The following is a 98,494-nucleotide window of genomic DNA, read 5'->3' on the forward strand; positions in this document are numbered from 1 at the left end:
TTAGATAATCAGCTCCATATCTTCAAGAACTTTTTCATGTTCAAATCCGCTGATACTTGTATAGATTCTTGTGGTTTCCACACTGCTGTGTCCCAGAATGTCTGCCAGATAGACAATATCGTGATTATTTTTATAGTAAATTCTTGCAAACAGATGGCGGAGGTTGTGGGGAAATATTTTCTTTTCGTTAATCCCTGCTGTTTTGCAGAGGATTTTCATCTCTGACCAGATATTGCTCCTGTCAACAGGCTTTCCTCCTCTTGTGACAAAAACAGGTCCTGAATAAATCTGATTTTCCCTGCAGTATATTTCCATTTTCTCCCTCAGCCTTTTTGGAAGAATAACTACTCTCGTCTTTCCCTTTAAGTTTACAGCTGCCCGCCCTGAACTGACTGCTTCTCTGGTAATGCAGACCAGCTCGCTGATGCGGATTCCGGTGGCTCCCAGCGTCTGGAGGATTAGGCTCAGCCTGCTTTTTCCCATCCGCTCTGCCTCTTCCACCAGCCGAATATACTCCTCCCGCTGGATCTCTCTCTCCGGATCACTGACCATGGCCCGCTGAAATTTGAATACCTTTACTCTCAGCTCTTCCAGCCCCATAAAGCTTAAAAAGCCGTTGACTGCAATAATCATGGAATTGGCGCTGCTTATCTGGTACTTTGGAATCAGCTGCCGCTTGTAAAGGAGCACTGCTTCCCGGTCAATGATTTTTTCTTCTGGCAAAAACTGATAAAAATTACGGATATCTCTCAGATATTTTTCAATGGTTGACGGACTTTTTTCTGATTCCATCAGATAAATGCGGTAGGCTTCCATTTTAGCTTCTGTCATTTTCATTTTTTTCATTGCAATTTTCTCCGTTTCTTGAAATTTTTTCCAAATTACTATACCATATCAATTATTGGATATATTTCAATAATTAGCTTTCTTTTATACCTTTTTCAAAAATACACAGAAAAAATCAAAAAATTAGCATAAAAAATCAGCCGCCCGGTCTTTTCATAACCGAAGCGGCTGACTGCCTTCCTTCTGTCTTGTTTTATTCTTTTTTATCTTTCTGTCTTCCTTTTATTTTCCTTTCATACCCGCGATCTGCTTCAGAAGGTCCACATCCTCTGGAAGTATCTTCATATTTGCTGTCATTTCTTTTCCCTCAGAGGTTTTGATGGTAAGCTCCAGAACGGTTCCTGCGCAGAAGGCTCCCGTTTCCGAGGCCTTCTTAAAAAACATCGGTATCTTTGGATGTCTATCCCGAAAGCCGGCCCACATTCCGGCAAATTTCATCATATCCATTGGATTCATCTGTTATCTCCCCTTTTCTATGAGTCTTTTATAGTTTTCTGAAGAAGCACGGATCAGCGTTTCCCGTTCGATTCCTCTCAGGCGGCAGATATGGTCGATCACATGTGTGATATATTTCGGCTCATTCTCTCTGTCCTGAACAGGAGCCGGCGTCAGAGAAGGAGCATCTGTTTCTATCAGAATCCTGTCCATGGGAACCTCTCTCACCGCTCTCTGTGTTTCCTCATCCTCCAGCTCAAAGGTAATATTTCCCGAAAAAGAAATGTACATTCCCATATCCAGGAAATCTCCCATAGCCCGGTATCCTCCGCTGTAGCAGTGCATGATTCCCGGAACACGCAGATATTCTTTCATATAGCTTCGGGTGTCCTCCGTAGCCAGCCGCATATGAATGGAAACCGGCTTTCCCAGCTCATTGGCCAGGCGCATCTGGCGAATGAAGGCCTGCTTCTGCATCTCCTTCGGGACGGGATTCTCATAGGGGTAATAATCCATTCCTATCTCCCCCACCACTTTGATCTGAGGGCTTCGTATAAGCTGTTCCATCTCTTCCCAGTCTCTGTCTGTCACCTTCAGGATATCATTTGGATAAAAGGCTGCTGCCACATCAAACATGGGATCTCCTTCTGCCATTCTGATGGCCTTTCTGGCCTCCTCCACCTCGGTGCAGACAATGAGGATCTTCTCAATTCCGGCTTTTCTGGCCTCCCTCACCACTTCCTCCCATCTGGGAAAAAGCTGTCTCGAACACAGGTGCGCGTGACTGTCTGTAATCCCCGGCTGCTTTGCGGTATTTCCGGTTTTTCCGGTTTTTCCTTCCTCCATCCATCTCTCAGACTGCTTCATCTGTCTGTACCTCCCTTGTCCGCAGTTGAAGACCTTCTGTAAAGTTTTCCGGTCTCTTAACTGCTCTTCCTGATTTGTATTTTTTCCCTGTCTATCAGTATACCAGAACTCCTCTGTTTCGCAAAGTATCTGATGTTTCTTGATTCTTCTGTAAAAACCAATTATACTGGAACCAGAACCTGTTCTTTCCTCCCAGGACAGCTTTTTCCTGGAGGAATGAATCAGAAGATCCTAAGACAAGCAAGGAGGTTTTCTTTTATGATCTATGAAATCACCAACAATGGTATCTCTGCCCGGGTGGACAGTCTGGGGGCACAGCTCATCTCTTTTATGGACGAGCAGGGCACAGAATATATCTGGCAGCGAAATCCTAAGGTCTGGTCCAGCTGCTCCCCTCTCCTCTTCCCCATTATCGGAAACCTCAGAGACGGAAAAACGATTATCGGGGGAAAGGTATGGGAGATGCCCAAGCATGGCTTTACGAGAAATACTCAGTTTCATCTTTTAAACCGCACAGAATCCTCCGTCACGCTGGGCATGTCTGATTCAGACTTCCCGGTGGACTCGTTTCCCTTTGCCTTCGAGTTTTCCATCACCTACTCCCTGGACGGAAAGACTCTCACCTTTTTCACTGAAATCAGAAATCCGGCAGACCGGGAACTTCCCTTCTGCTACGGACTTCACCCTGCCATCCGATGTCCGCTCTTTGCAGGCGAGTCCTTTGATGACTATGTCATCCGCTTTGGAAGGCCCCAGCTTCGTGGATACAGAGCTTATGACCTTGAAAAGCTCCAGTTTGACAAAAACTCCGAGCACCCCTTCCCCGGAAGTGGGACAGATATTTCCCTGAGTCATTCCCTGTTTTCTGAGGATGCACTCTGGTTTGACCGGCCTGACAGCCACGAGGTGTCCATCATAAATCCGCGATCAGGCCGCGGCATCCATGCTCACTTTGAGGATTTTGCCACCGTAGCATTCTGGACCAAGCCGGTGCCGGAAGCTGAATATATCTGCATCGAGCCCTGGAACGGCTCCTCTGCCTGCTCAGACGAGGATGACGAGTTCCTTCACAAGAATCACCTTCGCATCCTCAAAAAAGGAGAACAGGCTTCCTACAGGCTGAGCCTTGAGATACTGCAGGAGTACGGCCGTACATATCCTGTCGGCTAAACAGTCCTGATTTTTCAGAATGCTCAGACGAATACATACACAGATATTATAATAAACAGCACCTGCAGCACTATCATGCCCCCAAACAGAGGGGTCATAAATTTATACCACTTACTGATCGGAATTCCCATCAGTCCGCATTCCAGGGCACAGGCCGTTGGCCAGAACATGTCGGAAAATCCGTCTCCGAACATGTATGCCAGAACAGCCGTCTGACGGCTGACTCCCACCAGATCGGCCACCGGAGCCATAATAGGCATCGTGATTGCAGCCTGGCTGGAGGAACCGGTAATAAAAAAATTGATAACATTCTGAATCATCAGCATCCCTACCGAGGAAACCACCCGGCTCTGTCCGCTCAGAAGCTGTGACAGATAGAAGACTACCGTATCTGCAATCCTGGCATCCTGCATGACCAGCAGGATGCCTCTGGTAAATCCCACCACCAGCACGGAGGAAATCATTCCCTTGGTGGATTCGATAAAGGTTCTGCAGATCCTCGTAGCCCCATATCCCCCGACGATTCCCGTAAAAATCATCATCATCAGGAACATGGCTGCAATCTCATTGATCCCCCAGTCAAGCTGTGTAGTTCCATAGAGCAGCATTCCAAGCGCGCCCAGAAACATGAGAATACAAATCCACTGCCGCACCGTCATGGGCTCTTCCCTCCGCTCATAGGCAGGAAGGATATCTGTCTTCTCCCCCCAGAGCACCGATTTTTCGGGATTTTTCTTAATTCTGTCTGCATACCACATAACGTATAAGATAGCTGCAGTCTGAAACACCACAAAGACTGCTGCGTGGAACAAAAGCCCGGAGAACATCGGAACCCCGGCAATGCTCTGGGCAATTCCCACAGAAAAAGGATTCAGAGTGGCTGCCGCAAAGCCTGTGGCCACCCCCACAAACACGATGGCGCCTCCCACAATCACGTCGTATCCCAGAGCCACCGCAATCCCGGCAAACACGGGAACCAGTCCGTAAACCTCCTCAAATATCCCCATGGTGGAGCCGAGCACCCCAAATGCCGTCATTCCCACAGGAATAATTAAAAAGGTTCTCCTCCCCAGCATCCGAATCAGACCATTGATCAGGGCATTTAATGTCCCATTGTCAATCAGCATGTATACATAGCCGTAGGCAAAGATAATCAGAAACAGTATATCCGCTGCATCCACATACCCTCTCTGCAGGGCCAGGAAAATCCCAAACAGTCCCGGCCGCTTTCCCTCCACATAGTGAAAGGATCCGGCCTCCACAATCTCTCTTGCGCTTGCCGGATCGAGTATCCTCGTATACTCACCCGCCGGAATGATATAGGTAAGTCCCACCACCACAAGAAGGATCATTGTCAAAATAACATAAGTGTGAGGCATCCTGATATTCTGAAGCCTTGTTTTCATCGAACCCATATGCGTCCGTTCCCCCATTTCCTTCTTTTGTCTTTGAGCTGCCCTCTCTCCTTTTTACAACGGCCGCAAAGCGTGTCCCCGGACAGTCTCACCCTGTCCAGGGGCACGCTCCCTGTATGCCTTTTATCTTTCTTCGCTCCCTGCAGCTCTTTTTCCCATAATAAAGACAGATTCGGCCTTTGTATCAAATGCAAAGGGCCTTCCGGACCAGATAACCAGATCTGCATCCTTTCCAGGCTTTATTTCGCCCTTTCTCTCCCCGATTCCCAGAACCTCCGCCGGATTTTTCGTGATGGCCTTAAGTCCCTCTGTCTCGTCCATACCGGCTCGCACGGCCTGGGCTGCATAGACTGGAAGATAATAGACAGGAGTCACATCGTGATCTGCTGTTATGCAGACCTTAAACCCGGCCCGGCTCATAATCCCGGCTGTCTCAAACCCCTTCGCCATACACTCCAGCTTGGACCTGGGATTGATGGTTGGCCCCAGAATAACCGGATAGTCAAACTGCTTCAGATAGTCTAACACAGAAACTCCGTCTGTGCAGTGTACAATCACCAGCTTCAGATCGTATTCCCTGGCAATCCTGACTGCCGTACAGATGTCATCTGCCCGGTGTGCATGGGCATGGAGAGGAATCTTTCTCTCAAGCAGAGGCAGCATATGTTCCATTCCTATATCTGTTCTGAAATGGGAACCGGCTTTTATTGACTCCTCCTTTCTGCGGCGGTATTCCAAGGCGTCTTCAATACATTTCCTGAGAAGCCAGGCATTTCCCATCCGTGACTTAAAACCGTATCCCGCATTTTTCGGATTCTCCCCAAAGCTGCATTTGACTGCGGCCTTCCCCATCAGCAGCATCTGGTCAGCCACCGTGCCGGAGAGGCTTATAACGCTGCACATTCCTCCGATGACGCTGTCACTTCCCGGACAGACACAGACTGAGGTCACACCTGCCTTCACCGCTGATTTTACCGCCAGGTCAAAGGGATTGATGGCATCCAGCGTGTCAAGGTAGGGCATCACGGCGTCGCTGTAGTCATTGCAGTCGTCGCCCACAGCTCCCATTCCCTCCTCACTGATGCAGATATGGCTGTGAGCGTCTATCAGGCCGGGAGTTACATATTTTCCTGATGCCTCCACCATTTCCTCCCCCTCATCCGGGATAATCTGCTCTGCAACCTCTGTTATTTTCCCGTCTCTGATGCGGATGTCCCTGTTTAAAAATCCGCCCTCCTCAAACAGCAGAACCTGTCCGTTTTTAATAACCATTCTTTTTGCCTCCTCTTAACAGTATCCAATGGCAACTGCGATTGTCATAAACACAAACTCCAGCACCAGCACCAGCCCAAACAGCGGCGTGACAAATTTATACCACTTGTTAATGGGTACGCCCATCAGACCGCAGCCCAGAGCGCAGGAGGTCGGCCAGAACATTTCTGCAAAGCCGTTTCCAAACTGGTAAGCCAGGACTGCTATCTGCTTGCTGAGCCCGATCAGCTCAGCCGTCGGCGCCATGATCGGCATGGTGATCGTGGCCTGGCTGGAGGAGCCTGTGATGAAAAATTTAATAATATTCTGCAGGATCAGCATTCCGTAGGCAGAAACATATTTGCTGGCACCGGAAAGCAGATTGACCAGGTAGTAGACGATGGTGTCTGAAATCATGCCATCCTTCATAATCAGAAGGATCCCTCTGGTAAATCCCACAATCAGCATGGAGGATACCATAGACTTCGTAGACTCAATAAAAGTCTTGCAGATTTCCGTAGCTGAATACCCGCTGACAATTCCCACGAAGATCATCATCATCAGAAACATGGCTGCAATCTCGTTGATGCCCCAGCCAGCCTGGGTGATTCCATAGAGAAGTCCGCACAGCGTCCCCAGAAAGAGGAGCAGGCACAGCTTCTGCCTTGTATTCATCCTTGCACCCGTCAGCTCCTCCAGACTCTTTCTCTGAGCAAAGTCTGTTTCCACCCCGTACATAACAGATTTCGTCGGATCGGCCTTTACTTTGCGGGCGTAATGCATGATATAAAGAATCGCCAGCAGCTCAAAGGCAATCAGGACGGCGATCCTTAGGCCAAGTCCCGAATAGAGGGGCACTCCTGCCACATCCTGGGCAATTCCGACCGTATAGGGATTAAAGGTTCCCGACGCATACCCGATAGCCACGCCCAGGTAGACAATCGCGCCTCCCACCACCATATCATACCCCAGAGCTACCGCAATCCCCACAAAGACGGGAAACAGACCGTAAACCTCCTCGAAAATTCCCATGGTAGAGCTTAAAAGTCCCAGCACAATCATGGTAATCGGAATCATCAGCTGTATCTTTTTCCCCACCAGCCTGACCAGGGTTCCCAGGGCGGCGTCCATGGTTCCGTTCTTCACCAGCATATACACAAATCCGTAGGCAAAGATAATCAGAAACATAATATCCGCCGCATCCACATACCCTCTCTGCAGGGCCAGGAAAATGTCAAAAAAGCCCGGCGCCTCAATGTCCACAAACTCAAAGCTGTCCGGCACCACAACCGTTGTCCCGCTGACCGGATCCTCCACCCTCTGATACTGTCCGGCCGGGATAATATGGGTGAGAATCGTCATAATCACAAGAATCGTGATCAGGATGACATACGTATGCGGCATCTTGACATTCTCAAACCATTTTTTCTTCTTGGCAGCTCCGCTCATACCTTCATTCCTCCTCTGTTCATATTCAGATGTTTCATTTATTTGAATTATAAAGCTTCAAGTAACTTGAGAGTCAATAGCCATCTGCAGCCGCAGCACAGGAATTCACAAAACCCCTGTGTAATCCGTTGGCGGATATGGTATAATGACCGCAGAGCGGTTATTATACCTGCGCATACCGGTTTCAGCATTTACTGCTGAAAGCCGGGCGCTAAATTCCGCCGGAGGCTGCCATATCCGGAGGATATGGTATAATAGCGAGGAAGCTGTCATTATACCTGCGCATCTGCGCTGTCTGAAAGGAACCGAGACAATACTATGGAAAAATACTTATCTATCGGAGAGGTGTCCCGTCTGTTAGACATACCGGAGCATACACTCAGGTACTGGCAGGATGCCGGCATCTTTTCCGTTTACCAGGAATTGAACAACTACAGAAAATATACCATTGCGGATCTGCTGAACATTGCAGAGATCGCCTTTTACCGAAAAATCGGCATTCCTGTGCGTGAGATGGAGCATTTCAGCCATTTCAGCCTGGAGGATTACAGCAAGGTACTGACAGGCGTGGGGGAACAGCTGGAAAAGCAGATGCAGAGCCTTGAATCCATGCAGCGGGCGGTGGAGCTGAAACAGAAGCACATAGGGGAAATCGAGTTTCTGAAAAAAGTGGATTTTTCCATGGAACGTATTCCATTTTCCTCTGTGACACGTTTTCAGTACAGCGATCGGGACAAGCTGGTTCGCTATACCCAGAATCCCTCTCTCTATGTGCGCCTGATCGACACGGAGTATCCAGACAGGGAAGTTCGCGGTATGATTGCCGATGGACTGCCCTGCCAGGGAGAACTGATCTGGAAAAAGACAGAGGACCGCGAGTACGCCGCCTTTTTGATTGAGGAGCTTCCAGATGAGGGCTATGCCAGCAATCTGCTGGAAAAACTCATCCCTATCCGAAGTCTTGGAAAAACCGGCATTATTCTGGCTAATTTTCTCATGAGTGAAATACAGGACGGAAGAAAGGTCGACTATCTGAAAGGATATGCGGAGATTATCCGCCAATGATTCACTGGCTTGATACCTCTGAACAGAAAACAGCCGCCTGAAACAGAAGGCAATCCTCTTTGATATGCTCCTCCTCTGTTTTAGTCGGCTGTTTTTCACAGTTTTTTTATTATTATAGTTTCTGTTATTCTTTCCCTGTTTAACTTTATTTCCTGCTTTTTTCTCTGCTGCTTTTTCTTCCAGCCTTTCCCTGTTTCCGAAAATTTACAGGGCTGTAAAATCAGCTTCCGGCCCGCTTAGCTTACCCTGTTTCCCTGACTCAGACAGCCTTTCAGCGCATTGATAAAACCAGAAATATTGATGCTCACTGAGCTGACTGCATCCGTTGCATAGCCCTCGCTGTCGGACAGCCCCTCTACGGACTGATTCTCCAGCACGTATTTGGCCAGGGTGTCCGCCTGCTCGTACCAGAGGGGGCCATCCTCCGTCATTTGGTACTGACCGTCCATGGAAAGCTGGCGTTTTCCGGTTCCATCCTCCCCCACTGAATCCCAGACCAGGGCCGCGATGGCATGGTCCTTCACGGTCAGGTCAATGCGGTCACTCATCCCGCTGTCATCCTTTTTCGGGCTTGTATAGCTGTATGTTCCATCCTCTGCCCCTGCAAGCAGCTCTTCCAGAGAGGCAAAGGACAGATCTCCGGAGGCGGCCATCAGACATTTTTTCACAGCGTCCACAAAACCGCCCGGGTAGATGCTCACAGATGCCAGGGCGTCTGTGACCCCTGCGCCTTCCACAACCCCTTCCGTGGACTGGTTTTCAACAACATACTGAGCCAGGGTGTCTGCCTGCTCGTGCCAGAGGGGGCCGTTTTCTGTCATCACATACTGGCCCCTCAGGGACTGTTCCCGTTTTCCGCTTCCGTCCATTGCCACTGCGTCCCAGGAGAGAGCCGTGAGCGTGCCCTTTTCAACTGTCACCCGGATCTCATTAAAGTGGCCGGAGCCGTCATCTGCGGTATCCCGGTAGATGTAATCTCCATCCGGCACAGACGGAAGAATTTCTGACAGCTCCGGAAGGCCCCTGGCCTCCTTCTCGCTCCTGAATTCTGCCTCAAACAGCTTCGCTGCCTCTGTCCCCTCTCTGGCTGCCTGCTCCAGACACTGTCCGACTGCTTTCTTGACTGCGTTGCTGGTCATCGTGGCTCCGGATACACTGTCCACGCTGAAAGAGTTAGCTCTCCACATCTCGTTTGAGAGCTGAACCGCAACGGCCTTTCCGATTTCTGGCGTCTCTTCCGGCGCTGAGATACGGACATCCTCAATGGCGTAGTCTGAAACGGTCAGTCTGACTGTCACAGGGCCTCCATAGCCCCGGCTTGTCCCCTCATACGTACCTGCATAGTAAACCGGGGTTTCGGACACTTCCCTGTTCCTTCCGGCAACTGCCTTGTAGAGCGGCCCGGAACCGGCTGCCAGCAGACCAGACAGAATTATCATCACGCCTGCCCCTGCAGCTTTGGAGAGGACAGCGCTTCTTTCATTTTGCTTCATTTCTGAATCACCTTTCTCGTTATCTTTCTGTATTTCATTTGAGCCAAAAAACAGTATACAAAAATATCTTCTGCACTGCAACAGAAATTTATACAATCTATAAGCATGCAATTATATCACAACTGCATAAGGGATAATCTATCTCCTGCCGCCTGAAGAGCCCAGCCGGCTTCTTTCTGCCCTGCTCTGACCTCTGCACAGAAATCAGTGTCCTGAGGCAATCCCGATGCCCTTCTGTACAGCAGTTAAAGCCTCAGGTGCTTTCAATTGACAGAATCCCAACCGTCCGATAAAATACCCATTGAGCAGTAAAAGATCTGAAACAGGCAGACGTACTATATTTTAAAGGAAGATAACAGGAGGCTAAAATGATGATGAAAAAGTTTTTATCTGCCGCTTTGATACTGTGTATGCCGCTTTCCATGACCGTTTCCGCACAGACTGCAGGAAACCAGGAGGACGGCGATGCTGTGCAGGAGGTGATTATCTATCACACAAATGATACCCACGGCTATCTCAGCGGTGACGGGGAAGAGATTGTTGGCATTGCTCTGGCGGCAGGGCTGAAGGAAAGTACCCCGAATTCTATTCTGGTAGACGCCGGCGATGCAACTCAGGGACTCCCTCTGGCCTCCCTGACAAAAGGAGCAGATGTAATAGAACTCATGAACCTGGCCGGCTACGATCTGATGGCACCGGGAAACCATGAATTTGACTTTGGAACAGAAACCTTTCTGTCCAATGCGCAGAAGGCGGATTTTCCTGTCCTGGCAGCCAATATATACCGAAATGGCAGTCCCCTTCTTAAGGATGTGCAGGAGGACAGTAGCGGCTGCCATGCAGTTCTTGAACAGAATGGGGTTCGGATTGGCTTTTTCGGTCTGACTACGGCAGATACCGCCAGCTCCACCAACCCGGCTGGAATCAAGGATCTGGAATTCAGGGATGAGATAGAGACTGCGAAAACAGAGATCAATCATCTGGAAGAGGAGGGGGCAGACGTGATCGTCGCCATGTGTCATATGGGAAATATGGACGCCTCCTGTACCAGCGCAGATTTGGCAGACGCGATGACCGGGGAGTACCAGGATAAAATTGACATAATCATTGACGGACACAGCCATACAGTAGAAAATGAAGAGACAAACGGCATCCTGATCGTCCAGACCGGCTCCGGAATGGCAGGTATCGGAAAGCTGACCCTGGAAGTCCGCGGCGATGAAGTATCTGCTTCAGAAGAACTGTTGGGACCCGCTGATTTGGCAGACATCGTCCCTGATGCTGCGGTCGCTGAGCGGCTTAAGCAAATCGAGTCCTCCCAGTCCGATCTTCTCGGAGAAACGGTAGGCACCACAGAAACCACACTCTGGGCCGGACAGGTTGGTATGGTTGCGCTGACCCGTCTGGTTGAAACAAATTACGGTGACTTTACGGCAGATGCTTTCCGCAGCGCTGCAGAAACCTATCTGCAGACCCTGGGAACAGATACTGATCTGCCGGTGATTGCAGTGGAAAACGGCGGCGGCATCCGCGCCATGTCCCCCAACGGAGACATTACCATGGGCGATCTGATTTCAGCCTTCCCGTTTTCCAATACCATTTACCTTAAAAAGGTCACACCTGCGATCCTCTACGAGGTGATGGAGGTTTCCGGTACGGCTCTGGACGGACAGGATAAGGAAAACGGAATGCTTCTTCAGCAGACGAATTCCGGCGGCTTTCTCCAGATCTCCGGCTTCACGACAGTCTTTAATCCGGATGGGGAAGAGGGACAGAAGGTAGTTTCCATCACGCTGGACGGGCAGACAGAGCCGCTGGATCGGGAAGATACCACTACAGAGATCATGATGGCCAGCAACAATTACATTATGAGCGGCGGAAACGACTATACCATGCTGGCAGACCTTCCCAAATACGGAGAGGCCGGGGGAGAGCTTGAAACCGTACAGACCTATCTGGAAAGCTGTATGAAGGACGGAGTGCTGCAGGGATATGCAGGAACCGGAAACAGAATTCAGATGAGAGGCGACGGGTATGAGCCAAAGGACTATACCGCTTCTATCCTGATTGCAGACCAGTCCGGAGAACCGCTGGCCGGCCAGGAGCTGTCATACCGGGTAGATGGAGGTCAGCGGCAGAACGGCATCACAGATGAAAACGGAATCCTGCAGATTACTCTTTCAGACGGGGCTCACGGAGTCCGGCTGGCAGATACACAGCAGGAAATCTATGTAGACAATTATTCCGGATTCGGAATTACCGTAGATGAATTCCGGGAGCAGCCGGTTTTAACCTTCCTGTCAGACGGAAGCTGCGATCCGGTTGATGAGGAAAGAGGCGAAACCACAGAATCCCAAAGCAGCGAAGAGACAGAAAGCGCAGAGGCCGCGGACAGCACCGCTCCGGCTGCACAGCCTGAAAACAGCTTCCCTGTAGTTCCTGTGGCAGTAGTTGTAATCGCCGCTGCAGCCGCAGCTGCAGTATGGAAAAAGCGGCAGAATAAGAAATAATCCATCCTTACCTTGGGCTGTAAACAGCCGGATGGTAAGGGGAGTGCCGCAAAATCATTAATACCAGATAATTGAGCGGCACTTCTGCTCGTTACAGCCAAAAATCCGGCGTCTTCTCTGTTTTCAGAGCAGGATGCCGGATTTTTGCCGTACTTTAATAGGACCTCTCGGTTTTGTACTTTTTCTATGTATTTTTCTATGTACTTTTTACCTCAAAGAATCTAAATATGCAAGAAGGAGTATCACAAATTATCAATTAGCCGATACTCCCTCATAAGTATTCATTTATAAATTATCACTATATAATAATTCACGAAAATCAGTTAAACTTTTATAATACTATTTTTCAATTTAAAATTTCATTTTTGGACTATTTTTCATACAATTTATCATATGGGATTTTACCTTTGCTTATGATATAGTAAATTATCGTAATTGGCAATATTATAAAAAAAATCAGTCTAAACAAGCCATGTGTAATACAATAAAGCATTCTTTTTTCCGGCTTATAGTTCTCCTCTTTTAAACCTGCATTTTTTCCCTATACTAATTCCATTGTAAAAATAATCTGCTGTAAAATTATACGCTAAATACAAGAGCACCCAGGAAAATTGGAAAAAATAGAGACCAAATCCATTTGATGGAATGGTGAAAGGGATTGTGTAAAAGTAGAAAAAAACTACTAATATGGTTACATCAATAAACATTGCAAAAAAACGTTTCACTCTTATCCACCCCTACTATTATATACCTACTTCTCTTCTAGGTATTATGTTGACATTTCAATAGCCAAAGCTCTTTTTTATATCTGAATCATTATTTCATCGCCCTCTGCCTATAACAGCGCAGATTCAGTCAGAGTCGTTTTTTGTATTTGCGCCATCAGTATATTACCTGATTCCAGACATTTCTCATAGGACCGTGGGTACCAAAGCAGTTCATACTTCCTCTCTCTTTTAAGGTTGTCTGTAATAAAGCCATCCCTTACGTTTCCCATTCAAGGGTCGAATCATAAGTCCTTTAATCTCTTTCATCATATATTTTTCGTCCAAAATTGCAAACGGATGCATTTTTGGTGCTTTTCCCTGTTTCATTTCTGCAGGACCTGCCGACGCATCATCGCCTTCCAGGCCTGTCTGAATCGAACGAATATAAGAAAATTCCCATATTCGTTTTGCCAACTCCATCAGAATTTTCTCGTGTTCCTTTTCAAGGACTCCGCCGCCTTCATGCGTCAGTACCTCATCTTCTGGTATGATAAGCTCATATGTAAAACAGCCCTTTTCCGGATATTGGTTCATCCAAAATCCCCTCACCTCTGAATATCCGTGAAAAGAATACAGTACCTGCTTATAATCATGAAAATAATGTTCCGTAAAGCCCAGTTGAAAATCCTTTTCTAATTTCATTTGATTCCATTGAATGATCTCAATTCGGGAATTTCCATCCGCCTCCCAATAGCCGGACAAATACTGCATCCCCGCCTGTTCCAAAGCCTCGAAAAAATCTTTCACAAAATCAGAATACAGACTCTTTCTTTCAAATTGCAGTGATAAATTAAAATATGCAGGCATCTTATCCTCCTACCAGTCTTTCCGTATCTATTCTACCTTTTTCGAACTCATTGCTTATTTCCATAGAACATATATTCAAGATGTAATATGGACTATCATAATCTTCGCTCACAGACCAAACATTTTCTTTTTTTAACGCAAATTTTTCGTTTGCCCTTTTTACTAACGCTCATATTATGCCCCTCCAACTTTCGATTTGTCGCTCCGCTAACTTTCCCGATTACTCCCGTCTCATATACAGAAGCGGATAGGGACCGCCCTGTTCATCTGTATCTGTCCGTTTATAAACCTGAAATCCCATGTGTTCATAAAATCTCTTCGCCTGAGGGTTCTGTTCATTGACTGTCAATTCGCTGATAGAGTATTTCTCCACCGCATACATGATCAGGGCTTTTCCTACACCTTTTCCACGCTCTGAATCGGAAACAAAAAGCATTTCCAGCCTCTGTTCATCAATATATCTATGAATACTTTCTGTCACCAGCCCTTCTGATTCAACTTTTGTTCCATCTGTAACAATCTGCAGCAGGCGGAATACATCGTATTTATGCTTCTTTAAATCCTTCTCGTTTACATGTTCTCCGGCTCTCTTTCTGTCTAAAAGATTAACCCATGCATACATTTTGAAGGGGATCAAATGTTCTGCTCCCAGAACCCCAATACCATCGACGACTCTTCGGCCAGCCATCATAAACTTATAAAGTCATCATTCAAAAGGATTGCTGATAAGCTGGAAGTATCATCATCGACATGAATCGGCACGATCCCCTCTTCTATTTCAAGATGATAGCCCGGATTTCTTGAAAATAGTTCGTTCATAGTTGGATAACCAAATTTCCCTTCTGCAAAACGATAAAAGTGCATATTTTCTTCATTCTTCCATCCGCACTTATAGCTGCCTTCCTTTATGTATTCCCAGAATATACTTGCAAATTCCGGGAAGTTATCTTCCATAATCAAAATCATGTCAATGTCTTTTGTCGCCCGAAACGGAAGGTCTGCCTCTGAAAGCAAAATATCACAGGCGGTTCCACCAATAATAGTGTAATAATCCGTATAATCTTTGAATTTTTCTCTAAAAGAACCTATCCCCGGTACCATTTATAATTCCTCCAACAGTTCTTCAATACTCATTTCTATTCTTTCGTCTTCGTTACCTTTGAATGTACATGCAAGTGAAACAGGATCAACACGCCCTTCTCTTGCAAAATAAGAAGGGTTGTATTTCCATAATTGTACCTTCAGACATTTGTCTGGGTCTTCCGATCTGGCATCCACAATTTCCAACTGATCCACAACTTCCTCACCCTTGTAGATTGCACGTACTTCCATTCTAGGCGGATTCAATTCTGACTCCTGACTAAGAGCAGTTTCTCCTGCGCTAAATGATTCAAAGGTTGCTTCATATCGCAAAACTGTTATTTCTTTTTGAACCGGGTTAATCAGATATGCTTTTGCATTCTCATAATACTCTTTGCGTGAGTAATTCCTCATAACAGTAATCTCTGTCCCAGATTTAATCTGTTGGATGAGCCCCATTTTCTCTAATTGAGCTGTTGCCCTTGTGATAGAGGTTTTCGTAAGATTTAGCTTATTTGCAACCTCACTTTTTAACAAAGATTCCTCATCATCCATATACAAAAGTTCCAGGAATACCATCTGCGTTGCAGGCATCATCTTATCTGCCTTAACAAACTGCTTACGATACACATCCAGCAATACAAGCCCCATAAATGGTAAGAATACATTTCCTGGCAAATCCACAAACGGAACTCCGTTTTTCACCAGAGCATTTCTCATGGACACGCTGTTTAGCACCACTTCATATGCCACAGGACACTGCAATGCTTTCTCATACTTTGCCTTCTGCTTTTTCATTGCGGCAACACTTAGCTCCGTTTCTTTCATAACATCTATAACGGCAAAGTTAACACCATATATTTCAACCATCGTAATATCACGCATAGTCATAAAAATCGGCAATGGCAATTTATTCTTGTATTCTGCTATTTTCACTTCGCAGCCAAAATACTGCTCTAATTGCTTTTTCATATGGCATCTCCTTGTAACATATTTTTGTATAAAATAACATATTTTATGTTATTTTTCAATACATTATGTTACTTTCTTGTAATCGGCTTGCTTTTTATACCTGTTTAACTCGATACAAAACTTTTGATTATATAGTGCACAAGATCAAGTTATAATATTATTTTATTTTCTGAAGTTCCATTTTTCTCAAAATACTTGTACGCTCTTTATATTCTGGCTCTTGCTTATAAATCGTTTTTGCTCTAAAATCTTCTGATTCTCTGTCCATTTTATCGCAAAAATCTGCATACACAATCTTCCGACCTATAACCAAAATCGCCGCAGATGATTACGTAGTCTTTCTTTCCCATCATATATTGCTCCAGGAATATCTCCGTGCTGAATCGGCGGTAGTCCCCGTGGCAATCTCCCGTAATGTAAATAGACATGGTGTCTCCCCACCTCTGTTTTTATATCTCGTATTTCATTATATACCACATAAGACCATTTCGTATTGTACTTGCAGTTAAATTATGATCCGTTCGTTCTGTGAAACTCTTGATATACAAAAATAAAAACGCCATAGACAATCAGAGTTTTCCTGACTACCCATGACGTTTTTCTTTTTACATAACGTTTTCAATCTGCCTTGTGCAGGATATAAAAGGAAAGAAACAACTGCCTGAGTTCTTCTGCCCTCTACTTGATAACCTTAACCGGGCACTTCTCTGCGCACTTGCCGCAGTTTGTACATTTCTCATAGTCGATGACAGCCACATTGTTGTCCATGTGGATGGCGTCGAATTCACACTGCTTGGTGCACAGGGTACATCCGATACATCCGGCGTCACATTTTGCCTTGACAGCCGGCCCCTTGTCGTGGGAATTGCACTGTACCAGATGCTCTGCCTTGTAGGGAACAAGCTCAATTAACTTCTGCGGGCAGGCAGCTACACATTTGCCGCAGGCCACGCATTTTTCCTTGTCCACAACTGCAATGCCGTCGACAACATGGATGGCGTCAAACTGGCAGGCAGCCACACAGGAGCCAAAGCCCATGCATCCGTAAGAGCAGGCCTTATCTCCGGCGCCAGGCACGACAGATGCCTTCTTGCAGTCCCGGATGCCGTAGTAATTGTACTGAACCCTTGTCTTGTCGCAGGTTCCCTTACATTTTACAAAGGCAACCTTCTTCTCGCTGGTACCTGCCTCCACGCCCATGATAGCTGCAATCTTAGCTCCTACCGGGGCGCCTCCTACCGGACAGGCGTCAACGGCTGCTTTTCCCTCGGCGATGGCCTTCGCCAGACCGTCACATCCGGGATAACCGCAGCCGCCGCAGTTGTTTCCCGGCAGCTCTTCTCTGACGAGAATCTCCCTCTCGTCCACTTCTACTTTAAACTTTTCACTGGCAATCCCGAGGAGCACACCGATGATGATACCGGTAGCGCCGACGATTACGGCAGCGATAATAATACCTGTTACACTCATCCTTCGTTTCCTCCCTTAAATTAATCCGGAAAATCCGAAAAATGCAATTGACATCAGACCTGCAGTGATAAGGACAATCGGTGAACCCTGGAAATTGTAGGGCACATCGTTGTGCTCGATCTTCTCGCGCACGCCTGCAAGCAAAATAATAGCAATTGTAAATCCGACGGAAATACCGATACCGCTGACAACGCTCTGGATGAAGTTATATCCGTCTGTTACGTTATTCAGGGCAACACCGAGTACCGCACAGTTTGTTGTAATCAGAGGCAGGTAAACACCCAGGGACTGATACAGGGAAACCATGTTCTTCTTCAGGAACATCTCCACGAACTGTACTAAAGCTGCAATAACAAGGATAAATACAATCGTCTGCAGATAATTCAGATCGACATGCTGTCCGCCGATGACGATAATATTCGTCTCCGGGTTCAGGAATACTGTATAAATTATGTTTGTCACCGCAGATGCAATGGTAATAACGAAGATAACGGCTGCGCCCATTCCGGCAGATGTCTCTACCTTTTTGGATACGCCAAGGAACGGACAAAGTCCGAGGAACTGGCTTAATACGACGTTATTTACCAGGGCCTGGCCGATGGCAATTAAAAGTAATTCTTTCATCTATCCATTCCTCCTACTCTGTCTTGGAAGCGTCAGCTTCCTTTTTTGCCTCTGCTGCAGGAGTCTCCGCTTTCTGCTCCTGCGCTGCTTTTTCAGCTGCTGCCTTCTTTGCTGCTGCCGCCTTTTCAGCTGCCGCCTTCTTCTCTGCTGCCTTTCTCGCAGCCTCCTCAGCTACCTTCTCGGCAATCAGGGCGTGGTTCGCAGAGCATGCAGAGCCCTGGCAGTGAAGACAGTCGCCTCCGCAGACAAGCTCAGAGCGCTTTACGGAACCATTTGTGGCAGACGGAGCCTTAAACTTGTTCTGCAGTGCCTGCAAAATAGAAAGTACGAAGAAAGCACCTGGAGCCAGAACAAAGATGGAAATGCGGAAATCTTCCGGGATAAAGGTAAATCCAAATACACCTCCGGAACCTAAGATCTCACGCACGGCACCGATACATGTCAGAGCAATGGTAAATCCAAGTCCCATTCCAAGTCCGTCGAAAGCGGAGGAAAGGGCATCATTCTTGGAAGCATATGCTTCTGCACGGCCCAGAATGATACAGTTTACTACGATCAACGGGATGTATACGCCCAGAGCCGTGTAAAGGGAGGGCAGATAACCCTGAATTAAAAGCTGTACAATAGTTACAAGGCTGGCTACAATAACGATAAATGCCGGGATACGAACACGATCCGGAATAATGTTTCGCAGCAGCGCAATAATCAGGTTTGAAAATATAAGAACGGCTGTGGTGGAAAGTCCCATGCCCAGACCGTTGACGGCCGATGTGGTTACAGCCAGGGTCGGACACATACCTAACATCAGGACGAAGGTTGGGTTTTCCTTGACAATACCGTTATATAAACGCTCCATACATTTTCCCATGAATCCCACCTCCTGTTAGTTTAAATAATTGTGCAGGAAATACAGAGCTGCATTTACTGCATTTGTTGTTGCACTGGAAGTGATAGTAGCGCCGCTGATGGAGTTAATCTCTGTCTCTCCGGCGTTTCCTGACTTCGTTACTGTAAGTGCATCAGCATTCTTTCCCACATACTGATCCTTGAATGCCGGCTCCTTGGCCTTTAAGCCCAGACCTGGAGTATCATCAATGGCCAGGAAGCCAATAGCGGAAATGCTTCCCTCTGCATTAAAGCCTACAGAGATTTCAACCGGACCGCCGTAGCTGTCGTTAGAATGTGTATTAATCACATATCCTGCCTCTGCTCCGGAGCTGTCTTTTGCAATAAGAACGCTGTCAACGCCTACATTTCCAAAGTCCATCCCGGCAAGCTCTGTATTGCAGGTTTCAATGGAAGATGCCAGGCTTGTATCTTCCTCGAAGCTGCTGGCCTCAGGAAGAACAGACTGGTACGTTGCATTATTTGCCGCAATAGTTGCCTGTTCAATAGGTTCCTTTGTTACCTCATATACGCCTCCCAGTGCAAGACCGGAAATGAGGGTGATTGCAAACAGGATGAAGGCGTCTTTCATAAATCCAGATTTTCCTGCCATTATTTCTTACCTCCCTTTTTTCCAAATGCTGTCGGAAGGGTATATTTCTCAATCAGCGGAGTGAGAATGTTGCAGAAGATGATCGCGTAGGAAACGCCCTCTGCAGAACCGCCGAAGATACGGAACAGAGCCGTGAGAAGTCCCAGGCAGATTCCGAATACATACTGTCCCTTTGGAGTAATCGGGCTTGTAACATAATCTGTTGCCATGAAGAAGGCACCGAAGATCAGTCCGCCGCCGCAGATGTGGGCTGCCACATAGTACATATCAAAGCCGCTGTAAATCGCCGCAAATACTGCCACAGTGGCAATGTATGTAAGCGGGATTCTGAGGGAGATGACTCTTCTCCAAACCAGGTATGCAGCTCCGATTAACAGAGCGATCACAGAAACCTCACCGATGGTTCCCGGAATCCGTCCGACGAACATGGCCATCACGTCAACAGTTTCCCCTGCCTTTAACTGTGCAAGAGGTGTGGCACTGGCAACAGCGTCAGAAAACGGTTCCGTAAAGGTTGTCATCTTTCCTGCAAAGGAAATCAGGAGGAAGCACCTGGCTGCCAGAGCCGGGTTCATCCAGTTCTGTCCAAGTCCTCCGTAAAGCTGTTTTACAACGATGATCGCGAACACGCCTCCCAGACACGGCATCCACAGCGGAATCTGCGGCGGCATGTTGAGGGCCAGGATCATACCTGTTACAACAGCACTTCCGTCGGAAATGGTGATCGGCTTCTTCATCAGTTTCTCATATACATACTCGGAGAGCACGCAGGCAACTACTGTCGCAATCAGCACCAGCAGGGCGTGCATTCCGAACTGCCATACACCGTATACACTCGCAGGAATCATAGCAATCGCCACGTCAAACATGATGCTCTGCGTGGTGATCTTGTTTCTCACGTGAGGTGATGACGATACGTTAAATAATTTTCCCATTTCTTCACACCTCCTACTTTCTGCGGCTTGCCGCAACAGCCTTTCTCATTTCCTTGAAGGCCTGAGTTAACGGCCTCTTGGCCGGACAGGTAAACGCGCAGCATCCGCACTCCACGCACTCCATGCCGTTTAATTTCTGGAAGCCCTCCAGATCGCCTCTCTCGGCAACGGACATCATAAGCTGTGGAACCAGGTGCTCAGGACATACATCCACGCAGCGCCCGCAGCGGATACATGGAGTCGGCTCCTGTGCCGCAACCTCATCCTTTGTGAAAGTAGTCAGCGCAGAGGAGGTCTTGGCTACCGGGAAGTCTGTGGAGAACAGCGCCTGTCCCATCATGGGGCCTCCGGAAATCATTTTTTCCGGCTGCTCCTTAAAGCCTCCGGCTGCTTCAACCAGACGGTTGTAGCTTGTTCCCAGCTTTACCTCAAAGTTCTGCGGATTTGCAATGGCATCGCCGGTTACTGTGATAATCTTTCTGATAAGCGGAGTGGATTCGCACACTGCATTATAAATAGAGACAACCGTGTCAATGTTGTCCACCACGCAGCCTGCATCCGCCGGCAGCATGGAGGAGTTGATCTCTCTCTTTGTCACCGCGTAAATCAAAGTACGCTCGCCGCCCTGGGGGTACTTTGTAAGAAGAGGACATACCTCGATTCTCGGCTCATCCTTCACCATCTCGGTAATCTTCTTAATCGCCTCCGGCTTATTGTTTTCAATACCGATCACGCCCTTTGCATTGTCAAAGAGCTGTAAGATGACCTTCAGTCCGCCGATAATCTTCTCCGGCTGCTCCATCATAAGCCTGTAATCGCTTGTCAGATACGGCTCACACTCAGCGCCGTTTACGATTACTGTGTCAATGGCAGCGTCGTCCTTTGGAGTCAGCTTTACATGTGTCGGGAAGCCTGCTCCTCCCAATCCGACAATTCCTGCATCCTTAATGATGCCGCGGATCTCTTCCCTGGAGAGCTTGGTGTAATCCCTCTTCTCACCGAATCCTTCTGCCGCGTTGTCCTGTCCGTCGTTCTCCACAACAATGGAGTCAACCATGGCGCCGTTCGCCACCAGCCTAGGCTCAATCCCCTTCACCGTGCCGGAGACGGAACAGATGACATTGGCAGAAATAAAGCCGCCGGCCTCAGCAATTATCTGGCCTTTTAATACCTGATCGCCCTTCTTAACAAGAGGACGGGCAGGAGCGCCGATGTGCTGGGACAGCGGGAATACCATCTCTTCACCCTGAACCGGGGGAAGAATCTGAATCGGTTTATCCTCAGACAGTTCTTTGCCCTCGAATGGATGAATACCGCCTATAAATGTAGCCAAACCCATCTAATAAACCCTCTTTCTCTAGTTTATTTTCTTCCCTGTAAAAAATGTGAATTATATGTCACAATTTCACAGTAAGAACCATCGAAAATAGTATACCATAGTGAAAAAAAATTAACAATTGGAAAATTTAACGTAATCATAATAATCGGTGTATAAATTTCAGTACACCTGAGCCGTGCGAAGGGAAAGAAAGGAAAAGCAGGCGGGGAGCTTGCTCACCGATTGCTTTTCCTTTCTTTCCCTTCATGGGGCGAAGCCCCTAAGCGAGGAAAACCATAGGTTTTCCTCGCTTTCTGCACGGCGGGCTAACGCTTTCCCGCCGCTTTTGCTCCTGCGAAGGAAACCTCTTCTCCCGCCTACTCTTCCGTCTCCAGACGGATGAAGCTACCTTCCTCCCCCTTTTTCACTACGATTTTCCTTCCCATCTGCTCTCTCAGCTCTGCCACGTGGGAGATAATGCCGATCATGCGCTTTCCGCCTGACAGCTCTTTGAGAACGGAGATCGCCCTGGCTCTGGCCTCATCATCCAGCGAGCCGAAGCCCTCGTCGATAAACAGCGCATCCATCTCCACGCTCCCCGCCGTATTCTGGATCACATCTGCCATGCCGAGAGCCATGGAAAGGGCCGCCAGAAAGGCCTCGCCGCCGGAGAGGGTTTTCACATCCCGGACGCTGTCTGTGTCCACACTGTATACATCCAGATCCAGGCCTGCCTCCCCGCGCAGGCTGAGATCTCCAAACTCCCGGCACCGAAGGAGAAACTGTCCCTGCGTCATCCGCCTGAGCCTGTGATTTGCCGCATGGATCATCTGGGAAAAATACTGTCTCTGCACATAGGTCTGGAAATCCATCCGCGCCGTGCCGCTCACCTTCCCGTCCGCAGCCAGGCAGAGACGGTTGACCGGCCCGTATTCTTCAAGAAGCCTCCTTCTCTTTCCAAGGAGCCTTTCAAGCTCCCTGCAGGCTCCCTCATTTTCTGCCAGTCTGGAGGCTGACTCGGAAAGTTTGAAAGAGGCAAGCCGCCGCTCCTGCTTCATGGCCTCTTCCTTCTCGAGGAGAGGCGAAAGCGCCTCCTCTTCTAATCCCTCCAGGCTTTTTTGGCACTGCAAAAGGGCGGAAGAGGCGGCAGTAAGGCTCTGCTCGTACTGTGAAATATCAGCTTCCAGGCGCTCCTGTTCCCCCTCCTTAAGAATCGCGCTCCTGTATTCCTCCTCTCCTGAAAATCCCATTTTCTGAAGAAGCTCCTGCCACTCACCGTAAATCTGCTCTTTCTGACTAAGAAGCTTCCTCTCTTTTTCCTCCTCGGAGGCCAGCCGCCCCTTCAGAAGGCCGGTCTGCCTTCCAAGCTCTTCCTTCCTTTTTTCCGCCTTCTCCTTTTCGGCCAGGAGCTTTCCGGCAGCCTCCTGTATCCTGGAAAGTCTCTCCTCTGCCTGCTCACCTGTCTCAAAGAGGAGCTGCTTTTTCTGCTCCTCGTATCTCGCCTTCAGGCTGCTCAGCCTGGACTCCGTCCCTGCCAGCTCTCCGGAGAGTTCCTTTCTCTTCCTTTCCAGATCCTCTCTTTTTTTCTCCTCCTTCTCCATCAAAGCGTCAATCTCTGACAGGCGGATCCTGGCCTTCTCCCACTCTTTTTCTTCCCGCTCTCTCTGCTTCTGCTCTTCCTGAAGTTCAAAAAACAGCTCTCTCATTTCCTGAAAGGCATTCTGCCTGTCAAAGACCGCGTGTTCTTTAACTTCATCCGCCCCTGGCTTTCTGATGGCCTCATACATAGCTTCACACTGGCTTTTTACTACCCCTGTCTCGGCTTTCAGGGCCCGCACACAGGCTAATCGCTCTCTCGCAGCCCTGTCAGCCGTTTCTCTCACTTTCTTTGCACGATCCAGCTGTTCTGCCGTCACGCGCTCATCCAGAAGCCGGGCAGGGCAGGGATGGCTTAAGGAACCGCAGACCGGGCAGGGCTTTCCCTCCCTGAGCTCCTCTGCCAGAAGCCCCGCCTGGGACAGTATAAATATCCGATACAGCCTGTCGTAGTCAGCGGCGGCCTGCTCATAGTTCCTGCTCTCCCTGCCCAGAATATCCTGCTCCTCTTTTAAGCGTTTCTCCCTCTCTTCCAGCTCCTTTAACTTTCGTCCAAGCTGGGTAACTTCGTCCTTTCTCTTTTTCAGCCGCTCTATCTCAGCCCTGCACCGTTCCAGGTTCAGGCCGCTGTCTCTTTTTTCCTCTCTCTCCGCCTTCAGGGCAGCCAGGCGTTTCAGACAGTCCTCCTGCCCTTCAGCAGAAGCCTCCTCCTCCCTCTTTGTCCTCTCCCTGCGAACCTCCTCTGCACGGATGGAGGCCATGCACTGTTCCAGCTCACGGTAGAGAGGAAGGGAGCGTTTCAGTTCCTGCTCCTGCTCTAAAAGCCCCGGCTGTTCTGCGCGGTATCTGCTTTCTGCCTCCCCGCTGTCCTTCTCTGCCTGCAAAAAATCTTCCGAGAGCACTGAGAGTTTTTCCTTTATCTCCCCGAGCCTCTCCCCCGCTTCGGTCCACTCTCCCTCCTTTTTCCTGGCCTCGTCCTCCTTCTGCCAGACCGGCTCCGCCTGTCTGCCCAGTTTTAGCCTTCTCTTTTTCTCTTCAAATACCTCCTGAGAACTCTGGAGCAGGCGCAGGTGTTCCTCCGCCGCTTTCTCCTGCTCTTTAAGCTCAGACACGCGCCGGGCTCTCTCAATCCTGCTGCCCAGCCTGTGCAGCTCATCGACCAGTCTCTCATCCTCCCTGCGCTCCTTCTCAGCCTCCATCCTGCTGAAGCTGCACGCCTCCTTTGAAACAGCCAGAATCTCCTCCGGGCAGCTCTCCAGGCTGGAAACTGCCTGCTCCCACCTGGGGGCAAGTCCGCTCTCCTCGGGCACACGGATGCGCTCAGCTTCCCGCAGGCAGAACTTCCCATTGTCCTCCAGCTTCTTTGCAAGCTCGCTGTTTCGCTCTCTGAGCTTTCGCTGAATCCGCTCATACACTCCTGTATCAAAAATTCTCGAAAAGATCTCCTTTCTCTCTCTGGAGCCTGCTGTTAGAAGCCTCATGTACTCCCCCTGGGCAATCATAGCCGTCTGTGAGAACTGCCCTCTGTCAACTCCCACAATCTCCCGTATTTTTTCATTGACATCTGAAATCTTTCCGGGAAATTCCGAGCCGTCCGGAAGAAACAGGGATACTCTGGCCGGCTGGGTCGTCATGGCCTGCTCCCCGTCCTTCTTCTTTCTCAGACTCGGACGTTCATAGGAGGGGCTTCTCACAATCCGGTAAACCTCTCCTCTGTCTGAAAATACCAGTTCCACCCTGGTCTCCTGCTTTGGTAAGGCAGACTGGCTGCGCATCATAGAGCCGTCCCTTCTCTGGCCGCTGGTCTCCCCGTAAAGGGCAAAGGCTATGGCATCAAAGATGGTGGTTTTTCCGGCTCCCGTATCGCCTGTGATCAGAAAAATCCCGTCCCCCAGAGCTTCAAAATCAATTTCCGTCTGCTTCAGGTAAGAGCCAAAAGCAGACATGACAAGTCTCAGCGGCTTCAATCCTCTTCCTCCTTCGCTTCCTCAATCACCTGGGCCATGAGCCTCTCCTCCTCCTCTGTCAGATCGCTGTTCAAAATCATGGAAAAGAACTGGCGGAACGCCTCCATGGGCTTTAACACGGGAATCGGCTCTTTTTCGTCTTCAAGTCTCCTTCTCGTCCTCTCATTGTCAATCCTTATCTCCAGAATGTGATCGTATTTCTCCCTCAGCTGTTCTCTGAAGTTGGCCGGTTCCCTCTCATCGGTCAGGACAATGCTTACAAAATCATGGCAGGACGGTTCAAAAGCCCGGCTCAGGACCTGTTTTAGGGTTCCTCTCTCCTTTCGCACGTCCTGAACCCCGGCTAAGGGCAGAAACGAGAGAATGGGCTCCTCCCCCTTTCTTCCAAGCTCCACCATAACCACAGACTTCCTGTGACGCTCCTCACTGACGGAATACTTATAGGGCGTTCCGCAGTAGCGGGCGGACTCTCTTCCCACCCTCTGGGAGCCATGGAGGTGCCCCAGAGCGGCATAATCAAAGCAGTCAAGGGCTGAAATATCAATCTGGTCCAGACCTCCCGCCATGAGCACAGCCGTTTCTGACTCACAGGTGTCCGGCTTTTCAGAGGCGCTCACAAAAAACTGGTGGCAGAGGATCACATTTCTCCTGCTGCTGTCAATCTCCTCCCTCTCAAGCATCAGCCGGAACGCCTGATCATAGGTGAGGCTCTGAACCGATATATCCTCCTGCTCACCGCTCTCTGCTGCCAGAAGCCGGCGCACGTACCCAGGTCTCATAAAAGGAAAGAGGTAGAAATCCACCTCCCCCCACCTGTCGGACAGCGTCACCCGCCTCAGGCGTTCCCCCTTCTCTGACGGAGGAAATGAACTGATAAAAATACGCTCCTTCTCGAGAATCTGCCCCGCAAAGCTCAGGCGCTCCGGGCTGTCATGATTTCCGGCAATCACAAGCACCGGAATCCCGATCCCTGCCAGGCGTTCCAGAAATCCTCCAAATATGGAATATGCCTCCCCGGAGGGGACAGACTTGTCATAGATATCCCCGCAGATCAAAACCGCATCCGGCCGGTATTCCTCTGCATACCTCACTATCTGTCCCAGCACAGCCTCCTGGTTCTCCCTGAGGCTCCACCCGTTCAGCTGTTTTCCGATATGTAGATCGGAAAGATGAAAGAACTTCACGGTTCCACCTCCCTTTCCTCTCTGCTGCCCTCATAAACGAAATTGCCCGGCAGCGGCTTTTCCCTGACCTCCCCGGCCATCTCCTGTCCTGCTGTGTCGGACAGCACGCCCGCCGTCTCCTCGCCGCCTGTGCTGCCGTCCTCAACGATTATGCGGAGAACGGCATTTGTCTTCTTTCCGTCATAATAAACCGGAACCGTATATTCCCCCGGCTGTTCCAGACTGCATCCGCTCAGATCATATTCGAACAGATCCAGGGAAAGCCCCTCAACATCCGGAAAAAAGTCCGCCGGATCGATGGCCGGCTCCTGGCCGGTCTCTGTATGTATATAAATATCCGTCCTGGAATTCTCATCAAACATGAGCTGTTTATCCGGCCTCTTCCCCTGAAGAGCCAGAAAAAGAAGGATGAGAACCAGAACCCCGCTGTATATGGTAAATCTGAATCTGTGTCGTTTCACTCCCTGCTCCTTTCGCTGTCCCTGCTGTTTTTCTGCGGCACTGTCTTTTCTGCCGGTGAGCCTTTCGTCTCTTCCGGCTTTTGCATGCCCGATCACAAAGGCCTGACATCCGGAACTATGCCGCATTCCTGCGGATTTTCATTCCACGATGCCAGGCTGGCTTTCCTGCTCTGCGCAAAATTTTATCTTAATCCGGAATAATCAGAGCCATAAACACCAGCTCCTCCCCCGTGTTATTTGCGATCCCGTGCCCGCAGCCGTCAGGGGTAAAGGTACGGTCTCCCGGATTTACAATCCTTGTGGTTCCATTGTCATTATACTCGCCCTGCCCTTTTACGATATAGTAGGTTTCGCTCTCCCTGCTGTGAACATGGTAGCCCAGGGAACACCCTGCCGGGATCGTCACCTCGGCAAACATCTTGCACTTTCCATTTAACTCCTCTTCATTCAGGATGCGCTTAACAAAAATCGTTCCTTTTCCTCCGTTGGCATTCTCTCTTCTCTCAATCTCCATGATCTTGTCCTCCTTATTGGATGGGTGAACCGCTCATCCCTTCTGATTTTTCTGTGCCCTTCTCTCTCTGAGGGCTTTCAGCTGCTCCCGGAAATACTCCCTCTCCTGTTCAAACTCCTTTGCGCCGGGGCTGACGCTCAGAGCATATTCAAGCCTTCCTAAAAGCCTCATCAGAAAGTGCTCCTCACTCTCACTTTCTGCCAGGCCCAGGCGCTCCATATGGCTCTCCGTCCCGAATCTGCGGCAGTAATAGCATTCCATGCGAAGCTGTCTTCTCAATTCTTTTGGAAGCTGCACCTTCTCATTGACCGTAAGGCCCGTCACCTCCTGGCGGCAGTTTTTCCCGTAAACTCCCGTCTTTTTCCAGTTCAGCCTCATGCCCCTCTCAGACAGAAAGCCGGAAACCTTCCGGATGACTTCGCCCGCATCAAAGCTGCCGGAAAAGGTCATGTCGTCGCAGTAGCGGCTGTATCTGATATTTCTCTCGCGGCACCAGAGTCCCATATGCTCATCAAAGGGCCGCATCACCAGATTGGAAATGGCCGGAGAAGCAGGAGAGCCCTGGGGAAGCCTTCCCCTCAGACAGCACAGGGAAGTCAGAAGACCTCTCACCTGGGGAGGGAACACAGTTCCTGGAAACGCCAGTCCATAGACGCTGGAGCTGGTTATGCTTCCGAAAAAGTCATGAATATCCAGCTTGAGAATCTTTTCCTGCCCCGTATGGACAGCCGCATTTTCCCTGATTCCCACTCCCTTTCTGTAGGCGTATGCCTGTTCAGAAGGTTCAAGTCCGGAGAGAACATTCCTAAGAATCCGCCGCTGTACTGCCTTCAGTGTGCTGTCGGGAACCATCAGATGCCGCACGCCTCCCGTCCGTTTCGGAATCACAGCCTCCCTGTAATGGCGGGACGCATGATTGCTCAGTTCGTAGAGGACAGAAAGCTCCTGCTCCTCTGTGAGGGAGGCATAGCCCAGAAGTTTCATTGAGAGAATCATCTCCACGCACTGCCTGCTGCTGCAGTGATTCCACAGCCCTGTCTCTCCCATCTTAAATCCCTTCCTCTCCTGTACAGTCACAGCCTGCAGCCTCAGTCAGTCTCACAGCATTCAGGCGGGCGGCACTGTCACAGCAATGCCGAATCTTCGGAGCCGTACTGAATATCCCCGCAGGGGATACCGGCGTTCATGCACCGCATGGGCGCTCCCTGTACGGTGCAGATGATTTGGAAGGCAGACAGCGCTGCCTGCCCTTCCTTCTGACAAAAAGAGCGACTCGCTCCTTTGGGAACCCTTATGTTCCATTCGCTGCCGCCCGCCTGTTTTTTCCAGGTCTTACGCTTTCCCGGCGCTTTGACCTCCCGGAATGCTTCAGCGGCAGCCCGGCCTGATATTCTCAGGACGCAGGCCAGCCGCATCTGGTATCATCTTATCACACCCCTTCCAAAAAAGAAAGTAGCTAAATTCTGCCCGTTCACTGCCTCCTTTCTCCCGGGCTGTATTGTTCATAATTTCTTCACAGCTTTTACATATTTTTTTCACACTCTCCTGTTATGCTTAGGACAGTTAAAAAAGTCACTGCTTTTTTAGCTGAGGGGCAGGAATTCTCCTTCCTTAGGGAAGACAGAACCCTGCCGGCACTATCGTTTGATTGAACGCGGCGAACAGACGACTGGTTCCCGCCTTCATGAAACAATCCGTCTGCAGACTTGCCTGTTGATAATCTCAGATGGGTTGGAGCCGTTACAAATTCTTTTTCATACATGCCGGCAGTCAGAGATGGCTGCCGGCTCCTCCCTTTTTTAGAGATTTTTTTCTGCATTTTCCTATTTTTTAACGAAAAATTTCTATTTTTTTCTTGAAGCTGTCCTGACTTTCGCTTATAATAGACAACAGGCGCACAGAGTATCTCTGCGCGGCCCATCTGCCCCGGTTCCGAAAGGAGTGCAGCCTTCCCGGGCTGTATCGCAGGTGTCCAGTCTCACTCTTTCTTATCCTGGGAACACACTGCGTCCGGGGCACTTTTATATTTCCCGCCTTTTTATTTTATTCCTCTTTCTTTCCTTCCTCTTTCTTACCGTTCCTTCCTCCTGAACTGGAATCTCAGGTTAAAATCTCAGGTTAAACGGCAGCCCACCGGCCCGAAGCAGCAGGCGGCATCACAAAAATGACCAGACGCCGCCATATTCCGGCTCTCTTTTGCATCTGCGAAGAAAGCCCACAAGGCAGCTCTGGTCATTTCCTTTTAAAACAGCTTTTTTACGTTTCAGATCACTTATTTTTCATCACTTATTTTTCGCTTCTGCAGTCCGGCCTATACACGCTTCAGTCACTCCTGCTCCATCTGTGCGACCCGCTCTATATGGATTCCCAGAAAACCCACTTCCTGCTGAAGCATGGGCTTTTTTAATTCCTCTTCCATATAGCGGCAGATCCTCTCGGCCAGGGCGTAGGCTCTGGGGAAGCTGGTGCGGGCGTACTCCTCCATATCCAGGTTTACCCTTTCTCCCCGGAGTGTCCGAATCAGCATATACCGGATATGGCTCACCAGACGGTTGTAGCCCAGGGACTGAACAGGGATCCGGATTCCCATCCCCTCCTCGATCATGGCAACGCTCTCTGTCACCAGACGGGCAGTGGTCATAGACTGCTCCACATCCTCATCGGAGAGGGCAGAATGAATGTGGAGGGTAATAAACCCTGCCTCATCCTCGGAAATCTTCTGCCCTGCAAACTGTTCGATGAGCTTCCTCCCCTTCTGGGCAACCTCGTATTCCTCCGGGAACAGGGCTCTGATGTCCTGGTTAAAGGGGTTTAAAAATTCTCTGCCCTCCCTGGCCCGCTGAACTGCCAGGGCAATGTGATCTGCCAGAGGCAGCAGGATATCCCTGCTGACATTTTTAAACCTTTTTTCCGCCTCGTCGATAATGCGGCCTGTGATTTCCAGAAACAGCGGATCCATCCCGTTGACCACCTGGAGGGCAGTATCCTCGCTGTGTCTTGTCTCCGCGGTATAGACATTGGCCTTTCCCGCGTCCTCGAAACGCTCCCCCGTCTTTTTTCCAAAGCCGATGCCGTTTCCGAGGAAAATCACTTCCTTTTTTCCGTCCATATCGTAGGCCAGGACTCCATTATTATTCAGAACCTTAATCACCCGGTACATTTCCGTTCCCCCTGCTTTACAGATTATCGGAGCTCTGCCGCAGCGTCCAGGGCCTCTGCATGGGAAACTGCTGTACAGATTTCCTCTCCTTCCTTCAGTCCCGTAAAGACAGTCAGGCATACGTCAGACGGCGCGTGCTCTCTGATATATTGTAAATCAAACTCCATGAGTTTGTCACCTCTTTTTACGCTGTCTCCGTCTTTTACAAACACCTCAAAGCCCTTTCCATCCAGCTTAACCGTATCGATTCCGATGTGGAGAAGAAATTCCACTCCGTCCTTTGTCTTTAAGCCGATGGCGTGCTTGCTGGGGAACACGAACACAATCTCTGCATCCTCCGGCGCCAGAACAATTCCGTTCTCAGGCTCTACCAGGAAACCGTCTCCCATCATTTTACCTGCAAAGGCCGGATCCGGAGCCTCCGTGATAGGCTTAACCGTTCCCGTAAACGGGGAGTAGAGTGTTCGGCCCTTTTTCACTGGTGATTCGGCCTCCTGTGATTCGGATTTCTGTGATTCGGCCTCCTGCACCCCGGCCTTCTCCCCGCTCTTTGCTTCGGTCTCCTCCACGCCTGAAGAAACTTTCTCCTCCACGGCAGCCGCTTTTTCGCTGTACTCTGTGTCAGGGGCTGTCGCCAGGTAGCTTTCCAGGTTGGACTTGATGACAGACACCTGAGGACCGTAGATCACCTGGACTCCCTGGCCCTTTTTGATCACTCCCACTGCCCCTGTAGCCTTCAGCAGCTTTTCATCCACCAGCTCTGACTTTTCCACAGAGCAGCGAAGCCTTGTGGCGCAGCAGTCTACAGACGTAATGTTTTTCTTTCCTCCCAGGGCATTTGCAATAGCCTCGCTGCGGCTGTCTCTGCTGTCCCCGGCTGGGCTGTTTCCTCTTTCGTCCTTCTGAGCTTTTCTGGCATTGACATCTGCCTTTGTGTAGAGCTTTGTCTCCTCCGTGTCATCCTCACGTCCCGGTGTCTTTAAATCAAACTTCTTAATCAGGAAGCTGAAGATAAAATAGTACAGGAAGAAATAAATAATTCCAACCGGGATAATGCGGATCCAGCTTGTCTTGTCATTTCCCTGAAGGATGCCAAAGATCAGAAGATCCAGAAATCCTCCCGAGAAGGTAAGTCCCACGGCTATGTTCAGCATGTGGGCAATCATATAGGCGGCTCCCGCCAGCACTACCTGAACGGCAAACAGCATGGGGGCTACAAACAGGAAAGAGAACTCGATGGGTTCCGTAATTCCCGTAAGCATACAGGTCAGGGCCGCTGACAGGAGAAGTCCGCCCGCTGCCTTTTTCTTTTCAGACTTGGCCTGGCGGTACATGGCGAGCGCTGCTCCCGGAAGCCCGAAGATCATGAAAATGAACTCGCCGGAGAAATATCTCGTGGCGTCTGCGCTGAAATGCACCACATCCGGGGAAGCTAACTGGGCAAAGAAAATATTCTGGCCGCCCTGGATCAGCTGCCCGTCCACCATCATCGTTCCGCCTACAGCTGTCTGCCAGAACGGCAGATAGAATACATGGTGCAGTCCGAATGGAATCAGCGCCCTTTTGACAATTCCGAAAATCAGGGTTCCCAGGTATCCGGTTCCCGTTACCAGGCCGCCCAGGGCGAAAATGCCGTTCTGAACAACCGGCCAGATGAAATACATGAGAATTCCCACAAACAGATACACAACGGTTGAGATAATCGGCACAAACCGTGAACCCCCGAAGAAGGAGAGCGCGTTGGGAAGCACAATTTTATGGAACCTGTTGTGCAGCGCCGCAACGCCCAGTCCCACGATGATGCCTCCGAACACTCCCATCTGCAGTGTCTGCATACCGCAGACGCTGGCGATGGTTCCGTCTAAGACTCCCTCTGCCACGCTTCCGTCAGCCAGCACCTTTCCGCTGATCAGCAGCACCGCATTGATGGAGATATGCATAACAAAAAAGGCGATCAGGGCCGACAGGGCGGAAACCTCCTTCTCCTCCTTAGCCATACCGATGGCAACGCCCACTGCAAAGATAAGGGGCAGATTGTCAAAAATAACATTTCCCGCCTTGCTCATAATCAGGAGCAGGGCGTTTAACACAGTCCCATCGCCGAGAATGCTCTCCAGGTGATAGGTTGAAATCGTTGTGGCGTTCGTAAAGGAGCTTCCGATTCCGAGAAGCAGTCCCGCCACAGGCAGAATCGCGATGGGAAGCATGAAGCTGCGCCCCACTCGCTGAAGTACGCCGAAAATCTGGTCTTTCATACTTTTCTTCCTTTCCTCTTTTTCTTTTTTTCTTTTTCATAGTGTTTCCCCGTTTTCTGCCATCATAAACGCCAGAAAAGCCTTCATACCTTAAAAAGGCCTCCTCTGTTCAGCGTCTTTTCCCGGCGTGAAGTGGGAAGGAATTTGCCAAAACAAAAAGGCATTAACCATCCGGACTGTGTATCACAGCTTCAGATACACTGACAGCGTCTGAAACACAATCCAAATAGTTAATGCCTGCCTTACCAGTAACACACTATGACAATATGAGCGGAGTCTGTACAGCCCGTGCGGTCTCACAGAAAACCTCCGTTTTTTCGGTTCCCAGTATAGCTAAGAAACGGCTGTTTGTCAATATGGAATCTCTATAAGAATGAAGAACCAGGACCCCGGGCTGTCTGCTGCCCTTCTATGGCTCCCGGCAGCCTAAGAGGGTGCAGATGCGCCTGGCGCAGGCCTCTGCCTCTGCCGCCTCCTCTGTATCCAGGCGGCTAAAAGCCTCTGCGATACCTTTCTCTCCAAGTCCCTGTATCCATTCTGCCATCTGAATGAGAGATTCCGCCTTCTCTTCCTCGAACGGCCGACCCCGGAAGTGCTCCTGCTGCTTTCCTCTTTCTCCGACTATCTGGAAGAAAGAAGCTGCCCCTCCAGTCACGGCCTTTCCCTCCTGATCCTCGCAGGGCCACAGAAATCTCCCCATCTCCCTTGCACATGAATATTCCGAGCCTGTGTCCAGACTGCATATCACGAACAGATTGGAATTTCTGCAGCCTTCCCGGAGAGCCGGATGCACAAACAGAAAGCTCTCTGGGCGGTCAAAGGCTTTTAACTCCTCCCCCTCTCTCAGAAGTCTGCCGATTCCCCGGTTTACATCCTCCGTGAGCCGTTTCCTCCAGCTGCCGCTCTCCTTACTGTCCCATCCGTCAAGCTCCCTCTCTCTGCCCCTTCTGTCCAGGCCCAGAAATACACGGCGCACCGCTCCCGGCTGCCCTGCCGCCTCCGGAATCTGAAGCGTCTGGAAAAATGGCCTCAGCTCTTCCTGGTGCCTGGCAGCCGCCTCCATATATTCCCAGTCAAACTCTGCCAGAATCTTCTCCCTCTGCTCCTTTTTGGCTTCCGTGAAAATAAGAGTCAGGGCCTTCACCCTCTTTCCCTCTCTGAATAGAGAAAGCTGCGCCTGAAAGTGAAGCTCCACTGCTGCGCGAATTCTCTCTGTCTGTTTTTCTGTCTCTGCCTGCGGATTTTCTTCTGATATCTCTCCAGGCATCTTCTGAGGCACAGGCACTGCAAGGGGAACCCTCACCGCTCCCTCTGCCAAAGCCTGTTTCAGAGGGAAGCTGAAGGTCTTGTTGCACTCCCTCCACGGCTCCGACTCAAACCGCATGGTAAACAGCGGATTCAGCTCTTTCATGGCTTCCAGGGATTTGGAACTGTAGCCGCTGCCCTCGATTCGGCAGGGTTCATCCACCATAACAGCCGGGCGGACGGCACATATATCTTCCCAAAGAACCTGCCCGTATTCATCCTCCGCTCTCAGACGGTTGGTCGCCCGGTTAAAGGCCTGTATGTTCATAATGCAGACAGAGAGATCCTTCGATTCCACAAACCTTGTGCTGATCTCTCCTGTGTGCTCACTGTTAAATGAAAAAACACATTTCTCCGGATCCGGATACCCCAGGTCTGTCATATATCCTGACAGCTTTCTCACCGACTCCTCCAGGCTCAGTCTGGCCGCCACAGAAGGCACAGCCACAATAAATTTAGTCAGCCCCAGAGCGCGGTTCATCTCCAGAATCATACGGAGCATAACAAAGAAACGTCCTTCTCCCTCCGGCATTTCCATGGTAAAGCAGCGTTCCTCCTGCGCAGAAAGGCCTGAGTTCATGGGGATGATTCCATTATCCCTCTGAACCCGTTTCAGATTTTTTTCCAGAGCCTGCCCGTCAGCCATCGTTGGATTTCCCACCGGAATTCCAAAACCTGGAAAACAGATCCGGCCTTTTTCCTGAACCGCTGTTTTCTCGCCGAAAGCGTCCGTTTTCTCATCCTCTTCATCCGTCTTTTCAAACAAACCTCTGAACAGACGAAGCGCCGTCTTTACCGCCTCTGTCTGCCACCCGTCCTCTTTCCCCTGAACCGCCCTGTATCGCCTCATATCCTTTCCTCCCGTCCCTGTCATTCTCACCTTCAGGATATAAGGAAATTATACCATTTTCGACAGGAAAATAAAATATTTGACAGCCGGAAGATTTTAAAAGGCTCAGAAGCTGTCCGGCGCCTGCAGTCATCTTCCCGTCTTCCTCTCCCAGCTGCACTCAGGCCTCCCCGGCGCCTATCTTTTCCTCTATGAAATCTTTTACCTTGTCACGCTCCAGATCCAGCGAGACGGCCAGCTCTCCGTACAGATTATCCTCTGCCAGTTTAAAGTAGCGGCTGTCTGCCGCTGTAATCTTTTTCCCCTCGCTCATCCGCTTCCTGCGCCGCAGATAAATGGTTTTGATAATCCGCACAAGCTCTCTTCCGTCACAGGTGCGCACTGCTTCCCGGTATTCCTCCTCCCTCTTTCTCTCATTCTGAATCCAGAGGGGGCTTATCTCCCGCATCTGCCCTATCAGATCCATCGCCTCCTCCCTGGTCATCACAGGGCGCATCAGCACCTTCTGATTGTCCACGGGAGTGAAGATCGTGCTTCCCGGATCCCTGCAGGGAATCAGCGTATAGCAAAGCCGTTCTTCCTTCCCAGAGCCATAGGGAAGAATTCCCACCCGCTCCACCTTGCAGGCTCCGCTGCTCCCATAAATGATATACTCGCCTTCCTGAAACATAGTTTCTCATCCGCTCCTTTCTTTCATCTGTTTTTCTCAATACTCTGTTCTCCTCTTCCAGAAAAGCTTTCTTTTAGAGATTTCTTAATTAGGAGGCTTTTTCAAGGCCTTCTTTTAGAAACTTTCTCATAAAGACTTTCTTCTAAAAGATTATAAAGGACTTTCTTTAAGAGGCTTTCTTTAATTTTATCATCGATTTTTCTGACATGTAAGCAGTTTCCGGGGCTTCGACAAATTTTTGTTCACTTTTCTCGCGTATCACGGTTCGGGATTTTGGGGGTTTTTGTGCAATTTTCTTATTCAATTCTCCCGCCTCCCTGGAGCATATTACAGCTCCCACAGAGACTGTTTTAAATTTTTTTATTTTTATTAAAAAAACACTTGCATTTTTCCGGAAATATGATATACTATCCAAGTCGCAGGTGATACGGCAAAGAAACAGTAAATTAAAAAGTAGATAAGGCCTGTTGGTCAAGCGGTCAAGACGACGCCCTCTCACGGCGTAAACCCGGGTTCGATTCCCGGACAGGTCATTTAAAATGGACATCACAGAATTGTGATGTCTTTTTTCTGTTAGAAACCACAGCCCTTGCCTGTATCCATTCGCTCTACCCCCATGTTCTTTTCCCCATGTTCTTTTTCCGCTGCATCTCCCCTTTCAGTTCTGCTCACAGGTATTTTTATATATTATTTCCAATTTTTAGGTTTTTTTTACACTCTGATAACAAAGAGGACACACTTTTTCGGTATGATAATCTCACAAACAAGGCAGAGCGCCTTTTCACATAAATTCTTTTTCATACTACTTCCCCTTTTCTGGCAGCCAGAGGCTGCCAGTTTTTCGTTTCAGAGAAGCCCTTAGGGATGGATGGTTCAGAATGTTCCGTAATGAACCTTCCCGCGCTCGGCCTCCTGCAGCAGATGAGGTTTCGGATGTTTCTCTGTAATTCCTACTGAGAGCACTGCCTCCAGGGCCAATCCCTCCGGCACTCCAAACAAACGGCGGCAGAATTCCTCTGTGCTCTCTCCTCCATCGGCCTTTCTAAGCCTTCCCTGAATCCAGCAGCTTCCAAGACCCAGGCTCTCTGCCATCAGATGCATGTTGCTCACAGCTATGGCACAGTCCTCCGTCCACACATCCGTTTTCTGAGGATCTCCAAACACCAGAATGGCGCAGCCCGCCTTTTCCAGCATTTTCACTCCCCCCTCCCGGCATCTGGAGAGCCTGAGCAGAGCCTCCTTATCCTCCACCACCAGAAATTCCCATGGTCTCCTGTTACGCCCCGACGGAGAGAGCAGTCCGGCCTCAAGAATCTTTTCGATCTTTTCCTTCGGAACCGCCTCTCCCGTATATTCCCTGACACTCCTTCTGTTCAGCAAAAGCTCCATAAAATCCATATTCCGTCCTCCTTTTCACAGCTTGTTTTGCCCTTTTCCCCTGCGTTTCCATCCCATCTTTTGTTTTCGGATATTCCCCGCAGAATCTATAAAAATCTTACCACTCAGGCCTGCCTTTTGCAAGAAAGGCTTCCCGCGTCAGGAAGAAAGGCTTTCATCCCGCAAAAAATCCGGAAAAATCTGTACACAAAAAAAGACACCACAACTCTGTGATGTCCATTTTAAATGACCTGTCCGGGAATCGAACCCGGGTTTACGCCGTGAGAGGGCGTCGTCTTGACCGCTTGACCAACAGGCCTTATATGTTTTTTGCTTTACTGTTTTTTTCCGTATCACCTGCGACTCAGATAGTATATCACATCTCCGAAAAAATGCAAGTGTTTTTTTCAAAAAAATTAAAAATTTGTAACCGTTCAGCCATATATCTTCTTGCCCGCTTAAAGCGGACAGGAAGCGTCTGGCGTCCGCCCTATGAAGATTTACCGCTTTCCAGCCAGGGCTGCTGCAGTTTCACCCAGCAGCCCCGGCCGGCTTTCTGCCCATCGTTTTGGGCTAACCTTTTCCCCTCTTTTTCAGAACCCTCTCAATTTTTTCAACAACCTCTTTTAAATCAATAGGCTTGCTGATATGACCGTCCATGCCGCAGGCCATGCTCTTTGCCTTGTCCTCTGAGAAGGCATTGGCCGTCATAGCCAGGATGGGAATTTCCCGTCCGTCCTCTCTGTCCAAAGAGCGGATAATCCTTGTGGCCTCATATCCATCCATCACCGGCATCTGCACATCCATCAGAATTAAATCAAAAAATCCCGGCTCTGAGGTCTCAAAGGCCTCCACAGCTTCCTTTCCGTTTACTGCCGTTTCCACTTCTGCCCCAAAGGAGGAAAACAGCGTGACGGCGATTTCCCTGTTCAGATCATTGTCCTCCACAACCAGAAACCTGAGTCCGCCGAAATTTCCCTCCGGGAAGTTCTGAGATTTCTGAGCGGTTTTCTCCTCCTGCTTTTCCTCCTGCTTCTCCTGCTGTTTCTCTTTCAGCAGCTTTGTCAGAAGGGCGGAAAGTGTGGACTCAAACAGGGGCTTTTCCACCACGCAGGCTGCGCCGGCCAGCTCCGCGTCCTTTCGGATTTCGTCCGTGTCATAAGCCGTCACCAGCGCGGCGGCTATCTTTCTTCCGGGCAGCTTTCTGAGTCTCCTGATTGTCTCGACCCCATCGCCGGAGGGCATCTTCCAGTCTGCCAGGCAGACATCGTAATCCTCCCCCTCACTGTGGGCCAGACGGGCCTTTTCAACTGCCTCCTCGCAGGACCCGGCCGTATCAGCCTTAGTTCCCAGCTTTTTCAGGAGGAGTTTTATATGAGTCAGGCAGTCGGGGTCGTCATCCACTGCCAGAACCCGCAGGTGGCTGAAGTCCGTCTCCCGCCTCTCACGGCTCTCACAGCTTTCCCTCTTCTCCACACGGCCAAAGGGCATGGTCAGAGTAAAAGTGCTCCCCTTTCCAACCTGGCTTGAGACGGTAAGCCTTCCATCCATCAGCTCAGCAAATCTTCTGGAGATAGACAGTCCCAGCCCGGTTCCTCCGTACACATGGCTGATGTCCTCATGTTCCTGCTCAAAGGGCATAAAAATCTTCTCATAGTTTTTCTCTTCTATTCCACATCCTGTGTCGCTGACCTCAAACTTCAGCCAGACAGTCGTACTGTCTTCATCCAGCTTGGCTATCCGCAGGATAATACTTCCCCCCTCCGGTGTAAATTTCAGCGCGTTGGAAAGCAGATTCATGAGAATCTGATTGACCCGCAGCGCATCCCCGAACAGCTCCTCTTCCATGTCGCCCAGAAAGATCACATCGAAATTCAGTCCCTTATCTCTGGCCTGCCCGCTTATGACATTGCTGACAGACTCCAGAAACAGCCGGAAGTCAAATACCTCCCTCTTTATCTCGATTCTTCCGCTCTCAATTTTCGACATGTCGAGAACCTCGTTGATCAGCGTCAGAAGATGGCGGGAGGACAGATTAATTTTTCGGATGCAGTCCTCCACACGGCTGCTGTCGCCGAGATTCTGCATGGCAATCATTCCCATTCCGATAATCCCGTTCATCGGCGTGCGTATCTCATGGGACATTCGGGAAAGAAATTCACTCTTTGCTCTGTTCGCCTTCTCAGCCTGCTGGATGGCAGCCTCCAGCTCCTTCTGGGTAGACAGAATCTGCGTCTGATCCGTCAGAACTGTGATGAAGCGATCCTCCCCCTCTGTCCATATCCGGTAGGTCTGCAGCAGGAAAATCCGCTCCCCAGCCAGGGCAGGATGACGGTAATGAAAGGTACAGCTCCAGTAGCTCTCCCCCACTGTGTCAAAGACCTGCTTTACCTTTTCCCTGTCCTGCTCATCCATATATTCAAACAGAAGCGTAGGGGAAACCTTCTTTGGATCCGGTTTAAAGCCCAGAATTCTCCCGGCATTTTCTGAGATATAGTTTCGCTCCGGGTGGTGCAGATCATTGATCATGAAGATATTGTCAATATTTTTGGAGAGCAGCTCAAAGAGCTGATTCTGTCTCTTCAGCTGCTCTGTCTGTCTTCCCAGCAGATATTTATAGATGAAGAGAATGATCAGGGCTGCCCCGAACACCAGGCAGGACGTCAAAATGGCAAAAAAGCAGAAGCGGTCCGCCTCAAAGTAAAAATACCCCACCTTGTTTCTGGCAAAGTCGAGAACCTCCCCCAGCTGGCTGTCAAACTCCTGATACAGCTCCTCCAGGTGTCTGGTGCTGTAGCTTACAATCTCATCCTCGCTCCTGTCATCTGCAGCCGCATAATCCAGAAATGCATCCTGCTCTTTCCCGATCTCATCCATGAGCTCTGACAGTTTTTCCAGATCCTCCTGGTCTCCCAGATAGCTTTCCCTCAGAATTTCCATCTGGCGGTCTGTATCCTCATAAATAAGGGAAATTTCATTTCGGATCTCCTCTACAACCTTCGGCGTATTAATGTGCTTTAACTGCTCAAAGCTGTTTCTGATCCGGTCCATATCATTCTGCAGCGTGCCGCCTGCATCCATCACCTGGAAGGGGTGGCGTCTGATATCATCCAGCCGTTCCATCAGATGGCGGACACTGAATATCGTAAACAGCACAAAGACGCTCAGCAGCACCACCAGGACCCAGCCGGAAACTTTTGAGATTTTCTGACTTTTGGCAAGCCTCTGTTTTTCTCTTTCCATATGCGCTCCCCCTCTTCTCTTTCTGTTAATCCTGAACTGTAACATCATACCACCTATCTGCAGGTTTTTCCAGTCCTGTGCCCTTCTTTCTTTTACTTCTCTCAGGTTTCCTGGGCTTTTCTGAAATTTTTCTGTTTTTTACCCGGTTTTTGCCAAGGATGGCCCCCGCCGGGCACACCAAAAAACCGCCGTACAGGTTATCCCATACGGCGGTGCATCTGCCTGTGCGGCCTGAGAGGCTGCTACTGAATTCCAGTCACCTTGTAGTCCTGAGCCTCCACTGCCTCTTTTAACACATCGTCGGCCACCTGAACGCTCATGGAAACCACAGCAGTTCCCTTATCATGGCTTACCTGGGCCTCTGTCACTCCCGGAATGGCCTCCAGTGTCTTTTTCACCCTGGCCTCACAGTGTCCGCACATCATTCCCTCAATTGTCATTGTCTTTTCCACTATCTTTTCCTCCTTTTCTGCCCCCTGGCTGTTTCCATCCGGCCTCTCTGCAGGCTGACAGCTGCTTTCACAGCTCTCATTTTTAAACATTGCAGCCGTCTCCTGGCCACGGTGCTTATTCTTTAATTTTTTATCCCTCGCCCCGTTCCTGATATCGAAAAAGTTCAGGCGCAGGGCGTTTGATACGACGCAGAAGCTGGACAGGCTCATAGCCGCAGCTGCGAACATGGGATTCAGCTTCCATCCAAACAGCGGGATCCAGACGCCGGCTGCAAGGGGAATCCCGATTACATTGTAGAAGAAGGCCCAGAACAGGTTCTCGTGGATATTTCTGAGAGCAGCCCGGCTCAGGCGGATAGCTGCCGGCACATCGCTCAGGCGGCTTTTCATCAGAACCACGTCTGCCGCGTCAATCGCCACATCCGTTCCTGCCCCGATGGCAATTCCGATATCCGCCCTGGTGAGAGCCGGGGCGTCATTGATTCCATCGCCTACCATGGTCACCTTCCCCTGTTCTCTGAGCTTTCTGATCACAGCCTCCTTGCCGTCCGGAAGGACTCCGGCAATTACCTCGTCCACTCCGGCCTGAGCGCCGACGGCTTTCGCCGTCCTCTCATTGTCTCCGGTCAGCATGACGACACGGATTCCCATATTCTGAAGCTCCTTCACCGCCTTCGGGCTGTCCTCCTTGATAATATCAGCCACTGCGATGATCCCCGCAAGGATCCCGTCTGCCGCAAACAGAAGAGGCGTTTTTCCCTCTCCGGCAAGCTCCTCTGCCCGGTTCCTCATCTGCTCAGAAACAGCTGCCTGACTGCTTACAAAGGAAAGACTTCCTCCAAGCAGCTCTTTCCCGTCCAGCTTTCCCGACAGCCCGTTTCCCACAAGAGCCTCAAATTCCGTGACCTCAGCCCCGTTCAGCCCTTCTTCCTCCGCCTTCTTAAGCACTGCGCGGGCAAGAGGATGCTCGCTCTTTTTCTCCAGGGCACAGGCAAGGGAGAGAAGCTCCCGTTCTGCCACGCCTTCTGCAGGGATCAGGTCCGTCACATTCGGTTCACCAAGGGTAATCGTTCCCGTCTTGTCGAGAGCGACAATCTCTGTCTTTCCCGCCTCCTCCAGGGAAACAGCCGTCTTAAACAGAATGCCGTTTTTTGCCCCGATTCCATTCCCCACCATGATGGCTACCGGGGTGGCAAGGCCAAGGGCGCAGGGGCAGCTGATGACGAGGACGGAGATCCCCCTTGCCAGAGCAAAACCAAAGGTCTGGCCCAAAAACAGCCACACAAGAATCGTCACCGCTGAAATGGCAATTACCGCCGGGACAAAGACGCCTGACACCCGATCCGCCACCTTGGCAATGGGGGCTTTCGTCGCAGCCGCGTCGCTGACCATCTGGATAATCTGAGAAAATGTGGTGTCCTCACCGACTCTCGTGGCCTCGCAGCGGATAAATCCAGACTGGTTCAGGGTAGCCGCAGACACCTTATGGCCGGGTTCCTTGTCCACGGGAATGCTCTCCCCTGTCAGAGCCGACTCATTGACCGCGCTGCTTCCCTCTATAATCACCCCATCCACCGGGATATTTTCTCCGGGACGCACCACGAAAATATCGCCCTTTGCCACCTCTTCAATGGAAACAGTCTCCTCCTTCCCGTCCTTTATGATGCAGGCAGTCTTGGGAGCCAGTTTCATCAGATTTTTCAGAGCATCCGTGGTTTTTCCCTTGGAGCGGGCCTCCAGCATCTTCCCGACTGTAATCAAGGTCAGGATCATGGCGGCAGATTCAAAGTAGAATTCATGCATATACCCCATCACTGCAGCCATGTCACCCTTCATCTGGGCATCTGTCATGGCAAACAGGGCGTAGGTGCTGTAAACGAAGGATGCGCCGGAGCCGAGAGCAACCAGGGTATCCATGTTCGGCGCCCTGTGCCACAGGCTCTTAAAACCGCTTATAAAAAATTTCTGGTTAATCACCATCACCGCGATTGTCAGAAGGAGCTGCAAAAGCCCCATAGCCACATGGTTTGCGGCGAAAAAAGCCGGAACCGGCCACCCCCACATCATATGTCCCATGGAAAAATACATGAGAACGAGGAGAAAGCCAAGGGACCAGAGAAGCCGCCTTTTCAGCACAGGGGTTTCCCTGTCTTTCAGCATCTCCTCCCCCGTACTGGAACCTGCTCTCCTCGATGACTCCTTTGCGCTGCCGGTGCCTCCCTTTAAGGAAGCTCCGTATCCTGCAGCTTCCACAGCCGCAATTATATCCTGAGGCTTTGCTGTACCTTCAACACCCATGGAATTTGTCAGAAGGCTAACGGAGCAGGAAGTCACGCCCTCCACCTTTGACACAGCCTTCTCCACACGGGTGCTGCATGCAGCGCAGCTCATACCTGTCACAGTGTACTGTTCCATCTGTATACCTCCTTTTCTGATAACATTGTATACCCTATTGGGGTATATGTCAAGAGATATTCCTCACTTTCGGATCCTTTCCAGATAGTCTGCCTTTTTAAAGGCAATTCTACGCATCCGGGCGGCTGTGATGTGATTGCAGCCGCAGGGGAGCGGTTCCGCCTGCAGAAAAATCAGATTTTCCTGCAATTTTCCTGCCACTTTCCTGTACATGGAACGGTTTCCGACTTAAGCCTTCCTCTCAGAGAGGGCCCTGCTCAACCGTCGGGGACGATCTGACAAACGGGGCCGGCTTCCCAAATATGGCTGCCGGCCCCGTTTTCCCTGATTGACTGTCATTGTTTCAAGATATTGCTTCTCTCTTCTCCCTTCTATCCAGTTTCCAGAAATATGCAAATCCTGCAATATCCGCCAGAAACCAGCCAATAGGCACTGCCCACCAGATCCCAAGAAGGCCCACTGCCGGTATGGGGGAGAGCAGATAGGCGAGGGCAACTCTGGTTCCCAGGGAAATCACTGTGAGAATAACTGAAACCCCCGCATGCCCAAGGCCTCTGTAAAGCCCGTAGAGCAGGAACAGGCACCCGATTCCCACATAGCAGGCGCCCTCCACGTGAAGATACTGGGCGCCGATTCGGATAATCTGTGTTTCCTCAGGGCTGATGAAGATAGTCATCAGTCTCCCTCCGAATGCCACAACCACAAAGGAGATTACAAGACAGAAGGCCCCTGAACTCAGCACTGCTGCCCGAAGGCCCAGGCGTATCCTTTCTTTCCTGCCGGCCCCGTGGTTCTGGGCAATAAAGGTAGAAAAGGCATTGCCGAAATCCTGAACCGGCATGTAGGCGAAGGAATCAATCTTCACCGCTGCCGCAAAGGCCGCCATAACCGTTACTCCGTAGCTGTTAATCAGCCCCTGTACCATCAGAATGCCGAAGTTCATCACCGACTGCTGTACGCAGGTGAGAAGGGAATATCTCGTAATTTTTTTCAAAATCTCCGAATCCCGGTAGAAATGGCGCCTGCCCGGCAAAAGATGGGGCATTTTTACCCACACATAAATTCCAATTCCCAGGGCGGATAAGAACTGCGCTGTAATGGTGGCCCAGGCCGCCCCGGCCGTGCCCATATGAAATTCCAGGATCAGCACCAGGTCCAGCACAATATTTCCCAGAGCCGACACTGCCAGAAACATCAGCGGCACAAGAGAATTTCCCAGGGCTCTTAAAAGGGCTGCAAAATAGTTATAGACAAAGGTGAATACAAGACCTATGAAAATAATCTGCAGATAGGCTTTTGTGTCCTTCAGGATATCAGCGGGAATCTGGAAAACTGCAAGCATGGGATCAATCAGAAGCAGGGCCAGCCCTTCCACCAGGCCCGTCACCAGGGCAATAAAGAAAAAGGACTGGACAAAGCTGTTTTTCATCCGCTCCGTCTCCCCGGCCCCGCAGAGCATGGAAAACAGAACTCCGCTTCCCATGCAGAGCCCCAGAATCACCGAGGTGAGAAATGTCATGACCGTGTAGGAGGATCCCACCGCCGCCAGGGCCCCAGCCCCCAGAAAACGACCCACGATCAGGGTATCTGCTACATTATAAAACTGCTGAAGCAGGTTTCCGGCCATCAGAGGCAGGGCAAACAGCCACATGGAGCGGGCTACCGGGCCGCTTGTCAGATCAATGCTGCGGCCAGCTGTCAGTGTTTCTCTCATGGTTTTGCTCATGGTTTCACTTCCGTTTCGTAAGAGTGTACTTTCGTTTTGAAGAAAACATTTTGTCTATCATAGCAGAAAAAACGGAGGTGTGTCAACAAAAAGAGGCACTGGCCGCCGCAGCTTTGACCAAACCAGTTGTCCGGTTCCTTGGCTGTATGGTACAATAGCGAGGAAAGCGCATGCCATGCTTGCATGAGCATGCATTTGACGAGCAGCTCCATCGAGACGCTAGTCGAGATGGTATAATGACCGCAGGACCTGCGCCGAGCCGCTGGCTTCCTTAGGGCGCCAGGAGAGAATCTGCAAGCACTGCCGCATCATGCAGAATTATATAAACAATATAAGATTAAGAAAGGAATCACCTCATGTTTCTGGGAAATCTGGATGCCACAGATCAGAAAATTATTACACTTTTAACGGAAAATGCGCGGATGTCCTACTCCGACATAGGCGTCAGGGTGGGGCTCTCCCGGGTTGCCGTAAAAAGCAGGATACAGGCTTTGGAGGAGCGCGGAATTATCGAGGAGTATACGACCATTATCAATCCTCAGAAAATCAGCGGCGCTGTTTCCTGCTATTTCGAGATGGAATTTTCTCCGGACGGCTTTTCAGAAAGCTGCAGAATACTTAAGGACTGCGATATTGTCACCCAAATCTACCAGGTTTCCGGCCGCTGCCGTCTCCACGTTCACGCCGTCGCCGCCAGCCAGGAGGAGCTGGAATCGTTTTTGAATGAGACGGTTCTCACACTGCCGGGGCTTTCAGATTTATCATGCAATATTATTCTGTCGAGGATTAAGGATATTAAGGGGCTGCGGCTGTAGGAAGGCCTTCATGCGGATGGACAGATTAAATAGAGCTGTATAGATAAAACGCTGACTGTATCTTCGGACTCCCTGCTTTTTCAAAAGTCCCTCTACGTTTTGCCTCCAGTAAAAGGATCCGGGCTCGCCGTATAAATCAGTCCTTCGTTCGAAAGTCACACCATTTGCTGCTACTCCTAACATGAAGTGCGCTTCAGAAAAAATCCAAAAAACACCGCGCCGTGAAATCGAAAAAGCAAAAGCCGAACGCAATGACTGGCTTTCAAGAAAGGAGTGACCGTCATGAAAACTTGGAATGATTACAAAGCGCATGTCCGTTCTGTTGACCCAGAGGTTGCGAGAGACATTGACGAAGCAGAAAATATTTCATCCATTGTCACTGCAATGGTAAAACAGCGGAACGCCATGGGACTTAGCCAGCGTGAACTCGCAGATATGTGCGGCATTCCTCAGTCTTCTGTGGCAAGGATTGAGTCCTTAAAAACAACCCCTAACCTTGACACACTGCTGAAAATTTTTTGTCAGCTTGGATTAAAACTTACTGTCACACAGTCAAAGCCAATGGTATAACAGCTTCCCTTATATTTATTTCTCGGGAAGCATATAGAGCTGTAAAACGCAGAATATTGCGCATTGATCAGAGAACCCATTTCAAGATGGGTTCTTTTTTCTGGAAAATTCGGATGACACAGTCAGAAAATCAGCGGCGCTGTTTCCTGTTATTTCGAGATGGAATTTTCTCCGGACGGCTTTTCAGAAGGCTGCAGAAAACTTAAGGACTGCGATATTATCACCCAGATATACCAGGTTTCCGGCCGCTGCCGTCTCCACGTCCACGCCGTCGCCGCCAGCCAGGAGGAGCTGGAAGCATTTTTGAACGAAACGGTTCTCACACTTCCAGGGCTTTCGGATCTGTCCTGCAATATTATTCTGTCGAGGATTAAGGATATTAAGGGCTGCGGCTGTAAGAAAAAGGACCCGGGCCTCCCGCCTGAGTCCTTCTTTAAATCGCAGATGCGTTCTCCTTCTCTTCCTTTCTTCCCTGAACCCTTACTCCAGATTCAGCCTCCGCTCCAGCACATACCCGGTTCCTCCCATGAGAAGCGCAAGGCTCACCGCCTGTATGGCCAGAAGGCCGAGGCCCAATACATGGAGAAATGCCACTCCGCTTTCCATTCCGTCTAAGAACCGGACAAATAAAGACGCATTCCCCATAAGCACCATGGAGATAAAGTTAAATACTGTGCTCACTGCCACAAACCACAGTACAGACCATATAATCTTGTGATTTCTCGACATCTGTCCAAGAGTCATGGAAAAATACAGCTCATAGATGGAGGACAGTGTTCCCACTGCCAGAGCCAGCAGAAGCTCCACACCGAAGACCATGCAGTGAAGAAACAGCGTCCTGTCGGCGGCCATTCCCTCCTGTATAAATTCCACTATCAGTCCCGGTATCTGGAACAGTGCCCCAAAAAAGTCAATTCCGCCAAACATTCCCAGCGACAGGATTCCAACTGTCAGAGAGCAGAACGTGGCTGCCAGGGAAACGCAGGCCTTGGAAAATACAAGCTGCCAGGTTTTGACAGGAAGGGTAAACATCAGATATCCCTCCTGCCTTAAAAGGCCTTTGTAAAACCGCTGGATCACCATAACTGCCGTGAATACTCCCATTGCCGCCATCACAAAGATATAAAGCGTCATCGTCGCTATCCTGGTATATTCCAGAAGCGCCGGCGTCTCTGAACCAGTCCCAAATACGTTCTGGAACAAAAAGCCATTGATCAGGGCAACTGCCAGTGTGGCTCCGTAAATGGGCAGCATGGTCCGCATCATTGCCCTCCACTCATATTTTAACAGTTTTCTGAACATACTAGCTCTCCTCCTTCTGATCCTCGTGTACAGTTTTCTCTGTCTTTCCTTCCTCCTGATCCTGCAGCCCAGGCTTCACCGCCGGTTCAAAAGGGGGATTTCCGCCCGTCTGCGGCCTCTGTACGGCAAAAATTTCCCGGAACAGCCGGTCTACCGATTTCCCTTCCTTCTCCCGTATGTCATCGACACTGCTGTGGCGCACCAGCCGTCCTTCCTTTAAAAATATAGCCTCGTCTAAGACCTTTTCCACATCTGCAATCAGGTGGGTGGAGATCACCACCGACGCATCCTCTGAATAATTGGTGAGAATGGTTTTCAGGATATAATCCCGTGCCGCCGGATCAACGCCTCCGATTGGCTCATCGAGGAGGTACAGCTTTGCCTGCCGGCTCATGACCAGGACAAGCTGTACCTTTTCCTTGCTGCCCTTGGATAAAGTCTTCATCCTCTCCTTTTCGGAGATATCCAGAGCCCTCAGCATGGAACCGGCCTTCTCTCTGTCAAAATCTCTGTAAAAATCAGAAAACATGGCTAAAAGATCAGAAACTCTCATCCAGTCTGCAAAATACATCTGATCCGGCAGGTAGGATACCACTGATTTCGTGTGCAGGCCGGGCCTGCGTCCGTCTATCTCGATCCACCCCTCCTCAGGCTTCAGAAGCCCGTTTGCCAGCTTCATAAGCGTGGTCTTCCCGGAACCGTTTGGCCCCAGGAGCCCGATAATTTTCCCGCTCTCCACTCTGAGTTCTACATCTCTCAGCGCGTACCTGGTGCCAAACCGTTTTCCCAGGCCGCTGCAGATAAGTATTTCCTTACTCATAGTTTCCCCTCCTCTGTCATGCTCTCCAGTGCTTCCTCCAGTACCTGGCGTATCTCTTCCTTTGTATATCCCAGCGTTCCCATCTGCTCTAAAAACCGGACAGCCTGTTCTCTGGCCTGCCCCGAGCGCAGTTTTTTAATTCTTTCCATATCCTGTGTCACACACCTTCCCGCTGTTCTGTTCGTTATCACAAGCCCCTGGCTTTCCAGGTCTGCCATGGCTCTCTGCATCGTATTCGGATTCACCCCCGCCTGGGCCGCGCACTCCCTGACGGAAGGCAGCCTCTCCCCGGGCCTGTAAGCCCCGGCTGCAATCTGGGCTGCCAGCTGTTCAGAAAGCTGCATCCAGATAGGTCTGTCATCCGTAATCTTCCACTCCATCGCCTCACCTCCGCTTTTCTCTGAGTATTTTTCTGACATGATGGCAGCTGCAGTGCGCTTTTTCTCCTGCTTATCACGCCATTGTATTTTTGTATTAGTTCCTTAATACAGTTATACAATAAACAGAACCGATTGTCAACCCATTTATCATGAAACTTATCAGCCGTCTGCCTCACGCCCTGCATCCCTTTTCCCTTTCCCTGGACTTCCCCATCTTCCTCTGCTATAATGCTTCTGCAGAAGCTCTCCCAGGTGCACTTTCCCTGTACAGGCAGGTACAATTCCTGCCAGGCCTTCCAGGGAGCAGGAAGCACCCAGGGAACCTGTGGACGGTGAAGCCGCCTGAAAGCAGCTAAAAAAAGGTAAAAATAATCGGGAGCAGCAGGATGAATACGCCAACGACAGAAACAGAGAGACTTATTTTAAGAAAATTTACGGAGGATGATCTGGAAGCCCTGTATCAGATTTACTGTGATGAAGAGGTCAATACCTTCCTGCCATGGTTTCCTCTGAAAACAATGGAAGAAGCCAGAATATTCTATGAAGAGCATTACGCAAAGAAATACCGCCAGAACTGTGCATACAGCTACGCAGTCTGCCTAAAAAAAGATAATTTCCCTGTGGGCTATGTAAACGTCAGTACAGAGGACAGTTATGATTTCGGCTATGGACTGAAAAAAGAATTCTGGCATCAGGGGATTATCACAGAGGCCGGCAGGGCGATTATCGGTCAGTTAAAAAAAGACGGCATTCCATATATAACAGCCACACACGATATCCATAATCCCCGAAGCGGCGAGGTCATGAAACGGCTGGGGATGAAGTATCAATATTCCTACAAGGAGAAATGGCAGCCCAAAAATTTTTTCGTTATATTCAGAATGTATCAGTTAAATCTCGACGGAAATGAGGACAGGGTCTACCGGAAATACTGGGATATCTCTCCTGTTCATTTTAAAGAAACAGACATCTAGCCTTACCCTCTGCAGAAACCCAGCCAGAACAGAATCCGGAAAAAGCATATACCATTAAGATTTAGGAGGACAGAAATTGATCGTACTCATTACGGGGGCCTCCCATACGGGAAAGACCTTATTATCCCAGAAACTGCTTGAAACATATCATTATCCCTATTTATCCCTTGATCTCCTGAAAATGGGGTTAATACGGAGCAGAAACACCAGTCTGACCCCTGAGGATGACAGAGAACTCACCAGTTATTTATGGCCGATTGTGCGGGAAATGATAAAGACCGCTGTGGAAAACAGGCAGAATCTGATTGTCGAGGGATGCTATATCCCCAGTAACTGGAAAGAAGACTTTTCTGAAGAATATCTGAAGGAAATCCGCTACTGCTGCCTTGTCATGAGCAAAGCCTATATTGAACGGCATTTTTCAGATATAAAAGAACACGCCAGTGACATTGAGAAGCGCATCGATGACACTTGGTGTACGAAGGAATCTGTGCTGGAAGACAATGCAGAATATCTTGCTATGTGCAGAAAGCATGGTTATCCTTACCTGCTGATCGACAGCGAATACAAGGTGGAACTTGATTTACAGCAGCCTGACCGGCAGACGTCAGATTTGATGGAAATTTGATGGAAAATTCAATTCCATTTCCATTCACAGCGTTGATGCAGGGAATAATAAAAATCGGAATTTTAAAACAGGAGAGGTAACTGTATGATGGAAGATTTTATCAGTGCTCTAAAAGCGTTTTCTGAAAACAACTCTTTTATAGAGAGTGTTATTCTCGTAGGCTCTTATGCGAGAGGTACGAATCAAGAAGATTCTGATTTGGATATTGTGGTTATTACACCGAATAAAGCGGAAATGGTTGCCAATCAGGACTTTGTTCAAAATTTCGGAAAAGTTTTATCAAAACAAACAGAGTATTATGGCGCGTGTACCTCTGTCCGTGTGTGGTATGAGAACGGACCGGAGGTCGAGTTTGGAATTGCAGAACCCTCGTGGATAGAAAGACCTTTAGATAGGGGGACATACAAAGTTTTAAGCGATGGCTATCAAATTATTCTGGATAAAAAACACTATTTTGAAAATCTGACGCCTGAACCATCTCCGTCCTGCAGATAAACGCAGCCTTTCTCAGACTGACGGAGTGATCCGCCCCCGGCGGTGAAGGGAAAGTCTTTTTTCAGAACCCTTCTTCAGAAGTCCTTTTCAGAAGTCCTTTTCAGAAGTCCTTTCAAGAGGTTCTTTCAAGAGGTTCTTTCCAGTTTTTTCATCCGGAACAGCCAGGCCGGTTTGGCATTCTCCGGAATCTGAACCTCTGCCGGGAATATGCTGGGAATACAGAGAAACCATACAGAGCGAAGGCTGAATTTAATTCTGCAATGGAAAAAGGCGAGGCAGAATCACCCGTCAGGCTGATTCTGCCCCGCCTCTTCCTTCTGACTGTCAGATTGGCAGCTTTAATTTCCCTCTTCTGCTTCCAGAAGCCGGATCAGCCGGCTGGTTCCCAGGCGGTCTGCGCCAAGTCCGATGAACTTTTCTGCATCCTCCACGCCTGCGATCCCGCCGGCAGCCTTTATCTTCACGTTCTTACCCACATACTTTCTCATCAGCGCCACATCGTCAAAGGTTGCGCCTCCCGTGGAAAATCCGGTGGATGTCTTAATGTACTCTGCGCCGGACTCTGTCACCACGCGGCACATCTCAATTTTCTCGTCTTCTGTGAGAAGGCAGGCTTCTATAATCACCTTCAGGAGTTTTCCTTTGCAGGCAGCCTTCACGGCACGGATCTCGTTTAGAACTCCTTCATAGTCCCCTTCCTTCACCATACCGATATTGATCACCATATCGATCTCATCGGCTCCGTTTTTCACCGCGTCCTCTGTCTCAAACACTTTTGCCGCCGTTGTCATATATCCGTTGGGGAACCCGATGACCGTGCAGATGGGGAGCCTTTCCCCCACATACTCCTTGGCCCTCTTTACAAAAAAAGGCGGAATACAAACGGAAGCCGTGCGGTACTTCATTCCCTCATCGCAGAGTTTCCGAATCTGCTCCCAGGTGGCAGTCTGGGTGAGCAGTGTGTGATCCAGGCGTCCTAAAATTTCCTGTCTGTCCATTTTTTTCTCTCTCCATTTCACTGTCTGTTTAACAAGCTGCTTTTTGCAGTTTATGTTTACAATTTACTTTTTACAGTTTACTTTGCAATCTCATCAAGCCTGGAGCGTCCGATTGTCCCCTCCGGCATCTGTACGCCAAAATTGTCTGCTATGGTTGCTCCTATCACCGCGAAGGTATCGCTCTCTTCCATGGCTCCTGCGCAGGTCATTGAAGGGGACCAGGCGATAAAAGGAACCTTTTCTCTGGTGTGATCAGTTCCCGTGTAGGTGGGATCGTTTCCGTGATCAGCCGTCAGAATCAGAAGGTCATCTTCCTTTAACAGGGGCAGCAGCTCTCCCAGCTTCCTGTCAAACCGCTCAATCTCCTTTGCGTATCCTTTCACGTCTCTTCTGTGTCCCCACAGGGCGTCGAAATCCACCAGGTTTACAAAGCAAAGGCCTGTAAAATCACGCTTTGCAATCTCGATGGTCTGCTCCATTCCGTGGACGGAGCTCTGGGATTTGTTGGACTCTGTCAGACCTTCTCCGTCGAAGATATCAAAAATCTTTCCCACTGAGATCACGTCGCAGCCGGCATCCTTTAAGGCATTCAAGGCTGTCTGCCCATAAGGCTTTAACGCGTAGTCGTGGCGGTTGGCAGTGCGCTTAAACTCACCCTTCTTCTTTCCCACATAGGGTCTTGCGATCACGCGTCCCACCTTCCACTCGTCCCTGAGAGTCAGCTCCCTGGCGATCTCGCAGTAGCGGTACAGGTTGTCAAGCCCCATGGTTTCCTCATTTCCGCAGATCTGGAGAACGGAGTCAGCGGAGGTGTAGACGATCAGATGGCCTGTGGCGATCTCCTCCTCTGCCAGCTCGTCTAAGATCTCCGTTCCGCTGGCGCTCTTGTTGCCGATGATTTTCCGTCCGGTTCTCTTCTCCAGCTCGTCGATCAGCTCCTTCGGAAATCCTGTCTCCGTAAAGGTCTTAAAAGGCGTCGTAATATAGAGCCCCATCATCTCCCAGTGGCCTGTCATCGTATCCTTGCCGCAGCTTTTCTCCCTCATCTTCATGTATTTTCCGAGAGGGTTCTCTGCCTTCTCCACCTGCTTTAAGGGATGGAGGTTGGCCATTCCCAGTTTCCTCAGGTTTGGAATCTCAAAGGTGTCCACAGACTCTGAAATATGTCCCAGAGTGTCTACGCCGATGTCTCCGTACTGGGGAGAGTCCTCCATGGCTCCTACTCCCAGGGAATCCAAAACAATTGTGAAAATTCTCTTATACTTTTTATACTGTCCCATCGCAAGTTCTGCCTCCTTCTGACTGCAATTGATTCTTCTCCTGCTTCCGGCCTTCCGGCTTTCGTTTTTCATGGTCTTTTCTATCTGCGCTTTCGTTTTTCATGGTCTTTTCTTTCTGCGCTTTCGTTTTTATAGCTTTTTGGGCTGTTTTGTTTCAGCGCCTTCTCTTTCTGCCTTTCCAGCCGTGCAGGTTTTACGGATTTTCCTATGAAGTACAGCATATTTTACCACAGCCTGAAACAGAGTGACAAGCCATTTCCTTCCGGTCTCCTATTTCCTCTTCTCTTCCAGACGATCTGCCTGAATCAGACGGCGGATAGCCTCCACCGCCACCCGGATAGGCGCCTCTGTGTCGTGCTTAATGGGGTTTTCCATTCCCAGCTTCTCCCTCTCCTGGTTTCCCACCACCAGGAAATCAGAGCCGCAGCGCACGCCCAGGTGGGCAGCTACAATAAACAGAGCCGCCGATTCCATCTCGGAGGCCTTGCAGCCCAGACGCTTCCATGCCTCCCACTTGTTTAAAAGCTCATAGCTCACCGGCATGCGCTCCGGATCGTGCTGGCCGTAGAAGGCGTCCTTGCACTGCACCACACCTGTGTGATACTTCATGCCAAGCTCCCTGGCCGCCCCCACCAGGGCGTTTGTCACATCCAGATTCGCCACTGCCGGAAATTCAATGGGCGCGTACTCCCTGCTGGTTCCCTCCATGCGGACGGCGCCTGTGGCAATGACAATATCTCCGCCCACCACTTCTAAATCCATGCCCCCGCAGGTTCCCACACGGATGAAGGTATCAGCCCCGCACTGAACCAGCTCCTCCATGGCAATGGAAGCCGAGGGACCGCCGATTCCGGTGGAGGTAACGCTCACCTTCTCCCCGTCAATCGTTCCCGTGTAGGTCACATACTCCCTGCTGTCCGCCACCAGAACAGGGCTGTCGAAAAACTCCGCGATTTTTTTGCACCTCTTGGGATCTCCCGGAAGGATCACATACCGTCCCACATCGCCCTTCCTGATCTGTAAGTGATACATTAATCCAATTTCTCCTGAATAGTTCTGCATACCTTCTCTCCTTTCCTCCAGAAGCTGTGAGCTCACAGCTGCCCTCTGAGCCCTCCCCCGCTGTTTTCCTGCTGCGTTTCTCGTCCCGCTGATAGTTGTATCATATCATCAGCCCTGCCTATTTTCAATCCTCAATTCCTCTCTGCTCCCGCCCCCAGGCAGAACCCAGACAGAACCGCCTGAAGGCCCAAAAAAGACAGCCCATGGTCTTTCCCGCTTCCCGGCCGGCCATCTGCCGCAGCCTGACTCATGGCAGATCTCTTTGTCCGACTGCAGCAAGGGCGCTGTAAAACTTCTCCCTCACAGGATACAGTTTTCCGACTTCTGAAGTCTTTCTGTATTCTCTGAGAGATGATTTTACAGCGCCCCCGGCTTTCTGTATTCAGACACGTTTCTCTGCTGTAAGCGCGTCTTTCCCGGCCGCTTTTCCACAGCTTTTTTACGTCTTCTTTTCCAGGTTTTTGTGTCTGTTTGTTCTGTTTTTTTATGTATGTTTTCTGAAGCCTCTCTCTACATCTGTTCTCCGGCTAACACCGGCTTTGCGCCGTCCGGAATGGGACAGTAGTAGCCGCCTTTTGTCTTCTTCTCAAACTCCTCTTTGGCAGCAGCAAGGATTTCCTGGTTTTCAAACAGGTCAATGGCTGTTCCCGCAATAACCTTTCCGGCTGTCAGAGTCCCCTTGTGCCCGATGGAGGTGGCGCCGCAGGAAACATTCTGCCAGCTGTGTCCCGGCGCAGCCGACGGGAAGCAGGCCACCCGAATCTGGGCTGTCGGTGTATTCCAGCTCACATCTCCCACATCTGTGGAGCCGGCCTTCATTTTCTCGCTGTAGAAGTAGGGGATCAGGAAATCATTCATGGCCTTTGTGCCGTGATTGCTGGCTTTGTCCACAAATTCCTGAAGCTCAAAGCTCTCGTCTGTGAAGGAACCGGGCAGAGCAGTCTTTCCCAGCTCGCAGGAAGCATTGAGTTTTTCGGCGAAGGCAACCTCCTCCTCTGTGTAGGACGGCACGCCGATCTCCTCAAAATTCTTATAGAACAGCTTTTCAAGCGGGCGGTTTGTCACTGTGTTGGAGCAGCCGTCGATGAATTTTTTCTTCACCGTAGTTTCCGTCATCATGGCAGCTGCCTCTGCAATCTTATCGACCCGGGCCTGGAGCTCCATGGCCTCCTTCATGAGCTTGGCACGAACCATGTAGAGTACCTGTGCCTTCGGCTGCACCACGTTCGGAGACTGTCCGCCTGCGTCGGTGATAGAGTAATGGATCCGGCACTCGCTTCCCATGTGCTCCCTCAAAAACTGCACGCCGATATTCATCAGCTCCACTGCGTCCAGGGCAGAGCGTCCAAGCTCCGGCGCTCCGGCTGCATGGGAGGCCAGTCCTGTGAACTTATACTCCGTCTGGATGCAGGAATTGCAGGTTCCGCTTGTCACCTCGTTCTCCGTTCCCGGATGCCAGGTGAGGGCGGCATCCAGCTCATTGAATCTTCCCGCCTTGGCCATAAACGCCTTGGAAGCGGCTCCCTCCTCTCCGGGGCAGCCGTAGAATTTGACGGTTCCGCTTCCCTCTCCCTTTTCCTCCAGGTAATGCTTTACCGCCAGAGCCGCGGCCATGGCTCCTGCGCCCAGCATGTTGTGACCGCAGCCGTGACCGCAGCCGCCTGGTATCCTCTCTTTCCGCTCCACAGCTCCCGCCTCCTGAGAAAGGCCGGAGAGAGCGTCATACTCTGCAAGGATCCCGATCACCGGCTTCCCGCTCCCATAAGTGGCAATAAAGGCTGTGTCAATTCCGCAGACATGAGTTTCCACGGAAAATCCCTCTTCCCCTAAAATCTTCACATAGAGCTCCGATGACTGATGCTCCATCAGGGACAGCTCTGCATAGCCCCAGATTTTATCTGATACCTCTGTGATCAGCTCTGCCTTGCTGTCAATATATAAAAGTGCTTCCTTTTTTCCCATTATTTTCTCCCTTCCGGCCGGAGTGCTTTCTCCGGCTCCGGCGCAGCATTCTAGTACAGCACCTTGCCCAGGAACTCCCTTGTTCTCACATTCTGCGGATTTTCAAAAATTTCCTTCGGAGTTCCCTTCTCGGCAATCACGCCTCCATCCATAAAAAATACCCGGTCTGAGACCTCTTTGGCAAAGCCCATCTCATGGGTTACGATCACCGTTGTCATTCCCGTGTCCACAAGCCCCTTGATAACATCCAGAACCTCTCCTACCATCTCCGGGTCAAGAGCGCTGGTGGGCTCGTCAAACAGCATGACCTCCGGCTCCATGGCAAGGGCCCGGACAATAGCCAGCCTCTGCTTCTGGCCGCCGGACAGTTTTCCCGGATACTCGTCAAACTTCTCCAGAAGCCCTACCCTGTTTAACAGCTCCCTGGCCATCTCGTCTGCTTCCTTCTGTGTCTTTTTCCTGAGGAGAACAGGCGCCATGGTGACATTCTTTCCCACACTCATGTTGGGGAATACGTTAAAATGCTGGAACACCATTCCCATCTTCTGGCGATGGATGTTGATATCCACGTGCTTATCGGTAATGTCGGTTCCCTCGAAGAGAATCCTTCCCTCCTCCGGCGTTTCCAGAAGATTCAGGCACCGCAGAAATGTAGACTTTCCGCCGCCGGAAGGCCCTATGACAGAGACTACCTCTCCTCTTGCGATATGCTCCGTCACGCCCTTTAATACATGGAGGGAGCCGAATTTCTTATGTAAATTTTCCACTGTGATAATGTTATCGCTCATTTGCCCTCATTCTCCTCTCCATGAAATTGATTCCCTTGCTCAGGCTGAAAGTCACAATAAAGTAGATGCAGCCCACGATAATCAGCGGCTCCAGGGAAAGGTAGAGTACACCTCTCACGGTCTGCCATACCGTCATCAGTTCTCCCACAAAGAAGGTGGAAGCCAGGGATGTGTCCTTGATCATCATGACGAACTCATTTCCCAGAGCCGGCATGATATTTTTAATCGCCTGCGGCAGAATTACTTTCACCATAGCCTGGCGGTGGTTCAGCCCCAGAGAGCGGGCCGCCTCCATCTGCCCCTTGTCAACCGCCTGGATGCCAGAGCGGATAACCTCAGAAACGTATGCTGCAGAGTTCAGGCACAGGGCCACTGCGCAGCAGACGATGGGGCTTAAATTCATACTCGGAAATGCCATGGGCAGCATAAAGTAAAAGAAATACAGCTGAAGCAGCATGGGCGTGCCTCTGACAATCTCCACATAGATTCCGGCCAGTGTATTTAACGGCCTGATTTTTACAATTTTCCAGTTGCTGAGCCTGAGCATCGCCAGCAGGAACCCGAGAAGGGTTCCCACAATCACGATCACAAGGCTTAACAGGAGGGTAACTCCCAGTCCCTGCATAAACAGCATCCAGTACCTATCCCAAATCTGAACTATTTTCTCAATCAAAACTATCTCTCCCCGCCTGTTTCCTTCCGGCGCTTATTTCTGTTTTTTCCTGTTTCCGCTTTCAGCTGACGCCTAGTTCATATCGATTCCGAGAGCTTCGGCCTTCTCCACAGCTTCTTTATGCCACTCTGTGTAGAGATCCTGCTCCATCACCTCATCGACTGCCTCGTTGATGACTTCCAGAAGAGCCTCCTCGCCCTTGGGAACTGCGATTACATTTCCGTCGTCATCTGTCTCAAACCAGAAATCAGAGAACTGAAGCTCCGGGTAATTGGCAATCATGGTCTCTCCCACAGAGGTTGCCACAGCTACCGCGTCCACCTTGTCTGTCTGAAGCATCATCACTCCGTCATTGACATTTGTGATTGTCTCCATCTGCGCATCCGGAAGCTGTTCCTGCACCAGTGACTGCTGAAGCGCTCCGTTCTGGGCCGCCACCTTCTTCCCGGCAAAGCTCTCTGCCGTGTTGAGTGTATCGGCGTCCTCTGCCAGAATCAAAATTCCCTGTGTGCTGGGCTGCTCTCCTCTGTCGTAATCGTACTTATTGGAAAGGCCCATGCTCTGCGCCCTGTCCTCTGTGTAAGAGAAGCCGGAAATCGCCATATCCACGGAACCGGAGGTGACGGCTGCCTGAACGGCTGCGAAATCCATCGCCTGAATTTCCAGCTCAACGCCCAGCTTTTCTGCAATATATTTTCCAAGCTCGATGTCGCATCCCACATACTCCATCTTTCCGGAGCTGATATCCTTAAACTCGAACGGTGCAAAATCCGGGCTCGTGGCCATTACGATCTTTCCTGATTCTTTAATCTTCGCAAGACGTCCCTCGGAAGCTGCATCCGCTTTCTCTGTCTCACCTGCTGCTGCAGTGCCGGCCGTCTCCCCGGCTGCCTGTGTATCTGCCTTTGACGCCTCTGTAGCTGCCGTCTGTGAACCGCCGGAGCATGCTGTCAGAGATGCTGCTGCCACCAGACCTGCGATTGTAAGAACTGCCGTATGTTTCATTTTCATAATCATATCCTCCTCATTTACAAAACTAATTTTTATACATTTAATTTGCATATATATGTAAGATGATATGTATGATACCGCTTAAAATACGATTTGTCAATAATAATTTTAATATTTTTATGTATTTTTATTCATTCATTTTTGCCATTATTCTTCCTTTTCCTCCCTTTTCGCCCTCTTTTTGCTGTCTCAGAAGCAAAGCAGGCAGGCCGCATCAGTTCCCCGCCCTCTCATGGGTGAAGGCCTTTTTCTTCGCTTCGCGCCGGCTGGGGCTGCGAAGCGGCAGCCTTTATGCGGGCGAGTGCGCATCCAAAGTAAAGTGTGTCTTTCTCTGCAGGAGACGGCAGCTTATGCTGCAATGCAGCAAGTCCTCTCCTATAGAGCGAAAAAAGAGGCTTTACTGCTCCTCCCCGGATCAATAAAACCTCTTTTTTAATTTTACACTTTTTAATTTTACACCGTAATTTCAATCTGGTTGTCCTCAAAGCCCAGCACACAGCTCTCATAATAGCCGTCTCCGGTTACTCTGGGGCCGCTCAGCACCTCATAGCCTGCCCCGGCCAGCTCTTCTGTCAGACGATCCACCGCCTCCCTGCTCCCGGCGCTGAAGGCCAGGTGGATATAGCCGGTGCGCATGAGCCCCTTCTCCCTATCTTCCATCTCCGGGCGGCTCATAATCTCTACCCTTGCCCCGTCTCCGAAGGAGAGAAAGTACGTCTTAAGATCCGTCCTGGGATTGTGGTACGCCTCGCCTGCCTCAGCCCCAAAGAAACGGGTAAAAAACTCTCTGGCCCCTTCCAGATCCCTCACGTATAATGCAATATGCTCCACTTTCATACTTATTCCTCCTGATAAACCATTTCCTTATTTACTCAGCTGTCCTGCTGTGTATTTTTCCTCATTCTCCTCAAAGTTCTTTTTCATCCTCCTCAGGCAGTGGGAGAAGGCGGGAATCAGGAAAATATCCGCAAACACCCAGGCAAGGGGACTTCCAAAGCAGGCTGCTATATAGCCGAATACAGGGACCAGGAAAAGTCCCACAAGACCTCTGGCAGCCATCTCGAACACACCTGCCAGAATGGCGAAGGTACTGTAGCCCATCCCCTGAATGGCAAAGCGCACTACATTGACAAAGACGAGAGGTATGTAAAAAGCACTGTTGGCAGTCAGAAACAGGGAGACGCGGCTGATCGTCTCCGTTTCCCCTGCGTCCATAAACAGAAGCGCTATCTTTCCGCTGGACAGAAGCAGCACAAGAAAGGCAGCCGCAGAATAGATACAGCCGATGACAGACGCACTCTTTACTCCCTGTCTGATCCGCTCCAGCTTCTTTGCCCCCACATTCTGTCCCGCATAGGTGGCCATGGTACCGCCCAGGGCATCGAACGGACAGCAGAAAAACAGGCTGACCTTGCTTCCTGCAGCCACCGCCGCCACTGCCATGGAGCCTAAGGTATTCACAGAGGCCTGAAGGATCACGCTTCCAATGGCAGTGATGGAATATTGAAGCCCCATGGGGATTCCCATTTTGCAGAGAATTTTCATAATCTGGCCATCTATCTTCCGCTCGTCCTTCTGAAGCCTCAGAATCTCGAAATGCTTCTTCATATAGAGGAGGCAGAGGACACCGGAGACTCCCTGGGAGATCACCGTCGCCCAGGCAGCCCCGGCAGGACCCATTTTAAGGACAATGATCGTAAACAGATCAAGGACTATATTAATCACGGAGGACAGCAGGAGGAAATAGACCGGTGTGCGGCTGTCCCCCAGAGAGCGGATAATGCCGGCTGTCATATTGTAAAGGTAGGTCACCGGAATTCCCGCAAATATAATAAAGATGTAGCTGTGCGCCTGGTCAATAATGTCCTCCGGCGTCTGCATCCAGAGAAGGATCCTGCGGCAGAGCACGCAGACCGTGACAGCCATTGCTGCAGAAAAAAACAGGGACAGCCAGGCCGCGTTTGCCGCAAACTTTCTAAGCCCTCGATAATCTCCTGCCCCGAATCTCTGGGCCACCGGAATGGCAAATCCGCTGCACACTCCGGTACAGAAGCCGATAATCATAAAATTAATAGAGCCGGTGGAACCAACGGCGGCTAAGGCCTTCACGCCCAGATACTTTCCCACGATAATTGTATCTACCATGCTGTAGAACTGCTGGAACAAAAGTCCCAGAAGCATAGGAACCGCAAATCCCAGAATGAGTTTAAAGGGCGAACCTGTCGTCATATCCCTTATTTCGCTTTTTGCCATGTTCTTCATTTCCTTCCTGTCCGTTTTTCTTCCATAGCGATTATCCCCCGCATTTTGTCCGCCGGCCCGACGCCTGCCGTGATTTTCTATTCACACTTCCCATTTTAAAGGCTTATTTCAAAGGCTTATCTTAAAGGTTTATCTCATAAAGCGCAGAAGCAGCCGCCCCATGGGCATGCTCCTCAGCTCCTTCTCACTGACTGCCCTGGTGACCACAAGCAGCCAGCCGTAGAGAAGGGCCCCGACGCCTGCAGCAGCCAGAACTCCCAGAGTATTGGAGGGCACAAAATGGCAGATTCCCTCATAGACCAGGCGGGCTGCAGCCCCCATAACTGCAGAGCAGGCGAGAGGCAGAAGGAAGGTAGTTTTCACCTCCTGCCTGTACCGGAGCGTCCGGCCGATAGAAACCCAGTTTAAAATGCAGACCGCCAGGGCAAAGGTCACATTTCCTATCACAAGCCCGTATACTCCCCAGTTCAGACGCTCTAACATCACATAGACAAAAACCACATGGATCGCCAGGGAGACGGCCGAGTGGGTCACTGATTTTCTCATCTGGTCAATGCCCTGAAGCACTGCATTCGTCACCGTGGAAAGGGAGAAGAAAATTACGGCACAGGAACCTAACATCAGAAGATCCGAAGTCATTTTTCTGCCGTCTGCGAATACCAGACGCATGATCGGGGAGGAGAGGGCAAACATGCCAGCCGCGCAGGGGATGGCCAAAAGCATATTGAATTTGATGGTCATGTAGATTTTTTCCTTTACCTCCCCGGGCCGCTTCATGACACGGGACGCCACAATGCTCGGGATCATGGACGCTCCCAGAGAGGATGCGATAGCCACAGGCACATTGGTGAGAAGCCTGTATTTTCCGCCGTAGATTCCCAGCAGGGAAAGCCGTTCTGCTTCGCTAAGGCCCTTCCCTCCCATAATAATGCCAAACATGGAATTGTCCACCGAACCGCTCAGCTGGTAGACAAACTGGCTCATAATGATGGGGACAAAGGTCAGAAGCAGAAGCTTCATAATCTCTCCGTATCCGGAAACGTCCTCCCGATCTCCCCTCTCCTTCTGTGCTCCCGATCCCTTGGCCGCTCTCCAGTAGCCTCCGGCATTTCCGTGAGATTTCGCCATCCAGAATGCCAGAATAACGAAAGCAGCCAGCGCTCCCACCAGAGTTCCCAGGGTTCCCCCTGCGGCTCCGCAGGAGGCTGGATTCTCAGTTCCTGCATAGCGGTTCATAAAATCCCAGGAGGCCCAGATACTCACAGCCGCATGCACCACCTGCTCTGCCACCTGGGATACGGAGGTGGGGATCATATTACCGTGGCCCTGGAAGAATCCCCGAAACACTCCCATCACTGCAAAGACGAGAATGGTAGGAGCCATCACGCGCAGCGGCAGGGCGCTTCCCGGACTGTTAAAAATGCCCGAGGCGATCCAGTCTGCACAGAGAATCAGAAATGCGCTCATCACTCCGCCTGCAAACACACCCACAAAGATGCCGCAGCAGAACACACGTCCTGCATCCCGTCTTCTTCCCTCCTGCTCCTTCTTCGCAATCAGCTTTGATACCGCCAAAGGAAGACTGTAGGAGGAAAGGATCAGACCAATATTATAAATTTCGTAGGCGGTATTATAGTATCCAATCCCTTCATCTCCCAGAATCCGTGTCATGGGGATTTTGTAGAGCAGACCAATCAGCCGCACCAGAATCCCTGCGGCTGCCAGAATGCTGCCCTGGAGCAGAAAGTTTCCGACAGCCTGTCCCTTTTTTTCATTCATATGTTTATTCTCCTCTGTTCATTGCCAACTTTTAAAGCACAAAAAGCGCAAAAACCGCCCTTATTTTACTACATCTTACGCAAAATTCCTAGACCATGTTTTAAAATTGAGTTCATTCCCGTAACTTGGGACTGTCTCTATCCGGAGGGAGGCTGTACGGCATCGTCTCTCTATGGAACATTCCCTGTACTCTGCCGGGCAATTATCAGTTAATTTATATCCAGCGGGTTTAAAATTAATACTTCTATATTTTTAAAAATTCTTCTTGTCTTTTGGGCCGCTTTTTCATATGATTAAGTGGGTGTATTTCGACATTTTTCCACCTTTTCGCAGCGGATATTCTGCATGTTTCTGCATCTGAAAACAGCAGGCAGGCTGCAGGGCGGACAAGCGGAAATTCACCTGGATTTTCACTTTAAATGAATATTTCAGGAGGAAAACAGTTATTATGAATGTAACAGACCTACTTGGCCTTCTCGGAGGCCTGGCTCTCTTTCTCTACGGAATGCAGATGATGAGCGCCGGACTGGAAGACGCGGCCGGCAACAGAATGAAACAGATTCTGGAACGCCTTACTGCCAACCGCTTTCTCGGCGTGGCGGTAGGTGCCGGAATCACCGCTGTCATTCAGTCGTCCTCAGCCACTACCGTCATGGTTGTCGGATTTGTAAATTCCGGCATGATGACGCTGAAGCAGGCAGTATGGATTATCATGGGAGCAAACATTGGAACTACCATCACGGGCCAGCTCATTGCCCTCGACGTGGGAGCGCTGGCACCGCTCTTCGCCTTTGTGGGAGTTGTGTTCATTGTATTTGTAAAAAAAGTCATCTTCCACCATTACGGTCAAATCATTGCCGGACTGGGTATCCTGTTCATAGGAATGGAGATGATGAGCTCAGCCATGATGCCTCTTCGCGATTCAGCGGCTTTCGTGGATCTGGTGTCCAACTTCAGCAACCCGTTTATCGGCATACTGGCCGGAGCCGTCTTCACTGCTCTGATCCAGTCCTCCTCCGCTTCCGTAGGTATCCTTCAGGCCTTGGCTGTCAGCGGAGTTATCGGACTTCCAACTGCAGTGTACGTTCTCTTTGGCCAGAACATCGGAACCTGTATTACAGCCGTCCTGGCCTCCATCGGAACCAGCCGGAATGCAAAGCGTACTACTGTGATCCATCTGATGTTTAATATCATCGGAACTGCCCTCTTCACTGCTGTCTGTATGGCCACGCCCCTTACAGCCTTTATGGTGTCGCTGACTCCCGATAACCCTGCGGCTCAGATTGCCAATATGCACACGCTGTTCAACATTGTCACGACACTGCTGCTCCTCCCCTTTGGAACTTACCTGGCAGAGCTGGCCACAAAAATCCTTCCGGATCGTGGAACAGAGGATATAGACATGATGCATCTTGCCTACATACGTCCAATGGAGTCCTCAAAAGATCATCAGATCGGTTCCTCCGCTATTGTAATCGGAAGTGTCCGCCGGGAGCTTGGCCGTATGGCTTCCATGGCTGCCGATAACGTAAGCCGCAGCTTCCAGGCTGTGATCGACGGAACTCCTGACTCACTTCCCCAGGTGGAGGAGACAGAGGAGTACATTGATTTCCTGAACAAGGAGATTTCCAAATACATCTCCCATTCCATTGCCTTTGAGGCCAATGAAAAGGACTCCGCTCTCATCAGCGCTTTCTTCAAGATTTCAGGAAACCTGGAGCGAATCGGCGATCACGCAGTCAATATCTGCGAATACACAAAGCGGATGCAGGAAAAGAGGATTGCCTTCTCCGAACAGGCAAAGAGCGAGATCTCCCAGATGCAGTCTGTCTGCGCCTCTTCCATGAAGCTGCTTCTTTCCATGGAGGAGTTAACCGTATCATCCCTCTCAGAGGTGGCTGCCCTGGAGCAGAAGATTGATGATATGACGGATCTGTTCCGCCAGAACCAGTTTAAGCGTATGCAGAAGGGAACCTGTTCAGACGAGGCATGTATTCTCTATTCCGAAATGCTCACCGACTTTGAGCGAATCGGAGATCACATGCTGAATATCGGACAGGAGCTGGCCCTCTCCTCACCAGAATAAAGGGACGAGGCTGCAGCTCTTTATTATCTCAGAAAGGACTTACATGGAAATACAGAAACGCAAAAATTTCATTATCAATTTTTTATATTTCACTATCATACTTCTGGCCGCCTTCATTCTCATCAAATACGGCCTTCCCATGGTTGCTCCGTTTGCAGCAGGGTTTGTCATCGCCTATCTTCTCCGCACTCCGGTCTGCTTTCTGTCTGAGCGTCTGCGGATGAAAAAGAAGGCTGCGGCAGTCTTCACTGTGCTGGTTTTTTACTGCACGGTCGGCCTTTTGATCTTTCTCATGAGCGTCAAGGCATTTTCGGCTGTAAAGGGTTTTCTGTTTAATCTTCCTGCCCTTTATGCCGCCCATGTGGAGCCGATTTTAAGCGATATCTACAGCGGAATTGAACAGTCCTTTCTCCACATGGATCCTGCGCTCCTGACGGCCCTCGAGGAGTTGATGACTCAGTTTTCCCAGTCTCTCGGACAGATGGTTTCAAGCCTTTCCGGACTTGCCATGGGCTATGTGTCCGGTGTGGCCTCCTCCCTGCCGGGACTTTTTATCAGCCTTTTGCTGTTAATTATTTCCACCTTTTTTATTTCTGCAGACTACGATCGGCTGACCGGTTTCTGTCTGCTTCAGCTGGATGAAAAAAGGCGGGAGATATTTTTGCTCATTAAGGAATATGTGGTGGGAACGCTGTTTGTCTGTATCCGCTCCTATGCTCTGATTATGAGCATTACCTTTCTGGAGCTCTCTATCGGGCTGACTGTGGTGGGAGTGGAAAATTCCATTTTCATCGCCTTCCTGATCGCTATTTTTGATATTCTTCCAGTTCTGGGAACCGGAGGCGTTATGATCCCCTGGATCGTTCTGGAGGCGCTCAAAATGAATTTTTCCATGGCTCTGGCGCTGCTTCTTGTCTACCTCTTCGTCACGGTAGTCAGAAATATCATCGAGCCAAAAATCGTCGGCGCCCAGATTGGGCTTCACCCGGTTGTCACCCTGTCCAGCATGTTTGTAGGCGCGCAGCTTTTCGGTGTTCTGGGCCTGTTCGGTTTCCCTATCTGTCTGTCCCTGCTGCGCTATCTCAATGAAAACGGAGTAATCCGGCTGTTTCGGATGGAGGAAAACACGAACAGCCGCCAGGACAGGGGAAACGTATCTGATAAAAAAATCTGACAGGATCTGATCCACTGCCGGCTGGAGCTGCAGCGCTCCGCCCGGCAGTTTTTTCTGCTTTCTCCCCCCAGCCTGTTCCCCTGTTTAAACCTTTCCTTACTGTTTTTCTTTTTTTGCCCCCTCCCGTCACCTTTCGGTCTTCCGGTGAATATTCTGTTACATAAGAAATCATCGGAGGATTCTGTCCATGAAAGAAGTTCCCTATTCTTTATCCTTAAAAGTTCAGGAAATGGAAGAAGTCGATCCCGACTTCTCTATGCCAGGCGGCTCGTCCATTCCGCCGTTTGACGAAGAGATCGATCCTGGCTTCTCCGTCACACCGGAAGAGCCCACCACACCCTCGACTCCATCTACACCCACTACACCTTCTACGCCCACTACACCTTCTACGCCCACTACACCTTCTACGCCCACCACACCCTCGATGCCTTCTACGCCCAGCATACCCTCGACACCAGTGTATCCTTCTACACCATCCATTCCCTCTACCCCTACTGTTCCCAGCATCCCGTCCACAGGTCAGATTCCCATCTATCCCTGTCTGTTCTGTGGGGGGGATCCCTGGATAGCTGGAGCCATCCGCCTTCTGAATACTGCTGTGGGCTACAACTCTCTGCGCATTTACATCGATGGGATGCTTGCCGCTACTGCTCTGGATTTTGCTCAGCTGACGGGCTACAGACGCATATCCCGCGGCTACCACACCTTCCTGGCTGTCGATGAAGCCCAGAACATAAGCACTTCAAAGTCTATCTACATTGACAGCGGAATGGCCACGATTGCGTTCACAAACGGACCGGCCGGCCTTAACATCCTCTCAATTCCGGATCCGTCCTGCCCGGCTTCATTCCCCGGCGGATGCCTGCGAGTCTGCAATCTGGCCTGGTACAGCGGAAATCTCAACGTATCCGTGGGCAATCTTACCTTCCAGTCCGTCTCCTTCGGTCAGCCCACTTCCTTCAGCAGCCTGAATTCCGGCAGCTATCCGCTTCGGATTTCCCGCTCTGAACGCCCGGGAAATACCCTTATCTCTTCCACCCTGCGCATAACCTCCGGGCGCATTCACACTCTCTATGTCTTTAACTGGAATCCTTCACCAGATACCATCCAGACCCTTCTCACTTCGGACAGGAGAGGATAAGGACCGTCTGCCGTCATAGGGCTGTTCCAAATCATCAGAATTCTGACAAAATGGGGGAGGCAGGGAAGAAAGCTTCTTACCCGGCCTCCCCGGCCGGTCCCTGATTTTCTCTCTGCATGCTGTCAGCTTCTCTTTTTTTCAGGCGTTCCAGCAGGGCGCAGACTGCCCGGACTGCCTTCTCATACACCTTGAAAAACAGCAGGCCAAAGGCAATCCCCAACAAATTGTTTACAATGCGGACAGATACCGCCGCTGAAAGGCCATAGGTGCCGGCTGCCATAAGCAAAGCTCCAAAGCAATTTAAGACAGTCTTGGCAAAATAGCTGGAACAAATCCCCAGGCACAGTCCGGCTGCAGGGCCTACCATGAACAAAAAAGACTCCGGAATGTGCCGGTAAACAGCAGCAAACAGCAGGGAGCCCAGAACAATTCCTCCTGCTCTTTCCGCCAGTCTCCCCCTCAGATTGACCGGATAAGAAGAAAGGAGGGAGGAGCAGGCAAAGCCTGCCCACATAAATCTGTTCAAATTCAGGGCTCTGTTCAACAGAAACAAAAGACTTAATCCAAGAGCCAGCCGAAGCTGCCACTGACATTTTGGATCGTAAATTCTCATGCGGCCGACGACATGCAGAAATGATACATTTTTATGCTTCTTACGGTGCCTGAAGAACAAGATCGCCCCGCATAATCCAAAACCGACAAGTGCCATCATGGCACGGCCGGCAAGAGCAGAGCCCTCGACTGGATTTCCGGCCAGAAAGACATATCCAAACAGATAAAGTCCTCCGTTCCCCATCTCAGGGTATTCACACGTAATCACAAGAATCAGGGAAAGGGATATAAAATGAACTGCAAAGCCTGCCAGAGGGCCTAGGTGCTGGGCATACACCGGAGAGACCGTCAAAATCCCAAAGACTGCTGCCAGATTGATCACGGAATGCTTTGCCTTGTATCCGAAACTGACAAAGCGAATGCTGAGCAGGATGCAGAAAATTATGACAGCCATGGAGCTGTTTTCCTGTCCAAACACTAATGTGAGAAACAAAATAAAGACAATAGCAAAGGCAACAAGCAGCACGTCCCGCACGAGAAGAGCGGTCATAAACCAGAGCCGTTCCCTGCCGTCAGACGCTTTTTTAATCCTGTCTTTCAGTACTGCCGGATCCAGCTGAAGTGCATCATAAAATCTCATTTTCCTCCCCCTTCTCACTGCTTTCTGCCTGTTTTTTCTCCCTTTCCTGTTCTGCCTTCGAAAGAAGCCAGTTGGCTTGTTCAATCAGGGCCAGCAGCTCTCTGGTTTTCTCCCCCATCTCTCTTTCAAGTCGGTACAAAGGTCCCAAAAACAAACCGCAGTCCTTCTTCAGAAGCTCTTCCCCCCTCTCTGTGAGAGTAATCAGGACACTTCTGGCATCAGACAGAAGTTTTTTTCTCCTGATACACCCCTTCGACTCCAGAGAGCGAAGCGTTCGGCTGACTGCTTCAAGCTTCATACCAGTTGCCCTGCTGAGTCTCATAGGTGTTGTCTCACTCTCCAGACTCACCACTGCAAGTACTTCCATCTCCCCCATCGTTAACTCCCTGTTCTGCTGCTGTTTTGTCATATTTCTGGAAAAGCAGTGAATCTGCTGCATCCATTTCCACATCACCCGCCAATCCGGTGAAGCGCTGCGGCCATCCGGACTTTCCACATTGCGTTCTCCTGCGTCCTTCATAATCTTCCCTCCTGGAATCTGTTTTTCTAATTAACGGGATAAATCCCTTTTCTGTCTGCCGACTGCCGACTGATTTATCTGAAGATGCAAACTGCTGTCTCTGCTCTTCACGAAAGGCAATTTCCGCCAGACCATTTAATTAACATTGTTAATTATATTTTTCTTCTCTTGCCCTGTCAACTACATTTTCCTCTGACTTTGGACTGCTCTGACCTTTCTCTTGTGTTGTGTTTTTCTGTCTTTCCAGTCCTTTACCCACTCTTCTCTGCTTTTCCCGGCTTTTCAGAAGCCTCGGGAGCAGAATCAAGTTTCCACCGCAGCTTTTTCAGAACCTGCAGTGTCTGACAGGCTGAAATATTGATATTTATTCCGATTTCCTGTATACTTACAGTCAGCACAGGCTACCTTTAGCTGTGCCCGATAACGAAAATTCATAATTATAACTCTATTAATTTATGGCTTTATGAGAGAAAGAGGAAAATTAAATGAAAAGCAGAAGATTTCTTCATTATTTAACTACGGACAACTCCAGGGGAGGCAACAGGGCTGCCAGACGTTTCGTCTCCGTCTCCGCGGCTCTGGCCATGACGGCGGCTCTGGCCGGCTGCTCTGCATCAGGCTCCCGGAATGCCTCAGAGACCTCAGGCCAGACAGAGGCTGAGAGTGTAAGTGAAGCTTCCTCTGAGCAGAGTCAGGAAACGGAAGTCTCACAGAGCCGTGACCTGATCCGTGTCGGTTCCCTGAAAGGCCCGACTTCCATGGGACTTGTCCACATGATGAATGATGAGAGCCTTTCGGAAACCTATGACTTTACTATGGCAGCCGCGGCTGACGAGCTTTTGGCTTCCATGGTATCCGGAGAGCTGGACATTGCCCTGCTGCCGGCTAACGCGGCCAGTGTTCTCTACAATAAAACGGAGGGCAAAATCCAGGTTATTGATATCAACACCCTGGGCGTCCTGTACCTGGTTTCCGGCGATCCTTCCATCACCTCCTGGGCTGATCTGGCCGGAAAGACTGTCTATCTTACAGGAAAGGGAACTACCCCGGACTATGTTCTCCAGTATCTCTTAAGAGAGCAGGCTGCTGCCAATGGTTTTGATGCCGGCGACGTAAAGCTGGAATACAAGTCAGAGGCTACCGAAATCGCCTCCCTCCTCAGTGAAAATCCAGACGCCGTCGGCCTTCTTCCTCAGCCGTTTGCCACGGTTGCCATGAGCCAGAACGAGGCTCTGAGGCTCGTCTTTGACATGACCTCAGAGTGGGATAAGGTCCAGGGTGAGGGCGGCAGCCGGCTGGTGACAGGGGTCACTGTGGTGAGCGACAGTCTGATTGAGACAAACCCGGAGGCTGTCGCAGAATTTCTGGATGCCCACGAGGAATCTGCCGCACTGGCTTTGTCGGAGCCTGATGAAACGGCAGCCCTCGTCGTCAAGGAGGGTATCATCGAGAAAGAGCCTGTGGCCAAAAAAGCCCTTCCCTACTGCAGTATTGTGTATATTGAGGGCGAGGAGATGAAATCCGCCCTGTCCGGTTATCTGGAGGTTCTCTTTGAGCAGGATCCAAAATCTGTCGGCGGCGCGCTTCCAGGCGATGATTTCTACTATCTGGCCCAGTAAGCGGGAGGTGAACGCGGTGACTTTTTCTGGCCGCAGCGAAACGGGAAGGCCCAGACTTCGCCGTGCCGCTGTCATCTTATTCTGGATCTCGCTGTGGCAGGCAGCCGCGGTCCTTATAGGAAATTCCATCATATTTGTAGGGCCTCTTGATGTGGTGCGGGCGCTTTTCCTCCAGCTTCCCACGGAAGAATTCTGGCTCTCTTTGAGCTTTTCCGTTCTCCGGATTACGGCAGGCTTTCTGCTGGCTTTTTTTCTGGCTGCCATTGCCGGCACCGCCTCTTTTTTCCTGCCTGTCCTGAAGGAATTCCTGGCCCCTGCAGTCCTGCTCATGAAATCCATCCCCGTAGCCTCCTTTGTCATTCTGGCTCTCATCTGGATTGGCTCGGAAAATCTTTCTGTGTTTATCTCCTTTATGGTGGTATTTCCCATGATTTACGAGTCCACCCTCTCCGGCCTATCGAGGGCAGATGCGCAGCTTCTGGAAATGGCCTGTGTGTTCCGCATTTCCGGCCTCAGGAAGTTTCGCGCTATCTATCTTCCTGCCCTTCTTCCCTATCTGGCCGGAAGCTGCCGTTTTGCCCTGGGCATGGGGATCAAATCCGGGGTAGCCGCCGAGGTAATCGGCCTCCCCAGCTTCTCCATCGGAGAGCAGCTCTACACCTCAAAAATATACCTTGAGACAGCGAATCTCTTTGCGTGGACCCTTGTCATCATCGCAGTTACAGCCCTCCTGGAACGACTGTTTCTGCTGCTGATGAACTGTCTGCTGAAAATGCAGGGAAAATAGGCTGGGAGAACAGGCCTTGAGAAACCATATATCTTTTAGGAAAGCAGGAAATTTTATGTCAGTGAAGCAACTCTTACCCGGGCAGCTCCCATTCAGTGAGGGCTCTGCCGATTCTGAAAACGCCTCTCAGCGCGAAAACTGTATTTCTGTAAGCGGGCTTTTTAAATCCTACGGAGAGCTTTCTGTGCTTTCCGCTCTCTCTTTTTCTGTGGAAGTCGGGGAGATCTGCTGCCTGATGGGGCCCTCGGGTTCCGGCAAAACCACCCTGTTTCGCATCCTCATGGGACTTGAAGAGGCAGACAGCGGAAGAATCTCTGTGCCGGCGCGGCTGGGAGCCGTCTTCCAGGAAAACCGCCTCATCGAGCATCTCTCCCCCATTGAAAATGTACGTCTTGTCATGGCTCCGGGCCCGAAGGCAGAACAAAAAAAGCAGATTGCTTCTGCACTCTGTGAGATTCTTCCAGCTGAGTGTCTCGGCCGCCCTGCCCACACCCTGAGCGGAGGCATGAAGCGGCGTCTGGCGGCGGCCCGCGCCCTGCTCTCCGACTGTGATGCCCTTATCATGGACGAACCCTTTTCCGGCCTTGACGGGGACACCAAGCATCAGGTTATCCGCTTTATCGAAAAATACAGAAACAGCCGACCTCTCCTTCTGTCCACCCACACTCCTGAGGATGCCGCTCTGCTGCATGCCAGAGTTCTGTCCTTTTAGCAGACGGATCTCTCCGGAAGAGAAGGAAGAAAGAAAACACAGGTTTAAAAATGGGGAACCGGAGCCACTGGCTGTCCGCTTCCCCATTTTTCTCTCTTATATTCCCAGCTGTTCTCTCAGCCTTTCCACATTCCCGTCTGCATAGCAGTATCCATCCATGCCGCAGGCTTCTGCACCTCTAATATTTTCTTCCAGGTCGTCAATGAAGAAGGATTCCTCAGGCCGTATCCCGAATTTTTCAAACAGCCTTTCATAGATCTCCCTTTCTGGCTTCAGACAATGCTCCTCGGCAGAAATGAGAACGCCGTCCATCAGCCCGATACCGGGAACCTCGTTTCGAAATTCGCGAAACCGAAGGGATATATTGGAGCAGATATACGTCCTGTAACCTTTTTTCTTCAGATCCCGGACAACCTCCTCCATTCCAGGCTTGGGGCTGATATTGTACTGGTGCCAATGTGCCATGCACTGTTCTGCCATATCTCTCATATGTTCATCCGGCATGCGCCCTTTCATCCTCTCCACAGCCTCTTCCTCTGAAATAGCGCCGCGGTCCAGCAAAAGCCACTCTTCCGATTCAAACACATTTTTTCTGAGCAGCTCTGTCTCCTGAGGGTCAGCCATGAAATGTCTGGCCACTCCAAGAGGATCATAGTCCAGCAGCACCTTTCCCATATCAAACACGATGTTTTTAATCTTTTTTCCTACCATAAGCTCTACCTCCTGCCAGAAGACCGATGCCTGATGATTCCGGTTTCGCTCTTCCATTTTTTCTTATTTTCTGCTTCGTTTCAGCTCTTTCTCTGTCTGGCTTTTCCTCAGCCGGATACTCCTTCTGCCGATTTCTCTTCCAGAGAATTTCCTATGACAGTCCCTGACCTTTTCCCACTGTGAAATACAAGATCACAAGAATAAAGGCCGGAGCCACAAACTTTACAATCGCGCCCCAAAGCCTTTTCAGGCCAAACCGGCAGCTTCCCTCCGCCTCAATCTCTGCTTCTGCTTTCCCGATTCCCCAGACCCATCCGGTAAAAATACAGAAGAAAAAGGCTCCCACAGGAATCATCAGATTATCGGTAAATTTCTCCATCACCGCATTCATGGGCAGCATCTGCAGTCCGTCTGCAAAGTCAAACCACGGCAGATTAATTCCCCTTGCCGCCGACTGAGACAGGGAGTATCCTGCGCTCAGAAGCGCCATGGGAACAGACAGACCCACAGCAGCCTTCAGCCTGGAGACCTTCCACTCTTCTGTGATAAAAGCGCAGCAACTTTCCAGAATGCTGATGGCACTGGTGAGAGCGGCCAGAAACAGAAGGATGAAGAATGCCAGACCAAACAGAACGCCGCCGGGGAAGCCCGCAAACACCTCCGGAAGCGCCATGAAAGCGAAGCCTCCGCCCATTCCAAGTCCCTCTGCGCCCAGGGTCACAAATACCACTGGGATAATGGCAAAAGCTGACAGGATTGCCACCATGGTATCCAAAAAACAGATCCAGGCTGCACTCTTAACCAGATTTTCCTTCTTCGGCACATAGGAACCGTAAGTAACCATAATCCCCATTCCCACTGACAGTGAAAAAAAGGCCTGTCCGAGGGCTCCGACCAGAGTGTCCCTGTTAAAATCCTCCGGGTTGACCGTCAGCATAAAGGCAACTCCGTCCGCTGCGCCCGGAAGCGTCACAGCCCTCACAACGCAGGCAATTAGATATTTCCCAGCCCTATGGCCGAGCCGGCCGCTGCCAGGATAAAGCCCAGATTGCTGGCCCACTGGCTTCTGTTCTGATTCATACTGCTCTCCTCCTGATGTAAAACTTTTTCTCTTATGTCCTCCTGTCTTTCAGACACAAACAGCTCCATCATACCAGACTGACAGCAAAAAATCTATTCTCCCTCTGTATTTATCCATATCTGTTTGTTATCTCTCCTATAAAGAATAGTTATCAAATGTCTTTATGCAAAAGACATCATGCGGATTTCAGTCCTAAAATTCCTATTTTTGACTCCTTTTCAAAGACTTTTACAAAAAAAATGAAATTTTTATTCGTTTTTTATATCAATATTCTTGATTTAATGGTAAAATAATAAAATGTAATGAACAGGAGGTGCTGCATATGAAAATGATTATTGCGATTATCGGAAGTGAAGATGCCGACGATTTGGTCTATGAGCTGAACCAGAACTCGTTCTTCGTTACAAAACTCTCCACCATGGGCGGTTTTTTGAAAAAGAAAAGTACCACTCTGATGCTGGGTGTGGACAACGCCAGAGTTGACGAGGCCATTTCCATTATCAAAAAAATGTCCGGTCAGAGAGAGCAGCTTGTATACACTCCACCAACCATGGCCGGAAACTGCTGCCCGACTGTCAATATGACAGTTCCCATGAACATGAAAGTCGGAGGCGCTACTGTATTCGTGCTGGACGTAGAAAACTTCCAGAAATTCTGATAACACTTACCAGATGCTTTACAAAAGCTCCGGTTTCTGCACCGGAGCTTTTCTGCTTCGCAGGTCCCTATTTTTTCACGGGCTCCCTATTTTTTATCCTTATAGCCTGTTCTCTCCCAGATCTCCTTCAGCCGCTCCCATCCATCCATAGATACCAGGGCCACGATAAACGCTGCCAGAATACTGGCAAATATCATATACCACTGAATAGGCTGGTCCAGCCAAGCCATGGCCGCCACCAGAACTGCCGGACAGAGAATCAGGCTCAGAACAAGCACCACCGCCGAGGTGGGCAGCTTGGAAAGTCCCGGCCAGCTCTTAATTACCTGGGTGATTGCCGATACTAAAAAGGCCATCACGCCGATCGCGATCAGTCCATAGGATATATACTGCATCAAGGTTGTAACATCCATCTGCTTTTCCTCTCTTTTTTCCTTAGTATATTGAGATGCCGAGCAGAGCGCTCCTGTGACAGTATCCTCAACGCTGCAGGAGGGACCAACAGCCTGCGGCGCGCTGCGAAACAGAGAGGTTTTCATACGATTTCGCCAGATACGCAAAAACCCTTGTAAATACAGGAAAAATCCAGTATTTACAAGGGCAAAAGAAAAAAGCTGCTGACGGGAATCGAACCCGCCGAAAAGCCTTGTAAAATCAAGGCCTGCCGGGTGTCGTGTTGCATTTCGTGTTGCATAGACAGATATATTTCCGAGGATGATACAATATTTTAAAATATTTCCAATCAAGGCGGTGGACAATCTACCGCCTTACATATTTATGTTCTTCAAAATCATACTCTCCCACAATCCTCAGAACTCCCCTCTCATCTGTTACCATACACTGTCCCTCATGGATACCTTTATCCGGGCAGAGAAAGAATCTTTCACCCGCCGAATCTGTCTGGTAACCGGTCAGCATATAGCCTGCATCGTCAAACAGGTACCAGCCGGAAGTACCCCCGGTTACCTCGGTCAGCCAGTACCAGCCGCTGTGGGCGTAAGAACCATCCTTAAACTGATACCACCAGCGCACCCCATCAGCGGCCTGGATGAAACCCTGAGGATATTCCTTCGGAGCTGTGGCTGTCAGCGCTGCCTTGAAGGCCTCCCAGGTGTGGGCCGTGTGGTTGTAGACGTAAGGATTCGGGCAAATTTTCCCTGTTACATCATAGTGACGGATCACATGATCTGCCGGAACGCCGTACTTTTTCATCAGTTCCCTGGTCAACATGGCAGCCGCCTGGACTGTGGCCACCTCAAAGTACCAGTCCCGGCTCTCTGCCGTCTGGCTGCCTTTATTTCTCACGCACATCTCAATGCCGATACTGTTGGAGTTGCGGCACTCCGGATGCCGGTAAGTTTTGGCTCCGCAGTGCCATGCAATGTCCCCGTCCTCCACACTCTGCCAGATTTCTCCGCCGAATCCCACATAGTAGTGGGCGCTGGCCCCAATATATTTGCTGGCATAGTACCGGCAGTTTGCTTCCGCCCCGCCGGTGGCCCCGACATAATGGATCACGATGTATTTGATACGACTGGTATCGCCCAGGCGGTTCAGGTTGTACGGAGTCAGCAGTTTGTTAATCTGCATCGTCAATCCCCTCCTTTCCGTCCGGGCCCATCGCATCCGGATCGATGGCTGTCTGGAAGTCCTGCAGTGCTGTTTCCGATGCTTCCCTGACCTCCTCCTGAAGCTCTGTAAACCACTTGTCGCCAAGATCTGCTCTCTGCATACTCTTTATCATATAGGCTCCTTTCCGGGAGGCCCCGAGGCCTCCCTTTGTAAGTTCCGACGTCGCAACTATTTTGCCGGGCCGCCAGGCGTATTTCCTTTTCCTTCCGCTGCCGGGCCTGCCGGGGTGTTACCTTTACCTTCTGCCCCGGGGCCGGCCGGAGTATTGCCTTTTCCCTCAAGTCCGGGACCGGCGGGAGTGTTGCCCTTGCCCTCCAGTGCCGGCCCTTCAGCCGGACCGTCACAGCTGCAGGCTCCGGCCATCTCCGCTGTGATGTGGGTGCCTGGTGCCTCCTGATTAAAGGTTCCGTCCTTGTGTAATTCGCAGTGATTTTTCTTACTCATAATGAGTCCTCCTTAAAATTGATATTTGAAAAGGCCGCCCGGGTGGACAGCCTTTGTCATACTGTTTGAATGTGCTCCGGATCACCCGCCGAAGCTGCGGGAGATGAATGGATCACCTCCTCTCCTACTTATCCTTGTATCCAGTCCGCTCCCAGATCTCTTTCAGCCGCTCCCATCCGTCCATAGATACCAGCGCTACAATAAACGCTGCCAGAATGCAGGCAAATATCATATACCACTCAATCGGCTGCTTCATCCACGCCATAACTGCCACCAGAACAGTCGGACAAAGGATCAGGCTCAGAACAATCACCACCGCCGAAGTAGGCAGTTTGGAAAGACCCGGCCAGCTTTTTATGACCTGGGTAATGGCCGATACCAGAAAGGCCATCACACCAATGACAATCAGCCCATAAGACACATACTGCATTAAGCTTGTTACATCCATCATTTTTCCTCTCTTTCGCTTTTCTTACTTAATATACTGAGATGCCAAAAGGACAGCTCCTGTGACAACTCCGCCTGTCAGAACACCTATGGCAGTGTCCAGAATCTTATCCCCTACCCGGCGCCACCTGTTTCCCGGTTCCTTCTCCAGCTTGTCCAGGCGCTTTCCCAGCTCTTTCTGCTCTTCCAGCATTCCTTTCATGTCATGGGCCAGGGTATGTACAGACAGGACTAAATCCTGGATCGCTTTTACAGACTCGTCCAGGACCTCAATCCGCTTGTTCTGCCTGCGGTCTTCATCCCGCAGGCGCTCAAGTTCCGCTTTAACCGCTTCATCCATCTTCCTCACCTTCTTTCTTTTTGGATGTCGTTTTCGGAAAAAATGTTATCCTCCCTTCAAAATCTGTCCTCCTTTTTCAAATTTCAGGATAAAAAAACAGCATATACGTATCTTGCAATCAGAAAACGCATATGCTATAATGCCTGTAGGCAAAAAGATAAAGCATGTCCATGACGGGCACATACGAAAAACCCCAGAGCCGCAATCTCTGGGGTTTTTCTATTCCTATTTTTTCAGACGGGAAGGCTTATCCCCGCAGGCTGGTTACCGACTATTTATCGCCGTCCAGCCATTTGATGATGTAGTGGCAGGCTACACCAGCCGCAACGGCGACTACAAAAGATAAAGCTAATTCCATGACAAGCACCCCCTTCCTGTTGCCAGTATCGGGGCGGTAACAGGGAGAGTATATCACAGATTCCCTGTCTTTTCCATTTCTTTCCACTTCTACTGTCGATAATGTTCCATAATGGGAATTATTGGAACCCACGATGGATTCGTTCCTGGCCCCTTGGACATCTATAATAGAGGATCCTGGGGAAGTGGGTACTCTTCAAATAATGTGGTCGGTGATACAGACGTCGCTACCAAGTTTGAAGCCAGTAATATTTTAATGACTTACAGTCAATCAACAACGTCATCTCGAGGCTTTAGTATATTTAAAAACCAACCGATTAATTTAACTCCATATAAATCTTTTAACATGATAACTACCGATGCATCGATAGGTTCCAGTTTTTATTTTTATGTGAGAAATACGTCTGGCGGCCAAGCAGCATATTATACACTGCCATCAGGCTCCAATAAACAGCATACTATTGACCTGACAGATATAAATATCGTTGGTTGGTTCTCCGTCGAAGATTTTTTGGAAACAAATAATCTGAATAGGCAGAGGTATGGTTATATTTATAAAATATGGTTTACATAAAACAATGTTCTTACATGATCTCACTACAGCTGCCGATTGGGAGGACAATTTGCTGAGCAGCACAAGCAAGCTTACTTGCAATGCTTATGGTTTACGTAGGGCATTTATAATGCCTGTTTAAAAAAGCATTGTAACCTTAGTTACTGGTCAGATATACCCGGTTGATTCCTGCATAACGGCTGCCGCTTCCACCTGTGAGGAGATATATATAAACCCAATAGGCGCCAGAAAAACCTGATATATCCAATACATGAGTACCCTTAGGGGAGTTACCACTGCCTAGATTACTTTCATATTTGGCCGTAAGACCGTCAAAAGATGTATCGCCTGAACTTTTGCTGATTCCGCATCCTACAGCGGACCAGATCGTGTCATACGGACAATCAATCTTTAAATATTTATAGTTTGTAATATCAACTACATTATTCAGCCTGAGCAGTGCGCTTTCTCCTCCGTTAGTGTCTAAACGAATGGTTCCCCCCGTTATAGATACTTTATTTCCTGGATAAGTTCCCGGCCCTTCCATTACAGTATAGCCAGACTGTCCTCCGCCCCATGTACCGGCATTAAAAAGATTTAACGGGCTTATGACATAGCCTTCAAAACTTCCGGTAATTCCCATTATCGACACACCCTTCTTGATGTTCTCCGGTCTCAGGTTCGGATCCCCTTTTATCGTCTGTGGCCCAGTCAAATACTGCCCCGCCGCAATCGTCTGATTTGTGGTCCCCGGCGTGTACGTCTGCGCGCCCTTGGTTGGGATGCTCTGGCTTACCTTGCCGCTTCCATTATGATATCCCGCCGGAATCGTGTAGCTGCCGTTGATAGCAAGAGACTGGTTCACAGCTCCTCTGTTCGGCATCGTACCGGTTCTTTTTGTTTTGGCATCTGTATTATAATACGTCTGCCCGTTTAATACCTGTCCGTCAGAAGCATTGCCAGACAATGCCAGGGTTCCGGTGAGCGGTTCCCCATCCGGGCCGACTATCACCTTCCCGGCCAGAACATCCCCGGCGCCGGCTGTCACCACGTCCAGATCCGCTCCGCCGCCTCCCGGCAGCCAAATTCCCATCGCCATGCCTTACACCCCCTTCATTACAACCTGAAAGTCCGTTTCCGGTTTCTTTCCGATGCAGGTAAACGTCACCGTCCCATTTCCCGTCTCGAAATAGCTTACACAGCCTGCGGCCTTACGGATCGCCTTCTCATCCTCTTTTGTTGTTCCCTTCGGAATTACTTCCTTTGCCATTGGCTCATCTGTATCCTGTACGCCCGAAGCCTCCACCGTCTGCGTATAAGGCCCGCTTCCCTGCCAGCCTGCTGCCGTCAGGGTAATCGTCCTGGTATCCATCAGAGCATTCACCGCCTGGTTCGTTTCATTAATGTCATTTTCTCCAAACCGATCACCCACTTGAGTGTACATCGTGGCATCCAAAATACCGTAGGTATCATCCTCATTTTTCGCCAGCCGATACCGCCTCTGCCCGTCATACATGGCGTCCTTGTAATCTGTTTTCAGTCTCTTCATCCAAATAAACCTCCATTCAGTGTAAACGCCAGCATTTTACGGCCCTCCTCCCTGCTTTTCAGATTGCTGTACATCAGGCGACAGGCCTCTTCCAAACGATTCAGCTCCTGCCAGCCGATAAACGGCGTATTATCATAAAATGTCATCCTCTCTCCCACCGCAAACGGAAATGTCCCCTGGCAGATGTGCTCCACATTCGCCTCAAACCGGTTCATTTCATCCGCATAAAAGCTGTAATCTTCATAGGTCTTATCCTCCCCCATGTCCTCAAAGTAAAACTCCGGCCAGAGAGTCAATGCCAGCTGCCGTATTTCATTCAGGTTTCCTTTAATTCGGTTATAGTCCTGAATATTAAAAAAATCATTTGGCTTCCAGTCCGTTTTTGGTTCTGACCATGCCACTCATATCCCTCCTCGCCTTCATCGTCCCTGACAGTGCTCCGCCATTAAAATTCAAGGTATGTTCAGAAATCCTTATCAGCAGATCCGGCACATATTTATTCTCCAGAAATGCAAGATCATTGGCGTCAATTCTTGGTTCACCCCGGTAGGAAAGGCTGTATTCCCTGTCCGATGCCAGATAATCCCCAATCCACTGAGCCAGATCCTCTGCCATCTGATTGTCTGAAACCAAAGGATTTTCCCACACTTCAACCGTACCTGTCGTGTGAAGCTGCTTAACCGTCCTCGCCTGTGTTGTCACATATTCCCACCCATTTACCACCACCTCTGCTTCTCCATTCACTCCTGTTAATTCCACTGTCACATAATAGGCGCTGCTGTCGACTACCGACACCTGTGCCCCTTCCTTCGATTCCGTAAATGCTGCTGAAAATCCGTAAGAGGGGTTCGAGAGATAGAAGGTATATCTGGAAGTCTCACCATCAGAGGAAAGTATTTCCTTTGCCAGCTCCTGCTCCTCCTCTCCCTCGCTGTAAAGCGTCCTTACCACCTGAAGCTCCTTCACCTTCGTGAGCTGCGTCCCCTTGGGAGTTTTCGTAAGTTCCGTTCCATACTCCAGAGAATAGTCAGTGCTGTCGCCAAACAGGATATTGTCAAGAACCACCCTGTTTCCAGGCGATCCCTTTGTAAACTCCATCACCAGACAATCAAACGAAGGAAACTCATGAGAAATCACTGTCGTCTTTCTCAAATCTTTCACCTCAAAACTCTCCTGGAGCTCTTCGCTGTAATAAGAATGAAACACCATTCTCTCCGGCGCATTCCGGCCAAACTCCAGAGTCAGCCCGAAACATTTAAACGCCGCCTCCAGAGTAATCACCACAGTCGGATGTTCCGTGAAGTTTCCCTCCTTGTCCGCTGTTATATCACTGATATAGCCGGTATTCAGTACAATCTCCCCACCCTTTCTGGGAAGAAAATACTGTACTCCTCCGGCTTGAGAGTAATCCTGTCCAGTCAGGGCATATTCCTCCTTCGCTGTCCCGTCCAGAATCCGCGCCGCGTGAGAAAAATATGCCTCATTCTCCGATGCTGCCTCCATATCAGGAATAAAGCTGGATTTAAGAAAAATTTTACCTTCTCTGTCCTGGTAAAGGATACACCGCCCAGCATTGGCAATCATCTGAAGCGCCTCCTTATGAGTAACCGCAGGCACAGGATTTTTTATCAGTACATCTCTCAGATAAGGATCGATATAATACTCCCTGCTGTCCACTCCTGCATCCTGAAATACATCATCCGCCGCATCATACAGGGACAATCCTTCCGGAGCATAGCGCCCACTGTAGTACGTTTCCTCCATTCCATCAAACCGATCCGTTGCCCCGATTTCCAGCTCCTCATCATCAGCAGACCAGTCCTTCAATGCAAGTTTTGCTCCCGGCATCCATTCCACCGTCCCATTCTCCAGCTCCTGGCCGTACATTACTTCCACATTTTGTCCAATCTCCAGGAACTGTACCGATGATTCAGAATTTTCCACATCAAAAGTTCGATCCCGGTTTTCAGCCGTCATGGAAAAATCAATAGAAGGGAGTTCCTCTGTAATAGGGCTGATATGCTCTTTCTTTACGGCAGACAGAATTTTCCGGTTATCAAAATAAATTCCAATTCCCATTGTAATCTGGTGAATCCGGAGTCTTGACTGTCCGTTTACCATCCTGGATGGAACCAGCCGGAGGAAGGTGGCATCTGAAAAAATTTCCTCCGTTACAAAATGTCCGGAGGCATTCCCCTCTACCTCCACTGTATTCTGATCCGATTCAATCGTAAAATCCACCGGGTATGCCTTCCCGAACTCAATGGTTAGTCCCTTGATAGAGAGCGCCACTGAAAACCGTATTTCTACCACTCCTATCAGCTCCTCCGTCACCAGACCAGCATTTAATACCACATCCTGCTTTCTTCTTGGAAGGAAATACATGCTTCCATTCACCGCTGTCCAGTCCTCATCACATCCTGCATACAGCTCTTCTACCTGATAATTATCAAAAGGTTTTGTGAGAGAAGAAAAATAGGTAAATGCCTCCGGCTCTGCCACCCTGGCCGATGCCTGGGCCGTCTGGTTAATCATCCCAATGGTCACACGGATAAAAGAACGCTCATCTCTGTAGCGCTTCTTCATTTCCCTCTTATATTCACTGCTCACCGCCTGCATTTAATCCAACTCCCCGCAATCTACAATATTCACCTTGCACTGACTGTACATAGTAGGAAGGCCGTCAGCCCCCACCTGAAGAGGCTGCGCGGTCCGGTCTCCCGGATACATCCGAAGCGTCAGCCAGTCGTTATTGACCATATCCGGAAATTTCACTGTCACCACGAACTCCTGAAATTCCTTCAGCATGGCCGACCAGGTGGAGGCGTCCAGCTTATTCCATACCAGGTTATTCAGCTTATACTGATCCCTTCCGACCCGCTGACCCACAAACTCACCGTTGGCATTTTTCCCGCTGCTCACAAAAGTAGCGACCAGAAATTCCAGCCCCCGATCCGGGGAAGGGAACTCCTTCCCGTTAATATAAATAAAGCAAGCCATCGTCCTTTCCCCTTCCTTCTTCTTTCTTTTCCGGCATTTACGTCCGCCTCAGTGTGTATCCCGAGCGCTTATCCAGCTCCTTTAATTTCCTGTGAATTTCCCGTATATCTACATTCACAACCATATCAAGGGATTCTATCAGGCTGATAATTCTCTGAAGAAGCTCAATCATGCGCTCCATCTGCTCACTGCTCCCCATTCCTCCTGCTGCCATGCCGGCTGCAGTCCGGGCCATATCGAGGAGCTTGCTCTCCGGTGAAACAATCTCTCCCTCTCTTTTGTTATCTCCAATCACAGCCAGTCGGGGCGTGTTGGCTTTCACGTAGCCGCCCTGGGCCAGACGTGGAAGATGCAGCTCTGGAATTTCAGGAATCAGCTCATCATCGATTCCCGGAACATGATCCGCAACGCTGTTGACCGCCTCAATCATCTTGTTGATGGCTCTGACCACATTGTTTACCATCTTTTCCACGCCGCCGATAATGTTATTGATAATACCCTTGATGGTCTTCCAGATATTATTAAAAATATCCTCTGTTTTCTTCTTCAGATTGTCCCAGGTATCTGACCAGGCCTTCTTAATTGTATCAAGAGCTGTGGAAATGCCATTCTTAATTCCATCCATCACGGTACTGATCTTCTGGTGGATGGAGTCAATCAGACTGCTGATGATATTCTTAATTCCTTCCCAGATGGAATTTACGAAATCTTTGATCGCCGTCCAGATGGTAGTCCAGAGAGTACTGATGTACTCCAGCTTGGAAGAGATAAACAGAACGATTGCATCAAACACTAAATTAATCATGGCTTTAATGGCATTCCAGATTGCTTCTACAAACTGTTTAATGCCATTCCACGCCCGCTTCCAGTCCCCGGTAAAGACACCTAAAAGAAAATCCAGAATGCCGTTCAAAACATCCAGTACAGATTCCACAATCTCAGATACAGCGTCCAGAAACAGAAAGAACACATCTATGGCTGCCTGAATTTGCGTTCCAATTACGGGTGCTATCGTTTCGGCAAACCATGCAATAAATGGGGCTAAAATATTCTGCCATACCACTGTAATGCACTCCGAAACCTTACCTGCAAATTCTAAAAATTTATCTATCAGAGGCTGCAGATGCTCTGTACAGAATGCCGAAAACTGATCCGACGCAGATTGAAGGATAGGAAGGATGTGAGTCTGAAATGCTTCCAGCACAACCTTTGCTATTTCAGAAAAACCTTTCCCGAATGCGTCCAGCATAGGTACTATAGAGGTATCATAGGTCTTCTTTAATTTTTCAAAAAAATGAATTATGCTTTCCCATACGCCCGATGTTTGAGAAATAGTATCTGCAAAGTTTTCCAGAGCCCCCACCAGCTGCTGCAAAATGCTGATTGCAATTCCGCCTGTCCACTGCGCCAAGGGAAGAAACAGATAATCCCAAAGCCACTGCCATAATGGCTGTAAAGCTTCTGCGGCATTATTTACAATCGAAAAAGCCGCAGCTAAAGCTTCAAAAAACAGCGGTGCAATATTACTGATCGTCCAGGAAGCCAGCGGCACCAGAACATTTTCCCAGATCCACAGCAGTCCTTCCCCCACTACGTCTGTACTAAACCTGGCGAGTGCATCCCAAAGGCGTACCAGTGCATCATTAATAGGCTGCCAGTTGATTTTTCCCAGTCCGTTTGTAATAGCATCAATAAACCTTGGAAGCCCTTCCCCAAATGTCCACACAGCAACCGGCTTTAAGAAATGCTCATAGAAATCAATGAGTGCCTGTGCTGCAAACTGCTTCAGCGGATCCAAAGCTTCTCCCAAACGTTTGAAGGCCTCGATGGTTGGCTGTACTGCCTTCTGCCATCCCTGCAGCATCTCTAAAAGTCTGGCATCCATTGTATCCAGCGCCCCGGTATCCACTGCATCAGGAGCCATTCCTCCCACATCAATCCCGCCGGCACCAATTCCAGCTCCTCCCGAGCCACCAGCTTCAGAATCCTGTGGTACAATATTCAGCTCATCAATGGAAAAAGCCTTCGCCATCTCCTTGGCGGCTTTCTTAGCTGCTCCGGCAGCTCCCTGAGCGGCGTCTCCGATTCCTCCGACAGCTCCGGCCGCCTCGCTGGCATCCTCAATCACCTGCCCCATGCCAGAGGCCTGCTGCTTCTTTCCGGAAAACAGATTTGTCACCGCAAGGAACGCATTGGCCAGAGTCTGAAGTTTTCCGATAACAGAATTAATCACCTTCAGGAGAGGCGTAAATACATTAATCAGTCCCTGGCCGATGGTAGCCTTCAGACTGTCAAACTGGAGATTCAGCACCCGTACCTGGTTGGCCCAGCTGTCAGAGGTTCTTGCAAAATCCCCGGCCGCTGCAGTCAGCTGCTGCTGGACAAAGCTGTAGCGGAGAGCCACCTTCTCTGCTTCCGACATGGCCGCTGTGGTCTTTCCATAACCATTTGCCAGTGCGTACTGGTCAAGGGCTGTCTGGGTCATCACCACGCCCAAATCCTTCAGGCTCTCTGTCTCTCCGGTAAATACAGACTTGAGCTTTGTATACGCCTCATCCTGGCTGATATTGTAAAAAGACGCTACATCCCCGGCCAGCCCGGTCAGGGCAGTTCCCATCTCATAGGCCGCCTGCTCGTTAAAACCGAAAGCCTTTGCCATAGCACCAAAGGTTCCCGTGAACCGTTTGGCCATGGTTTCCGAAAGTCCAAACTGCGCGGCCGCATTCTTTGCGAAAGCGTCCACCTGCTTTGACATAGCCGGGAAGGTCACATCCACTACGTTCTGTACCTCCTGGAGATCGCTTCCCAGTTCTATGCACTCTTTTCCAAAGTTCACCAGCGTCTTAACGGTAAACGCCGCTGCCAGAGCTGCTCCAGCCTTCTTTGCAAGGGACTGAATCCCTTTCAGCTGCCTGTTAAAATCATTCTGATTGATAACCAGATCCAGTCCAATCTGGCCTGCACTGTCTGCTGCCATACCCATTCACCTGCCTTTTAATGGACAGGCACATGGGCACAGCGTCCTAGATTTTTAATTCAAATTCCTTCCTGCAATTCCTGTTCTTGCACTTAAAAAATACCCCTCTGCAGGAGGCCTCCTCCGCCCGAAAGGCGTTGACCGGATACCCGCAGAAGGGGCAGCGCACCTTTTCCCGATTTTCCCTCTGTTTCTCTTTCCTTATCCTCTCAATGCATATCACCTCCTGCCATCCGGATGAAGGCCTGCTTTAACGATTCCAGCACCGAAGCAAGTTCCTCCTCGCTCTTTTCCTCAACATTTCTGAGTCTCCACTCCCGGCGGATCCGCTTCTGCTCCGGAGTAAAATATTTGAGTATTTCCTCATCCTCCTCAGAACGAATCTGTACCATTCTCCCCAAAGGTGTGTCAGGCCCCAGTCCCGAAAGGAGGGCTTTGAACTCCTCCCACTTCATTTTTCTGAAATCGTCTGAGTAAATCCGAAACCCGTACTGCGAAAGAAACGATGACACGATCAGATCAAAGTCCTCAAACAGATCGTAGTACGGGTCATCACTCTCCCTGGTCTGTCACATCTCCCGAGATCAGTTCAATCGCCTCTTTGATCACCGTAATCAGGCTGCTGAACCGAAGCTTTAACTCCTGTTCCATCACTTTCCGGTCTGCTGCCGGGAACAGCTTTTCATAAACCTTCATAATCTCTCCCACTGATGGTTCCTTTTTCCCCATGAGCTGCATAACAGACAGCATCGTCACCGCATCGTCATTGACATGAATCTCTTTCCCCTGGATTAAAAGAACCGGGGCTTCCTCAAAGTTCAGTTTCTCAGTAATATCAATCTTTCTTCCCATCTCTTTCCCCCTATACTCCGCCGTCTTCCGACTCAGCACTCTCAATCGTCGGCTTTCCGTTGCTCAGAATATCAAACTCCAAAGGCCCTACTGCCGTCGAATCGCCGGCGCCTATATTTTTCACGTTAATCACGGCCATATTCCAGGAAACCGTAGTCCCATCTGGAAATGTCCAGGCAAAATACCCCTCTGCGTCCCTGCCGTTTTTAAAAGCCTTGTCCGCCACATAATCGTTTCCTGTATCCCCTACATTTCTCTTTCCAGTGACAGAAATCGTAATGCCCTTAGCCGTTAAAAGGCGTCTTACCCAGCCTTCCGTATCAAACGGCGTCCACTCTTCCACGCCGTTGTCAAAGCTGACAGAAAAGGTCTCCATATCTGCGATAGAGGTGGCTCCTTCCTTGGCATCCCCTACCTTAAACTGATTTTCATAACATGGAAATACACCTGTCTTTGCCATTCTCATTCACTCCTTTCATAAATCACATCAAACCAGATCACACGTTCATATATGCCGCCCTCATCCGTCCCCACGTCCACCGGCTCAGGAACCTCCATGCGGATGAAAAACACCCGTGTATCCCTGATAGTAAGACCCTCTTCGCCAGCTGAACGGATCTTCTCATACAGGCTTGCAGCAGCCTCCTCTGTCTGGGAGGAATACTGGTTCCAGTGAACCAGAACCGAAATCTGTTTCACCTCATAGGAAGTATTTTCAAGACCTCCCAGAGCCACTCTGGGCTGTCCGGAAGGTTTCCTCTGATACACGCCGATGGTTTTCTCCGGCTTGCTGTCAATCTTTCCACAGTAGAAATGTTCCCCCACCTGAAAACCCTTCAGCCAGTCTTTCACATCCGCCAATGTCAGCATCTATACATCCGCCTCCTTCTTATAAAACTTCCGGAACGCTTCTTTCGCACAATTCTCGCTGACGCCTCCCGGAAGCCATGACTGGTACCATTCGCCTCCGGCAAATGGATTTTCGTCCGTCTGGAACTGATATTCCGGGTGATAGTAGAGGCGGCGTGCATACGGCGTGGAAGAGATAATCGAAACCTTTCCCTGCGCAGAATCCTTGTACTCCACAAACGTCGCATCCTCCTGGAGATGGCCCGTATCAAAGGGCATCACCTGAGCCTGCGCAACCTCTGTGTGCAGTGCCTCCGCCGTCCTTTCCAGAGCTGCCACCGCCGCCTGGTTCAGTTCCCGGATTCTCCCGAAATTCATCTTTACAATGGAATTTACCTTCATCACTCCACATCCAATCTCGTATAATTCACCGTTCCGTCCGGATTCCTGGCTTTCTCACCCTGCCAGATCCGGCGGGTAACGCCAAACACCGTGATTTTTCCTCCCGTGATGGCAGCCGCTTCCGGAAAGGCGTCCCCGGGTATAAGAGCGCATCCGGACAGCTTAATCAGCTTTTTCTCCGCTGTCAGTACTGTCTTTCCCTTATCCTGGTAATTGCACCTGATCTCCCCGGAGAAAATCACTTCCGGCCCACCGTCCTCTGTCAGACCTTCTCCATACAAAATCACCTGCGCCGGCGTCCGGCAGAAACGCTCCGGCACAAGTTCGGGCCACCTCACCGCCCAGCTGCCAGCCGGCAGGTCAGACCTGTCTGTGCCAGCAGACCATAATCATCCCGCTTCATGGCGATTCCCTTTTCAGTAAACACATTCCAGGCCTGTCCATTGAATCCCATAGACACTCCGTTTACACTGTAGGAAGCCAGAATACTCTCCAATACAGAGGCATTCTCATACTCAAAATCTGCCTGCCGGCAGACTGTCTCCTGAATCACTTCCTGCTGGAATGGCGACAAACGAGAAAATCCCCTGCCTACAATCCGGTTATAGGTCAGGGAATCAATATGGCGGCTGGCCTGACGGAGCATCCGTTCAAGGACCTCGTCTGGAATCGCCGTTCCTCCATATTTACTGTGGTAATACTCCGCTGTCGCATAGGGCTCATATCCCATCTGATCACTCACCGTCCTTTGCAGTCTTTCCCCGCTTTCCTGCCGCTTCCCTTTCATGAGTCCTCTCTGCCTCATCACTGGAAGATGCCCGAAGCTGAGCCAGCTCTGTTCTCAGTGCATCACATTCCTTTATAAGCCTCTCATTTTCCTGCTTCAAAGCTTCAAACTCGCCATAGGGAACCATTTTTCCGCGTCCATAAGCTATCACTCTGCCCTCATCATCCAAAATGTCAAACCCGCTGTCCGTATAAAAATTCTTCTGCATTTCATCAATGGTATACACCTTATTTCCCTTTACTGCCTTCATTTCCTGCCCTCACCTCCTTTAGTCGCCAGCATGAGCAGTCACATTCATGGCACATCCGGCCGCCTTCCTCTCAAGCAGGAACAGATCCCCATAGCACCGGTTCTGATACAGATAACCGTCTGCCGTCCTGGAGTCTGTCCCAGGTGTAAAGAGTTTGATATAACTGTATTTGTCCCTTGCTACCACGCAGGACGGGTGGACTAAAATCCAGTTGATCTGATCTGCATCCTCCGCTGCCACGCATCCATTTGTAAAGTCATATTTACTCTTCATACGGGCTGCCGGAACCATCTTAATCTGCACATCGTCCAGACTATGTACTTTTCTGTTTACGCTCACCGGAGAGGTTACTGTAACAACCCTCTGAAGTCCATCTGACTCTTTTACAATCTTATTCATGGCAGGCGTCACATAGATGATGCGCCCCTCCTCTGGAACTCCCGCCTCATCCATCAGAGCCATCTCTGTATCAAACTGCTCCAGAAATACAGCTGCATCCACCACGGTCTTGTCAATCCTTCCAGAATAAGCGGTCAGTTCTGCATGAAGCTTGGAAAACCGATATGAATCCTTCTCCGGGATCGCCTGCTCTTCCTCAAAGGTATTCTGAATATTCGCCACAGACAGAGCCAGATTGGTCTCATCAATGTCCATCGGATCAATCCAGAACTCAATATCCCTGTCATGTGCCAGCTTTTTCGGTTCCCAGTCATTGGAAAGAGTGCCTGAATTAAATCCAAGGCTCCTCGTATGATCCTTGTATCCCGATACTGTAATTCTGGGGAGCTTGATGGTCTGCGCATTCAAAAACTTCACCTGCTGGTTGCTCTGGGCCAGGGCGTCGGAGCAAAGCTCCTTCGCATACTTCTGGGCCAGAAACTGAGTAAACTGTTCTGCATAACTATAAACTGCCATATTTCACCTTTCCTTTCCTATCCCTGACTTGATGTAACTGTAATTGGCGACGTAGAATCATCCGTATAGGTAACGGTTCCGCCTGTTACAGCCCCCGTTTCATTCGTTGTAAGGGTAATCGATTTAACTCCTTTCCCTGCATCTCCTTTTGGACCAGCCGGCCCCTGAGGAGGATTCTCTGCCAGATACTTTAAATAGGACTCTACTCTTGTCCTGGCCTTTGGCAGCCCTCCCTTCTCCCCTGTTGCCAGGGCATACAGATAAACCTCTATCTTTCTCAGCGGTTTTGGCAGTGCCATATCCTTTTCCCTCTCTTTCTTCTATTTCAGTCCAAACGCCGCCTTCAGCGCCGCATCATCAGCCTGCTGCTGATTTCCTGAACCGGAAGCCCCCATCTGGATAAAACCTCCCTGACTGCTCTGGGCAGGCTTCAGCCCCGGCACATCCTCCAGTGTCTTTTTCAGAGCATTGGTAACCGTCTCCTCATTGATTTTCCCGTCCTGTCCCACCGTCTGGCTCAGATCCGTCATTTTAATGAGATAAGGGATTGTTTTTGCATCTATCCCCAGTCCCACAGCCGCCAGGACCGCTGCCTTTTCAAGCTGCGCCTCCTGGGCTGCCTTCTGTGCCTGGGCTGCCTGACTCTGCAGCGCCCCCACGTCCGGCTGGTTCGCTGCCTTCTGAGCTTTAAACGCCTGAATCGCCTGGGCCATTTCTTCCTGAGAAAGGCCCTGCTGCTTAAAATAAGATTTCAGAACCGTATCCTCAGTGACAGACGTTTTTCCCGCAATCAGTCCAGCCAGCTTCTCATAGTCAAACTGGATGCCGGTACCGTCTCCCACGCCCGGCTGGCCCTGGCCGGCAGCACCTCTCTGTGAGCCGCTCCCAGCGCCCTGGCTTCCTGTGCTCCCTCCCTGGCCGCTCTGTCCTTCTGTGACGCTTCCTGTATTCCCTCCTTCCGCAAAAAGCTGCAAATTCATTGGAAATCGTTTTCTCATAGTTTCTCTCCTTTCAGTTTTTAGGGTGTCTCCCCATTCAGTTTTATGTGTGTCTCACAAAACAGTTGGTATCCCGGTGTCTCCGCGTAGTTTAACGCCTTCGGGCAGAAAAATAACGCCCAGGATATTCCTGCGCGCTTATGACTAATTTAATGACTTGCTATGACTATAATACAATATCTTCCATTACTGCCCTCGCTTCCAGAACTGCAATGTAATCTGCCATTGCCCGAATCTGCATATTGTAAGTGCTTCTGGGACAGGTCGGCTTAAAGTCCAGTACGCCCTGATCCCACTTATCCAACATGGTTTTAAGCTTCTGATAGCGGATCGTAAGCTGACCGTATTCAGCCCGAAAGCGCTCCTTGTAGTCCTCACTTAACATCATTGCAGCTGTGTCCTTTAATTCCATAGGCCTTAAATCCATCTTGTCTCCTTTCTGCTGCTGATCCACAGCAATAAAATTGTGTATAAAAATACCACCGGCCATTACTGACTGGTGGTCATTCTATCATATCGCTCAACCTGCACCTAACTATTTCCTCCAATTAAGCGGGCATCCTCTGCTTCTCCATTCTTCCCAGGTAATATCTTTCGGCAGCAGCCCAAATTCCTGCATTACATGAAACTGTGCCTTGGAATTCCTTTCTTTTTCTTCTTCTGTCAATTCCCTCGGATGTGTAAATTTGTACTTTTCTTCTTCTGTCATCTGACGTTTTTCTTCTTCCGTAAAATGAATTTCACTTAACTCCATACGAAGTTTACGGCATTCCTCTCTTGAAAGTTCTTTTCCACGGATCTCCTGTTCCTCTTTGGGCAGCAAAATCCACTCACGGGCAGTTAATGCCATCATGTAACCTCCTTTAATAAAATATTCCATTTGCCCTTATAATATATTTTATTAACTACTGTAAATTCTGTATTTCTCTCATAAAGCACTTCTTTTTCATCTGCGCCGATGGCACTGATATCCCTTCCTGCTTTTGAATCCTCAATATATATCCAGACATCAGCGGCATCATCATAACCTTCTGCTTTTGAGGTACTCCAATACTGCTTAATTTGAATATTTTTTCCCGGAACAAATTCTTTAACAAAATCAGTTACTTTCTCAGTATAATCCGGCCAGTCAGAAAAATTAACCGTTCGTATCAAATTTCCCTCATACCTCGGCATTTTAAGCAAAGCCGAATCTAGTCTTTTCACGAACTGCTGCTGTGCTGGTGAAAGATCTGACATATCCTTTGCGTTTCTCAATGCTTCATTAATTGGATATGACTCAAAACTCTTATACTGATACAGGGCGCTCAGTTCTTCCTGTGATAACTCCATTATACCACTATTCAGGCTTTCAGCAACTTCTTCCCACTGCTTTTCTTTTGCTGTGTAGCGTTTCTTATTCCCCTCATCCAGCGAATACTCCGCCAGCCGTCCATACTTTTCCTTCTGCCTCTTAGCATACTGTTTCTTTTGTTCCCTGGCATAATTCTGTTCGATCATCTCCAGTTCTTGTTTCGTCCAGGTGTCATCCGCCGTGGAGATTCCCGGAAAATAAGTGGTATGGCTGTCCTTGCATCGTGGATGATAAAGGCCATACTCAATGGCTTTGCTCATCAGCGGGTACCGTTTCCCTGTATTCGGATCCACTCCGTCCTTTCGTCCTCCGCTCCACACATCGTCAATCAGCACCTTTCCCACGAAGGGAAGGCACTTGGGACAGGGGTTCCCGCGCTTGTTCATGATCACCGTGCTGATCCCCCACTCCTGCCGCTTTTCCCCTTCCCCCTGAAGGTAAGCCCGCTTGCTGGCCGTTCGGATTGCCATATCCGCATAGTCGGAAATGGTGTGCCTGGCCCCATTGACATACTCAATACAGTTTAGTCCCGCCGCCAGAAAATTCCTGGAAGCCATATCCACCGCCTGCTCATAGGTTCCGGCTCCCGTATTGGCGTAAACCTGAGCGTTGAAAATTATCTTCCGGTACTGATCCTCCGCCATCCTGAGAACCGCTGTTTCCGCCTTTTCCATATCGTGAGTGACAGCCTCAATCAGGGCCTCAAACTTCCTGTCATTCAGCTTGAAAAACTCTGCCGTCGCCGCCTGATGGGCCGCAGAACGGTTTTTCCCATATCCCTTGAAACCTCTCCTTATAGCCTGAAGAATCCGCTTCTCCTGCTCCATTCCTCCCGTCTCTCTGGCTTTCCGGATTAGTTCCTTCATCTCCCGGTTCAGGATCTGAAATTTCCCCCTGTACCGTTTCTGATTCTCTCTCTTGTACCTTTCCAGAGCTTTCAGCTGCTGTACCTGCCACATGGCCCACTGAATCCCTTCTTTCGTTTCCTCCGCCCGGTGGCGGGCCATGTTACGCATCATAGAGGCGATCAGCTCCTCCTCGATGGCCGAAAAGGCTGCGCCAATGTCATATTCATCCTGCCGCACTTATCCGTGCCCCTTTCATTCCTTCGGGTCCTGCCGTTTTTCCGAATCCTATCTGTCTTCTTTCTGTCCGTGATTGGACAAAACCCGGAAGCCTTGTGCCCGGAACTGTCTGGTCAGCCCCTTCAGCTGCGTGATACTTTCACACCTGTCATGGCGAAGCTCTGCATATCCTTCCTTCTCCAGAGCATAAATTCCAAACGGAATCTGCTCACTGGCTACTTTGAGGAGTCCCTGATACTCCTCCCGGCTCATCCGGTACACCCGGTTCATGACCTTCACCTGCATTCATTTCCTCCTTCATCTGAACCTGAAAAGAGCCGGCGGCCTGATTAACCCCCGGTTCTTCTGCCTCTTCGATCCCCTGCTCTGCCTTCAGCCGCTTTACTTCCTCGGCCTTCCACTGCTCATCCTTGCTGTCCCCGTAAAGCTCCTCCACCTGGGCCTCAATGCTCATCATAGGCACCCCCGGACGGGCTTTGGCAAGGGTTTCCACCTGGCTCTCAAAGGATGGATTGGCATACTCTCCAAACGGAATATCCACCCTGACCTCCTCCACTGGCTGCTTCATCAGGATGTTGTAGCAATTCAGGCACGCAGAAATCAACTCCGGAAGTGCGTTCTGAATGGCCTCCACGATCGCATTGCGGGTATAGAGGGTCGCTTTTTCCTTCTCCCTCTGAGCCTCTGCATTGTCTAACTTCTTTACGTCAATTCCCAGGGTAGATGGACTGATAATTCCCTGCAGGCAGAGATCCAGAGCCGTCACATAGGCTGCCAGATAGCTCTCATGAGGAATGTCCGGCTGTTCCGTCTGAACTTTATTCTCCGCCTTTTCGGACATGTCGTTGTCCCCGGCAAAATACCGGTTGTCAAAGGGATTAGGTTTCAGCAGCTCCCCGGTTTCGGGATTGCGTGGAACCAGGCATTCCGGAATGTAGGTTCTGGCCCGGCCGCTGCGCATAGCGTCCATCCACTGGCTCCACACCTCGTCAAAAGCATCGAAGCTGTCCCGCTTTCTGTCAAAAATACTTCCGCCGCGGCCTTCCCATTTTGCGCTCTCATATACTTTGAAGGGAACAGCTAACATCACAGAAGGATCAAACTTCCAGTCCCTAAGTCCTCTCGTCCGCTCCAATACTTCCAGTCCTACTTCCCGGTCTCCTAGGTACAGCTTATTCCGAATATAACCGTAGCCGTAATGCTCATTCAGCACATACAGATGCCCTTTTTCCTTATAAGGCGTCTTAAACACTACCTCCTGCAGCTCGTCTCCGTCACAGACCATTTCTATCCGGTCTCCCGGATACCACCGCAAGTACGGATATTCGCTCTTTGCCGTGTTTAAGGTCAGCTTCCAGGCTCCGTCTCCGATGTAAAGAGTCTCCCGGATCACCCGCTCCATCTTTTTCCTGAAATGGTTCTGCTTTTCAATCTGCTTCCACAGCTCCTCCTGCTTCCCGGATTCAAATTCAAAGTCATTCATATCCGCCAGAACCACGGAAGTCAGCACGTTCACCATCAGTCCCGGAAGACCGGTGTGAATCTTCCTCATCTCCATCCCCGGCGTGCATCTGGAAGCCCAGAACTTATACCTGTCTGCATACTCTTCACTCTGTTCGTAGAGCTGTTCCAGCTCATTCCCGTCACCGCGGTACCAGATGCGGTTGCGGATAGCATTCAGCTCAAAATCCGCTGTCTCCTGAATCTGTATTCCACAGGGACTCGCCGGCTGCACATTCAGCCAGGAACGGACTCCCCGCTTTATATTCTCATTCAAAGTTGTCAGCCACCTCATTTCTCATCCTCCTCAAACCCGATTAAGTTTCTCCAGGGAATCCAGCCATACTGAGATGCATTAATCGTATGGTCATTGCGATCCTCGGGCTCGTCCTTATCCTCCATCCATGAATACCGTTCCAGCTCCGCCATATGCTCCTCACAGGTGTTTACCACCAGATAGCACCCCTGCTGCAGCCAGCCCAGCTGCAGTTTAATACGGTCCATAATCGTAAGAGCCTTGTAGGCATCCAAAAAATTATGGATGCAGCCGTGAAGCCGTTTATATTTTCTCAGCTCCGTAATCGTCGCCTGGTCAGCTGAATCAATAAAAACATCCCTGGCAAGTCCCCACTCTTTTTGATTTATTTCCAGGAACTCAAGGAACTTCTTCACTGTGTCAGAAGGAGCCAAAGGTTTGTCAAGCTCTGCGTTGCTGTATACTCTCTCATCCAGGATAATCAGCTGCCTGTCTGTGGTAATGCCCTGAAAGATCATGGCAATGGTGTCCGGGGATCGGCTGGAATAAGATGTATCCAGTCCGGCAGAGAATCGTTTGAACTTGAGCCGCCCAAGCTGCTGCTCCGTTTTTATCCAGGCAGCAGTTACCATATGCCTGCTCCGGTCGAAGTTAGGAAAAATCAGTCCTGTCGCTTTTCCCCGAAGTCCCAGAATCTTGTTCTTATAAAGTTTGGTGCCCGGCGGCGCTGCATCCTTCTTTTTCTGAATCGCCTCAGGTGTCAGACTCAGATTATCCCGGAACGTAAAAAACCAGTACCTCCATCTGGGTACTGGCTTCTCTTTAAGCTCCGCCATGATCTCCGGCGGGACAGCCTTTTCATATTTTTTATACGGCCTGGAACGGTTGATAAATTCCTTATAAACCGGCAGGTTCGGATCATCCGGGTTCAGCGTGGCCATCAGATAATCATTTCTGGTGGACACCTCCCGGACAAAGTCAATATTGGCCGTGTTAATCTCATCAATGTAAACGCAGCCGAACTGGGAACCCAGAACCAGCTCCCACTTGTCCCGGTTATCATAGCCCAGGACAAAAATAATCTTGTCCTCAAATTTGATGTGGGGAATCTTATAATCCTTATCCCCATTTCCATAGTACCGGGCTGCCCGATGCAGATCCAGAATCCCGTTATCCTGCTGGATAATATTTTTCTCGGCAGTTCCCGTCGTCTTCGATGCGATGATGTGAAGCTTCTTTGTACTCCGGCTTACCATCCGCATAAACTTAACACCGGCACCCACCGTCGTCTTCCCGGAAGCCGTTGTCCCCTCCAGAAAGTCCGCATCCACACCGTCCACCGTATTGATAAAATCCAGGTACTTCTGAGAAAGCGGGAAGCTGCTACTCTTCAAGGCCCTCACCGCCCAGCTGACTCATAATGTCATCTAACTTCCCGGAAGTCTGGACATTCACATCCACCTTATCCCGAAACATTCCCAGATGCTTCCCGGCCAGCTCCAGGGCTTTGGTTTTATCATAGAATTTAATTTCCCTCTCTATCCCTTCTCCATCCTTTGTGGGAAAACGCTTGACCTTCACAGAGGCCACCGCAGCCAAATCCTCTGGGAGGGCATCCTCCCGGACAGTGGCCTCATCCAGATTGACCACCTGCTGTGGGTTTAAGAGGGCAATCTTGGCAAGCTCCATCAGGATCCGATCCTGGTTAAGGCCCAGGCGCCGGGAACGCTCCGCCATCGCCTTGTCAATACTCGCGCAGATATCGGGTTTTCTCAGGTTTTCACTGCCAATATCTGCCGCGCTCTCCGGGCTGTAGCCGGCGCGAATAGCCGCCTGGGTGGCGTTAAGGTCGATAAGGTATTCCTGTACGAAAAGCTTTTGTTTTCTGGTCGTGGGGATCACCTCCTTTGTGTGAAAAACCTCCTTTGTGTGAAAAAGAGCCACGGATAGGTGGAGCCTTAAAACTATTAGTTTATTCCGTTAAATGCTTCGGCGTTCCACCAGAAGTATATTTTGAAAATTTTTCTTTTTCCTCCGCTCTAATTCTTTCTGCAAATTCACTAATTTTATTGCATATCCACATATACGCAGTGGTTCCTTCTGTATAATCAGCCTCTGCATACATATTTATTCTTCCATCAGCTCTCATTTGCTCCACTTGCTTCATCGCTTTCATGTCCCCCTTGGGATATATAGCAAATGTTGCTCCATTATTTTTGTTTACCACAGAGAAAGCCGGGATATCACTCGGTCCATCTGCTACATAAACCATATTTATAAAATGCACTCTTCTGTATTCTTCCGGTATTTTTGTATTGACTTCTACGCCTTCATGATGATTAACTCCTTTGTTAATTTCAAAAAGAGCCCTCGTTTTGCTTGTATTGTCTATGGTATACCCAACTTCGCCGATTATAGGTTCTCCATTCTCATCCTTCTCTTCAATTAATTCACATCCCCACACATATTCGACGTATGGCATAACGGATGAGCCTCTTATAATTTGACTCATTCCCGTACTCACTATGTAATGTTCTACTTTTATGTCATACTCTTGATATATTGGATTTTCTTCTATTAATTTCTTTGTCTTTTCGAATATTTCTGGAACACCCGGATAAAATTTAAGCTCCTTCCCAAATTCTTCTAATTTTTTATTATTTAACCCTTTAAATCTTCCTCCTTTTGCGTACTTAATAAATTGATTCAAATATATTGTATCTGGATTTACTTTAACATTTTGCTCTTCCAAATACTTTTTAGGAAGGCCATTTACTTCCTTCCAAAACTCAGATGAATTTACATTATAATACCTAAAAATAGGGTCTTGCATATATCCATCAACAAGTGTTTTATCAAAATCCCAAACTATCGCAATTATATTTGCCATACTTTTCCTCACTTAAGATTTTTTTTCATTATACACCATTTTTCGACAAAGGAAAAGGATAGCCAAAGCTATCCCTGATAATACTGTAGAAAATAAGATATTTACGATTTTAATTACAATAAAACTATTGATTTTATCTAAAATGTTGATAAAATATAACCGATAGCAATAGCGCTATCCGAGAGAATACACTATAGGAGGATACAACATGGCAATCAATTTTACTTTAGGTTCTAACCGATTACGGTAAAAGCCATCGTCTCAAGTTGTCTTCTTTCTCTCGCCATATTAGCATTCTTCTTTAAATGTTAAAGTTGCGTTTTTCTCCGGGCATTCGTTCAATACGATGTAAGTCCCCAAAATGTAAGCAAAGAGGCTGTAAAATATTCTGTGTCTATGGGAATGAAACCTTCCAGATAAGAATTCGATA

93 protein-coding genes, 2 tRNA genes and 3 pseudogenes are annotated in these 98,494 nt (G+C 49.8%); 17 read left to right on the forward strand and 81 right to left on the reverse strand.

The window, feature by feature from the left end; all coding sequences use genetic code 11:
- From DW757_RS05705 to DW757_RS05715, 3 genes are all read right to left on the reverse strand, one after another.
- Positions 1-846 carry a tyrosine-type recombinase/integrase gene (locus DW757_RS05705; RefSeq protein WP_015544011.1) on the reverse strand — a complete coding sequence of 282 codons (846 nt, stop codon included), beginning with the start codon at positions 844-846 and terminating at the stop codon, positions 1-3.
- A 222-nt stretch (positions 847-1,068) separates the two neighbouring features.
- Positions 1,069-1,302: a hypothetical protein gene (locus DW757_RS05710; protein ID WP_087385104.1), complete on the reverse strand. Its 234-nt coding sequence runs from the start codon at positions 1,300-1,302 to the stop codon at positions 1,069-1,071.
- A gap of 3 nt (positions 1,303-1,305) precedes the next feature.
- Complete coding sequence (locus tag DW757_RS05715) at positions 1,306-2,148, reverse strand: TatD family hydrolase (RefSeq protein WP_182433258.1); 843 nt, start codon at positions 2,146-2,148, stop codon at positions 1,306-1,308.
- A 258-nt stretch (positions 2,149-2,406) separates the two neighbouring features.
- Here DW757_RS05715 and DW757_RS05720 point away from each other — a divergent pair, with 258 nt between their 5' ends.
- Complete coding sequence (locus DW757_RS05720; RefSeq protein WP_118751219.1) at positions 2,407-3,318, forward strand: aldose 1-epimerase family protein; 912 nt, start codon at positions 2,407-2,409, stop codon at positions 3,316-3,318.
- 23 nt (positions 3,319-3,341) lie between these two features.
- Here DW757_RS05720 and DW757_RS05725 read toward each other — a convergent pair whose 3' ends face one another.
- From DW757_RS05725 to DW757_RS05735, 3 genes are all read right to left on the reverse strand, one after another.
- Positions 3,342-4,733: a TIGR00366 family protein gene (locus DW757_RS05725; protein ID WP_083794781.1), complete on the reverse strand. Its 1,392-nt coding sequence runs from the start codon at positions 4,731-4,733 to the stop codon at positions 3,342-3,344.
- 123 nt (positions 4,734-4,856) lie between these two features.
- On the reverse strand, positions 4,857-6,005 hold the full coding sequence (locus tag DW757_RS05730) for an amidohydrolase family protein (RefSeq protein ID WP_015544160.1): 1,149 nt from the start codon (positions 6,003-6,005) through the stop codon (positions 4,857-4,859).
- Between the two features lie 15 nt (positions 6,006-6,020).
- Complete coding sequence (locus DW757_RS05735) at positions 6,021-7,433, reverse strand: YfcC family protein (protein WP_021966343.1); 1,413 nt, start codon at positions 7,431-7,433, stop codon at positions 6,021-6,023.
- Between the two features lie 318 nt (positions 7,434-7,751).
- Here DW757_RS05735 and DW757_RS05740 point away from each other — a divergent pair, with 318 nt between their 5' ends.
- A complete protein-coding gene (locus DW757_RS05740) occupies positions 7,752-8,498 on the forward strand; it encodes a MerR family transcriptional regulator (protein ID WP_118751220.1) in 747 nt (248 codons plus the stop codon).
- A gap of 236 nt (positions 8,499-8,734) precedes the next feature.
- On the opposite strand, the gene DW757_RS05745 is transcribed toward DW757_RS05740, so the two are convergent.
- Positions 8,735-9,991: an FMN-binding protein gene (locus DW757_RS05745; protein WP_243033412.1), complete on the reverse strand. Its 1,257-nt coding sequence runs from the start codon at positions 9,989-9,991 to the stop codon at positions 8,735-8,737.
- 368 nt (positions 9,992-10,359) lie between these two features.
- On the opposite strand from DW757_RS05745, the gene DW757_RS05750 reads away from it, so the two are divergent.
- Positions 10,360-12,501 carry a 5'-nucleotidase C-terminal domain-containing protein gene (locus DW757_RS05750; RefSeq protein WP_118751221.1) on the forward strand — a complete coding sequence of 714 codons (2,142 nt, stop codon included), beginning with the start codon at positions 10,360-10,362 and terminating at the stop codon, positions 12,499-12,501.
- A gap of 956 nt (positions 12,502-13,457) precedes the next feature.
- On the opposite strand, the gene DW757_RS05755 is transcribed toward DW757_RS05750, so the two are convergent.
- The 20 genes from DW757_RS05755 to DW757_RS05865 all read right to left on the reverse strand — a co-directional run bounded on the left by DW757_RS05755 (position 13,458) and on the right by DW757_RS05865 (position 35,934).
- The gene (locus DW757_RS05755) at positions 13,458-14,075 is read right to left on the reverse strand and encodes a hypothetical protein (protein WP_118751222.1); all 618 of its coding nucleotides are present in this window, start codon (positions 14,073-14,075) and stop codon (positions 13,458-13,460) included.
- A 220-nt stretch (positions 14,076-14,295) separates the two neighbouring features.
- The gene (locus DW757_RS17335) at positions 14,296-14,712 is read right to left on the reverse strand and encodes a GNAT family N-acetyltransferase (RefSeq protein WP_243033415.1); all 417 of its coding nucleotides are present in this window, start codon (positions 14,710-14,712) and stop codon (positions 14,296-14,298) included.
- Positions 14,713-14,762: 50 nt separating this feature from the next.
- Positions 14,763-15,176 (reverse strand): hypothetical protein, encoded by a 414-nt coding sequence (locus tag DW757_RS17595; RefSeq protein WP_118751223.1) that lies wholly within the window; start codon positions 15,174-15,176, stop codon positions 14,763-14,765.
- Complete coding sequence (locus tag DW757_RS05770; RefSeq protein ID WP_087383866.1) at positions 15,177-16,127, reverse strand: hypothetical protein; 951 nt, start codon at positions 16,125-16,127, stop codon at positions 15,177-15,179.
- A 678-nt stretch (positions 16,128-16,805) separates the two neighbouring features.
- Complete coding sequence (locus DW757_RS05780) at positions 16,806-17,597, reverse strand: RnfABCDGE type electron transport complex subunit B (protein WP_008395633.1); 792 nt, start codon at positions 17,595-17,597, stop codon at positions 16,806-16,808.
- A 15-nt stretch (positions 17,598-17,612) separates the two neighbouring features.
- Positions 17,613-18,221, reverse strand: coding sequence for an RnfABCDGE type electron transport complex subunit A (locus DW757_RS05785; protein WP_008395634.1), 609 nt, complete (start codon positions 18,219-18,221; stop codon positions 17,613-17,615).
- A gap of 13 nt (positions 18,222-18,234) precedes the next feature.
- The gene (locus DW757_RS05790) at positions 18,235-19,089 is read right to left on the reverse strand and encodes an electron transport complex subunit E (RefSeq protein ID WP_021966309.1); all 855 of its coding nucleotides are present in this window, start codon (positions 19,087-19,089) and stop codon (positions 18,235-18,237) included.
- A 15-nt stretch (positions 19,090-19,104) separates the two neighbouring features.
- Positions 19,105-19,719, reverse strand: a complete 615-nt coding sequence (locus DW757_RS05795; RefSeq protein WP_008395636.1) for an FMN-binding protein — start codon at positions 19,717-19,719, stop codon at positions 19,105-19,107.
- Positions 19,719-20,654, reverse strand: coding sequence for an RnfABCDGE type electron transport complex subunit D (locus DW757_RS05800; RefSeq protein ID WP_015544163.1), 936 nt, complete (start codon positions 20,652-20,654; stop codon positions 19,719-19,721). The genes DW757_RS05795 and DW757_RS05800 overlap by 1 nt, the downstream gene beginning before the upstream one ends.
- A 13-nt stretch (positions 20,655-20,667) precedes the next feature.
- Positions 20,668-21,993 carry an electron transport complex subunit RsxC gene (rsxC, locus tag DW757_RS05805; RefSeq protein ID WP_118751224.1) on the reverse strand — a complete coding sequence of 442 codons (1,326 nt, stop codon included), beginning with the start codon at positions 21,991-21,993 and terminating at the stop codon, positions 20,668-20,670.
- 356 nt (positions 21,994-22,349) lie between these two features.
- Complete coding sequence (locus tag DW757_RS05810) at positions 22,350-25,535, reverse strand: SMC family ATPase (RefSeq protein WP_243033418.1); 3,186 nt, start codon at positions 25,533-25,535, stop codon at positions 22,350-22,352.
- Positions 25,532-26,719: an exonuclease SbcCD subunit D gene (locus DW757_RS05815; RefSeq protein WP_118751225.1), complete on the reverse strand. Its 1,188-nt coding sequence runs from the start codon at positions 26,717-26,719 to the stop codon at positions 25,532-25,534. The genes DW757_RS05810 and DW757_RS05815 overlap by 4 nt, the downstream gene beginning before the upstream one ends.
- Positions 26,716-27,180 carry a hypothetical protein gene (locus tag DW757_RS05820; RefSeq protein WP_243033421.1) on the reverse strand — a complete coding sequence of 155 codons (465 nt, stop codon included), beginning with the start codon at positions 27,178-27,180 and terminating at the stop codon, positions 26,716-26,718. Before DW757_RS05820 ends, DW757_RS05815 begins: the two co-directional genes overlap by 4 nt.
- A gap of 187 nt (positions 27,181-27,367) precedes the next feature.
- Complete coding sequence (locus tag DW757_RS05825) at positions 27,368-27,694, reverse strand: cupin domain-containing protein (RefSeq protein WP_118751226.1); 327 nt, start codon at positions 27,692-27,694, stop codon at positions 27,368-27,370.
- A 33-nt stretch (positions 27,695-27,727) separates the two neighbouring features.
- Positions 27,728-28,741 (reverse strand): reverse transcriptase family protein, encoded by a 1,014-nt coding sequence (locus DW757_RS05830; protein ID WP_118751227.1) that lies wholly within the window; start codon positions 28,739-28,741, stop codon positions 27,728-27,730.
- A 475-nt stretch (positions 28,742-29,216) separates the two neighbouring features.
- Positions 29,217-29,615: a hypothetical protein gene (locus DW757_RS05840; RefSeq protein ID WP_118751229.1), complete on the reverse strand. Its 399-nt coding sequence runs from the start codon at positions 29,613-29,615 to the stop codon at positions 29,217-29,219.
- A gap of 405 nt (positions 29,616-30,020) precedes the next feature.
- On the reverse strand, positions 30,021-30,854 hold the full coding sequence (locus DW757_RS05845; protein WP_118751230.1) for a PRD domain-containing protein: 834 nt from the start codon (positions 30,852-30,854) through the stop codon (positions 30,021-30,023).
- Positions 30,855-30,877: 23 nt separating this feature from the next.
- Positions 30,878-33,109: a PTS transporter subunit IIABC gene (locus DW757_RS05850; protein ID WP_118751231.1), complete on the reverse strand. Its 2,232-nt coding sequence runs from the start codon at positions 33,107-33,109 to the stop codon at positions 30,878-30,880.
- Positions 33,110-33,518: 409 nt separating this feature from the next.
- Entirely contained in the window at positions 33,519-35,264 is a 1,746-nt protein-coding gene (locus DW757_RS05855) for a hypothetical protein (RefSeq protein WP_147355628.1), read from the reverse strand.
- Positions 35,265-35,424: 160 nt separating this feature from the next.
- Positions 35,425-35,934, reverse strand: coding sequence for a CarD family transcriptional regulator (locus DW757_RS05865; RefSeq protein WP_008395655.1), 510 nt, complete (start codon positions 35,932-35,934; stop codon positions 35,425-35,427).
- 461 nt (positions 35,935-36,395) lie between these two features.
- Between DW757_RS05865 and DW757_RS05870 the strand changes: the two genes are divergently transcribed.
- Positions 36,396-36,467: transfer RNA gene (locus tag DW757_RS05870), tRNA-Glu, on the forward strand.
- 340 nt (positions 36,468-36,807) lie between these two features.
- Here the strand turns inward: DW757_RS05870 and DW757_RS05875 are convergent.
- The 5 genes from DW757_RS05875 to DW757_RS05895 all read right to left on the reverse strand — a co-directional run bounded on the left by DW757_RS05875 (position 36,808) and on the right by DW757_RS05895 (position 45,147).
- Positions 36,808-37,332 carry a nitroreductase family protein gene (locus DW757_RS05875; protein ID WP_008395658.1) on the reverse strand — a complete coding sequence of 175 codons (525 nt, stop codon included), beginning with the start codon at positions 37,330-37,332 and terminating at the stop codon, positions 36,808-36,810.
- Between the two features lie 226 nt (positions 37,333-37,558).
- Positions 37,559-37,630 (reverse strand) — tRNA-Glu (locus DW757_RS05880).
- Between the two features lie 254 nt (positions 37,631-37,884).
- On the reverse strand, positions 37,885-40,554 hold the full coding sequence (locus DW757_RS05885; RefSeq protein WP_118751234.1) for a response regulator: 2,670 nt from the start codon (positions 40,552-40,554) through the stop codon (positions 37,885-37,887).
- A 242-nt stretch (positions 40,555-40,796) separates the two neighbouring features.
- Positions 40,797-43,421: a heavy metal translocating P-type ATPase gene (locus DW757_RS05890; protein WP_118751235.1), complete on the reverse strand. Its 2,625-nt coding sequence runs from the start codon at positions 43,419-43,421 to the stop codon at positions 40,797-40,799.
- Between the two features lie 343 nt (positions 43,422-43,764).
- Positions 43,765-45,147, reverse strand: a complete 1,383-nt coding sequence (locus DW757_RS05895) for an MATE family efflux transporter (protein WP_118751236.1) — start codon at positions 45,145-45,147, stop codon at positions 43,765-43,767.
- 356 nt (positions 45,148-45,503) lie between these two features.
- Between DW757_RS05895 and DW757_RS05900 the strand changes: the two genes are divergently transcribed.
- From DW757_RS05900 to DW757_RS17605, 3 genes and pseudogenes are all read left to right on the forward strand, one after another.
- Positions 45,504-45,962: an Lrp/AsnC family transcriptional regulator gene (locus tag DW757_RS05900; protein ID WP_015574475.1), complete on the forward strand. Its 459-nt coding sequence runs from the start codon at positions 45,504-45,506 to the stop codon at positions 45,960-45,962.
- 282 nt (positions 45,963-46,244) lie between these two features.
- On the forward strand, positions 46,245-46,532 hold the full coding sequence (locus DW757_RS05910; RefSeq protein WP_015544170.1) for a helix-turn-helix transcriptional regulator: 288 nt from the start codon (positions 46,245-46,247) through the stop codon (positions 46,530-46,532).
- Positions 46,533-46,691: 159 nt separating this feature from the next.
- Positions 46,692-46,889, forward strand: a pseudogene (locus DW757_RS17605) (Lrp/AsnC ligand binding domain-containing protein); the annotation flags it as partial.
- A gap of 123 nt (positions 46,890-47,012) precedes the next feature.
- On the opposite strand, the gene DW757_RS05920 reads toward DW757_RS17605, so the two are convergent.
- From DW757_RS05920 to DW757_RS05930, 3 genes and pseudogenes are all read right to left on the reverse strand, one after another.
- On the reverse strand, positions 47,013-47,834 hold the full coding sequence (locus DW757_RS05920; protein ID WP_118751237.1) for a hypothetical protein: 822 nt from the start codon (positions 47,832-47,834) through the stop codon (positions 47,013-47,015).
- Between the two features lie 127 nt (positions 47,835-47,961).
- Positions 47,962-48,654 (reverse strand): annotated as a pseudogene (locus DW757_RS05925) (ABC transporter ATP-binding protein); the annotation flags it as partial.
- Positions 48,651-49,034, reverse strand: coding sequence for a GntR family transcriptional regulator (locus DW757_RS05930; RefSeq protein ID WP_191445035.1), 384 nt, complete (start codon positions 49,032-49,034; stop codon positions 48,651-48,653). The pseudogene DW757_RS05925 and the gene DW757_RS05930, both read right to left, overlap by 4 nt.
- 386 nt (positions 49,035-49,420) lie before the next feature.
- Here DW757_RS05930 and DW757_RS05940 point away from each other — a divergent pair, with 386 nt between their 5' ends.
- The 3 genes from DW757_RS05940 to DW757_RS05950 all read left to right on the forward strand — a co-directional run bounded on the left by DW757_RS05940 (position 49,421) and on the right by DW757_RS05950 (position 51,131).
- On the forward strand, positions 49,421-50,008 hold the full coding sequence (locus tag DW757_RS05940; protein WP_008395673.1) for a GNAT family N-acetyltransferase: 588 nt from the start codon (positions 49,421-49,423) through the stop codon (positions 50,006-50,008).
- Positions 50,009-50,084: 76 nt separating this feature from the next.
- The gene (locus DW757_RS05945; RefSeq protein ID WP_118751240.1) at positions 50,085-50,636 is read left to right on the forward strand and encodes an adenylate kinase; all 552 of its coding nucleotides are present in this window, start codon (positions 50,085-50,087) and stop codon (positions 50,634-50,636) included.
- A gap of 84 nt (positions 50,637-50,720) precedes the next feature.
- Positions 50,721-51,131 carry a nucleotidyltransferase domain-containing protein gene (locus DW757_RS05950; RefSeq protein ID WP_008395677.1) on the forward strand — a complete coding sequence of 137 codons (411 nt, stop codon included), beginning with the start codon at positions 50,721-50,723 and terminating at the stop codon, positions 51,129-51,131.
- Between the two features lie 338 nt (positions 51,132-51,469).
- Here DW757_RS05950 and deoC read toward each other — a convergent pair whose 3' ends face one another.
- From deoC to DW757_RS06005, 10 genes are all read right to left on the reverse strand, one after another.
- Positions 51,470-52,129 carry a deoxyribose-phosphate aldolase gene (gene deoC / locus DW757_RS05955; RefSeq protein WP_118751241.1) on the reverse strand — a complete coding sequence of 220 codons (660 nt, stop codon included), beginning with the start codon at positions 52,127-52,129 and terminating at the stop codon, positions 51,470-51,472.
- Between the two features lie 77 nt (positions 52,130-52,206).
- Positions 52,207-53,409 (reverse strand): phosphopentomutase, encoded by a 1,203-nt coding sequence (locus tag DW757_RS05960; protein ID WP_008395682.1) that lies wholly within the window; start codon positions 53,407-53,409, stop codon positions 52,207-52,209.
- 270 nt (positions 53,410-53,679) lie between these two features.
- Positions 53,680-54,471, reverse strand: a complete 792-nt coding sequence (gene udp / locus DW757_RS05965; protein WP_118751242.1) for a uridine phosphorylase — start codon at positions 54,469-54,471, stop codon at positions 53,680-53,682.
- Between the two features lie 510 nt (positions 54,472-54,981).
- Positions 54,982-56,433 carry an amidohydrolase gene (locus DW757_RS05970; RefSeq protein WP_118751243.1) on the reverse strand — a complete coding sequence of 484 codons (1,452 nt, stop codon included), beginning with the start codon at positions 56,431-56,433 and terminating at the stop codon, positions 54,982-54,984.
- Between the two features lie 50 nt (positions 56,434-56,483).
- Complete coding sequence (locus DW757_RS05975; protein ID WP_044930734.1) at positions 56,484-57,209, reverse strand: amino acid ABC transporter ATP-binding protein; 726 nt, start codon at positions 57,207-57,209, stop codon at positions 56,484-56,486.
- A 1-nt stretch (position 57,210) separates the two neighbouring features.
- Positions 57,211-57,894 carry an amino acid ABC transporter permease gene (locus DW757_RS05980; protein ID WP_008395688.1) on the reverse strand — a complete coding sequence of 228 codons (684 nt, stop codon included), beginning with the start codon at positions 57,892-57,894 and terminating at the stop codon, positions 57,211-57,213.
- Between the two features lie 72 nt (positions 57,895-57,966).
- Positions 57,967-58,905, reverse strand: a complete 939-nt coding sequence (locus DW757_RS05985; RefSeq protein WP_021965836.1) for a transporter substrate-binding domain-containing protein — start codon at positions 58,903-58,905, stop codon at positions 57,967-57,969.
- Positions 58,906-59,358: 453 nt separating this feature from the next.
- The gene (locus tag DW757_RS05995; protein WP_118751245.1) at positions 59,359-59,742 is read right to left on the reverse strand and encodes a VOC family protein; all 384 of its coding nucleotides are present in this window, start codon (positions 59,740-59,742) and stop codon (positions 59,359-59,361) included.
- A 27-nt stretch (positions 59,743-59,769) separates the two neighbouring features.
- The gene (locus tag DW757_RS06000) at positions 59,770-61,158 is read right to left on the reverse strand and encodes an MATE family efflux transporter (protein WP_118751285.1); all 1,389 of its coding nucleotides are present in this window, start codon (positions 61,156-61,158) and stop codon (positions 59,770-59,772) included.
- 138 nt (positions 61,159-61,296) lie between these two features.
- On the reverse strand, positions 61,297-62,946 hold the full coding sequence (locus tag DW757_RS06005; RefSeq protein ID WP_021965838.1) for a polysaccharide biosynthesis protein: 1,650 nt from the start codon (positions 62,944-62,946) through the stop codon (positions 61,297-61,299).
- A 448-nt stretch (positions 62,947-63,394) separates the two neighbouring features.
- On the opposite strand from DW757_RS06005, the gene DW757_RS06010 reads away from it, so the two are divergent.
- The 3 genes from DW757_RS06010 to DW757_RS06020 all read left to right on the forward strand — a co-directional run bounded on the left by DW757_RS06010 (position 63,395) and on the right by DW757_RS06020 (position 67,347).
- Positions 63,395-65,032 carry a Na/Pi cotransporter family protein gene (locus DW757_RS06010; protein WP_015574457.1) on the forward strand — a complete coding sequence of 546 codons (1,638 nt, stop codon included), beginning with the start codon at positions 63,395-63,397 and terminating at the stop codon, positions 65,030-65,032.
- Positions 65,033-65,075: 43 nt separating this feature from the next.
- Complete coding sequence (ytvI, locus tag DW757_RS06015) at positions 65,076-66,206, forward strand: sporulation integral membrane protein YtvI (protein ID WP_118751246.1); 1,131 nt, start codon at positions 65,076-65,078, stop codon at positions 66,204-66,206.
- A 187-nt stretch (positions 66,207-66,393) separates the two neighbouring features.
- Complete coding sequence (locus DW757_RS06020; RefSeq protein ID WP_118751247.1) at positions 66,394-67,347, forward strand: DUF4397 domain-containing protein; 954 nt, start codon at positions 66,394-66,396, stop codon at positions 67,345-67,347.
- Positions 67,348-67,423: 76 nt separating this feature from the next.
- Here DW757_RS06020 and DW757_RS06025 read toward each other — a convergent pair whose 3' ends face one another.
- On the reverse strand, positions 67,424-68,539 hold the full coding sequence (locus DW757_RS06025) for an FUSC family protein (protein WP_118751248.1): 1,116 nt from the start codon (positions 68,537-68,539) through the stop codon (positions 67,424-67,426).
- On the reverse strand, positions 68,526-69,059 hold the full coding sequence (locus DW757_RS06030) for a MarR family transcriptional regulator (protein ID WP_118751249.1): 534 nt from the start codon (positions 69,057-69,059) through the stop codon (positions 68,526-68,528). Before DW757_RS06030 ends, DW757_RS06025 begins: the two co-directional genes overlap by 14 nt.
- 485 nt (positions 69,060-69,544) lie before the next feature.
- On the opposite strand from DW757_RS06030, the gene DW757_RS06035 reads away from it, so the two are divergent.
- The 3 genes from DW757_RS06035 to DW757_RS06045 are packed head-to-tail and all read left to right on the forward strand — an operon-like array spanning position 69,545 to position 72,177.
- The gene (locus DW757_RS06035; RefSeq protein ID WP_118751250.1) at positions 69,545-70,678 is read left to right on the forward strand and encodes an ABC transporter substrate-binding protein; all 1,134 of its coding nucleotides are present in this window, start codon (positions 69,545-69,547) and stop codon (positions 70,676-70,678) included.
- Entirely contained in the window at positions 70,653-71,465 is an 813-nt protein-coding gene (locus tag DW757_RS06040; RefSeq protein WP_118751251.1) for an ABC transporter permease subunit, read from the forward strand. Before DW757_RS06035 ends, DW757_RS06040 begins: the two co-directional genes overlap by 26 nt.
- A 55-nt stretch (positions 71,466-71,520) precedes the next feature.
- On the forward strand, positions 71,521-72,177 hold the full coding sequence (locus tag DW757_RS06045) for an ABC transporter ATP-binding protein (protein WP_087383942.1): 657 nt from the start codon (positions 71,521-71,523) through the stop codon (positions 72,175-72,177).
- 96 nt (positions 72,178-72,273) lie between these two features.
- Here the strand turns inward: DW757_RS06045 and DW757_RS06050 are convergent, their stop codons facing one another.
- The 3 genes from DW757_RS06050 to DW757_RS17350 form a co-directional block, all read right to left on the reverse strand.
- Positions 72,274-72,888: an HAD family phosphatase gene (locus DW757_RS06050; RefSeq protein WP_015574453.1), complete on the reverse strand. Its 615-nt coding sequence runs from the start codon at positions 72,886-72,888 to the stop codon at positions 72,274-72,276.
- Between the two features lie 151 nt (positions 72,889-73,039).
- The gene (locus tag DW757_RS06055; RefSeq protein WP_243033425.1) at positions 73,040-73,825 is read right to left on the reverse strand and encodes a sodium-dependent transporter; all 786 of its coding nucleotides are present in this window, start codon (positions 73,823-73,825) and stop codon (positions 73,040-73,042) included.
- Between the two features lie 56 nt (positions 73,826-73,881).
- Positions 73,882-74,025 (reverse strand): hypothetical protein, encoded by a 144-nt coding sequence (locus tag DW757_RS17350; RefSeq protein ID WP_182433263.1) that lies wholly within the window; start codon positions 74,023-74,025, stop codon positions 73,882-73,884.
- 266 nt (positions 74,026-74,291) lie between these two features.
- On the opposite strand from DW757_RS17350, the gene DW757_RS06060 reads away from it, so the two are divergent.
- The gene (locus tag DW757_RS06060; protein ID WP_008395716.1) at positions 74,292-74,627 is read left to right on the forward strand and encodes a cyclic-di-AMP receptor; all 336 of its coding nucleotides are present in this window, start codon (positions 74,292-74,294) and stop codon (positions 74,625-74,627) included.
- 86 nt (positions 74,628-74,713) lie between these two features.
- On the opposite strand, the gene DW757_RS06065 is transcribed toward DW757_RS06060, so the two are convergent.
- From DW757_RS06065 to DW757_RS06210, 31 genes and pseudogenes are all read right to left on the reverse strand, one after another.
- Positions 74,714-75,040 (reverse strand): hypothetical protein, encoded by a 327-nt coding sequence (locus tag DW757_RS06065; RefSeq protein ID WP_021965849.1) that lies wholly within the window; start codon positions 75,038-75,040, stop codon positions 74,714-74,716.
- A gap of 346 nt (positions 75,041-75,386) precedes the next feature.
- Entirely contained in the window at positions 75,387-76,217 is an 831-nt protein-coding gene (locus DW757_RS06070; protein ID WP_118751253.1) for a peptidoglycan recognition family protein, read from the reverse strand.
- The gene (locus DW757_RS17355; protein ID WP_182433261.1) at positions 76,207-76,371 is read right to left on the reverse strand and encodes a hypothetical protein; all 165 of its coding nucleotides are present in this window, start codon (positions 76,369-76,371) and stop codon (positions 76,207-76,209) included. Before DW757_RS17355 ends, DW757_RS06070 begins: the two co-directional genes overlap by 11 nt.
- A 56-nt stretch (positions 76,372-76,427) precedes the next feature.
- Positions 76,428-76,703: a hypothetical protein gene (locus tag DW757_RS06075; protein WP_118751254.1), complete on the reverse strand. Its 276-nt coding sequence runs from the start codon at positions 76,701-76,703 to the stop codon at positions 76,428-76,430.
- Positions 76,704-76,827: 124 nt separating this feature from the next.
- A complete protein-coding gene (locus tag DW757_RS06080; protein ID WP_347559968.1) occupies positions 76,828-77,154 on the reverse strand; it encodes a hypothetical protein in 327 nt (108 codons plus the stop codon).
- A gap of 21 nt (positions 77,155-77,175) precedes the next feature.
- Positions 77,176-77,490, reverse strand: coding sequence for a hypothetical protein (locus DW757_RS06085; protein WP_118751255.1), 315 nt, complete (start codon positions 77,488-77,490; stop codon positions 77,176-77,178).
- A 1,067-nt stretch (positions 77,491-78,557) separates the two neighbouring features.
- Positions 78,558-79,499 (reverse strand): hypothetical protein, encoded by a 942-nt coding sequence (locus DW757_RS06090; RefSeq protein ID WP_118751256.1) that lies wholly within the window; start codon positions 79,497-79,499, stop codon positions 78,558-78,560.
- A gap of 3 nt (positions 79,500-79,502) precedes the next feature.
- A complete protein-coding gene (locus DW757_RS06095; protein WP_118751257.1) occupies positions 79,503-79,949 on the reverse strand; it encodes a hypothetical protein in 447 nt (148 codons plus the stop codon).
- Positions 79,946-80,350 carry a hypothetical protein gene (locus DW757_RS06100; RefSeq protein WP_118751258.1) on the reverse strand — a complete coding sequence of 135 codons (405 nt, stop codon included), beginning with the start codon at positions 80,348-80,350 and terminating at the stop codon, positions 79,946-79,948. The genes DW757_RS06095 and DW757_RS06100 overlap by 4 nt, the downstream gene beginning before the upstream one ends.
- Positions 80,310-82,568, reverse strand: a complete 2,259-nt coding sequence (locus DW757_RS06105) for a hypothetical protein (protein ID WP_118751259.1) — start codon at positions 82,566-82,568, stop codon at positions 80,310-80,312. The genes DW757_RS06100 and DW757_RS06105 overlap by 41 nt, the downstream gene beginning before the upstream one ends.
- Positions 82,569-82,949: a hypothetical protein gene (locus DW757_RS06110; protein ID WP_118751260.1), complete on the reverse strand. Its 381-nt coding sequence runs from the start codon at positions 82,947-82,949 to the stop codon at positions 82,569-82,571.
- A gap of 37 nt (positions 82,950-82,986) precedes the next feature.
- Positions 82,987-85,926 carry a hypothetical protein gene (locus tag DW757_RS06115; RefSeq protein WP_118751261.1) on the reverse strand — a complete coding sequence of 980 codons (2,940 nt, stop codon included), beginning with the start codon at positions 85,924-85,926 and terminating at the stop codon, positions 82,987-82,989.
- A 209-nt stretch (positions 85,927-86,135) separates the two neighbouring features.
- Positions 86,136-86,465 (reverse strand): annotated as a pseudogene (locus DW757_RS17910) (Gp15 family bacteriophage protein); the annotation flags it as partial.
- 13 nt (positions 86,466-86,478) lie between these two features.
- Complete coding sequence (locus DW757_RS06125; protein WP_118751263.1) at positions 86,479-86,778, reverse strand: hypothetical protein; 300 nt, start codon at positions 86,776-86,778, stop codon at positions 86,479-86,481.
- Positions 86,779-86,788: 10 nt separating this feature from the next.
- Positions 86,789-87,238 carry a hypothetical protein gene (locus DW757_RS06130; protein WP_118751264.1) on the reverse strand — a complete coding sequence of 150 codons (450 nt, stop codon included), beginning with the start codon at positions 87,236-87,238 and terminating at the stop codon, positions 86,789-86,791.
- A 2-nt stretch (positions 87,239-87,240) separates the two neighbouring features.
- The gene (locus tag DW757_RS06135; RefSeq protein ID WP_118751265.1) at positions 87,241-87,648 is read right to left on the reverse strand and encodes a minor capsid protein; all 408 of its coding nucleotides are present in this window, start codon (positions 87,646-87,648) and stop codon (positions 87,241-87,243) included.
- A complete protein-coding gene (locus DW757_RS06140; RefSeq protein ID WP_118751266.1) occupies positions 87,649-88,029 on the reverse strand; it encodes a hypothetical protein in 381 nt (126 codons plus the stop codon).
- Positions 88,029-88,349, reverse strand: coding sequence for a hypothetical protein (locus DW757_RS06145; protein WP_243033429.1), 321 nt, complete (start codon positions 88,347-88,349; stop codon positions 88,029-88,031). The genes DW757_RS06140 and DW757_RS06145 overlap by 1 nt, the downstream gene beginning before the upstream one ends.
- Before the next feature lie 14 nt (positions 88,350-88,363).
- On the reverse strand, positions 88,364-88,771 hold the full coding sequence (locus DW757_RS06150) for a hypothetical protein (protein WP_243033432.1): 408 nt from the start codon (positions 88,769-88,771) through the stop codon (positions 88,364-88,366).
- On the reverse strand, positions 88,764-89,066 hold the full coding sequence (locus DW757_RS06155) for a hypothetical protein (RefSeq protein WP_118751269.1): 303 nt from the start codon (positions 89,064-89,066) through the stop codon (positions 88,764-88,766). Before DW757_RS06155 ends, DW757_RS06150 begins: the two co-directional genes overlap by 8 nt.
- An 18-nt stretch (positions 89,067-89,084) precedes the next feature.
- Positions 89,085-89,981, reverse strand: coding sequence for a capsid protein (locus DW757_RS06160; RefSeq protein ID WP_118751270.1), 897 nt, complete (start codon positions 89,979-89,981; stop codon positions 89,085-89,087).
- 17 nt (positions 89,982-89,998) lie between these two features.
- Positions 89,999-90,280 (reverse strand): hypothetical protein, encoded by a 282-nt coding sequence (locus DW757_RS06165; protein ID WP_118751271.1) that lies wholly within the window; start codon positions 90,278-90,280, stop codon positions 89,999-90,001.
- Positions 90,281-90,301: 21 nt separating this feature from the next.
- Entirely contained in the window at positions 90,302-90,979 is a 678-nt protein-coding gene (locus tag DW757_RS06170) for a hypothetical protein (RefSeq protein WP_118751272.1), read from the reverse strand.
- 166 nt (positions 90,980-91,145) lie between these two features.
- Positions 91,146-91,406: a hypothetical protein gene (locus DW757_RS06175; RefSeq protein WP_243033435.1), complete on the reverse strand. Its 261-nt coding sequence runs from the start codon at positions 91,404-91,406 to the stop codon at positions 91,146-91,148.
- A 108-nt stretch (positions 91,407-91,514) separates the two neighbouring features.
- Positions 91,515-91,859, reverse strand: a complete 345-nt coding sequence (locus DW757_RS06180) for a hypothetical protein (RefSeq protein WP_147355630.1) — start codon at positions 91,857-91,859, stop codon at positions 91,515-91,517.
- Positions 91,829-93,418 (reverse strand): phage minor capsid protein, encoded by a 1,590-nt coding sequence (locus DW757_RS06185; protein WP_118751274.1) that lies wholly within the window; start codon positions 93,416-93,418, stop codon positions 91,829-91,831. Before DW757_RS06185 ends, DW757_RS06180 begins: the two co-directional genes overlap by 31 nt.
- 48 nt (positions 93,419-93,466) lie before the next feature.
- Entirely contained in the window at positions 93,467-93,703 is a 237-nt protein-coding gene (locus tag DW757_RS06190) for a hypothetical protein (protein ID WP_243033439.1), read from the reverse strand.
- A complete protein-coding gene (locus DW757_RS06195; RefSeq protein WP_118751275.1) occupies positions 93,627-95,213 on the reverse strand; it encodes a capsid protein in 1,587 nt (528 codons plus the stop codon). The genes DW757_RS06190 and DW757_RS06195 overlap by 77 nt, the downstream gene beginning before the upstream one ends.
- The gene (locus DW757_RS06200) at positions 95,210-96,568 is read right to left on the reverse strand and encodes a terminase (protein ID WP_118751276.1); all 1,359 of its coding nucleotides are present in this window, start codon (positions 96,566-96,568) and stop codon (positions 95,210-95,212) included. The genes DW757_RS06195 and DW757_RS06200 overlap by 4 nt, the downstream gene beginning before the upstream one ends.
- Positions 96,558-97,118 carry a terminase small subunit gene (locus tag DW757_RS06205; RefSeq protein WP_243033441.1) on the reverse strand — a complete coding sequence of 187 codons (561 nt, stop codon included), beginning with the start codon at positions 97,116-97,118 and terminating at the stop codon, positions 96,558-96,560. Before DW757_RS06205 ends, DW757_RS06200 begins: the two co-directional genes overlap by 11 nt.
- 28 nt (positions 97,119-97,146) lie before the next feature.
- The gene (locus DW757_RS06210) at positions 97,147-98,064 is read right to left on the reverse strand and encodes an HAD family hydrolase (protein WP_118751277.1); all 918 of its coding nucleotides are present in this window, start codon (positions 98,062-98,064) and stop codon (positions 97,147-97,149) included.
- Between the last annotated feature and the right edge of the window lie 430 nt (positions 98,065-98,494).

It is taken from the genome of Clostridium sp. AM29-11AC (genome assembly GCF_003480545.1).
Lineage (GTDB): Bacteria > Bacillota > Clostridia > Lachnospirales > Lachnospiraceae > Otoolea > Otoolea saccharolyticum_A.

Excerpts from the sequence above, each read along its gene's own strand:
- DW757_RS05705 (WP_015544011.1), bottom strand. The coding sequence starts at position 846 with ATGAAAAAAATGAAAATGACAGAAGCTAAAATGGAAGCCTACCGCATT.
- DW757_RS05710 (WP_087385104.1), bottom strand. The coding sequence starts at position 1,302 with ATGAATCCAATGGATATGATGAAATTTGCCGGAATGTGGGCCGGCTTT.
- DW757_RS05715 (WP_182433258.1), bottom strand. The coding sequence starts at position 2,148 with ATGAAGCAGTCTGAGAGATGGATGGAGGAAGGAAAAACCGGAAAAACC.
- DW757_RS05720 (WP_118751219.1), top strand. The coding sequence starts at position 2,407 with ATGATCTATGAAATCACCAACAATGGTATCTCTGCCCGGGTGGACAGT.
- DW757_RS05725 (WP_083794781.1), bottom strand. The coding sequence starts at position 4,733 with ATGGGTTCGATGAAAACAAGGCTTCAGAATATCAGGATGCCTCACACT.
- DW757_RS05730 (WP_015544160.1), bottom strand. The coding sequence starts at position 6,005 with ATGGTTATTAAAAACGGACAGGTTCTGCTGTTTGAGGAGGGCGGATTT.
- DW757_RS05735 (WP_021966343.1), bottom strand. The coding sequence starts at position 7,433 with ATGAGCGGAGCTGCCAAGAAGAAAAAATGGTTTGAGAATGTCAAGATG.
- DW757_RS05740 (WP_118751220.1), top strand. The coding sequence starts at position 7,752 with ATGGAAAAATACTTATCTATCGGAGAGGTGTCCCGTCTGTTAGACATA.
- DW757_RS05745 (WP_243033412.1), bottom strand. The coding sequence starts at position 9,991 with ATGAAGCAAAATGAAAGAAGCGCTGTCCTCTCCAAAGCTGCAGGGGCA.
- DW757_RS05750 (WP_118751221.1), top strand. The coding sequence starts at position 10,360 with ATGATGATGAAAAAGTTTTTATCTGCCGCTTTGATACTGTGTATGCCG.
- DW757_RS05755 (WP_118751222.1), bottom strand. The coding sequence starts at position 14,075 with ATGCCTGCATATTTTAATTTATCACTGCAATTTGAAAGAAAGAGTCTG.
- DW757_RS17595 (WP_118751223.1), bottom strand. The coding sequence starts at position 15,176 with ATGGTACCGGGGATAGGTTCTTTTAGAGAAAAATTCAAAGATTATACG.
- DW757_RS05770 (WP_087383866.1), bottom strand. The coding sequence starts at position 16,127 with ATGAAAAAGCAATTAGAGCAGTATTTTGGCTGCGAAGTGAAAATAGCA.
- DW757_RS05780 (WP_008395633.1), bottom strand. The coding sequence starts at position 17,597 with ATGAGTGTAACAGGTATTATTATCGCTGCCGTAATCGTCGGCGCTACC.
- DW757_RS05785 (WP_008395634.1), bottom strand. The coding sequence starts at position 18,221 with ATGAAAGAATTACTTTTAATTGCCATCGGCCAGGCCCTGGTAAATAAC.
- DW757_RS05790 (WP_021966309.1), bottom strand. The coding sequence starts at position 19,089 with ATGGGAAAATGTATGGAGCGTTTATATAACGGTATTGTCAAGGAAAAC.
- DW757_RS05795 (WP_008395636.1), bottom strand. The coding sequence starts at position 19,719 with ATGGCAGGAAAATCTGGATTTATGAAAGACGCCTTCATCCTGTTTGCA.
- DW757_RS05800 (WP_015544163.1), bottom strand. The coding sequence starts at position 20,654 with ATGGGAAAATTATTTAACGTATCGTCATCACCTCACGTGAGAAACAAG.
- rsxC (WP_118751224.1), bottom strand. The coding sequence starts at position 21,993 with ATGGGTTTGGCTACATTTATAGGCGGTATTCATCCATTCGAGGGCAAA.
- DW757_RS05825 (WP_118751226.1), bottom strand. The coding sequence starts at position 27,694 with ATGGAGATTGAGAGAAGAGAGAATGCCAACGGAGGAAAAGGAACGATT.
- DW757_RS05830 (WP_118751227.1), bottom strand. The coding sequence starts at position 28,741 with ATGGGAGAGACAGGGCTGTGGAATCACTGCAGCAGCAGGCAGTGCGTG.
- DW757_RS05840 (WP_118751229.1), bottom strand. The coding sequence starts at position 29,615 with ATGGGCCGCGCAGAGATACTCTGTGCGCCTGTTGTCTATTATAAGCGA.
- DW757_RS05845 (WP_118751230.1), bottom strand. The coding sequence starts at position 30,854 with ATGTACCGGGTGATTAAGGTTCTGAATAATAATGGAGTCCTGGCCTAC.
- DW757_RS05850 (WP_118751231.1), bottom strand. The coding sequence starts at position 33,109 with ATGAAAGACCAGATTTTCGGCGTACTTCAGCGAGTGGGGCGCAGCTTC.
- DW757_RS05855 (WP_147355628.1), bottom strand. The coding sequence starts at position 35,264 with ATGAGGCGATACAGGGCGGTTCAGGGGAAAGAGGACGGGTGGCAGACA.
- DW757_RS05865 (WP_008395655.1), bottom strand. The coding sequence starts at position 35,934 with ATGTTTCAGGAAGGCGAGTATATCATTTATGGGAGCAGCGGAGCCTGC.
- DW757_RS05875 (WP_008395658.1), bottom strand. The coding sequence starts at position 37,332 with ATGGATTTTATGGAGCTTTTGCTGAACAGAAGGAGTGTCAGGGAATAT.
- DW757_RS05885 (WP_118751234.1), bottom strand. The coding sequence starts at position 40,554 with ATGGAAAGAGAAAAACAGAGGCTTGCCAAAAGTCAGAAAATCTCAAAA.
- DW757_RS05890 (WP_118751235.1), bottom strand. The coding sequence starts at position 43,421 with ATGGAACAGTACACTGTGACAGGTATGAGCTGCGCTGCATGCAGCACC.
- DW757_RS05895 (WP_118751236.1), bottom strand. The coding sequence starts at position 45,147 with ATGAGCAAAACCATGAGAGAAACACTGACAGCTGGCCGCAGCATTGAT.
- DW757_RS05900 (WP_015574475.1), top strand. The coding sequence starts at position 45,504 with ATGTTTCTGGGAAATCTGGATGCCACAGATCAGAAAATTATTACACTT.
- DW757_RS05910 (WP_015544170.1), top strand. The coding sequence starts at position 46,245 with ATGAAAACTTGGAATGATTACAAAGCGCATGTCCGTTCTGTTGACCCA.
- DW757_RS05920 (WP_118751237.1), bottom strand. The coding sequence starts at position 47,834 with ATGTTCAGAAAACTGTTAAAATATGAGTGGAGGGCAATGATGCGGACC.
- DW757_RS05930 (WP_191445035.1), bottom strand. The coding sequence starts at position 49,034 with ATGGAGTGGAAGATTACGGATGACAGACCTATCTGGATGCAGCTTTCT.
- DW757_RS05940 (WP_008395673.1), top strand. The coding sequence starts at position 49,421 with ATGAATACGCCAACGACAGAAACAGAGAGACTTATTTTAAGAAAATTT.
- DW757_RS05950 (WP_008395677.1), top strand. The coding sequence starts at position 50,721 with ATGATGGAAGATTTTATCAGTGCTCTAAAAGCGTTTTCTGAAAACAAC.
- deoC (WP_118751241.1), bottom strand. The coding sequence starts at position 52,129 with ATGGACAGACAGGAAATTTTAGGACGCCTGGATCACACACTGCTCACC.
- DW757_RS05960 (WP_008395682.1), bottom strand. The coding sequence starts at position 53,409 with ATGGGACAGTATAAAAAGTATAAGAGAATTTTCACAATTGTTTTGGAT.
- udp (WP_118751242.1), bottom strand. The coding sequence starts at position 54,471 with ATGCAGAACTATTCAGGAGAAATTGGATTAATGTATCACTTACAGATC.
- DW757_RS05970 (WP_118751243.1), bottom strand. The coding sequence starts at position 56,433 with ATGGGAAAAAAGGAAGCACTTTTATATATTGACAGCAAGGCAGAGCTG.
- DW757_RS05985 (WP_021965836.1), bottom strand. The coding sequence starts at position 58,905 with ATGAAAATGAAACATACGGCAGTTCTTACAATCGCAGGTCTGGTGGCA.
- DW757_RS05995 (WP_118751245.1), bottom strand. The coding sequence starts at position 59,742 with ATGAAAGTGGAGCATATTGCATTATACGTGAGGGATCTGGAAGGGGCC.
- DW757_RS06000 (WP_118751285.1), bottom strand. The coding sequence starts at position 61,158 with ATGGCAAAAAGCGAAATAAGGGATATGACGACAGGTTCGCCCTTTAAA.
- DW757_RS06005 (WP_021965838.1), bottom strand. The coding sequence starts at position 62,946 with ATGAATGAAAAAAAGGGACAGGCTGTCGGAAACTTTCTGCTCCAGGGC.
- DW757_RS06010 (WP_015574457.1), top strand. The coding sequence starts at position 63,395 with ATGAATGTAACAGACCTACTTGGCCTTCTCGGAGGCCTGGCTCTCTTT.
- ytvI (WP_118751246.1), top strand. The coding sequence starts at position 65,076 with ATGGAAATACAGAAACGCAAAAATTTCATTATCAATTTTTTATATTTC.
- DW757_RS06020 (WP_118751247.1), top strand. The coding sequence starts at position 66,394 with ATGAAAGAAGTTCCCTATTCTTTATCCTTAAAAGTTCAGGAAATGGAA.
- DW757_RS06025 (WP_118751248.1), bottom strand. The coding sequence starts at position 68,539 with ATGAGATTTTATGATGCACTTCAGCTGGATCCGGCAGTACTGAAAGAC.
- DW757_RS06030 (WP_118751249.1), bottom strand. The coding sequence starts at position 69,059 with ATGAAGGACGCAGGAGAACGCAATGTGGAAAGTCCGGATGGCCGCAGC.
- DW757_RS06035 (WP_118751250.1), top strand. The coding sequence starts at position 69,545 with ATGAAAAGCAGAAGATTTCTTCATTATTTAACTACGGACAACTCCAGG.
- DW757_RS06040 (WP_118751251.1), top strand. The coding sequence starts at position 70,653 with ATGATTTCTACTATCTGGCCCAGTAAGCGGGAGGTGAACGCGGTGACT.
- DW757_RS06045 (WP_087383942.1), top strand. The coding sequence starts at position 71,521 with ATGTCAGTGAAGCAACTCTTACCCGGGCAGCTCCCATTCAGTGAGGGC.
- DW757_RS06050 (WP_015574453.1), bottom strand. The coding sequence starts at position 72,888 with ATGGTAGGAAAAAAGATTAAAAACATCGTGTTTGATATGGGAAAGGTG.
- DW757_RS06055 (WP_243033425.1), bottom strand. The coding sequence starts at position 73,825 with ATGCTGACGGTCAACCCGGAGGATTTTAACAGGGACACTCTGGTCGGA.
- DW757_RS06060 (WP_008395716.1), top strand. The coding sequence starts at position 74,292 with ATGAAAATGATTATTGCGATTATCGGAAGTGAAGATGCCGACGATTTG.
- DW757_RS06065 (WP_021965849.1), bottom strand. The coding sequence starts at position 75,040 with ATGGATGTTACAACCTTGATGCAGTATATATCCTATGGACTGATCGCG.
- DW757_RS06070 (WP_118751253.1), bottom strand. The coding sequence starts at position 76,217 with ATGCAGATTAACAAACTGCTGACTCCGTACAACCTGAACCGCCTGGGC.
- DW757_RS17355 (WP_182433261.1), bottom strand. The coding sequence starts at position 76,371 with ATGATAAAGAGTATGCAGAGAGCAGATCTTGGCGACAAGTGGTTTACA.
- DW757_RS06075 (WP_118751254.1), bottom strand. The coding sequence starts at position 76,703 with ATGAGTAAGAAAAATCACTGCGAATTACACAAGGACGGAACCTTTAAT.
- DW757_RS06080 (WP_347559968.1), bottom strand. The coding sequence starts at position 77,154 with ATGATGGATGTAACAAGCTTAATGCAGTATGTGTCTTATGGGCTGATT.
- DW757_RS06085 (WP_118751255.1), bottom strand. The coding sequence starts at position 77,490 with ATGGATGAAGCGGTTAAAGCGGAACTTGAGCGCCTGCGGGATGAAGAC.
- DW757_RS06090 (WP_118751256.1), bottom strand. The coding sequence starts at position 79,499 with ATGGCGATGGGAATTTGGCTGCCGGGAGGCGGCGGAGCGGATCTGGAC.
- DW757_RS06095 (WP_118751257.1), bottom strand. The coding sequence starts at position 79,949 with ATGAAGAGACTGAAAACAGATTACAAGGACGCCATGTATGACGGGCAG.
- DW757_RS06105 (WP_118751259.1), bottom strand. The coding sequence starts at position 82,568 with ATGCAGGCGGTGAGCAGTGAATATAAGAGGGAAATGAAGAAGCGCTAC.
- DW757_RS06110 (WP_118751260.1), bottom strand. The coding sequence starts at position 82,949 with ATGGCTTGCTTTATTTATATTAACGGGAAGGAGTTCCCTTCCCCGGAT.
- DW757_RS06115 (WP_118751261.1), bottom strand. The coding sequence starts at position 85,926 with ATGGCAGCAGACAGTGCAGGCCAGATTGGACTGGATCTGGTTATCAAT.
- DW757_RS06125 (WP_118751263.1), bottom strand. The coding sequence starts at position 86,778 with ATGGGAAGAAAGATTGATATTACTGAGAAACTGAACTTTGAGGAAGCC.
- DW757_RS06130 (WP_118751264.1), bottom strand. The coding sequence starts at position 87,238 with ATGGCAAAGACAGGTGTATTTCCATGTTATGAAAATCAGTTTAAGGTA.
- DW757_RS06135 (WP_118751265.1), bottom strand. The coding sequence starts at position 87,648 with ATGCTGACATTGGCGGATGTGAAAGACTGGCTGAAGGGTTTTCAGGTG.
- DW757_RS06140 (WP_118751266.1), bottom strand. The coding sequence starts at position 88,029 with ATGAAGGTAAATTCCATTGTAAAGATGAATTTCGGGAGAATCCGGGAA.
- DW757_RS06155 (WP_118751269.1), bottom strand. The coding sequence starts at position 89,066 with ATGAAGGCAGTAAAGGGAAATAAGGTGTATACCATTGATGAAATGCAG.
- DW757_RS06160 (WP_118751270.1), bottom strand. The coding sequence starts at position 89,981 with ATGGCAGTTTATAGTTATGCAGAACAGTTTACTCAGTTTCTGGCCCAG.
- DW757_RS06165 (WP_118751271.1), bottom strand. The coding sequence starts at position 90,280 with ATGGCACTGCCAAAACCGCTGAGAAAGATAGAGGTTTATCTGTATGCC.
- DW757_RS06170 (WP_118751272.1), bottom strand. The coding sequence starts at position 90,979 with ATGAGAAAACGATTTCCAATGAATTTGCAGCTTTTTGCGGAAGGAGGG.
- DW757_RS06175 (WP_243033435.1), bottom strand. The coding sequence starts at position 91,406 with ATGGATTTAAGGCCTATGGAATTAAAGGACACAGCTGCAATGATGTTA.
- DW757_RS06180 (WP_147355630.1), bottom strand. The coding sequence starts at position 91,859 with ATGGAATATTTTATTAAAGGAGGTTACATGATGGCATTAACTGCCCGT.
- DW757_RS06190 (WP_243033439.1), bottom strand. The coding sequence starts at position 93,703 with ATGCAGGTGAAGGTCATGAACCGGGTGTACCGGATGAGCCGGGAGGAG.
- DW757_RS06195 (WP_118751275.1), bottom strand. The coding sequence starts at position 95,213 with ATGAGGTGGCTGACAACTTTGAATGAGAATATAAAGCGGGGAGTCCGT.
- DW757_RS06210 (WP_118751277.1), bottom strand. The coding sequence starts at position 98,064 with ATGGCAAATATAATTGCGATAGTTTGGGATTTTGATAAAACACTTGTT.